Source organism: Brachybacterium netajii (SeqCode) (assembly GCF_054114245.1).
The window spans coordinates 1-114,326 of sequence record NZ_JBSYXB010000001.1 but is presented as its reverse complement, the minus strand read 5'-3'; the positions used below and the strand labels follow the sequence as shown (position 1 = coordinate 114,326).

Here is a 114,326-nt window from a genome sequence, read left to right as displayed (position 1 = left end):
TGACAGCGGTCAGGGTGTCGGTGAGCTCCTCGTTGCCGGTGACCGTGTAGAAGATCACGCCGTTGAGCGTGTTGAGGACGTAGGAGATCCCGGCTGCGATCGCCGCGCCCCAGAGCACCGCGATCAGCAGCAGGAGCTTGGGCTGCGGATCCCAGCGGTCGGCCACCGTGATCGTCCCGATGATCACGATGAGCGAGATGAGCGCCAGGAACGCCGACAGGGGCCACCAGATCGGGCTCGAGCTCGCAAACACCACGAACTCGAGGAAGGACAGGCCCAGCACGACCAGCAGGGCGATGCCGAGCACGATCGCGATGATCCACACCAGGACGCCGACGACGGGGACGGCCGCCGGCTTCTGGCCGATCTCCTCGATGCGCCGCGTCTGGGTCGACCAGGCCGAATGCGGCTGCGCGGTCGCCGGCCGGTCGATCTGCGCCGGGGCGAAGCGCGCGGCGGTGAGAGGACCTGCCGGGCGCACCGAGGTGTCGTAGGCGCGGGGCGTGCCGTAGTCGACGAAGCGGGGCTGGGACTGGAAGGACGGCGCGCCGCTGGGGGCGGCGGACGCCCCCGGACGAGGACGGGCGCCGGGCGCCGCACGGCCGTGCGCGGGGTCGGAGGAGGGGTACTGGGACATCGGGGCCTCGGATTCGGCGTCGGGACTGCGGGGTGTGCTCGGTGCGGTGCGATGCTACCGGGGACGGGACCATCGTCCCCGATTCGCGAGCGCTCCGCGTGGCGTTGTGGATGAACGATGCGTGAGGAGGGTGCGCGACCGGGGCGAGAGCGGATCGAGAGCGGATCGGGAGCAGATGAGGCATCGACGAACAGAGTTGAGCGGAATAGACTCAACTTCGTCGACGTTGAGGAGGAGCGAGCAGGACGGACGGGAGCGCATCCGAGCGCCCCCGTCGCCTCTGAGAGCGTCCGCTCGCGCAGTCCCATCGGTCCGCGCCCCCGACCGGTTCGAGAGGAGTCCCATGGAGTTCCAGTTCACCACCAGGAGCCAGGAGGCCGTCGCCGCCGCCGCGCAGCGCGCCGCCGAGCTCGGAAACCCCCAGATCAGCCCGTTGCATCTGCTCGTGCCCCTCGCCGCGCAGACCGACGGGATCGCCCGCGCCGCCCTGGTCGAGGTCGGCGCGGATCCCTCGGAGGTCCTCGAACGCGCCGGACGCGCCGTCGAGGCCCTGCCTCGCGTCAGCGGCGCGGCCTCCCATCCCACCTTCGTGGGCGCGGGCTTCGACGCGCTCGAAGCGGCCCGGCATGAGGCCGATGCCCAGCACCGCACCTATCTGTCCACCGAGCACCTCCTGATCGGCATCGCGCTCGGCTCGGACGACGCGGCCCGCCTGCTCGCCGACCTCGGCGCGGGACCGGCCCTGCTGCGCGATGCCGTCGAACGACTCACCGCAGGAGACGATCGCATGAGCACGGACACCCAGAACCCCGAGGGCACCTTCAAGAGCCTCGAGAAGTTCGGCATCGACCTCACCGAGCAGGCCCGCGAGGGCCGGCTCGATCCCGTCATCGGCCGCGACGGCGAGATCCGCCGGGTGGTCCAGGTGCTGAGCCGACGCACCAAGAACAACCCCGTCCTGATCGGCGAGCCCGGCGTCGGCAAGACCGCCGTCGTCGAGGGACTCGCCCAGCGCATCGTCGCGGGCGACGTGCCCGATTCCCTGCGCGGCAAGCGGCTGATCTCCCTGGACCTGTCCTCGATGGTCGCCGGCTCCAAGTACCGCGGGGAGTTCGAGGAGCGCATGAAGGCCGTCCTCGACGAGATCCGCACCAGCGAGGGCCAGGTCATCACCTTCATCGACGAGCTCCACACCGTCGTCGGCGCCGGCGGCGGGGGCGACGGCGCGATGGACGCCGGCAACATGCTCAAGCCCATGCTCGCTCGCGGCGAGCTGCGGATGGTCGGCGCGACCACCCTCGACGAGTACCGCGAGAACATCGAGAAGGATCCGGCGCTCGAGCGCCGCTTCCAGCAGGTCTTCGTCGGAGAGCCCAGCGTCGAGGACACGATCACGATCCTGCGCGGCCTCAAGGACAAGTACGAGGCGCACCACAAGGTGTCGATCACCGATGCCGCGCTCGTGGCCGCCGCGACCCTCTCGGACCGCTACATCTCCGGGCGCCAGCTGCCCGACAAGGCCATCGACCTGGTCGACGAGGCGGCCTCGCGCCAGCGCATGGAGCTGGACTCCTCGCCCGAGGAGCTCGACATCCTGCGCCGGCAGGTCGACCGTCTGAAGATGGAGGAGCTCGCGCTGCAGGGCAGCGACGACCCCGGCAGCATCGCCCGGCTGGAGTCCGTGCGCTCGCAGCTCGCCGACCGCGGCGAGCGGATGACCGCGCTGTCGGCCCGCTGGGAGCGGGAGAAGGCCGGGCTGAACCTCGTCGGCGACCTCAAGGCTCAGCTCGAGCAGCTGCGCATGCAGGCCGACCGGGCCCAGCGCGAGGGCGACCTGACGGCCGCCTCGAAGATCCTCTACGGCGACATCCCGGCCCTGAAGTCCCAGCTGCACGAGGCCGAGGAGAACGAGGCCCGCGGCGAGACCGTCGACGGGGAGCGCCCGCTGGTCGCGGACCACGTCGGGCCCGACGACATCGCCGATGTCGTCGGCTCCTGGACGGGGATCCCCGCCGGGCGCCTGCTGCAGTCCGAGACCCAGAAGCTCCTGGAGATGGAGGACATCATCGGGAAGCGGCTGATCGGGCAGCGGCGCGCCGTCACGGAGGTCTCCGATGCCGTCCGTCGCGCCCGTGCCGGGATCGCGGACCCGAACCGTCCGACGGGCTCCTTCCTGTTCCTCGGACCCACGGGCGTGGGGAAGACCGAGCTCGCGAAGGCGCTCGCCGAGTTCCTCTTCGACGACGAGCGGGCGATGATCCGCATCGACATGTCCGAGTACGGGGAGAAGCACAGCGTGTCCCGCCTGGTCGGCGCCCCTCCGGGGTATGTCGGCTACGACGAGGGAGGCCAGCTGACGGAGGCCGTCCGACGCCGCCCCTATTCGGTGGTCCTGCTCGACGAGATCGAGAAGGCGCATCCGGACGTCTTCGACATCCTCCTGCAGGTCCTCGACGACGGCCGCCTGACCGACGGCCAGGGACGGACGGTGGACTTCCGCTCGACCATCCTCATCCTCACCTCGAACCTCGGCGCGCACTTCCTGCAGGACCAGCTGCTGTCCGAGAAGGAGCGCCACGAGAAGGTCATGCAGGTGGTGCGGGCCTCCTTCAAGCCGGAGTTCCTCAACCGCCTCGACGACGTCGTCATGTTCGACGCCCTGGACCGGGCGGAGCTCGCGCGGATCGTCGCCCTGCAGGTGGCCTCCGTCGGGAAGCGCCTCGAGGATCGGCGCATCGTGCTCGACGTGTCCGAGGAGGCGATCTCCTGGCTCGCCGCCGAGGGATGGGACCCCGCCTACGGCGCCCGACCTCTCAAGCGACTCGTCCAGAAGGAGATCGGGGACTCCCTCGCCCGCATGATCCTCCGCGGCGAGATCGCCGACGGGGAGACAGTCCGCGTCGACCAGGACGGCGGGGCCCTGCGTCTCACCGTGCTCCCGGAGGCGACGGTCCGCGCCGCTGCCGAGGCGCTCGAGACCGCTGAGGCGAGTGAGGCGGACGGGACGAGCGGGGCGGACGGAGCCGACGACGGTCGTCGCGGCCAGGACGGCTGAGCGCCGGATGCTCAGGATCGGGCTCGTCCCGCGGTGTCGCGGGACGAGCCCGATCCGCCTCCTACGATGGGGCCGTGCTCCATGACGCTCCTCGCTCCTCTGCTCAGCCCGCGGCGCAGCCCCCGGCCGCGTCCGCGCCGGAGCCGGCCCTCGGGGCCGACTCGCGGCGTCCGCGGATGACGGCGTCGGCCGCGCTGCGCGACTGGATCGTCGGCGGACTGGACTGGGTGAAGGCTCTCCTGCCGCGACGGGCATCGGCCGCGGCGCAGCCCGCGTCGCCGCTGGGCGGGCGCCCGAGCGCCTCCGCGGAGGGCGTCTCCCGGGCGAGCGGTCCGGGAGAGAGCTCGGCCTGCGGACGCACGACGGTGCTGGTCCTCCCGGGAATCCTGGAGAACGACCGGTATCTGCGCCCGCTGCTGGCGCACCTGGGGGCGCAGGGGCACCATGTGGTCACGGTGCCGCGACTGGGACTGAACCTCCGCACCGTCGAGACATCCCTCGAGCTGGCCTTCGCCGCCCTGGAGGCCGCGGGGCGCCCCGAGACCGTGATCCTCGCGCATTCCAAGGGAGGGCTCATCGGACGGGCGATGCTGTCCGATCCCCGCTCCCACGGTGCGCTGCACGGGATGGTCGCGATCGCCGCACCGTTCCACGGCTCGCTGCTGTGGCCGCGGGTGCAGGAGACCCGCCTCGTGCAGGCGTCCCCGCTGGGACTCTTCCATCCGCGCAGCCGGCACCTCTCCCGCACGGACCGGCCGCATCCGTCGGACGCCCGCATCGTCTCGCTGCTCCCGCGGGGCGACCAGGTCGTGACCGAGGGGTCGGCGCTGGACGGGGCGCGCAACATCGAGCTGCCGGTCGCCGGTCATTTCGGATCCGTCCACGATCCCGCCTGCTGGGACCTCGTGCACACCGAGCTCGACGCTATCGCGGCCCGAAGCTCGGACGGGACGCTCCGCACGCGCTGACCGTCGCAGGACGACGCGTGCGCTCCCCGTGCAGCAGGAGCCGCCATCACTCGTCCCACGGCGTGCGGATGTACTCACGACGCAGGGCGTAGAGCTGTTCGGTGTCGGTCACATCGTCGATGAAGCCTTCGACGCGGTCGCCGTACCCGACGAGGCGATCCTCGGTGCCGCGCAGGGACTCGGCCGCCTCCGGGCTGAACGGCTCGACGATGTCGCCCACTCCGCCGACCGCCCCGCCGGCCGCATCGAACGTCGAGGGGATCCCGTTCGCCGTGACCCGATCCGCCAGCACCCCGATATGCCGGTACCCGCCGCGCTCGATCGCCCCGATCGCCGCGCCGGCGTCCCGATCGCCGATCGCCTCGGAGACCTCCTGACCGGTCTGCTGGTAGTTGGCGATCTCCTCGTCGACGCTCGTGAGCAGCTGGCGGGCCATCGAGCGCTCACCGATCACCGGCTCGCTCAGCGCCAGCGAGATCCGACCGGCACCGACCGCCGGCAGCGCGGCGGTCATGCCGGCCGCGCGGGCGTTCCCCTCGATCTCGTCGAGCGTTGCGTGCTGGAGGTCGTGCAGCCCGATGGCCTGCTGGACCGTGCTGACGCCGGGGATGTGCGCGGCGATCGTCCGGCGACGCTGCTCGGCGAGCTGCAGCTGCTCGGGGTCGATCCTGTACTCGCCGCCGTCGGGGACGGGGTAGCGGGGCATCCTCGCGAGCCCCTCGCCCAGCGTCTTCACCGTGCCGACGGGATCGATGCTGCCGTAGCCCGTGCCGCCGATCGTCGGCCCCATCGGCCCGCCGATCATCGGTCCCCAGTCCACGCTGCCGCCCGTCGGTTCGCCTGCCGTGCCTGCACCGTGCCCGCCGGCGGCCGGCCCCATCGGTCCGCCGATGGCCGGCCCCCAGGACTCGACGCCGCCCGTCGGCACGTCCGTCGTCCCCACGCCGGAGCCGCCGGCGCCCCCGGAGCCGAGGCCCGGCGCGGGAGCGGGTCCGGTCTCGCCCGTCCGCCCGGACAGGGGATGCCAGTCGGGAAGCTCCGTGCGCAGCGAGGGCGAGGCCGCCCCGGCACCCAGCCCGGCGCGCCCGGTCCCCAGGCCGCCGGACTCCGCGGCCGAGGCGTCGTCCTGCGCGGCCGCCTCCCCGTCGAGCGCCTCGCCGTGGTCGCCGACGGCCGCCCCGATCCCCTCGAGATCGGCGAGGACCGAGCGCGCAGTCTCGCGGTGGGCGTCGGCGTCGGGGCCCTCCCAGGCCACCGCGGTCGAGCTCGAGCGCAGCAGCTCGATCAGGCGTCGGAGCCGTTCGGCCGCCTCGATGAAGCGATCGGCCAGAGCAAGCATGTCGTCGGTGTCGCATCCCCAGATCTCGTCCATGCGCCGACCGTAGAGGGGAGCCGCCGCCAGGATCCCGCGAGCACCCGCGATTGTGGACGACGGGGCGTTGGGGAGGAGTACTCGCGCAGCGCGGACCGCACCGGATGCGCGCCTGTCCGGATGAGCACCGCGCCGGACGCGCACCGCCCCGAGACGCGGCACCGCCCCGGGGCCGCAAGGGCTCCGGGGCGGTGCTGGCGCCGGCCGTCGGCCCCGCGCAGGGGCCGCGGCGCAGAGGTCACACGACGATGTTGACGATCTTCGGCGCGCGCACGATGACCTTGCGGACGGTCTGCCCCTCGAGCAGCTGCTGCACCCGCTCCTCGGCGAGGACGAGCGCCTCCAGATCGGCCTCGGAGATCTCCGGGTCGACCTCCAGCTTGTGCCGGACCTTGCCCTTGATCTGGACGACGCAGACCACCGCGTCGGCCTTCAGCAGCTCGGGATCGGCCACCGGGTAGCCGACGCGGGCGAGGGAGCCCTCGTGGCCCAGCCGGCTCCACAGCTCCTCGGCCATGTGCGGGGCGAAGGGCGAGGCCATCAGGATCAGCGGCTCGACCGCGGCGCGGGACGCGCGGGTGCCGTCCGAGGCCGCCTTCGTCAGGTGGTTCACCAGCTCGATGAGCTTCGCGATCGCGGTGTTGAACTGCATCGCGGTCATGTCGCGGGTGACGCCGTCGATGGTCCGGTGGACCGCCTGCAGGGTCGAGGTCGAGGCGGCGTCGTCGGAGACCAGCAGCTCGCCGGTCTCCTCGTCGACGACCAGGCGCCACAGCCGCTGGAGGAAGCGCTGCGAGCCGACCACGGCGCGGGTCTCCCAGGGGCGGGAGAGGTCCAGCGGACCCATCGACATCTCGTACACGCGCAGCGTGTCCGCGCCGTACTCCTCGTACATCTGGTCGGGGGTCACGGAGTTCTTGAGCGACTTGCCCATCTTCCCGTACTCCTGGGAGACGGGCGCCCCCTCGTAGGTGAAGGAGCCGTCGGCCTCCTCGACGACCTCGTCGGCCGGCACGTAGACGCCGCGCGCATCGGTGTAGGCGAAGGCCTGGATGTAGCCCTGGTTGAAGAGCCGGTGGAACGGCTCCTGGCTCGAGACGTCGCCGCGATCGAACAGCACCTTGTGCCAGAACCGCGAGTACAGCAGGTGTAGGACGGCATGCTCGACGCCGCCGACGTACAGGTCCACGCCGCCGACGCCGCCGTCCTCGCGGGCGCCCAGCCAGTACTCCTCGTTCTCGGCGCGCACCAGGTGGTCGTCGTCGCCGGGATCGATGTACCGCAGCTGGTACCAGGAGGACCCGGCCCAGTTGGGCATCGTGTTGGTCTCGCGCAGGTAGGTCCGGGGGCCCTGCCCCAGGTCCAGCTCGACCTCGACCCAGTCCTCGGCCCGCGACAGCGGCGTCTGCGGCTCGGTGTCCGCATCGGTCGGGTCGAAGGTCTTCGGCGAGAAGTCCGCGACCTCGGGCAGATCGACGGGCAGCATCGACTCGGGCAGCGCGATCGGCTCGTGCGGGTGCTCGGGGTCGTAGACGACCGGGAAGGGCTCGCCCCAGTAGCGCTGGCGGGAGAACAGCCAGTCGCGCAGACGATACGTGGTGCGGGCGCGGCCGAAGCCCTTCTCGGTCGCGTAGCGGGTGGCGCGGGCCTTGGCCTCGTCCTTGTCCAGGCCGTCGAGGTCCAGGTCGCCGTTCGAGGAGTTGATCTTCTCGCCGTCGCCCGTCCAGGCACCGCCCTCGAAGCCCTCCGGAGGGCGGACCGTGCGGATGATCGGGAGCTCGAACCGCTCGGCGAAGGCGTAGTCGCGCTCGTCCTCCGCGGGGACGGCCATGATCGCGCCGGTCCCGTACCCGGTCAGCACGTAGTCGGCGGTGAAGACGGGCAGCTCGCGGCCGTCCATCGGGTTCTTCGCGAACAGGCCGGTGAAGACGCCGGTCTTCTCGCGATCGTCGGCGGTGCGCTCGGCATCGTCGAGCGCGGCGGCGCGCGCCTGATAGGCGGCCACGGCCTCGCGGGGGGTCGCCGCACCGCCGGTCCAGGCGTCGAGGGTGCCCTCGGGCCAGGCCGACGGCAGGGTCGCGTCCTCGTCCAGCAGCGCGTGCTCGGGGGAGAGCACGCAGAAGGTCGCGCCGAACAGGGTGTCGGCGCGGGTGGTGAACACGTCGAAGGCGGCGGTCTCAGCGGTCTCAGCAGTCTCAGCGCCGACGACCGCGAAGGTGATCTGCGCGCCGTGGCTGCGCCCGATCCAGTTGCGCTGCATGGAGCGCACGGCCTCGGGCCAGTCCACGCGGTCGAGATCGTCGATCAGGCGGTCCGAGTAGGCCGTGATGCGCATGTTCCACTGGCGCAGACGGCGGGTGAACACGGGGAAGTTGCCGCGCTCGGAGCGGCCCTCGGCAGTGACCTCCTCGTTCGCCAGCACGGTGCCGAGGCCCGGGCACCAGTTCACCGGGGTCTCGGAGATGTAGGCCAGGCGGAACGCGCCCACGAGCTCCTCGATCGCGGCGTCGTCGGCCCCCGGGACGTCGGCGACCGTGCGGCCGGACCAGGTCTCGGGCAGCTCGATGCCCTGGCGCTCGGCGAGGGCGAAGGGGTCCACGCTGCCGTCGCGCAGGCCCGTGCGCAGCTCGGCGACGGGGCGCGCGCGGCCGACGACGCCGTCGGCGTTCGGCGCCTCGGGGTCGTACCAGGAGTCGAAGATCCGCAGGAAGATCCACTGCGTCCACTTCACGAACTCGGGGTCCGTGGTGGCCAGCGAGCGGCGCGGGTCGTGGGACAGGCCCAGCCGGTGCAGCTGGCGGCGCATGTTGGCGACGTTCGCCTCGGTGGTCTGCCGCGGATGGGTGCCGGTCTGGACGGCGTACTGCTCGGCCGGCAGGCCGAAGGCGTCGTAGCCCATCGTGTACAGGACGTTCTTGCCCATCATGCGCTGGTGGCGGGCGACGACGTCGGTCGCGATGTAGCCCAGCGGGTGGCCCACGTGCAGCCCGGTCCCGGAGGGGAAGGGGAACATGTCCATGATGTAGGACTTCTCGGGCAGGTCGGCGGCGGGGGTGCCATCCGAGAGCGCGCCGACGGGGTTGACGGCATGGAACGTGCCGTCCTCGTCCCAGCGCTGCTGCCAGCGCTGCTCGATCTCATCCGCCACCGCGGCGGTGTAGCGGTACGGTGCCTCGCTCATGGGCGATCGTCTCCCCGGGTTCTCGGTGCGGCCTGCGCCGCGTGCAAGCGTGTCGTGACATGAAAAAACCCCCGCGCGAGCGAGGGGAGCCGCGTCGGCATCAGGCATGCGCGGGGCGATCTGGGATCGCCGGGCGGGCCGATGTCCTCCGACGCGACTACGGAAGCAGAAGCTGTCGAGTCACGGAGCCATGCTACCGCGCCGCCGCGCACGCCGGTGTCAATGCCCGAGGAACGAGGACAGCGCGAGCAGGACGACGACGGTGCCGATGGTGGTGATGAGCACGGTGTCCCGCGCGAGGTTCTCCGCGGCGCGGTAGCGGGAGGCGGCGACGAAGACGTTCTGCGCGGTCGGGAGCGCGGCCATCACCGTCACCTCGTACAGCGACTGCCCGCGCAGCCCGATCGCGGCGCCCACGCCGAGCGCGATCAGGGGCATGGCCACGAGCTTCGACGCCGAGGACACGGCGATGAGCCCGCGGTAGCCGTCGTCCTTCGCGAGCGGCTTCGAGCCGTGCAGGGAGAGGCCGTAGGCGAGCAGCATCGCGGGGATCGCCATGTCGGCGAGCGACTGCAGGGGCTCGAGGACGACGCCGGGCACCCTCACCCCGACGATCGAGAGGACGATCCCGATCGCCGCCGCGATGATCGTCGGATTCGCGCCGATGTTGCGCAGCACGCCCTTGGCGCCGAGCTTCGACTCCTCCGTCATGGCATGCAGGACGAACAGGAACAGCGGGTTGTACACGGCCTGCTGGAAGAGGATCACCGGCAGCGCATGGGAGATGTCCCCGAGCACGTAGAGCGCGATCGGGAAGCCCATGTTCGCGCCGTTGACCACGGAGCCGCTGATCGCGGCCACCACCAGGTCGGGGCCGCGCCGCTTGGTGAACAGGCGCAGCCCGAGGATCAGCAGGCCGCCGGTGGCGAGGCCGGAGACGCCGGCGACGAGGAAGGGGGTCGAGAGGATCTCGCGGGGCTCGGAGCTCAGGAGGCCGACGAGCACCAGCGCGGGGGAGGAGACGAAGAAGGTCGCCCGGTTCAGGACGTAGCGGCCCTGGGGCCCGAGCACTCCGGCGCGTCCGACGATCCAGCCGACGAAGATCATCGACCAGACGACGAAGAAGCCGGAGAGGACCCCGCTCATGCTGTCGGTCGGCGCGCGCCGGGACGGGCCGGGGCGGAGGAGGCCGTCACGGGGAGGGCGGGGGAGAGCATGGCGTCGATCCTAGGCGCGCGCCGCGCTCGCGGCGACGGAGGTCCGAAGCTCGGACAGGGCTTTCCCGGCCGGATGCGCCGCCGTCGACGGACCGCCGCGCTCCGCCTCAGCGGACGCCGATGCTGTGCCGACCGCTGTGCTGATCGGATGCTCCGGGGGCGGGCTCCGCGGCGTCGGACCCGAGGGCGACGATCCGGTTCTGCGCGTCGACGTGGACGACGCGGGGGGTGTGCGCCGCGACCTCGATCTCGTCCATCTGGCCGTACGCCATGATGATCACGAGGTCCCCGGGGGAGACGAGGTGAGCAGCGGCACCGTTGATGCCGATCACACCGCTGCCGCGCTCGCCGGCGATCACGTAGGTCGTCAGCCGCTGGCCGTTCGCGATGTCCACGATCGTGACCTGCTCGTTCTCGACCAGGCCCGCTGCGTCCACGAGATCGGCGTCGATCGTCACCGAGCCCACGTAGTGCAGGTCGGCCTGCGTGACGGTGGCACGGTGGATCTTCGAGGTCATGAGTGTCCTGAGCATCGTGCCCCCAGTCTCCCATGAGGGATGATGGACGGGTCCGCATCGTCAGGAGGATCACCATGCCCAAGGCTCGCCGCCGCTCCGCCCACAGCTCGAGCCGCTTCGAGGACATGGCGCTGCCCGAGGAGCTCCTCAGGGAGCTCTCCCATCACGGCTTCACCCGGGCCTTCGAGATCCAGGAGGCGATCCTCCCCGACGCCCTCGCGGGGCGCGACGTGCTCGCGCGCGCCGAGACCGGGTCCGGCAAGACCCTCGCCTTCACCCTCGCGATGACGGCCCGCTTCCGCGGTCGCGGCGTGCACCGCCATCGTCCGCTGGGCGTCGTGCTCGTCCCCACGCGCGAGCTCGCCGTGCAGGTCGTCGACACGATCCATCCCTTCGCCCGCGCGGTCGGCATCCGCGCCCAGCTCGTCGCCGGCGGCATGAACGTGGAGAAGCAGGCCGACGCGCTGCGCCGCGGCGTCGAGATCATCGTCGCGACCCCGGGCCGCCTGATCGACCTCGCCGAGCGCGGCGACCTCATGCTCGACCGCGTGGAGACCACGGTCATCGACGAGGCGGACCATATGGCGGATCTCGGGTTCCTGCCGCAGGTGCGCGACATCCTCGCCGCGACGGAGATGGGCACGCAGAAGATGCTCTTCTCGGCGACCCTCGACGGACAGGTCGAGGAGATCGTCGACGCCTTCCTCGTCGACCCCGTCACCCACGAGACCACCCCGGTCGCCGCGGCCGTCGCGAGCATGGACCATCACGTCCTCGCGATCGCCCCCGAGGCCAAGCGCGCGACGACCGCCCGCCTCGCCGCCCGCAAGGGGCGCACGCTGCTGTTCACCCGCACGCAGCTGGGCGCCGAGCGCGTCGCGCAGGAGCTCGTCGAGGTCGGCATCGCCGCGGCCGCGCTCCACGGCAACAAGCAGCAGGGCCTGCGCACGAACGTCCTCGCCGGCTTCCGCGCGGGTGCCTTCCCGGTGCTCGTCGCGACCGATGTCGCCGCTCGCGGCCTGCACATCGACGACGTCACGATGGTCGTCCACGTCGATCCGTCGGACGACGTCAAGGAGTACGTGCACCGCTCGGGACGCACCGCCCGCGCCGGGGCGTCCGGCGCCGTGGTCACCCTCGCGCTGCCGCACCAGACGAACTCGACCCGGCGGATCCTCGAGAGCGCCGACGTCGAGCCGAGCTGGACGGAGATCGCCACCGGCGAGGAGCCCGAGATCGGCGTGCTCGGCGGCCGACGCCCGACGGGCGAGCCCGTCGAGGACCCGGCGACCGTGAAGTACAAGGGCGCCCCCCGCAAGCTCGACATCTCCAAGACCACCGGCGCGAACTCGCGCAAGGCGACCGAGCGCCGCCTCAACGAGGAGCGTCGTGCCTCCTGGGAGGAGGAGCCCGCGCCCACCGGCGGCCGGGGTGGTCGCGGAGGCCGCGGCGGTCGCGGAGGCGGCTCCCGCACGGGCGGCTCCCGCACGGCGGGCTCCCGCGGGGGCGGCCAGGGCTCCGGTGCACAGCGCTCGGGCGGCCAGCGCTCGGGCGCTCAGCGGGGCGGCTCCACCGAGGGCTCCTTCCGCGGGCGCTCCTCCGCGGGCTCCGGCGGCGGGCGCCAGGGGGCGGGCCGCTCCGGAGGGCAGCAGTCCTCGGGCCAGCGTCCCTCCGGCGGCCAGCGCTCTTCGGGCGGCCAGCGCTCTTCCGACGGGCAGCGTCCGTCCGGCGGCCGGCAGAAGGGCGGCCAGCGCGCCGGCGGCCAGCAGACCGGCGGCCGACGCGGGGGGAAGCCGTCCTCCGGCGGTCAGCGTCGCGGCGGTCGCTGAGCGGCCGTCCGGGATCACCCGCGCGCGGGTGATCGGACGGGCATGATGTGCTGAGCGGGTCCGGCAGCGTCGCCGGCCGCGCCCTGCGAGGGAGGCCCATGAGCATCAGCCTGTTCGACCTGTTCAGGATCGGGATCGGTCCGTCGAGCTCGCACACCGTCGGCCCGATGCGGGCGGCGGCCGCCTTCGCCCGCGACGCGCTCGACGACCCGGTCGTCGGCCCTGCGCTCGTGGACGTCGAGGTGCATCTGTACGGCTCCCTGGCTGCGACCGGATCGGGGCACGGCACCCTCGACGCCGTGATCATGGGGCTCGAGGGCATGGATCCCGAGACCGTCGACCCCGTCGTCGGCCGTGCGCGCGTCGCGCGGATCGAGGCCGACGGCGGGCTCCGGCTCGGCGGCCGGCGCGAGGTGGCGCTGCGGCCCTCCGCCATCGTCCTGCACCCGCTGACCTTCCTGCCCCAGCATTCCAACGGCATGGCCTTCGTCGCCCTCGGCGCGGACGGCGAGGAGCTGCGACGGCGCACGGTGTTCTCCGTCGGCGGCGGGTTCGTCGTCGACGCGGCCGACATGGACCGTCCGATCGCCGAGATCGCCGCCGCCGAGGACGACGGGCGCGCGGTGTTCTCCTCCGCCGCCGAGCTGCTGAGGGTGTGCGCGGAGCATGGCATCTCCGTCTCCGAGGCGATGCTGATGCGCGAGCGGCAATGGCGCGGCGACGAGGAGATCCGCGCCGGGGCGCTCGCGATCCGCGATGCGATGCGCGAGTGCGTCGAGCGGGGGATGCGGACGCCGGGAGTGCTCCCCGGCGGCCTCGGGGTACCGCGCCGCGCCGCGGCCTGGTACGACTCCCTCAGCGTCGAGGACCCGGCGCGCCTGCCGATGAACGCCGTCGAATGGGTGTCCCTCGCGGCGCTCGCGGTCAACGAGGAGAACGCCGCGGGCGGCCGGGTGGTCACCGCCCCGACCAACGGGGCCGCGGGGATCATCCCCGCCGTGCTGCACTTCGCCACCACCTACATCGACGGCGTCGACCCCGATGAGATCGCCGTGCGCTTCCTGCTCACGGCCGGGGCGATCGGATCCCTCTACAAGGAGCGGGCCTCGATCTCCGGCGCCGAGGTCGGCTGCCAGGGCGAGGTCGGCTCCGCCTGCTCGATGGCCGCCGGGGCGCTGTGCGAGGCGATGGGCGGCAAGCCCGCGCAGGTGGAGAACGCCGCGGAGATCGCCATGGAGCACAATCTGGGTCTGACCTGCGATCCCGTCGGCGGGCTGGTGCAGGTGCCGTGCATCGAGCGCAATGCGATGGCGGCGGTCGCGGCGATCACCGCCGCCCGTGTCGCGCTGCGCGGCACCGGCGAGCACCTCGTCTCCCTCGACGCCGTCATCGAGACCATGCGGCAGACCGGCAAGGACATGGACGAGCGCTACAAGGAGACGGCGCGGGGAGGCCTCGCCGTCACCGGGGTGCCGGTCAGCGTCCCCGACTGCTGATCTCCTCGGAGGGCCCGCCGCCGTGCAGGATGACCTCGCGGGGCACCGAGGCGGCACCCAGGCGGTCCCTCACGAGGGCCCGCAGCCCGTCGGGCGTGACCGTCGTGCCGCGGGCGACCCGGACCTCGGCGACCGTGCGGCGACCGAACCGGGCGTCGGGCAGCATCCGCAGGCTGACCTGCTCGATCCCGGGCTGCATGCGCAGCAGGCGCACCACCGCCCGGGGATCGTGGAGCATGCCGCCGGAGGAGATCCGCCCGTCGGCCCGACCCTCCACGACGATCCGCCCGTCGGGCTCGAGGCGCCCGCGGTCCGTGGTGACCCAGCTCCCTGCCGTGAAGGGGGAGCGCACGCGCAGCAGGCCGTCCTCCGCGCGCACGCGCACGCCCCGCAGCGGCACCCCGTCCACGCTGATCGTGCCGGTCTCGGTGGCTCCGTAGACGTCGTGGACCCGCGCCCGCCAATGGCGCGCGAGATCGGCGCGCAGCTCCTCGGACAGGACGTCCGAGCCGGAGACGATGCGGGGGATGCGCAGCGTGCGGTTGCCGCCGAGCTCCCGGTCCGCCTGCAGGAGGTCCGAGAGATGGACGGGGACGCCGGAGAGGATCGTCGGCGACGTCCGGTGCAGCAGGGTCACCCGCTCGTCGGCGCCCAAATGGCTGAGATCGATGAGCGGGGCCCCGAGCCCGAGCGACCCGAGGGCGAGCAGGAGGCCGTGGCCGTGGACGCCCGGGGCCGCGACCGCGACGCGCGCGCCGCCGCGCAGGCCGATGCGTCGGGCGAGGTCCGCCAGGGTGCGCAGCTGGGCGGCGGAGAGAGGGCCGCGCTCCTGGGAGTGCGGAGCACCCGTCGTGCCGCTCGAGCGCAGCGAGATGCGCCCGCCGTCGGCCAGCGCCGTCACGAGCACGGTCCGCAGCGGGGCATCGGCGGGCAGCTCGGACAGATGGGGCGGGCGGGTGCCGCGACGGGCGAACAGCTGCACCTGGTCGAACAGGTCCCGCGCGGTCAGCTCCCCGCGCACGTCGGTGAGGATCACCGATCCCGGGCGCACGGCGGCGCGCAGCCGCAGCGCGGTGCCGGCCTGCAGCAGCCTCATGGACGATCTCCCTCCCGCGGGCCGGGGACGCCCCTCGTCCCGTCGGCGCCGCGACGCTCCCTGAGCATGATGCCCTGTGCGAGGCGCCCGGCGATGCCCGCCGCGCGGGCGGAGGACGCCGGAAGCGCCTGGGAGAGCGTCGCCCCGGCCCGTGCCCACCACGGGGAGAGCAGCGTCGCGCGTCCGTCGAGCGCCCGCAGCACCCGCTCCGCGGCCCGTTCCGGGGAGAGCGCGCCGCGCGGCGCCGCGCCATAGGTCGGCTCCGCCATCGCCGTCGCCACGAGCGGGAGCTCGACGATCGCGATGCCGACGCCCCAGCGCTCCGCCTCGGGCCGGACCGCCCGCAACCAGGCGTCCAGGCCCGCCTTCGACGCCCCGTAGGCGGCGAACCCCGGCGCCGGGATGCGGGCCGTCGCGCTCGTGACCGCCACGATGCGGCCTCCGCCGGCCTCGCGCAGGGGGCCGAGCATCGCCAGGATCAGCGCGGCCGGGCCCAGCGTGTTCGTGCCCGCCAGGCGCACGAGGTCGTGCGGCCGATCGAGGGAGTCGGCGAGGGGCCGACGGATCGAATGGCCCGCGCAGGAGATGAGGGCGGATGGCGGTGCCTCCGCGGCGAGGGCTCGGCGGGCGAGGGCGGCGACGGCGTCCTGGTCGCGGAGGTCGCAGGGATGGATCTCCGCCGTGCCCCCGCGCGCCTCGACCTGCGTCGCGAGGGCCTCGAGACGGGGACGGTCCCGCGCGGAGAGCAGGAGGCGCTCCCCGCGGGCGGCCAGCCGCAGCGCGAGGGCGGAGCCGACGCCGCCGGTCGCTCCGGTCAGGAGGATGGTCCCGCCGGTCACCAGGAGCCGCGGCGGTAAGGGTCGGGATACAGCTCCGGATCGCTCACGCCGAGCTCATGGGCGGCCCGCTGGGGCCAGCCGGCCTCGCGCAGCGCCACCCGTCCCAGGGCCACGTAGTCGGCGTCGCCGCGGTCCAGGACGGATTGCGCCTCCGCCGGATCGGCGATCAGACCGACGGCCGCGACGGGCATGCTCACCGCATCGCGGATCGCGCGGGCGAACCCCACCTGGTACTGCGGGCCCATCGTGATGTCGGCGATGACCGCCCCGCCCGTGGACACGTGCAGGGCGTCGACGCCGAGCGCCTCGAGCTCGCGCGCGAGCGCGATCGACTGCTCCACGTCCCAGCCGCCGTCGATCCAGTCGGTGGCGCTGATGCGCACCAGCAGCGGTCGGTCCTCGGGCCAGGCGCGGCGCACGGCCGCGGTAACCTCGAGCGCGAGCCGGCGGCGGCCCGCCTCGTCGCCCCCGTACTCGTCCTGGCGCGTGTTCACGAGCGGGGAGAGGAACTCGTGGACCAGATAGCCGTGGGCGAAATGCAGCTCGATCGCATCGAACCCGGCGGCGAGGGCACGGACGGCGGCCGCCTCGAAGTCCGCGACGACCGCGCGCACCTCCTCGGGTCGGAGCGCGTCCGGTGCCTCGAAGCCGGGGAACGGCTCCGCCGTCGGCCCGACGGTCCGCCAGCCCGAGGCGAACTCCGGGATCGAACCGCGACGGTTCGCATAGCGGGGGAGCGTCGGCCAGGCCGAGGCCTTGCGCCCGGCATGCGCGAGCTGCACGGCGATCGGCGCGCCCTGGGCCCGGGAGAAGGCGGTGATGCGCGACCAGGCGGCGACCTGCTCGTCGTTCCAGATGCCGGTGTCCCGCGGGGAGATGCGTCCCTCGGGGGAGACCGCCGTCGCCTCCGTGATGAGCAGGCCGAAGCCTCCGGCGGCGCGGGCGCCCAGGTGCACCAGATGCCAGTCCGTCGGCACGCCGTCCTCGGCCTCGACCATGTACTGGCACATCGGGGCGAGCCAGATCCGGTTGCGCATCGCCATGCCGCGGAGGCTGACGGGGTCGAAGAGGGAGGTCGGGCTCGACGATGCGGTTTCGAGGGCCATGCGGCAACGGTATCCCTCCCGGAGGGGGATCGTCGGACCGGCTCCTCCTGCGGACTGCCGGTGCGCGTCCGCCCTGCGCAGACCCCTCGGCGGGCTCGAGGAACCGTCGTCGCCGCTGATCAGGACGTCAGCGGCGCAGGCGACGGCTTCACCGGATTGGCAGTGAGCTGCATCTCAGCGCGATAGGGTGTCGCCGACCGAACCGTCCCCGCGCCGCGCGGGACCCGAGATTCAGGAGCGCAGATGTCGGACGACGCCGCCACCGGTATCGACAACCTCTCGCAGGAGACCCGCACGTTCTCGCCGCCGACCGAGTTCGTCCAGAACGCGGTGGCCCGTCCCTCGCTGTACGAGGAGGCCGCGCGCGACCGCCTCGCCTTCTGGCGCTCCCGGGCGATGCTGCTGAGCTGGAACACGCCCTTCACCGAGACCCTGGACTGGTCGAACCCGCCCTTCGCGCGCTGGTTCGCCGACGGCACCCTCAACGCCGCCTACAACTGCGTGGACCGCCACGTCGAGTCGGGGCACGGCGCGCAGGTCGCGCTCCTGGCCGAGTACGAGGACGGCTCCGACGCCTCCTTCACCTACTCCCAGGTCAAGGACGAGATCAGCCGCATGGCCAACGTGCTGCTCGATCTCGGCGTCCGCACCGGCGACCGCGTGGCCATCTACCTGCCGATGATCCCCGAGGCCGTCTTCGCGATGCTCGCCTGCGCCCGCATCGGCGCCCCGCACTCCGTCGTCTTCGGCGGCTTCAGCGCCGAGGCGCTGCGCTCCCGGATCGAGGACGCCGAGGCCCGTGTCGTCATCACCGCCGACGGCCAGTTCCGCCGCGGGAAGGCGATGCCCCTCAAGCCCGCGGTCGACGAGGCGCTCGCCGGCGGCGGCCGCAGCGTCGAGAAGGTGCTCGTGGTGCGCCGCACCGGCGGCGAGGTCGCCTGGACCGATGACCGCGACGTGTGGTGGCACGAGGCCCGCGAGAGCGCATCGGCCGAGCACGAGCCCGTGTGGGTCGAGGCCGAGCATCCGCTGTTCATCCTCTACACCTCCGGCACGACCGGGAAGCCCAAGGGCATCGTCCACACCACCGGTGGCTACCTCACGCAGGTGAGCTACTCGCATCGCGCGGTCTTCGACCTCAAGCCCGCGACCGACGTCTACTGGTGCACCGCCGACATCGGCTGGGTCACCGGGCATTCGTACGTCGTCTACGGGCCGATGACGAACCGGGCCACGCAGGTCATCTACGAGGGCACCCCGGACACCCCGCACCAGGGCCGCTGGTGGGAGATCGTCCAGAAGCACAAGGTCTCCCTGTTCTACTCCTCGCCCACCGCCATCCGCACCGCCATGAAGTGGGGCGAGGAGATCCCGGCCGGCTTCGACCTGAGCTCGGTGCGCCTGCTCGGCAGCGTCGGCGAGGCCATCAACCCCGAGGCGTGGATGTGGTACCGCCGCGTGATCGGCCAGGACCGCTGCCCGATCGTCGACACCTGGTGGCAGACGGAGACGGGCGCGATCATGATCTCGCCGCTGCCGGGCATCACCGCCACCAAGCCGGGCTCCGCGCAGGTCCCGCTGCCGGGCATCTCGGCCGAGGTCCTCAACGACTCCGGCGAGCCGACCCCCGACGGCCGGGGCGGCTACCTCGTCCTCTCCGAGCCGTGGCCGGCGATGCTCCGCGGCATCTGGGGGGACCCCGAGCGGTTCCTGGAGACCTACTGGTCCCGCTTCCCGGGGAAGTACTTCGCCGGGGACGGCGCCCGCAAGGACGAGGACGGCGACATCTGGCTGCTGGGCCGTGTGGACGATGTCATGAACGTCTCGGGCCATCGCCTCTCCACGATGGAGATCGAGTCCGCTCTCGTCAGCCATGAGTGGGTCGCGGAGGCGGCGGTCGTCGGCGCGGCCGACGAGACCACGGGCCAGGCGGTCGTCGCCTTCGCGATCCTCCGCGAGAGCGCTGCGGACGCGGTCGCGGAGGCCGGCGGCGAGGCCGCGGCGGTCGAGATCCTGCGCCAGCACGTCGGCAAGGAGATCGGGCCGATCGCGAAGCCCAAGAAGGTGCTGCTGGTGACCGAGCTGCCCAAGACCCGGTCCGGCAAGATCATGCGCCGTCTGCTGCGCGATGTCGCCGAGAACCGCACGGTGGGCGACACCCAGACCCTCGCGGACTCGTCCGTCATGGACCTCATCCAGCAGGGCCTGACCGGCAAGCGCTGACGGCCGCGCCGATCGCCGACGGTCGCGCCGATCGCCGACGGTCGCGCCGATCGCCGACGGTCGCGCCGATCGCTGACGCCGACGGGCGGCGGAGCCATCTCGGCTCCGCCGCCCGTCGGCGTTCTGCGTGTCGGCGTCCTGCTGGTCGGCGCTCTGTGCGCCGATGCGCTGCGCTCAGCGGGTGACGCGGATGTCGCCGAGGTCGGTGGTGAGCGTCATCGTGCCCGCCGAGGCGCCGTCGGCACCGGTGATCGAGCGGTCGACGTCGACGTCCCCCATGTCGGCCTGCGCGTCGATCTCCCACCGGGCATCGCCCGGGACCTGGACCGTCATGCTCCCGGTGTCTGCGTAGGCCTCGATCGCGCCGGAGGTCCCCTCCTCGACGACCAGGTCGACATCGCCGAGGGACGAACGCAGGGCGATGTCCGCGGCTCGCCCGCCATCGATGTCGGCGCGGATCGATCCCATATCGGCGGAGACGTCGACGATGCCGGTCGTGCTCACTCCGGTGAGGTCGACGTCGCCGAGCGAGGAGACCACGAGCAGCGATCCGAAGGGGCCCTCCGCCTCCACATTGCCGAGGTCCGAGGTGAGATCGAGGTCGAGCGCGAGGTCCGCGGGGACGACCACCAGGACGTCGCGCGCGTCGTGGACCCACGGGATGGGTCCGGTCCGCACGGGCTGTCGGATGGTCAGGTCCGGCGCGGAGGCGGTGCCGTCGTCCCGCATGGTCGCGCGCACGCTCTCCTCCGTCTCCGGCAGCCGGGTCGCACCGTCCGCCACGAGCGCGACCGTGACCTCATCGGCCTCGGCGTCGCGGACGATGCGGACGTCCGCGACGTCGACGTCGAGCGTCAGGGACGACGGGGTCCCCAGAGCGAGGGTCGCGGGGATCACCCGGTAGGAGCGGCCGATGGCCCAGGGCACGACCGTCGACGCGACCAGGGAGACGACCGCGAGGGCGCTCACGACGACGGCGATCACGACGGTCGCGACGCGCCACCCGTTCCCGCGGCCGGGACCGGGGGAGAGGCGGCGGGCGGGGTCGATGTCGACGCCGCGGCGGTCATCGGCGGTCGCGGGTGCCGGGGCGGGCAGCGATGCCGAGGCGGGCAGCGGTGCCGGTCGGGGAGCAGGGGACGGATGCAGGTCGGTGCTCATCAGCGATCCTCGGTTTCGAGATAGCGCAGGACGGCCATCACACGGCGGTTCTCGCCGTCCACGGGCGGGAGGTCGAGCTTGGACAGCAGCGAGGAGATGTGCTTCTCGACGCTGCCGGCGGAGACGAACAGGGCATCGGCGATGGCCTGGTTGGAGCGGCCCTGCGCCATCAGGGAGAGCACCTCGCGCTCGCGCGGGGTGAGGGTCTCCAGGGTTCGGCGACGGCGTGAACGGATGAAGATCTGCTGGACGACCTCGGGGTCGAGCCAGGTGCCGCCGCCGCCGACCTCGTCGACGACCTGGAGGAAGTCCTCGACGTCGGCGACGCGGTCCTTGAGCACGTAGCCGAGCCCCTGCGGGGAGTCGGCGATGAGCTCGGAGGCGTAGCGCTCCTCGACGTACTGGGAGAGCACCAGCAGCGCGACGTCCGGATCCTGCTGGCGGATGAGGGTGGCGGCGCGCACGCCCTCGTCGGTGAACGTCGGCGGCATCCGCACGTCCACGACCGCGAGATCCGGTCGGTGGGAGCTGATGGCGGAGAGCAGCGCGGTGGCGTCGCCGACCGCGGCGACCACCTCGTGGCCGGACTCGGTGAGCAGGCGCTCGAGTCCGGCGCGCAGCAGCACGGCATCGTCGGCGATGACGATCCTCATCGGGAGACCTCCTGGTGGTCGACGGGGGCCGGGGCGAGCCCGGTGGGGGCGGCTGCCGATGCGGCGGATGCGCCGGACGCGGCGGACGCGCCGGACAGCGGGATGACGGCGAGGAGCACGGTGCCCCCGTCGAGCGGGCTCGCGACCTCGAGGCGGCCTCCGGTCGCACGGACGCGGTCGGTCAGCCCGGCCAGGCCCGTCGAGACGCCGTCGCGGCGCACGCTCGCGCCCCCGCGGCCGTCGTCCTCGACCCGCACCCGCAGCACATCGCCCGACTGGGACACGCGGACGCTCGCCCGGGTGGCCTCCGCATGCCGGGCGATGTTCGTCAGCGCCTCGGAGACGACGAAGTAGGCGACCGCCTCGCGCTCGCGATCCAGGGCGGAGAGCGGCTCCACCTGGAGATCCACGGGGGCGCGCGAGCGGGCGGCGATCGCGGAGAGCGCCGCATCCAGGCCGCGGTCGGTGAGCACCGCCGGATGGATGCCCCGGGCGAGCTGGCGCAGATCGGTCATGATCCCCTTCGCCTCGCTGTGGGCGTCGCCGACGAGCTCCTCCGCGCGATCGGGATCGCGACGGATCGCGCCCTTGGCCATGCCGAGCGTCATCGCCAGGGCGACCAGCCGCGGCTGCACCCCGTCGTGGAGGTCGCGCTCGATCCGCAGGCGCTCCTGGGCGGCCGCGTCGACGGCCCCCTGACGGCGCTCGCTCATCTCGGCCACCTGCTCGCGCAGATCGTCCTCCGAGCCCGAGATGAGCCCCCGGGCCAGACCGCGGTCGCTCAGCCCGCCGAGGACGAGCGAGAGGACCGCCAGCGCGAGGCTCGCCGCGCTGATCACGATCAGCGACCACAGCGGCAGCGTGATCGCGCCCAGCGGCAGCTCGCCGGCGCGGACGGCGATGTCCCCGGCGGTCCACGAGATCCCCAGGAAGGAGAGGAAGGCGAGGAAGAAGAGCCCGGCGACGAGCATCGCCAGGTGATGGTGGAGCACGCCCCGCCAGAACGCGCCCGAGCAGACCTCGAGCCAGAGGCTGTGCAGCCATCCGGCGAGCCCGGTGCGGCGGCTGCGACGTCGCGGCGGGACGATCACCTCGATGCGGTGCACGGCCACCGCCCGTCGGCGCTCGATGCGGACCGCGGCCTGCATCAGCATCGCCCAGGGGATCAGGACGAGCACGCCGGTGCCGAGGGCGAAGAGCCCGCCGATGCCGGTGACCAGCAGGGCGACGCTCACCCAGAGCCAGCTGAGGAACAGGATCCCGCCGGGGACGACGGAGCAGACGCCGGCGAAGGAGAGCCGGGGCGACGTCTGCACCGGCTGCGGTGGAGGGGACGAGCGCGTCGGGAGGGGCGGCTGGGACAGCGGGGGCGGGCCCGGCGTCGTCGGCGCCGGATGGGCCGGCGGCCGCGAGGGCGGCGGGGCGGAGATGTCTTCCATGTCACCGACAGTAGGCGCCCGGCGCGGGTGAACCCACCGGGCCCTCCCGCCGGACCAGCGGGGGATAACCCCCGCAGGTGGGGACGGGCGGGGGCCTCGCACGGCGTGCGGCCCCGGGGAGCGCCCCGGATGCTGTTCAATGGGTCCATGAGCAACGAGGCGAGCACCCCTTCCGAGACTCCCGGCGACCCCTCCTCCGCCTCCACCCCCCGCGCGACGCTGCGCGATGTGGCGGACGCGGAGGGCATCTCCAGCGCGGTCGCGCTGCGCGCGCTGCGCGGGACCGACGACATCCGCCCGCAGCTGGCGGTGCGCGTGCGCGAGGCCGCCGAGCGCATGAACTTCCCGCTCGACGAGCTCGCGGGGGAGGACGATCATCGCGGCGTCGTGGCCGTGCTCGTGAACACGATGCGCAACACGTGGATCTCCGATCTCGTGCGCGCGATCCGCATCGAGCTGACCGCGACCGGCCGCTCCGCTGTCGTCGTCCCGACCCGTCGGCGCGTGCCCGAGTACCCTGTCGCGGCGGACACCGATGCGATCGAGAACCTCGTCCATCTCGGCGTGGACGGCTTCCTGATGGTCTCCGACCCGGCCGATGTCGAGGGCGTGCTGACCGCTGTGGGCGACCGCCCGATCGTCGGCATCGGCTGCTCGCGCGAGCTCGCCGTCCGCATCGACTCGGTGCGCATCGACGACGAGGTCGGCCAGGGCCTGCTGGTCGACCATCTGGTGAGCCTCGGGCACCGCGACATCGCGCACGTGGGCGGAGTCGGCGCCGCCGTCGCCCGTGAGCGCGCCGACGCGTTCCGCCTGGCGATGGAGCGCCACGGGCTCGCCGACCATGCGCGGGTGGAGCCGGGCGACTTCACCGAGCAGGTCGGGCAGACCGCCGGGAACATGCTCCTGCGCGGCAGCCATGTGCCCACGGCCGTCACCTGCTCGAACGACGTGGCCGCGGTCGGGGTGCTCGCTGCGGCCCGCGAGTACGGGTTCTCCGTCCCGGACCAGCTCGCGGTCGCCGGCTACGGCAACACCTCGCTCGCCGCCTCCGGGATCGCCCAGATCACGAGCGTGGACCCCAACTCGGACCGGCTGGGCGCCCTCGCCGCGCAGTTCCTCGTCGAGCGCGTCTCCGGCCACGAGGGAGAGGCCCGCGACGTCGCGGTCGCCCCGGAGGTCGTCATCCGCCGCTCGAGCTCCGCGGGTCCCCGCGCCGAGGTCCCCCGCCGCAAGCGGATCTCCGTGGACTGAGCCCCCTCGCGGGGTGCGGTGAGCGGCTCGTCGGGAGCCGCGGATCGCACCGCGCATCACCTGCGTCCCCCGTCCCGCCTGCGTTAGGCTCTGACCATGATCAACACCACGAACGACCCGAGCACGCCGCCCACCCAGCGGTCCATCGGCGAGCTCGTCCAGTCCATCCGCGACGAGCTCCTCGGGGTGGTCCACCACGAGATCGACATCGCCAAGAAGGAGATCACGGCGATCGCGATCAAGGTGGGCGTCATCGCCGCCTGCGCCGCCGTGCTGCTGTTCCTCCTGCTGTCGGCCTGGGTCATGCTGCTGTTCGCGGCGGCCACCGGCCTCCAGCGGACGGGGCTGCCGGACTGGGCGGCCTTCCTCATCGTCGCCGGCGTCTTCATCGTGATCGCCGCGATCGCGGGCCTCATCGCCTACATCGTGTTCAAGCGGATCCGCGCCCCCGAGACGACGATCGAGACCGCGCAGTCCGCGGTGGACGCCGTCCAGGGCAAGCGCCGCTCCAACGCCGTCTCCTACGACGACACCTTCGAGGAGCTCTACGGGAAGCCCGCCGGTCCCGCGGCCTGAGCGCCGACGCCGCGCCCCGGGCACCCGGGTCGCCCGCAGGAGGAGCCCGGGGCGCGCCATGGTCATGACATCGTCGCCCGGGGCAGTACCCTGGGGCCGTGACACTCCATCTGCACGACACCGCCACCCGCACCACCGCACCGTTCACCCCGGTGCGCGAGGGGGCGGTGTCGCTGTACGTCTGCGGTCCGACGACGCAGGGCGCGCCGCACCTCGGCCATCTGCGCACCTTCCTCGCCTTCGACGTGCTCGTCCGCTGGCTCGAGCGCTCGGGCCTGGAGGTCACGCACGTCCGCAACGTAACCGACATCGACGACAAGATCCTCGTGAAGTCCGCGGAGGCCGGGGCCGAGTGGTGGGCCTGGTCCCTCCGCTTCGAGCGCGAGTTCCAGGACGTCCTCGACCGGGTCGGCAACCGTCGCCCGGACTACGAGCCGCGCGCGACGGGGCACGTGCCCGAGATGATCGAGCTGATGCAGCTGCTCATCGAGCGCGGCCATGCGTACGCCGACGGGAACGGCTCGGTGTACTTCGACGTCGCCTCGCTGCCGACGTACGGCGCCCTGACCCGCCAGAGCCTCGAGGACATGCAGGACGCGGGCGAGGAGATGGAGCCCGGCAAGCGGGACCGCCGCGACTTCGCCCTGTGGAAGGCGGCGAAGGCGACGGAGCCGGAGACCGCCTCCTGGGACACGCCCTTCGGGCGCGGTCGACCGGGATGGCACCTGGAGTGCTCGGCCATGAGCCGCAAGTACCTCGGCGAGACCTTCGACATCCATGCCGGCGGGCTCGACCTGCGCTTCCCGCACCATGAGAACGAGCAGGCGCAGTCGCATGCCGCCGGGTTCGGGTTCGCACAGCGGTGGATGCACTCCGGCGTCCTCACCGTCGACGGCCTGAAGATGGGCAAGAGCCTCGACAACTTCGTCACCGCGGCCGACGCCCTCGCCGCGCATCCCGCGCCGGTCGTCCGGCTCGCGCTGGTCAGCGGCCACTACCGTGCCACCGTCGAGTACAACGACCGGGCGATCCACGAGGCGGCGGTGGTCTGGGAGCGCTTCACGGCGACCGCGCGCCGGGCCGCCGAGGTCCTCGCGGCCACCGGCGGAGAGCTCGCCGCGATCGCCGGGACGGATGCCGATCTGCGCGCCGTCGAGCTGCCGGAGGCATTCGTCGCCGCGCTCGACGACGACCTCGCCGTCCCCGAGGCGCTCGCGGTGATCCATCGGGAGCAGTCGGCCCTGAACACCCTGCTGGCCGAGGCCGGCGGGGACGCGGCCGGCGACCGGGCGGAGCGCACGGCGCAGGCGCTGGGCCGCCTGCGGGCCATGCTCGACGTCCTGGGGCTGGACCCGCTGGGCGCGCAGTGGGCATCGTCCGACGGCGGCGACGCGGCGGAGCATGCCGCGCTCGACGCCCTCGTGACCGCGCAGCTGGAGGCACGGGCGGCCGCCCGTGCCCGGAAGGACTGGACAGGGGCGGACGCCATCCGCGACGCCCTGAGCGCTGCGGGGATCCGCGTCGAGGACGGGGCCGACGGCGCCCGTTGGACGCTGGCATCGCGCAGCTGAGGAGGAAGCGAAGCATGGCAGGAAACAGCTCTCGCCGGGGCGCGGTGCGCCACGGCAAGAAGGGCGCGTCCGTCGGATCCGGCGGCGTGCGCCGTCGTGGTCTCGAAGGCCGCGGGCCGACGCCGAAGGCGGAGGACCGCCCCGCGCACAAGGCCTACAAGGGAGGCTCCGGCGGGACGTCCGGCGGAGCATCGGGCGGTCGCGCGCCGCGCAACGGCCAGGCGCCGGCGCAGCGTCGAGGCCATGATCAGGTCGCGGGCCGCAACGCGGTGCTCGAGGCGCTGCGCGAGGAGGTGCCGGCGACCCGGCTCACGGTGCTCAACGGCATCGAGGTCGACGAGCGGGTGCGCGAGATCCTGCGCCTCGCCGGCGCGCGCTCGCTGCCGATCACCGAGGCCAGCCGCACCGATCTGGACCGGATGACGGACCGCGCGGTCCATCAGGGCGTGGCCCTGACCATCCCGCCCTACCAGTACGCGGAGGTCGACGACCTGCTGAAGCTGGCCTCGGAGAACTTCGAGGAGCCGCTGCTGATCGCTCTCGACGGGATCACCGATCCGCGCAACCTCGGCGCGATCCTGCGCAGCGCCGACGCCTTCGGCGCCCACGGCGTGATCATCCCCGAGCGTCGCAGCGTCGGCATGACGGCGAGCGTGTGGAAGGTCGCCGCCGGCGCGGCCGGACGCGTGCGGGTCGCGCAGGTCACGAACCTCAACCGCACCCTCGCCTCGCTGAAGATGAAGGACGTGTTCGTGCTCGGTCTGGACGCCGACGGCGACGTGACCTCGCGCGAGATGGAGCTGGGGACGCAGCCGGTGGTGCTCGTGGTCGGCGCCGAGGGCAAGGGCCTCTCGCGCCTCGCCCGCGAGAGCAGCGACCAGATCGTCTCGATCCCGATGGGCGGCGGCACCGAGTCCCTCAACGCCTCGGTCGCCGCGGCGATCGCGCTCTACGAGATCTCCGGGGTGCGCGCCGCGATCGGCCGCTCCTGAGCGCAGGCCCTGGCGACCGTGCCCGGCAGCCGCTCCTGACGAGCGATCCTGCGGATCGGTCCCCTGGGGGCCTCACAAGCTCTCCCGACATGACCGACGGCCCGGCCGCGCGGAGCAGATGCTCCGCGCGGCCGGGCCGTCGGCGTGGGGTCAGTCGCGGAAGATCGGCAGCGCCGACGTCTCCGTCGTCACCAGGGACTTCTCATCGGGCCGGTGGACGAGCACGGTGAGGATGTAGTCGCGCACCGTGTCGTCGAGGCTGACGTCGACCCCGTCCTTCTCCGAGAGGAACCACTTGTGCTCGAGCACCTCGTGGAAGAACTCCGGGGGCTCGAGCTTCGAGCGCATGCCCCGCGGGATGGCGCGCACGACCGGCTCGTACTGCTGCTGCAGCCACTCGTGGGCGACGAACTCCTCCTCCTCGGCCTGCTGATCGGTCACGGCCCGATAGTGGTCGAGGTCGTTGAGGAGGCGCCGGGCCTGGTTCTCCTGGGCGTCGATGCCGGTCAGGCGCATCAGACGACGGGCATGGTGGCCGGCGTCGACGACCTTCGGACGGATCGACAGGGAGGTGCCGTCGAGGTCGGTGGTGATCTCGAGCTCGCCCACGTCGAATCCGAGCTCGTTGAGCTTCTCGATGCGGGCGGAGACCCGCCAGCGCTCGTCGGTCGAGAACTGCTCGCGGGCGGTGAGCGCGGACCAGAGCTCCTCGTACCGGCGCACGAGGTCATCGCCGACGGCGACCGGATCGGACTCCGGATCCAGGAGATCCCCGGCCTGGAGGTCCATGAGCTCGCCGATGATGTTGGTGCGGGCGAGGTCGAGGTCGTACAGGCGCTGCCCGTCGGAGAGCTCCTCGTGGAGGCTGCCCGTCTCGACGTCGACGATGTATGCGGCGAAGGCGCCGGCATCGCGGCGGAACAGGGTGTTCGACAGCGAGACGTCGCCCCAGTAGAAGCCTTCGAGATGCAGGCGCACGAGCAGCACCGTCAGCGCGTCGAGCAGGCGATGGGCGGTCTCCGCCTTCGAGACCTGGCTGAACACCGCACGGTAGGGGAGGGAGAACTGCAGGTGCCGGGTGATCAGCACCGCGTCCAGCGGGGTGCCGTCGGGTCGGGTGCGGCCCGAGACCACGCCGAAGGGCTCCACGGCGGGGATGTCGAGGCGGCCCAGCACGCGCAGCATGTCGTACTCGCGGCGGGCGAGCGCATGGTCGATCTCCTTGAGCGCGAGCACGCGGCCGGAGACGCGGACGAAGCGCACGACGTGCCGGGAGATGCCGCGGGGGAGTGCCGCGAGCATCTCCTCGGGCCAGTCCTCCAGCGGGTGCTCCCACGGCAGGTCCAGCAGTGCCGGATCAGCACGGGACGCGGTGATCTCCAAGGGTGCCATGGGTCCATTCTCCCCTACAGCGCGGTGTGATCGGGCTCCGACGGGCATCGGACACGGTGTCGTGCGGGAATGTCCACGGCTCCTCCGCAGGATTCCCTCGCGTCGCCCGGTGGCGCTCGGCCCCGGACGACGACCCGGGCGATGCCCCGGACGACGCGAACGGGCGCCCGGCCGATGGCCGGACGCCCGCTCGTTCAGCGTGGGATCAGTCGCCCAGACGCTGGCCGCTCTTCGCATCGAAGAGGTGCAGGTGATCCTGCTTCGGGCGGAAGTAGACGGTCTCGCCCTTCGCCGGGGGACGGCGGCCGTCGACGCGAGCGATGAACGGCTTGGCCGTCTCCTCGGCGCCGGCGCGGCGGCCGTAGATGAACGCGTCCGCGCCCAGCTCCTCGACCACGTCGACGTCGATGGCGATGCCCTGGCCCTCGCCCACGAGCTCCAGGTCCTCCGGGCGGATGCCGACGGTCACGCTGGTCTCGTCGGTGTCCGAGAGGGTCTGGCGATCGACGGGCAGGATCGCGCCGCCGAACTGGACGCCCTGGTCGGTGAGCTTCTCATCGAGCAGGTTCATCGCCGGGGAGCCGATGAAGCCGGCCACGAACACGTTGTTCGGGTGGTCGTACATGCGGCGCGGCGAGTCGATCTGCTGCAGGACGCCGGCGTTGAGGACCGCGACGCGGTCGCCCATCGTCATGGCCTCGGTCTGGTCGTGCGTCACGTACACGGTCGTGACGCCCAGGCGACGCTGGAGCGAGGCGATCTGCGTACGGGTGGACACGCGCAGCTTGGCGTCGAGGTTCGACAGCGGCTCGTCCATGAGGAACACCTGGGGCGAGCGGACGATCGCACGGCCCATGGCGACACGCTGGCGCTGACCGCCGGAGAGCGCCTTCGGCTTGCGGTCGAGGTACTCGGTGAGGTCGAGGATCGCGGCGGCGTCCTCGACGCGCTTGCGGATCTCGGCCTTCGGGGTGCCGGCGATCTTCAGGGCGAAGCCCATGTTGTCGGCGACCGTCATGTGCGGGTACAGCGCGTAGTTCTGGAACACCATCGCGATGTCGCGGTCCTTCGGCGGGACGTCGGTGACGTCGCGATCGCCGATGAGGATGCGGCCCGCGTCGATCTCCTCGAGGCCCGCCAGCATGCGCAGCGAGGTGGACTTGCCGCAGCCCGAGGGGCCGACGAAGACGAGGAACTCGCCGTCGCCGATCTCGATGTTGAGGCTGTCCACCGCCGGGCGCTCCTGGCCCGGGTAGATGCGCGACGCGTTGTCGAAAGTCACTGTTGCCATGGTGTTTCCCTTCACCGGCAGGTACGTGCCGGACGGTCCGTAGTGAAGTGCTGTCACCGGTATGGCTGGGAGCGATGGGGTGCTCCCTTGCACCGGCTCCGTGAAGTGTAGCCGAACTCTCACCGACTTCCGACCACGTGTCGTCCGTCGGACAAGAATCCGCGGGGGACCCGCTCGGCGCGGCACCGCCCGGGCCGCTGCGCGCGCGCCGCACGAGCCGGGGCGCGGGCCCGTGCGCGCACTGCATGAGCCGATGCGGGCGGCTCTCCGCCGCGGCAGGGATAATCGGCGCGTGGACATCTCCGAACTCACCCGCACGATCCTCGACCGCCGCGAGAAGCCGGAGGACCCCCTGCGCATCGTGCAGGCCGGGCATCCGGCGCTGCGCCGGCGCTCCGTCTCCGCCGTCGGCCGGCTCGAGCCCGAGCTCCAGGCCGAGCTGATCGACGCGATGACCGTCACCATGCGCCGCGCTCCGGGCGTCGGCCTCGCCGCCCCGCAGGTCGGCCTCCCGCTGCGACTGATCGTGGTCGAGGACCGCTACGCCTCGGCCCCCGGGGAGGACGAGGATGACGACCTGCTCGAGCGGCGTCCGCTCGCGCTGCGCGCCCTGCTGGACCCGACGGTCGAGATCCTCGGCACCGAGACCGTGCATGCGTGGGAGGGGTGCCTCTCCGTCGACGGCTGGCAGTCGATCGTCCCCCGCGCCCGCCGGGTGCGGCTGCGCGCCCTCGAGATCGCCGTCGACGGGACCGACCCCGCTCCGCGCGAGATCGACGAGGAGCTGGTGGGCTGGACGGCCCGCATCCTCCAGCACGAGACCGATCACCTCCGCGGCACGCTCTGCCATGACCGCGCGGTCCCGCGCTCCTTCGTCGACGCCTCCTACGTCCCCCATTACGCGGACCTGTCCGAGGCGGTGCGCCTGCTGGGCCTCGAGGGCGATGTGACGCGCCTGGCCCCCGGAGAGGTCCTCCTCGATTCCCCGGCGGACGGCGGTAGCGTGTCCCCGTCCTCGTCCTCGAAGAACGGAGCACACCGGTGAACGAGAGCTCTCTCGCCCCTGCCGCGGCGCCTGCGGGTCCCGAGTCGGTCGACGACCGCTGGCTCGCGCTGATCGACACCGCCCTCAAGGTGCAGGCCCCGCTCGCGCGCAGCTACGTGCGGCGTCTGCGCGCCAAGCGCCCCGACGCGACCCAGGAGGAGCTGCTGCGTGCGCTCCACCGCCGCTTCACGACCCTCGCCACCCTCACCGGCGCCGGGATCGGCGGGACCGCCGCCCTCCCGGGCGTCGGCACGGCCGTCGCCGTCGGCCTGACCGTCGGCGAGGGCATCTCCTTCGCGGAGACCTGCGCCTTCCTGACGCTCGCCACCGCGGAGATCCACGAGGTCGACATGACCGATCCGCAGACCCGCCGCCTCGTGCTCATGGCCGTCCTCAGCGGTGAGCGGGGCGCGGAGATCGTCGCCCGGGCGATGGGCAAGCAGGGCCTGCAGTGGAACGCGGTGCTGGGCGGCGGCGGGGTCATCCCGTCCTTCGTCAGCACGCAGGTCTCGCGGTACGTGCGCAAGCGCCTGGTCGCCCGCACCGGCAAGCTGTGGATGGCGCGCCTGCTGCCCTTCGGCATCGGTGCCGCGATCGGCGGCTTCGGCGCCCGTGCGGTCAGCCGCACCGTCATCGAGGCGCTCGACGACATCTTTGCGCAGGCGGAGACCATCGAGGGCGAGGTCGCCGGCCAGGACCCGGCCGCGCTTCCGAGCTGAGGCGGGCGAGGGCCTGGCGACGGGCCGGCCGGACGGCATGGCGACATGACGAGGGGCCCGGAGGATGCAGTGCATCCTCCGGGCCCCTCGTCATGCTGGTCCTGCGCGGCCTTCCGCGACGACGGCCGGGACCCGAGCGGACCCGGCCCCGACCGACGGCGTCAGAAGGTCTGGGTGAACTCGTTCGCGTGCTCGGTGCCGACGGCGCGCTCGTAGGAGCGGCGGATCTCCGCCTCCGCGTCGCTGCGGCCCTCCCAGTGCGCTCCCTCCACGCTCTTGCCCGGCTCGAGGTCCTTGTAGACCTCGAAGAAGTGCTGGATCTCCAGGCGATGGAACTCCGAGACGTCCGTCAGCTCCTGACGGCGCACCTGGCGCCGGTCGCCGACCGGGACCGCCACGATCTTGTCGTCGCCGCCGGCCTCGTCGCGCATGCGGAACATGCCGAGCGCGCGGCACCGGATCAGGCAGCCCGGGAAGGTGGGCTCCTCCAGCAGGACCAGGCAGTCCAGCGGATCGCCGTCCTCGCCGAGGGTCCCTTCGATGAACCCGTAGTCGTCCGGGTAGCGCGTCGCCGTGAACAGCATCCGGTCCAGGCGGATGCGCCCGTTGTGGTGGTCCACCTCGTACTTGTTGCGATTCCCGCGAGGGATCTCGATGGTCACGTCGAATTCCACGACAGCCGCTCCGTTGCTTCCGCCCCTAGCGGGCATTGATTCTGACTTCGACACTCTATCGTGATGGTCATGGTCTCCGAGCGCATATGGCGGAACACCGCGATCGCCCTCTGCATCGCCGTCCCCGCGAGCTTCTACATCCTCGGGGATCTGGCGGATGCCTTCCCCGGCGTCCTCACCACCGCCTCCGCGCAGCAGGAGCCGACGGCCGGGCCCCGTGCCGTCGCCGAGGACTGGGAGCGGGATCAGGCCGCGGTGCCCACCGGGCAGACCGCCACCTCGACCTCCTCGGAACTGGCTGCTGACCTGCAGGAGCGCATGGATGCGCAGGCGAGCCTCGCGGTCGTCGACGGCAACCTGGCCTATGCCGTGGTCGACGCCGAGACCGGAGCCGTGATCGCCGAGCGCGACAGCGACACCGCGCGCACCCCCGCCTCCACCCTCAAGCTGCTCACCGCCGCCGCCGTGCTGCGCCTCTACGGCGCGGACGAGACCATCGCGACGCGCGCCGTCGTGGCCGACCAGACAGTGACGCTCGTCGGCGAGGGCGACATGACTCTCACCGAGGACGATCTGCGCGACCTCGCGGAGCAGACCGCCGCGCTCGTCGCGCAGCAGGGAGGCGGAACGGTCTCGCTCGTCCTGGACACCTCGCTGATCACCGGAGGGCAGAACGCGGCCTGGGGGAGCAACGGCACCGCCGGCGGATGGGTCGCGCCCACGTCGGCGCTCGCGATCGACGAGGGCTGGCTCGACGGCCAGGAGTACGGGCAGAAGTCGTTCGACCCCGCCGGCGACGCCGCCGACCGCTTCGCGGAGCTGCTCGCGGAGGCGGGCGTCGACGTCCAGGGGGAGATCGCCTCCGGCACGGCGCCCGAGGGCGCCGCCGAGGCGGTCGTGCAGTCCGCGCCGATCGGCGACATCGTCCGCCGCACCCTCCAGATCTCCGACAACACCGCGGCGGAGATGCTCGCGCACCTGGTCGCCCTCCGCCGGGGAGAGCCGACCACCCCCGAGGGGGCCGCGGCCGCGGTGCGCGCCGAGATCGTCGAGCTGGGACAGGAGCTCGGCGTGCCCCAGGAGGACCTCGACGCGCTCGTGATCAACGACGGCTCGGGGCTCTCCCGCGACGACCGCGTGCCGCCCGCGCTGCTCGCCGCCGTCCTCGCCGAGGTGGCCTCCGGGGACGTCCCGCAGCTCGAGCAGATCCTCTACGACGTCCCGATCGCCGGCCTGTCGGGGACCCTCGCCGAGCGCTTCGGCGCCGACGGCACCGCTTCCGCCCGCGGCCTCGTCCGCGGCAAGACCGGCTACCTGGGCGGGACGGCATCGCTCGCGGGCGTCGCCGTGCTCGCCGACGGGCGCACCGTCGGCTACTCGATCCTCGTCCACGGGTTCGACGGCGCCGACGCCGCGGCCGCGCGCGCCGCCGTCGACGAGGTCGCCGCGCAGATCGTCGAGGTCGGTTGATGGCGGGACCGCCGCCCGTCGTCGCCCGCGCCCGGACCGCGGTGCGCGCCGCCCTCGCCGCGCGCCTCGAGGCCCTCGCCGACGACACCTCCGCCGGACATCTCGCCCCCCGCCTCGTCGTCGGCCTCAGCGGAGGCCCCGACTCCCTCGCCCTGCTCGCGACCGTCGTCTGGGTGGGCTCCCGCATGGGGCTCGCGGTCGAGGCGGCGGTCGTCGACCACGGCCTGGTCGCCGGCTCCGCCGAGATCGCCGAGCGCGCCCGGAACCAGGCCGAGCGCCTCGGCGCCGAGGCGATCGTGCTGCGGGTGCAGGTGGACGCCTCCGCGCCCGGAGGAGTGGAGAACGCCGCGCGCGATGCTCGCCGGGAAGCGCTCGCGGTCCGCGTCGAGGACACCGGCGCCCTCGCCCTCCTGCTTGGCCACACGCTCGACGACCAGGCCGAGCAGGTGCTCATGGGCCTCGCCCGCGGCGGCGGTCCCCGGGCCCTCGCAGGCATCGCGCGCGCTCGCGACGGGGTGCTGAGGCCCTTCCTCGGCACCGGGCGGGACGAGACGACGGCGCTGCGCCGCACCGACACCGAGGAGATCTGCCGCCTCCACGACCTCGAGTGGTGGGAGGACCCGATGAACGCCGACGAGTCCTTCCTGCGCGCCCGCGTCCGGCACCGGGCGCTGCCGCTGCTGCGCGAGATCCTCGGCGAGCACATCGACGAGAACCTGGCCCGCACCGCGGAGCTCGTGCGGCCCGACGTAGAGCATCTCGACGCCGAGGCGCGGGCGCTGCTCGAGCAGCTCCGGCGCGACGGGGGAGAGGAGCGCGAGGCCGGCGACCTGCTGCTGCTGGACGTCCATGCGCTCGCCGCGGCGCCCGCGCCGCTGCGCACCCGCGTGCTGCGCGACGCCACCCGCGCGGCCCGCGCCGCCGACGATCCCGCAGAGGGAGGCGCGGAGAGAGGTCCGGCGGGCGGGCCGACGGGCACCCCGTCGCGCGCACCGTCCGGCGGATCGGGCAAGTCGCTCCTGCGTCGACAGATGCTCGCGGTCGATGCGCTTCTCGTCTCATGGCACGGTCAGGCAGCGGTGAGCGTTCCGGGTAGGATCGAGGTCGCTCGCCGCGACGGCCTGCTCGTGTGGCGCCGTACGGATCCGTGAGCCGCGGCGTCCTCACTCATCTCACCCACGGAGGAGACCCGCGTGCCATCTACGCCCATCCATCCCGACGTCGAGCGCGTCCTGCTCGACGAGCGGCAGATCGCGGACCGCATCGCCGAGCTCGGCGCCGAGATCGCCGCCGACTACGCCGACGAGCCGCCGATCCTGGTCGGCGTCCTCAAGGGCGCGGTGATGGTCATGGCCGATCTCGCCCGGGCGATCGATCTGAAGACCGAGATGGACTGGATGGCGGTGTCGTCCTACGGCTCCGGCACCAAGTCCTCGGGCGTCGTGCGGATCCTCAAGGACCTCGGCGCCGACATCACCGACCGCCACGTGCTGATCGTCGAAGACGTCATCGACTCCGGCCTCACGTTGAAGTGGCTCATCTCCAACCTCCGCTCCCGCGGCCCCAAGAGCGTCGAGATCTGCGCGCTGCTGCGCAAGCCCGAGGCCGCGCGCGTCGAGATCGACACCCGCTACGTCGGCTTCGACATCCCCAACGACTTCGTCATCGGGTACGGCCTCGACTACGCCGAGCACTACCGCAACCTTCCCTACGTGGGCGTTCTCAAGCGCTCGGTCTACGAGGGCTGACATGGCCGAGAACAAGACTCCCCGCAAGCGCCCGCTCGTCAGCATCGCCATCTGGGCGCTGGTCGCGATCATCCTGGTCAGCATCCTCGTCGGCGTCTTCGGCCGCGACGGCTACCAGCAGATCGACACCCAGCAGGGCCTCGAGCTGCTCGAGGGCGACACCGTCGAGCAGGCGAAGATCATCGGCGGCAACCAGCAGCGCGTCGACCTCGTCCTGACGGAGGCCTACTCGGTCGACGGCACGGACAAGGGCACCAAGGTCAGCTTCTCGTACGTGACCGCGCGCGCCGACGACGTCGTCGCCGCGGTCTCCGCCGCGGAGCCCGACAAGGGCTACACCGACGAGATCGTCGGCAGCTCCTGGTGGTCCACGCTGCTGGTGTCCTTCCTCCCGCTGCTCATCTTCATCGGCCTGTTCTGGTTCCTGATCATGAACGCCCAGGGCGGCGGCCGGGCCATGCAGTTCGGCAAGTCCAAGGCGAAGCTGTTCAGCAAGGAGGCCCCCAAGGTCACCTTCGCCGACGTGGCCGGCGCCGAGGAGGCCGTCGAGGAGCTCGACGAGATCAAGCAGTTCCTCGTCGCCCCGGAGAAGTACCAGGCGGTCGGGGCGAAGATCCCCAAGGGCGTGCTGCTCTACGGTCCTCCCGGCACGGGTAAGACGCTGCTCGCGCGCGCTGTCGCGGGCGAGGCCAACGTCCCCTTCTACTCGATCTCCGGCTCGGACTTCGTGGAGATGTTCGTCGGCGTCGGCGCGAGCCGCGTGCGCGACCTCTTCTCCACCGCGAAGGAGAACGCCCCGGCGATCATCTTCATCGACGAGATCGACGCCGTCGGCCGCCATCGCGGCGCCGGCATGGGCGGCGGCCACGACGAGCGCGAGCAGACGCTCAACCAGATGCTGGTGGAGATGGACGGGTTCGACGAGAACCAGAACGTCATCCTCATCGCCGCGACCAACCGCGTCGACATCCTCGACCCCGCGCTCCTGCGCCCGGGCCGCTTCGACCGGCAGATCGCGGTGGAGGCGCCCGACCTCAAGGGACGCCTGCACATCCTCACGGTCCACGCGAAGGGCAAGCCGCTCTCGCACGACGTCGACCTCGAGGCCGTCGCCCGCCGCACCATCGGCATGTCGGGCGCCGACCTGGCCAACGTCCTTAACGAGGCGGCCCTGCTGACCGCCCGCTCGGGCAACCAGATCATCGACAACCGCGCCCTCGACGAGGCCATCGACCGCGTCTCCATGGGCCCCCAGCGGTACTCGAAGGTCATGACCGAGCGCGAGCGCCAGATGACGGCCTACCACGAGGGCGGCCATGCGCTCGTGGCGGCGGCCCTGAACAACTCGGCACCGGTCACGAAGGTGACGATCCTGCCGCGCGGCCGCGCGGGCGGCTACACGATGGTCGTCCCGACCCAGGACCGCAACTACCAGTCGCGCAACGAGCTGCTGGACCGCCTCGCCTATGCGATGGGCGGCTACGCCGTGGAGGAGAGCATCTTCCACGACGTCACCACCGGCCCCAGCTCGGACCTGCAGAACGCCACGAAGATCGCGCGCATGATGGTCATGCAGCTCGGCATGAGCGAGGCCGTCGGCCAGGTCGCCCTCTCCGGCGACCAGGACGAGGTGTTCGTCGGCATGCAGCAGGGCCAGGGCCCGCGCTTCAGCGCCGAGACCGCGTCGCTGATCGATCAGGAGGTCCGTCGCCTGCTCGAGAACGCGCTCGACGAGGCCTGGGCGGTCATCGTGGAGAACCGGCATGTCCTCGACCGCCTGGTCGAGGCGCTGCTCGAGAAGGAGACCCTGAACGAGCGCGAGCTCGCCGAGATCTTCCAGGACGTGCGCAAGCGCCCCCTGCGGGACGTGTGGCAGTCCAGCGAGCAGCGGCCGGCCCTCGAGGCGCCGAGCGTCGGCGGGACCACGACGGCGACCGGCGCCGAGTCCCAGGACGCGGGCGAGCCGCTCCACCCGGGCGCCCCGGAGCTCCCGCACCCGGGCGGCGACCGTCCGGACATCCCCGGCGCGCCGTGGCAGGACGGCGCCGCCCCCGACGAGACGACGGAGCGCTGAGCATGCCCGTGGACCAGCAGCGGCTCGCCGCCGCCGTGAGGGAGATCCTCGCGGCGGTCGGCGAGGACCCCGATCGCGACGGCCTGCAGGACACGCCCGCCCGCGTCGCCCGCATGTACGCCGAGGTGTTCCAGGGCCTGGACCAGGACGCGGAGGAGCCGCTCTCGACGACCTTCGAGATCGACCACCAGGAGCTGGTCCTGGTGCGCGACATCCGCTTCCACTCCATGTGCGAGCACCACCTGCTGCCGTTCATGGGCGTCGCCCACGTCGGCTACATCCCCGGCGCGGGGAAGGTGACGGGGCTGAGCAAGCTCGCGCGCCTGGTCCACGTGTACGCCCGCCGCCCGCAGGTGCAGGAGCGCATCACCAGCCAGGTCGCCGACGCGCTCATGGAGCAGATCGACGCCGCCGGCGCGATCGTCGTGATCGAGGCCGAGCACATGTGCATGTCCATGCGCGGGGTGCGGGCCGAGGGCGCCAGCACCGTCACCTCGGCCGTGCGCGGCATGCTCCGGGAGAGCGCCAGCACGCGGTCCGAGGCGATGAGCCTCATCAACCGGGCGTGAGCGCCGTGGGTCAGCGACGGCCCGAGGGACTGCCGGAGCGGCTCGACCGCGACGACACCCTCGTCATGGGCGTCCTGAACGTCACCCCGGACTCCTTCTCCGACGGCGGCCGCCATGACCGGGCGCCGGACGCGATCGCGCACGGCCGCCTGCTGGTCTCGCAGGGCGCCGACATCGTCGACGTCGGCGGGGAGTCCACGCGGCCCGGCGCACCGCGCGTCAGCGAGGAGGAGGAGCTGCGACGGGTGATCCCCGTGGTCGCGGCCCTCGCCGCCGAGGACGTCGTCGTCAGCGTCGACACCATGCGGGCCTCCGTCGCGGCGGCGAGCGTCGAGGCGGGCGCGCTGATCGTCAACGACGTCTCCGCCGGCCTCGCCGATCAGGACATGGGGCGCGAGGCCGCCCGCCTGCGCACGCGCCTGGGGACCCCGCCGGTCTTCATCGCCATGCACTGGCGGGGCCACAGCGACGTCATGAACGAGCTCGCGGTCTACGAGGACGTCGCGCACGAGAGCGCCGACGAGCTCGAGCACCGGCTCCGGGCACTGCGCGAGGCGGGCGTCGAGGACCGTTTCCTGGTCGTCGATCCCGGGCTCGGCTTCTCCAAGACGGGGGAGCAGAACTGGGAGCTGCTGGCCAACTGGGAGCCCATGGCGCAGCACGGCCTGCCGATCCTGATCGGCGCCTCCCGTAAGCGCTTCGTCTCGGCGCTCGGCGTCGACCGCGATGCCGCGACCGCCGCGATCAGCGGCTACTCGGCGCTCCAGGGCGCCTGGGCCGTGCGCGTGCACGCCGTGCCGCCCACCCTCGCCGCCGTCCGCACGGGGGACCTGCTGCGAAGGAGCCGACGAGCATGATCCGTCCGACATCGACCGCCCCGGACCGCATCGAGGTCTCCGGCATCCGCGCCTGGGGCCACCACGGGGTGCTCGAGCAGGAGAAGCAGCTCGGCCAGCTGTTCACGGCGGACGTGGTGCTGCACCTGTCGACCGCCGAGGCCGGGCGCTCCGACGCCCTGGACCGCACCGTCAACTACGCCGAGGTCGCCGCCGACGTGCGCGCCGAGCTCGAGGACGGGCCCCACGACCTCGTGGAGACGCTCGCCGAGCGGATCGCCCAGCGGATCCTCACAGGAGTCGGCCGCCCCCTCGTGCGCCGCGTCGAGGTGGTCGTCCACAAGCCCGCCGCACCGGTCGGCCTGCCCGTCGACGACGTGCGCGTGCGCGTGGTCCGCGACGCCCCTCCCGTCGAGGCGGTGCTCGCCCTCGGCACCAACCTGGGCGACCGGGAGGCGCACCTCGAGCACGCCCTCGCCCTGATCGCCGAGGCCGACGGCGTCGAGATCGAATGGACCGGCCCCGTCCTGGAGACCGAGCCCGTCGGCGGGCCCGACGGGCAGGGCGCCTTCCTGAACTCCGTGATCGGGGTGCGGACCGTGCTCGCCCCCTTCGCCCTCCTCGAGGTCTGCCATCGGGCCGAGCGCGCCGCACGCCGCGAGCGTCTCGTCCGCTGGGGGCCGCGCACCCTCGACGTCGACGTCATCTCCTACGGAGACGTGATCTCCGACGACCCGGACCTCACGCTCCCGCATCCGCGCGCCCATGAGCGAGCCTTCGTACTCGCCCCCTGGCATGCGGCGCGGCCGGGCGCGGAGCTCGACGGCCACGGCATCGTCGGCGCGCTGCTCGAGCGGGCCGACGATCGCGACGGCCTCCGGCCGGGGCCGGCCGTCCTGGGGTTCGACCTGCCGTGAAGCCGCTGAGCATCCCGATCCTGGTGCTGATCACGGCGATCAGCACCGGCATCGGCGCGCAGCTCCTCTCCGTGCTCGCCGCGCGCGGGCTCGTCCTTCCGCTCAGCGGATGGCTGACCTCGCTCGTGCTCCTCGCCCTCATCGCGGTGCTGCTGGTCAAGGCGATCCCGCTGCGCCGCTACATGCGCGAGTCCGAGGAGCGGGAGCGGACGCCGACGCTCGCTCCCCGCCAGCACCAGATCGACCTCCCCACGGCCTTCCGCATCGTCCTGCTCGCCCGCGCCTGCGCATACACCGGGGCAGTCATCGGGGGCTTCTTCTCCGGGGAGACGATCTTCCTGCTCGGCACGGGCGTCGGAGATCTCCTCACCGGGGTGCTGCCCACCGTCGGGGCGGCCGTCTGCGGGCTCGCGCTGGGGATCCTCGGCGTGGTCGTCGAGCGCTGGGGGACTCTGCCGCCGCAGGACGGCCCGGGCGAGACGAGCCGCGAAGGAGCCGGCGCCGAGTCCTGAGCAGGCCCGCGACACGTCCCGGGCGGTCCTGCGCGGAGTCCCGAGCAGGCTCGCGCCGAGCGGCGGAAGGTCTGCGCGCACCCTGCGTCGACGGATGCCCGACCTCCGTCGGAGGCCCTGCGCCCGGCGGGATGCCACCATGAATCCATGGACCATCCCTCCGGCCCCGCTTCACCCTCCGGCCCCGCTTCACCCTCCGGCCCCGCTTCACCCTCCGGCCCCGCTTCACCCTCCGGCCCTGCCTCGCCCTCCGGCCCTGCCTCGCCCGTCGGACCTGCCGCGCCCGTCGGCGCCGCCTCGCCCGAGCACGTCAGCGTGCGACTCCGCGATGACCGTCTCGACGTCGAGGGCCTGCGGCCCGTCTCGCTCCTGCAGATCCGCGCGCACCATCTCGCAGTGCTCCCCTTCCACGTGATCGGAGCGCTGCTGATCGCCGGGGCCGTCGTCGGCGCCGTCCTGACCTCCTGGTGGTGGATCGCCGCGCTCGCCCTCATCCCGCTGGTGCTGAGCATCCAGGGACTCGCCCTGACGGGCCGACGCGTGCGCGCCATGGGATACCTCGACGGCGAGGAGGAGCTCGTCCTCGCCTCCGGGATCCTCCTGCGCAGCATCGTCACGGTCCCGTACGGCCGCATCCAGTCCGTGACCATCGACGAGGGGCCGATCCAGCGTCGCTACGGCCTGGCCTCGCTCACCCTCAGCACGGCCTCGGACACCGGCACCGAGTCCATCTCCGGTCTGCCGCGCGAGGAGGCGGAGCGCCTGCGGGCGCTGCTCACCGAGCGCGGCATCGAGCGGATGGCGGCGCTGTGAGCCTGCCCGAGGGGCACCGTCGGACGCATCCGATCACACCGCTCCTGACGGGGTGGAGGATCGTCGTCGGCGCGGTCGCCGTGATCACCGCCCAGAACCTCGCCAGCCTCCTGCAGGACTTCACGCTGCGTCGCGCGCTCATCGGCACCGGCGTCCTCATCGCCCTCGCCATGATCGGCGTGCTGGTCTCGCTGGTCTCCTGGCGGCGCACGAGCTATGCGGTCGACGACGACGGGGTCGCGCTGCACAGCGGCCTGATCAGTCGCAGCCGGGAGTTCGCGCCGCGCAGCCGCATCGAGTCCGTCTCCGTCGAGCGTCCTCTGCTCGCGCGCCTGGCAGGGCTCGCCAAGGTCCGCATCGAGGTCGCCGGCGGCAGCGACTCCCACCTGGAGATCCAGTACGTCACCGCCGAGGACGCGGAGCGGCTGCGGCGTCGGATCCTGAGGGTCGCCGCCGGAGGGGAAGCAGGAGCAGCCGTCGGAGGAGCGGTCGCGGGGTCTGCCGTCGCAGCGCCGTCGGCGGCCGGCGGCTCCCCGACGACGACGGAGGAGGGGGACGCGGCAGCGGACTCACCTGCCGTTGCTGGCACCGCTCCCGGCGCCGCCCCTCTCGTCGCGTCGTCGGAGAGCCGCGCGGAGGGCCTCGTCGAGGCCCTCCACGAGCGCCTCGACGACGACTTCTCCGAGGGGGAGCCGATCGCCGAGGTCCCGGTCGAGCGGCTGCTGCGCTCGCTCCTGCGGGATCCCGGATTCCTCGGAGGGGCCCTCGCGAGTGCCGCGGGCGTGGCGGTGGCCGCCGGGTTCGCGATCGCCCGGGATGGATTCAGCCCTGCCATGCTGATCGCGCTGGTCCCCGCCGTCATCGCGCTGCCGAAGTTCGTCCTCGGACGCATCGAGGCCGGCTGGGGATTCGTCTCCCGCATCGCCCCCAGCGGCCTGCGGATGCGCCGAGGCCTGCTGAACACCCGCACCGACAGCATCGCGGCCGGTCGGATCCAGATGCTCGAGGTCTCCCGGCCCCTGCTCTGGCGCGCCCCCGCCTGGACCGCCGTCTCCGCGACCGTCGCCGGGATCGACGATGCCGAGGACTCCGGCGATCTCAGCGTCCTGCCCGTCGGCACCCGCGAGGAGCTGGCCCTCACCCTCGGTCATCTCGCCGCGCCCCTGGGCACCGACGACGACCTCGCGACCCTCGAGCATCTGCTGATCGCCCCGGCCCGCTCGATCGACGGCTGGCGGGCGCCGCACCGGGTGCAGTGGATCGCCCGACGCACCCAGGTCACCGTCCTGCTGCCCGGGGCCGTCGTGCGCCGACGAGGGATCCTCGGCCGTACGCTGGAGATCGTGCCCCGCGATCGCATCCAGCAGCTGACCCTCTCCGACGGCCCCCTGGCGCGTCGGCTCGGAACCCTCGACCTCGCCGTCGGGGTCGGCGGGGACAGCCAGCTCCTCGACGCCCTCCCGCGGGAGGGCGCGATCGCGCTGCACGCCGCCCTCGCTCCCGACGCCGCGACCTCCCGCCGCTACCGCGACCGGGCCTCCTGGGCGCGTCCCGCGCTCGCCGCGGCGGGGCCGACGGCGGGGGCCCGCGCATGAGCGCGGCCGCCCCGCCGCGGCTGGGCATCGGCGTCATCGGCGCCGGTCGCGTCGGTGCCGTCCTCGGCGCCGCGCTGCGCGCCGAAGGGCACGCGATCACCGGTGCCTACGCCGTCTCCGACGCCTCCCGCGCGCGGGCGGCGGAGCTGCTGCCCGGAGTGCCTCTGCTGGACGTCGCCCGCATCGTCGAGCGCAGCGAGATGCTGCTGCTCGCGGTGCCCGACGACGAGCTCGGCCCGCTCGTCGCGGGCATCGCCGCGACGGGGCTCGCCCCCGGAGGACAGCTCGTCGTGCACACCTCCGGACTGCACGGGACCGATGTGCTGGCCCCGCTGGCCGCGGCCGGCTGCGCGACCCTCGCCCTCCATCCCGCGATGACCTTCACCGGCACCGCGCAGGACCTCCCGCGCCTGATCGGCTGCCCCATGGCCGTGACCGCGCAGGACGAGCTGCTGCCGGTCGCGATCGCCCTCGCCGTGGAGCTCGGCGGGGAGGCGACGGTCCTCGCCGACGCCGATCGCCCGCTCTACCATGCGGCCCTGGCGCACGGTGCCAACCACCTCGTCGTGCTCGTCGACCAGGCCCGCGAAGCGCTTGCCCGGCTGGGCTTCGAGGACCCCGGGGCGTACCTGCGACCGCTCTTGGAGGCGGCGCTCGAGGAATCGCTGCGGCGCGGGGCGAAGGCGCTGACCGGTCCCGTCATGCGCGGGGACCGCGGTACGGTGTCCGCGCACCTGGACGCGCTCGACGATCTCGACCGCACCGCCCCGCCCGGCGCCCCGCAGGACACCGCCGCCGTGTACCGCGCGCTCGCGCAGGCGGCGCTGCGCCGCTCCGGCCTCGCCCCCGACCTCGAGCGCAGCATCCTCGCCCTGCTCGAGGGCCCTGATCTCCTGGAGGATCCCCGATGACCCGCGAGAGCGACCGCACGACCGTCGTGCTGACCACGAAGGACCAGGTGCGCACGCTGCGCGCGCGCCTCGAGGGCAGCGTCGCGCTGGTCATGACGATGGGGGCGCTGCACGAGGGGCACCTCGCGCTCGTCCATCGCGCGCGGGAGATCGCGGACCATGTGATCCTCTCCGACTTCGTGAACCCTCTGCAGTTCGGTCCGGGGGAGGACTACGAGGCCTACCCGCGCGACCTCGCGGCCGATACGGCGCTGGTCGACGGGCTCGTCGACGCGGTCTTCGCCCCCTCCGTCGAGGAGATGTACCCGGTGCTCCCGCCGACGGTCTCGGTGAGCGCCGGGCGCGCCGGCACCCTGCTCGAGGGCGCCGCCCGGCCCGGGCACTTCGACGGCGTCGTCACCGTCGTCGCGAAGGTCATGGTGCTCACAGCGCCCGACGTCGCCGTCTTCGGGCGCAAGGATGCCCAGCAGCTCGCGATCATCACCCGCCTCGTCGCCGACCTCGATCTGCCCCTGCGGATCGAGGCGGTGGACATCCAGCGCGAGCCCTCCGGCCTCGCGCGCTCGAGCCGCAACGCCTATCTCAGCGACGCGGGGCGCGAGCGCGCCCTCGTCCTCTCGCGCACGATCGAGGCCGCGCGGCGGGCGGCGCCCTCCGCAGCGGCCGTCCGGGAGGCGCTCGCGCAGGCGCGCCGGGATGCCGCGGTGGAGTGGGACTATGCGCTCGCCGTGGATCCGATCACGCTCGAGGAGATCACCGCGGAGCACCGTGGGGAGGCGATCGCGGTGCTCGCCGCCACCGTGGAGGGGACCCGACTGATCGATGCGGCTGTAATCCCCGTGACAGCGCCCTGACCGGGACGGGCCCCGCCCGGGCAGGAGTGAGACAATCGCCCCTATGAGCGAGATTCCCCCTGCCCCCGAACAGCCGGACACCTCCGACCAGGTCGCGGTCCGCATGGCCAAGCGGGAGCGGCTGCTCGCCCGCGGCGAGGAGGCCTACCCCGTCTCCGTCCCCGTGACCACCTCGATCGCCGCGGTGCGCGAGGCCTACGGTCACCTCGAGGCCGGCGAGGAGACGCAGGACGTCGTCGGCATCGCCGGTCGCGTCGTCTTCCAGCGCAACACCGGCAAGCTCGCCTTCGTCACCGTCCAGGACGGCGAGGGCACCCGCCTGCAGATCATGCTCTCCCTCGCCGAGGTCGGCGCGGAGCGCCTCGCGGATCTGAAGGCGGATGTCGACCTCGGCGACCACGTCTTCTTCCACGGCCGCGTGGGCTCCTCCCGCCGCGGCGAGCTGAGCATCTTCGCCGATTCCTGGCAGATGGCGGCGAAGGCCGTCCGCCCGCTGCCGGTGCTGCACGCCGGGCTGAGCGAGGAGTCGCGCGTGCGCCGCCGCTATGTCGACCTCATCGTGCGCCAGGAGGCCCGCGACACCGTGCGCCAGCGCGCCGCCGTGATGCAGGCGCTGCGCGCGTCCTTCGCCGAGCGCGACTTCGTCGAGGTCGAGACCCCGATGCTGCAGGTGATCCCCTCGGGCGCCGCCGCGCGTCCGTTCGTCACCCACATGAACGCCTTCGATCTCGACCTGTATCTGCGCATCGCGCCGGAGCTGTATCTGAAGCGCGCCGCCGTCGGCGGACTCGAGCGGGTCTTCGAGGTCAACCGGAACTTCCGCAACGAGGGCGCGGACTCCACGCATTCCCCGGAGTTCGCGATGCTCGAGGCATATCAGGCCTATGGCGACTACGACTCGATCGGCGACCTCACCCGGAGCCTCGTCCAGGAGGCCGCCGTCGCCGCGACGGGCTCGCAGGTCGTGACGCTCGCCGACGGCACTGAATACGATTTCTCGGGCGATTGGGACACGATCACGGTCTACGGATCGCTCTCGGAATCCCTCGGCGAGGAGATCACCCCGGAGACGACGCCGGAGCGTCTGCGCGAGATCGCGCGCTCCCTCGATCTGGATCTCGATCATCCGAAGTACGGTCATGGGAAGCTCGTCGAGGAGCTCTTCGAGCATCAGGTCTCCGATCATCTCCACCGGCCGACGTTCGTCCGCGATTTCCCGGTCGAGACCAGCCCCCTCGTGCGTGCGCACCGCAGCACGCCGGGCGTGGTCGAGAAGTGGGACCTGTACGTGCGCGGATTCGAGCTCGCGACCGGCTATTCCGAGCTCGTCGACCCCGTCATCCAGCGCGAGCGCTTCGCCCAGCAGGCGCGGCTGGCCGCGCAGGGCGACGACGAGGCGATGCGCCTGGACGAGGACTTCCTGGAGGCCATGGAATACGCGCTGCCCCCCACCGGCGGGATGGGCATGGGCATCGATCGCCTGCTGATGGCGATCACCGGGCTCGGCATCCGGGAGACCATCCTGTTCCCGCTCGTGAAGCCGGAGGGCTGAGACATGAATAGTGGTTTCTGGTACGAGGCGGGCTCGCTGATCCCGCCGGTCCTCACGGGACTGGCGTTCTGGTTCGCCATGCGCTCGATTCTTCGTGGCGATCGCCACGTCCGCGATGCCGAGAAGCAGGCGGAAGCGGATTACCGTGCACGTCATGGCGGCGCCGACGAATCCTGACAAAAGTCGGATAGTGCCGTGTCGGATTGAATTTCCGAAACTATCCCTGCATACTGGTCGGCGCCGGTCGGGCAACAATCCTCTGCGATGGCCGGATCGGAATGTCCACGCGATGCACATCGCACCAGACACACAGGGAGTACCTTCATGGCACGGAAGACATTCGTGGAGCTCATCGACGATATCAACGGCGAGAAGGCCGATGAGACCGTCAGCTTCGCCCTCGACGGCGTGGCCTACGAGATCGACCTCTCGGAGGCGAACGCTCTCGCGCTGCGCGCCGAGATCAGCGAGTGGGCGGGCAAGGCCCGTCGCGTCGGCGGCCGTCGTCAGCGCGGCACCGCCGCCCCCCGCTCCGCCGCCTCGAACGAGTCCGCCCGCATCCGCGAGTGGGCTCGGGAGAACGGCTACGACGTGCCGGACCGCGGCCGCGTCGCCAGCTCGATCCGCGAGGCGTACGAAGCAGCGAACGGCGCCTGATCAGGCGCCGAGACAACGGGGGAGACCGGAGAGCCGAGGGGGCACAGGAGCTCAGGGCGTGAACCGGTCCTCAGACGAGACGAGGAAGAGCCCGTCACCGCGATCGCGGTGACGGGCTCTTCCCATCCTCACCAGCCGCGGATGGTCCACTCGGCGCGGTGCTCGGCGCCGGGGGAGAGGCGCACGACGTCGGTGCCGGAGCGGAAGGCGTCGGGCGGGCAGGTCATCGGCTCGACGGCCAGGCCCAGGCGATGGATCGCCGGATCGGGCTGGTCGCCGGTGTGGATCTGCAGCCAGCCGCATTCGGGGCCCGAGGTGATCTCGGCGCCCGTCCCCTGCGCCGAGGTGACCGTGACACGGAGGCGTCCGGCCTCGTCGCGGGCGAGATCGGTGAAGGCATGGTCGATGAAGAGATCGCCGATCTCGCGGGCGGTCGAGAAGTCGAACTCGCTGCCGGAGGCGATCGGGGCGGTGCCGGTCGGCAGCAGGCGGTCCTCGGTGACGGTCACCACGGTGCCGGCGGAGACCTCGAGGGACCACTGGTCGAGACGATCGGTGCCGGCCACCAGGTACGGGTGGGGGCAGACGCCGTAGGGGGCGTCCTGCTCGCCGATGTTGCGGGCGAGGACCTCGGTCTCGAGGCCCGTCTCGGCGTCGAGCGCGAAGCGCACCCTCAGCTCGAGGTGGAAGGGATAGCCCGGGCTCGGGAAGAGCGCGGCCCGCAGCTCGAGGGTCGCCTCCGAGGCGGAGACCTCCTCGAAGGCGTGGAAGGAGAGCAGGCCGTGCAGAGCGTTGCCGCGCTCCACCTCGTTGATGGGCGCCTGGATCTCCTGCCCGTCCCAGGTGTAGCGGCCGTCGCCGATGCGGTTGGGCCACGGGGCGACGAGCGCCCCGCGGTAGAACTGGATCGGGCCCTGCTCGGGGTTGCGGACCAGCAGGTCACGGCCGCCGATCGTCAGCGACTCGACGACGGCGCCGACGGCGGAGACCTCGGCGCGGTAGTCGCCGGCGGCGAGGACGAACAGCCGACCGCGGTCGCGGGACGGGGTGGAGGGAGCGCTCATGCTGAAGTGTCCTTCGTCTGGGAGGGGGACGCCGCGGGTTCGCGGCGGGAAGCGGAGGCGGTCGTCGGCCGACGAGTCGCCGCGCCCTCGGCGGGACGCGCGGTGGCGGAGCGCCCGGCACCGGGGCGCGAGGCAGCACCGTCGGCCGCATCCTGCGCGACCTCGGGCTCGGGCTCGGGTTCGGGCTCGACGAGGATGACGTCGAGGGTGCGGGGGCCGTGGACCCCCTCGACGCGGGAGAGCTCGATGTCGCTCGTCGCGGAGGGTCCGGAGATCATCGTCCATGCGGCGCGGGGGTCCTCGGCCATGCGCTCGATGCCCTTGGGCACGCCGAGCACGACCTGATCCGCGTCGACGACGACCACGTGATGGTCCGGGACCAGGGTGATGGCGCGCCGACCGCCGACGGCGTCGCCGCGCAGCACGATGGTGCCGGTGATGGCGATGGCCGTATGGCAGCCGGTGAGGACGGCGTCGATCGCATCGAGCTCGCGCGGCGAGGCGGTGCCGTCGTCGACCCGGACCTCGCCGTCGACCTGCGCGGTCCAGTCCTCGGGCAGGCCCGAGGGGACGATCACGCGGGAGGCGCTCGCGAGGGCCTCGGCGATCGCCGTCGGCAACTGCGCGGCGGTGGTGCGGCGGACCGTGGCCTTGTAGTCCTCGATGCGCTGGACGAGGACGTCGCGGACCTTCGCCGGATCCGTCTTCACCTCCTGGCGGTCGTCGGCGCGCTGATAGGCGCGCGGGACGTCCTCCGCCTCGGTGACGGCATCCCGGCGCGGCACGTCCAGCGCGCTGCGCAGCCGTGCGAGGATCTCGTCCTTCGCGCTCATGCCGGGGACGCGCTCGGGGCGCTCCTGGGTCGTCGTTCCGCGGCTCATCGCCGACCGCCTTCCGTGGTCGTCCCGTCGGTGCTCGTCCCGTCGGCCGGCGGCTCGCCGGCGGTCGTCCCGCCGGTGGTCGTCCCGTCGGCGGGGGCCGACGGACCGCCGGGCGCGGGGGCGCCGCCCTGCTTCTCCCGCTTGTCCCACCAGGAGCGGAAGGACTGCTCGGGCTTGGGGAGGTCGCGGTGGTCGGTCCAGCCCGGGATCACCGGCAGGATGCCGGGGAGCTTGCCGATGTTGCGGCCGGGCATCACCTTGGCGAGCGTGCCCGCGGACCGGACCGCCGCGTCGTAGGCCCGGGGCGAGGACATGAGCGAGCTCGCGCCCTTCATCGCCAGGTCCCACTGCCCGTGGAACTGCCCGCGCCGCCCGCGGCGCTCGTCGACGCCCTGGGCGCGCAGGTGCACGAGGATCTCGGGGATGTTGATCTTCACCGGGCAGACGTCGTAGCAGGCGCCGCACAGGCTCGAGGCGTACGGCAGCGAGCTGTTCGGATCGCCCTCGCCGGTGGTGCCCGTCATCTGGGGCGACAGGATCGCGCCGATCGGCCCCGGGTAGGTCGAGCCGTAGGCGTGGCCGCCGGCCCGCGCGTACACCGGGCACACGTTGAGGCAGGCGGAGCAGCGGATGCAGTGCAACGCCGAGCGGCCCTCGGGGTCCTCGAGCACCGCGCTGCGGCCGTTGTCCAGCAGCACCAGGTGGAACTCCTCGGGGCCGTCGCCCTCCGCGACCCCGGTGAACAGGGTGGTGTACGGGTTCATCCGCTCTCCGGTGGAGGAGCGGGGCAGCAGCTGCAGGAAGACCTCGAGATCCTGGAAGCTCGGGACGACCTTCTCGATGCCGACGATCGAGATGAGGGTCTTCGGCAGGGTCAGGCACATGCGGCCGTTGCCCTCGGACTCGACGACCACCAGCGTGCCGGTGTCGGCGACGGCGAAGTTCGCGCCGGAGACGGCGACCGAACCGGGCATGTCCAGGAACTTCTCGCGCAGGAAGCGGCGGGCGGCGCCCGCGAGCTCGGCGGGGTCGTCGGTGATCGACGGATCCAGGTCCGGCATCGCGGCCAGGAAGATCTCCCGGATCTCCGTGCGGTTGCGGTGGATCGCGGGGACCAGGATGTGCGACGGGGTGTCGTCGGCGAGCTGGACGATGAGCTCGGCGAGATCGGTCTCGATCGCGCGGATGCCCGCGGCCGCGAGGGTCTCGTTGAGCGCGATCTCCTGCGTGGCCATGGACTTGACCTTGAGGATCTCGCGGGCACCGCGCTCCAGGGCGAGCGCGGTGACGATCTCGCCCGCCTCCTCGGCGTCCCGCGCCCAGTGCACGGTGCCGCCCGCGGCCTGCACCGACTCCTCGAGCTGCAGGAGCAGCTCGGGCAGATGATCGGTGACCTGCCACTTCAGGGCGCTGCCGGCATCGCGGAGCTTCTGCCAGTCGCGCACCTCGCGCACGGCGCCGGCGCGCTTGGCCTGGATCGTCGTGGTCGCGTGGCGCAGGTTCGAGCGGAGGGTCTCGTCCTCCAGCTCCGAGCGGGCGGCCTGCGGGAAGGACTCCGCGCCGCGCAGATGGGAGGAGGGGGAGGCGTGCTGCGGCCGGATCGTGGGCATGCCCAGGTCGACGGTGCTCATGACGCCCTCCCGAGGATGGTCTCCGAGGGGACGAACGGCTCCTCGCGGGTGGACGCGAGGATCTGCGCGAGGTGGATCGAGCGCGGCTCGGCCCCGGTGCGGTGGAGCTTGCCGCCGATGTTCATCAGGCAGGAGGCATCGCCCGCGACGACGTAGTCCGCGCCCGAGCGCACGACGTTGGCCGCCTTGTCGGTGACCATCGCGTTCGACGTGGCGTCGTTCTTCACGGAGAAGGTGCCGCCGAACCCGCAGCAGGTGTCGGACTCGGGCAGGTTCACCACCGAGATCCCGTCGACCGCGCGCAGCAGCTTGAGGGGGCGCGGGCCCACCTTGAGGAAGCGCATCGAATGGCAGGTGGGGTGGTAGGTGACCGTGTGCGGGAAGTAGGCGCCGACATCGGTCACCTTGAGCACGTCGATGAGCAGCTCGGAGAGCTCGTAGGTCTTCGCGGAGACGGCCGCCGCACGCTCCTCGAGCTCGGCATCCTCCTCATGCTGCGCGACCAGCCTGTGCTGCTCGCGCACGCAGCCGGCGCACGAGCCGGAGGGCATGACGATCGCGTCGATCCGGTCGAGGGTCGGCTCGAAGGTGTCCACGAAGCTGCGCACGACGGGCGCCGCCTCCGTGTAGTACCCGGTGTTCGTGTGCATCTGTCCGCAGCAGGTCTGGCGGCGTTCGAAGACCACCTCATGGCCCAGCCGTTCGAGGAGCCGGACCGTCGAGCGCGCGACGTCGGGCGCCATCACGTCGACGAGGCAGGTCGTCATCAAGGAGATTCGCATCAGTGTCTCTTCCAGGTCTCTTCCCGGTCCGCGGCGCCGAGGGCGCCGGTGCCGAAGAATCTGTCGTGCCCGAGCTCGGTCGAGTTCACCCCGCGTCGGCATCGCCGACCGAGATCCTGACCTCCTCGGTCCTTCCGTGCTGCTCCGTGCTGCTCGGTGCGGCTCCGTCGCGCTCAGTCGTGCTCGAGCCCGAGCGCGGCGGCGGTCCGCTCGAGCGAGGCGTGGGCCGCCTGCGCGTCGTCGGACAGCGAGGTGCCGATGCTCGGCACCATGCGGGAGATCGTGGGGGCCCAACGGCGCGCGCGCTCGGGGAACACGGTCCCCAGCAGCCGCAGCATGATGTCGGTCGCCGTCGAGGCGCCGGGGGAGGCGCCGAGCATGCCGCCGATGGAGCGGTCCGCGGCGGTGATCATCTGCGTGCCGAACTGCAGCACGCCCACCTTCTTGGGGTCGGGGGCGATGACCTGCACGCGCTGACCGGCGGTGACCAGCTCCCAGTCCTCGGACTGCGCGGAGGGCATGTACTCCCGCAGCGCCTCGACGCGCTGCGAACGGGTCGCGGCGACCTGCCCGACCAGGTAGGCCATCAGATCGAGGTTCGGCGGGGCGGTCGCCACCATCTGCGCCACGTTCCCGGGCTTGATGGAGGCGAACAGGTCGGTGTAGCTGCCGGTCTTGAGGAACTTCGGCGACCAGCCGGCATAGGGGCCGAACATGAGGGACTGCTCGCCGCCGATGTGGCGGGTGTCCAGGTGGGGAACGCTCATCGGCGGCGCGCCGACGGCGGCCTTGCCGTACACCTTGGCGGAGTGGCGAGCGATGATCTCGGGGTTCGTGCAGCGCAGCCACTGACCGGAGATCGGGAAGCCGCCGAAGCCGCGGATCTCGGCGATGCCGGACTTCTGCAGCAGCGGCAGCGCGTTGCCGCCGGCGCCGACGAAGACGAAGGGCGCCCGCAGCACGCGGGTGTCGCCGGTGCGGGTGGAGCGCGCCATCACGCCCCAGTCCTGGCCCATCCGGCGCAGGTCCACGACCTCCCAGCCGGTGGAAACCGTGGTGCCGACGCGCTGGGCGTAGTCGAACAGCTGACCGGTGAGGGCGCCGAAGTCGACGTCGGTGCCGTCGGGCGAGAAGGTCGCGGCGATGGACTCGGTGACCGGACGGTCCTCGGCGATGAGCGGGGCCCACTGCTGCAGGCGCGCATGCTCGGTCGTGTAGAGCATGCGGTCGAACAGCGGGTTCGCGGTGAGCGCCTCATGGCGGCGGCGCAGGTAGTCCGCGTTCTCGAGGCCCTGCACGAAGCTCATGTGCGGGACCGTGCGGATGAAGGTCGAGGGATCGCCGATGCGGTCGTTCTCCACCAGATGCGACCAGAACTGGCGGCTGACCTGGAACTGCTCGTTGATGGCGATGGCCTTGGCGGGGCTCACCGAGCCGTCGACGTCCTGCGGCGTGTAGTTGAGCTCGCAGAGGGCGCTGTGCCCGGTCCCGGCGTTGTTCCAGCCGTCGCTGGACTCCTGGCCGAGGCCGTCGAGCTTCTCGACGACCTGGATGTCCCAGTCCGGCTCGAGCTCGCTGAGCATGGCCGCCAGCGTGGCGCTGGCGATGCCTCCGCCGATCAGGACCGCGTCTGCGTGGGTCACATCCACCCTGAGGTCTGCCATGTCTCTCCGTTCGAGGTCGCCGGGCGAGCCTCCCGGCGGAGCACGGCACGATGCTTCGCGCGACCCCGGGCGGCCGTACGCGCCAGGGTATCCCTCCTGACCGGGCTCTCGCCCGTCGGCCCGCCGCACGACGTCATCCGCGGTGCCGCAGGCGGAGGCGTCCGCGACATCCACGCCGTCCGCAGCGTCCTGCGCGGCATCGCCCGCGGCATCGTGCGGGACCTCATGAGGAGGGCGCCGAGGAGGCGCTCGTCACATCGGCCCCGGCGATCTGCTCGAGGAGCTCGGCGATCCGGCGCCCGAGGATCCCGGTGGCGAGGTCGGCGGCGACGCCCGCGCCCAGGAGCAGGGCGAGCGGCCACAGCATCAGGCAGGCGTACAGCCAGACGACCAGCAGCAGGAGCAGGCCGATGGCCCGCCCGGGGAGCATCCCCGGCATCAGCACCGCCAGGCGCCAGGCGACCAGGAGATCCTGCCGCCGCACGCGCGGCGCGGCGACGATCGCGGCGAGCGCCACCGTCGTCCATCCCGCGCTGACCACCGCCACGGCGCCGACGAGCAGGGTCTCGGCCCCGCCGTCGGCCGCGCCCGCGGCGAGCAGGCGCAGGGTCGCGACGGCCCCGGCCTGGACGATCATGAGCGGCAGCATGCGCACGTTCGCGCGGACGAGATGCTCGCGCCAGGAGCGCCACATGAGCCGCGCGGGCCGCACGCGGTCGCCGCGGCGCGCCGCGGTCAGGGCATCGGCCGCCGCGCAGGTCGCCGGCGCGATCCCGAGGACGACCAGGCCGAGGAGGGACAGGCCCGCCCACAGCACCGAGACGCGCACGAGGAGCCAGATGTGCTCGATGATCTCGTTCATCCGCAGGCCCCAGCCGGGGACCTCGGTGGGGCCCGACGGACGACGTCGTTCGCTCATGGCCGCACCCTACCGCCGGAGGTCCGATCTCTGGGGGCTCGACATCGACACGTCGTCGAGTTGTCGCGGGCCGATTCCGGCTCTAGACTCCGAAACATCCGAGCATTGGAGGGCTGGGTCGTCGGACCAGTGCCGGCGGCGCCGGCCGAGGAAGGCAGCACGAGGGCACCATGAGCACCCTGACCCACCTGCGCGTGAGCGACGTCCGATTCCCGACCTCTCGAGAGCTCGACGGCTCCGACGCCATGAACCCGGATCCCGACTACTCCGCCGCCTACCTGGAGCTGGGCACCTCGGACGGGGAGCACGGATGGTCGCTGGTCTTCACCATCGGCCGCGGCAACGACGTCCAGTGCGCCGCCGTCGAGCTCCTGGCCGACCGCCTGGTCGGGCTCGACGTCGAGGAGACCCTCGCAGACCTCGGAGGAATCGCGCGCGGCCTCGTCGGGGATTCGCAGCTGCGCTGGCTCGGCCCGGAGAAGGGTGTCATGCACATGGCCATCGGCGCCGTCGTCAACGCGCTCTGGGACCTGCGCGCTCGCCGCGAGGGCCTGCCGCTGTGGCTGCTGCTCGCCCGCCTCGCCCCCGAGGAGCTCGTCGACCTGGTCGACTTCCGGTACCTCACCGACGCGCTCACCCGCGAGGAGGCGCTCGAGATCCTCCGCCGCGGCGCCGAGGGCAAGGAGGAGCGCATCTCGGCGCTGCTCGACCACGGGGTCCCCGCGTACACCACCAGCCCCGGCTGGCTGGGATACGACGACGAGAAGCTCGTGCGCCTGCTGCGGGAGGCCCGCGAGGAGGGCTTCCCGATGATCAAGCTGAAGGTCGGCGCCGACATGGAGGACGACGTGCGGCGCGTCGCCCTCGCCCGCGCCGAGGTCGGGGAGGGCTTCCCCCTCGCCGTCGACGCCAACCAGCGGTGGGACGTGGCCGACGCGATCGCCTGGCTCGAACGGCTTGCGCCCTACGACCTCGCCTGGATCGAGGAGCCGACGAGCCCCGACGACGTGCTCGCGCATGCGGCGATCCGCCGCGCCGTCGCCCCGCTGCCCGTGGCCACCGGCGAGCAGATGCAGAACCGGATCATCGCCAAGCAGCTCCTGCAGGCCGGAGCGATCGACGTGCTCCAGCTCGACGCGACCCGCGTCGGGGGCGTCGGCGAGAACGTGGCGATCCTGCTGCTGGCCGCCAAGTTCGGCGTGCCCGTCTGCCCGCACGCCGGCGGCGTCGGCCTGTGCGAGCTCGTCCAGCACTACGCCCTGTTCGACGCCGCCGCCGTCAGCGGGGAGCACGGGAAGCGGTACGTGGAGTACGTCGATCACCTCCATGAGCATTTCGAGACCCCCGTGCAGGTCGTCGACGGCGCCTACCGCGCCCCCACGGCGCCCGGCTCGGGCGCGCGCATGCACGAGGAGTCGGTGCAGGCGCACCTCTTCCCCGGCGGACCGGTGTGGGAGGGGATCGCGCGTGAGAAGGTCTCCTGACGTCCGATCCCGCCGCGACCCCGCCATCGATCTCCCGGAGGACCGCCGATGAGCAGCACCGCCGTCCCGCCCGCCGACCGTCCGGCGCTGCCCGCCTTCGGCGTCGGAGCGGCGCAGCTCGGCAACCTCTACCGGCCGACGACGGACGCCGAGGCCGCCGGAGCGATCGAGGCGGCCTGGGAGGGCGGGCTGCGGATGTTCGACACCGCTCCGCACTACGGCGTCGGCACGAGCGAGCGGCGCCTCGGAGCGCTCCTGGCCGCGTACCCGCGCGACGAGTACCTGCTGTCCACGAAGGTCGGACGCCTGCTGGTGCCCGGCCCCGGCACCGGCGACGACCTCGCGCACGGCTTCGCCGTCCCGGACGACGCCGTGCGCCGCTGGGACATGAGCGAGGCCGGGATCCGACGCAGCCACGAGCAGTCCCTCGAGCGTCTCGGCCTGGACCGCGTGGACATCCTCTACCTGCACGACCCCGAGGAGGGGCCCCTCGAGCAGGCGTTCGCGGAAGCCCTGCCCGCCCTTGCCGCGATGCGGGAGGAGGGACTGGTCTCCCGGATCGGCGTCGGATCCAAGGACTCCGCCGTCCTCGCGCGGGCCGTGCGGACGGGACTGATCGACACCGTCATGGTCTCCGGCCGCTACACCCTCCTCGAGCAGCCCGCCGCCGAGGACCTCCTGCCGGCCTGCCTCGAGCACGGGGTCGATGCCGTGGCGGTGTCCGTCTTCAACTCCGGCATCCTCGCCCGCGCCGAGGTCCCCGACGAGGCCCGCTACGAGTACGGGCAGGCGCCGACGGCGCTGCTGGAGCGCGCCCGCGCCCTCGCCGCCCTCGCAGCGCACCACGGCCTGGAGCTCCCGGACCTCGCCCTCCACCATCCGCTGCAGCATCCGGCGATCTCCTCGGTCGTGCTGGGCATGCGCACTGCCGAGCAGGTCCGCGACAACCTCGAGCGGATCCGCCGCACCGTGCCCGCCGCGCTGTGGACCGAGGTCGAGGCGCTGCAGGCGACCGCCGGCTGACCGAGGGATGGCCACCGGATGATCACCGACGCCCATCTGCACCTCTGGGACCGTTCGGGCGGAGGCTACGGCTGGCTCGACCGGGCCCCCGCGGCCCTGCGCCGCGACGCCCGCTGGGAGGACGTCGCCCCGCAGCTGGCCGCGGCGGGCGTCGAGCGGGTGGTGCTGGTGCAGGCCGACGACACCCTCGCCGACACCCGGGCGATGCAGGCCGCGGCCGCGCGGATCGAAGCGGAGCGCGGTCCCGTCCGCCGTGCCGATGTGGTCGCCTGGCTGCCGCTGCAGGACCCCGCGGCGACGGCCGCCCTGCTCGCGGACCCCACGGCGGTCGAGCGCGTCGTCGGGGTCCGTCATCTCGTGCACGACGACCCCGATCCCGGCTTCCTCGACCGGCCGACGGTGCGGGAATCGCTCGCCCTGGTCGCCGCGGAGGGCCTCCCGCTGGACGTGCCCGACGCCTTCCCGCGGCATCTGCACCAGGCCCGGCGCCTGGCCGAGGAGGTCGACGGGCTCGTCGTCGTCCTCGACCACCTGGGCAAGCCCCCGCTCGGGGACGCGGAGGGGATGGGGCGGTGGGCCGGTCAGCTCACCGGCTTCGCCGCCGCCCCCGGGACGGTCGCCAAGGTGTCGGGGCTCGCCACCAGCGGGCGGGGCCTCGCGGCCGACGACGACCTGCGCGCCGCGCTCGACCTCGCGCTGGAGGCCTTCGGGCCCGAGCGGCTGCTCGTCGGCGGCGACTGGCCGATCGCTCCCGTGCCCTTCGACCTCGCCTCCGGCACGCGCCGGGTGCGGGAGCTGATCGATGCGTGGGAGGAGCCGGTGAGGGCGCAGCTGCTGGGGCTCACGGCGGAACGGGTCTACCGCCGTCGCTGACCCGTCGCCCTGCGCTCGGACCGGGCGCGCGCTCGGACCGAGCGCGCGCTCAGATCGCCTGCGAGGATTTCTCCAACCAGCTCTCGACGCCCGCGATGTGCGCGGCGGCGTGCACGCGGGCCAGGTCGCCGCGCCCCGCATGCAGGGCATCGAGGATCCGACGGTGCTCGGCGAGGGTGCGATCCACGGCGGCCCCCTCCGTGAGCCCGCGCCAGACGCGGGCGCGGGCGGTCGCCGAGGCGAGGCCCTCGAGCATCGAGCTGAGGTAGCCGTTGGGGCAGCGGGAGTTGATCAGGCGGTGGAAGGCGATGTCGGCCTCCACCAGGTCCTCCACCTCCGAGCGCTCGGAGAGGTCGACCATGAGCTGCTCGAGCTGCGCGAAGTCCTCCGCGGTCAGATGCGGGCAGGCCTGCTCGACGGCCGTCGGCTCCAGCAGTCGGCGCACCTCCAGCACATGCCCCTCGTCATCGCTGCGATGGAGGTCGAGCATGAACCCGAGCGCCTCGACCAGGAGGTCCGGGGCCAGGGACGTGACATAGGTGCCGTCGCCCTGACGGACGTCGAGGACGCGGATCACCGAGAGCGCCTTGACGGCCTCGCGCAGCGAGTTGCGGGAGACGCCGACCGACTCCGCGAGCTCCTTCTCCGGGGGGAGCCGATCGCCCGGTCCGAGCGTCTCGGCGATGATCATCTGCTTGATCGCCTCGATCGCCCGATCGGTCACGGCGCGTGGTGCCGACATGCTCTGCGCTCCTCGTCTCCGGACAGACGCACGCCTGCCGTCCCGATGCTCCCGCCCTCCCACCAGGGACGGGACGATCCGCGGATCGTGTTGGCGATCCTAATGGACCGGGGGAGCGCGGCCGGGCCGGCTCCCTGCGGCGGAGCCGGTGTCACGCCCGCGGCGAACAGCGCTCATCGGGGCTCCGATCCCGCGTAGTCTCGCTGCATCAGCTCCAAAGAACGGGGGAGGACCATGTTCGAACGCTTCACCGATCGCGCACGCCGCGTCGTCGTCCTCGCGCAGGACGAAGCTCGTCTGCTCAACCACAACTACATCGGCACCGAGCACATCCTGCTGGGCCTCATCCACGAGAACGAGGGCGTCGGCGCGAAGGCGCTCGAGGCGCTCGGCGTCACCCTCGATGCCGTCCGCGAGCAGGTCCGGGACATCATCGGCGAGGGGAACCAGACCCCGAGCGGGCACATCCCCTTCACCCCGCGCGCCAAGAAGGTCCTCGAGCTCAGCCTCCGCGAGGCGCTCCAGCTCGGCCACAACTACATCGGCACCGAGCACATCCTGCTCGGCCTGCTCCGTGAGGGCGAGGGCACGGCCGTCAAGGTCCTCTCGCGCCTGAAGGCGGAGCCGGCGGCGGTGCGCCAGGAGGTCATCGAGCGACTCTCCGGCTACCAGGGCAAGGAGCCGGCCACCTCCGGCGGTCCGGCGGAGGGTCAGCCCGCGGGCTCGCTCGTGCTGGACCAGTTCGGCCGCAACCTCACCCAGGCCGCCCGCGAGGGCAAGCTCGACCCGGTCATCGGGCGCGAGCACGAGGCCGAGCGCGTGATGCAGATCCTCAGCCGCCGCACCAAGAACAACCCGGTGCTGATCGGCGAGCCCGGCGTCGGCAAGTCCGCCGTCGTCGAGGGCCTGGCGCAGTCCATCGTCGCGGGCGACGTGCCCGAGACGCTCAAGGACAAGCAGCTCTACACGCTGGACCTCGGCTCCCTCGTGGCCGGCTCCCGGTACCGCGGCGACTTCGAGGAGCGCCTGAAGAAGGTGCTCAAGGAGATCCGCACCCGCGGCGACATCATCCTGTTCATCGACGAGATCCACACCCTCGTCGGGGCCGGTGCCGCCGAGGGCGCGATCGACGCCGCGAGCATCCTCAAGCCGATGCTCGCCCGCGGCGAGCTGCAGACCATCGGCGCGACCACGCTCGAGGAGTACCGCAAGCACATCGAGAAGGACGCCGCCCTCGAGCGCCGCTTCCAGCCGATCCAGGTCAACGAGCCGTCCGTGGCCCACACCGTGGAGATCCTCAAGGGCCTGCGGGACCGCTACGAGGCCCACCACAAGGTGACCATCACCGACGGTGCGCTCGTCGCCGCCGCGAACCTCGCCGACCGGTACGTCAACGACCGCTTCCTGCCGGACAAGGCGATCGACCTGATCGACGAGGCGGGAGCCCGACTGCGGATCCGCCGCCTCACCGCGCCGCCGGAGCTCAAGGAGTTCGACGTCCGCATCGAGGAGACCCGCAGGAAGAAGGAGGAGGCGATCGACGGGCAGGACTTCGAGGTCGCCGCCAATCTGCGGGACGAGGAGCAGAAGCTCAAGACCGATCGGGACGAGAAGGAGAAGGCCTGGCGCCACGGCGAGTCCGACGCCGTCACCACCGTCTCCGAGGAGACCATCGCCGAGGTGCTCGCCGCTGCGACGGGCATCCCGATCGTGAAGCTGACCGAGGAGGAGTCCTCGCGACTGCTCAACATGGAGGACGAGCTGCACAAGCGCGTCATCGGCCAGCACGAGGCCATCAAGGCGCTGGCCCAGGCCATCCGCCGCACGCGCGCCGGCCTGAAGGATCCCAAGCGTCCCGGCGGGTCGTTCATCTTCGCCGGGCCCACGGGCGTCGGCAAGACGGAGCTCGCCAAGGCGCTCGCCGAGTTCCTCTTCGGCGACGAGGAGTCCCTCATCCAGCTCGACATGTCCGAGTTCGGCGAGAAGCACACGGCCTCGCGGCTGTTCGGCTCGCCCCCCGGCTACGTCGGCTACGACGAGGGCGGCCAGCTCACCGAGAAGGTGCGGCGCAAGCCCTTCTCCGTGGTGCTGTTCGACGAGGTGGAGAAGGCGCACGTCGACATCTTCAACTCGCTCCTGCAGATCCTCGAGGACGGTCGCCTGACCGACTCGCAGGGCCGTGTCGTGGACTTCAAGAACACCGTGATCATCATGACCACGAACCTCGGCACCCGCGACATCGCCAAGGGCGTCTCCGTCGGCTTCACCGCCGGCGGCGACCTCTCGACCGACTACGAGCGGATGAAGGCGAAGGTCCACGAGGAGCTCAAGCAGCACTTCCGCCCCGAGTTCCTCAACCGCGTCGACGACGTGGTGGTCTTCCCGCAGCTCTCCCCGACGGAGATCGTCCAGATCGTCGACCTCATGGTCGGGCGCCTGGCGTCCCGCCTCGCGGAGCGCGACATGACCATCGAGCTCACGCCGGCGGCCAAGCAGCTCCTGGCGGACAAGGGCTACGACCCGGTCCTGGGCGCCCGTCCCCTCCGTCGCACCATCCAGCGCGACATCGAGGACACGCTCAGCGAGAAGATCCTCTTCGGCCAGATCAAGGTGGGCGACGCCCTCGTGGTCGACGCCGAGGGCGAGGGCCTGCTCGGCGAGCTCACCTTCAGCCGGCGCTCCGGCGACGGGTCGCTCGAGCCGATCAGCACCGCTGTCGACATCGAGAGCATGACGGCGGCGCGCAGCGCCGACGTCGCGCAGCCCGGGGCGAGCGGCACGTCCGAGCAGGACGGCTCCTCCGCACCGGACGGCGCGGAGGCCACCGCCTCCTGATGATCCTGGGAACCGGCTCCGTCGACGACGGAGCCGGTTCCGTATCATCGGGGGCGATCCGTCGCCGCGAGGACGACGGGCGCGCCGTGCGACGGCGCCAGCACCATGGCCGGTGAGCCTCTCCGGTCAGCGAAGGAGAGTCGCGAGTGCAGCAGCTCCTGGATCGGATCATGTCCCTCAGCGGGCAGGTCGAGACCTGGATCCTGGGGGTGGCCGACGCCTGGTGGATCCATCTCGTGGTCTTCGGGTTCGCGGCCGCCGACGGGTTCTTCCCCTCGGTGCCCAGCGAGTCCACCATCGTCACCCTCGCCTCGCTGTGGTCGTCCGCCGGTCAGCCGGCGATCGTGCTCGTGGGGCTGGCCGCCTGGCTGGGCGCCTGGGCGGGGGACAATCTCGGGTACCTGCTGGGCCGGACCATCGGCTGGCAGCGCTTCCGCTTCCTCCGGGAGGGGAAGGGACGCGCCGCCGTGGAGGCCGCCGACCGGGGCCTGCAGCGCCGGGCGCTGCTGTTCCTCATGACGGCACGCTACATCCCCTTCGGCCGCACCGCGGTCAACCTCGTCGCCGGCGCGGTCCACTACCCGCACCGCAACTTCTGGCCCCGATCGCTGCTGTCGACGTTCGTCTGGGCCGTCTACTCGTGCGCGATCGGCGCCATCGCCGGCTCCTGGTTCGCGGACAACCACCTCCTGGCGATCACCGTCGCCCTGGTCGCCGCCGTGCTCCTCGCGGTCGTCGCCGAGCGCATCATCAACGCCATCCACAAGGTCCTGGATCGTCGTGCCGAGAAGCACGGCAATGCGGTCGTGGACCGGCTGGTCGAGCTCGCGGAGGGGGAGCTGGCCGAGCAGATGGATCCGGCCGAGAGCGAGGATCGTCCCTCGTACCGCCCCGTCGCGGAGGCCGGCGTCGCCGCGGAGACCGCAGCGGTCCGTGATGCCTCCGAAGCCTCCGATGCGTCTGGGGCGTCCGGGCCGTCTGGTCGGTCTCGCTCGCCCGAGTCCACTGCATCGCTCGATGCCGTCGGGCCCGCCGAGCCCGTCGGCTCCGTCACCAGTTCGCCCGCCGGGCAGGAGCAGCAGTCATGAGCATCTCGATCCGTCCCGCCCTGCCGGCCGACGTCCGAGCCATCGACGCGATCGTCCAGCCGCTCGCGCACCGCGGCATCCTGCTGGGGAAGGATCTGGTGTCCTTCTACGAGGCCGTCCAGGAGTTCCTCGTCGCCGTCGACGACGAGGACGGCAGGGTCGTCGGCTGCGGCGCCCTGCATGTCATGTGGGAGGACCTCGCGGAGGTCCGGACGCTCGCCGTGGCGGAGGAGCTGCTGGGAACGGGTCTCGGGCACCGGATGCTCGAGGCGCTCCTCGAGCGGGCCCGCGAGCTCGGCCTCGCCCGCGTGTTCTGCCTGACCTTCGAGGTGCCCTTCTTCCGTCGGCACGGCTTCGAGGAGATGGCCGAGGAGGTCGAGCCCGAGCTGTACGCGCAGCTGCTGCGCTCGCCCGACGAGGGCATCGCCGAGTTCCTCGATCTCGCCCGGGTCAAGCCCAACACCCTGGGCAACACGCGGATGATCGTCCAGCTCGACAGCTGATCCGGGACGCTCCCGGCACTCCTCGGGGAAGGTCCGGTACCCCTCAGGGAAGGCGCAGCCGCTCGCCCTCGAGGACGGCGAGGGAGTCCTGCACGAGGGAGCGGACGCAGCGCTCCACCTTCACGGGGTCTCCGGGATCCAGGCTCTCCAAGGCCGAGCGGGCGGTCGATCCCTCGGCCCGGAGCACCGCCATGATCCTTCCGCGCATCTGCCGATCGGTGCCCTCGAAGGGCTGGGCCCGGCGCGGAGCGTCCTCGTCGACGGGGCGCCCGGCCGCATGCCAGGCGCAGGCGCGCAGGGCGAGGGGGCCGAGGGGGCACTGCTCGCAGCGCGGCGACCGGGCCGTGCACACGAGCGCGCCGAGCTCCATCGAGGCCTGGTTCCAACGGACCGAGCGCTCGGTATCGGCGGGCACGGTCGCCGTCGCGAGGCGGCGCTCGGCGGCGGTGTAGGAACGGCCGGGGAGCGCCCGGCCGCGGACGGTGCGCACGAGCACGCGGCGGATGTTCGTGTCCACGACGACGGCGCGCCCGTGATGGGCGAAGGCGGTGACCGCGGCGGCGGTGTACTCGCCGATCCCGGGGAGCGAGCGCAGAGCCTCCTCGGAGCGGGGGACCTGCCCACCGTGCTCGCGCACGATCGCACGGGCGCATTCCTGCAGTCGCAGCGCGCGGCGGGGATAGCCGAGCCGATCCCAGGCGCGGAGCACCTCGGCGGTGGGGGCATCGGCGAGGTCGGCCGGGGTCGGCCAGCGCTCCATCCAGGCGATCCAGCGCGGCAGCACGCGGACGACGGGCGTCTGCTGGAGCATGATCTCCGAGACCAGGATGCTCCAGTCGGATGCCTCGGGATCCCGCCAGGGGAGGTCGCGGGCGTGCTCGGCGAACCAGGCGATCACCGCGTCGACGGCAGCGGGATCCAGGCGATCGGCACCGGAGTCGGCGGAGGCGATGGCACTGACCGGACGGGCGGAGCGGGAAGGAGCGGGAACGGCGGACACTCCCGGGACGCTATCGCATCGGGAGGCACCGGGACGCGGAACAGGGCGGGACCGTGACGGTCCCGCCCTGTTCGCGGAGCGTCGGCGCGGGGCGCGCCGGTCTGCTCATCGCGTCACTGGCGAGGAGGGGTCTGCTGGGACTGCAGCAGGTCGCGGATCTGCGTGAGCAGCGCGATGTCCTCGGGAGCGGCCTCCTCCTCGTCGACCGGGAGGCCGCGGCGACGACGGTCGAGCTCGCGGGCCTTGGCGATCGGCAGCACGAAGACGAAGTAGACGACCGCCGCGGTGATCAGGAAGGCGATGATCGCGGAGAGGATCGCACCGAGGTCGACCTTGGTGGCTTCGTTCGTGATCGTGAAGGCGAGGCCGTCGACGTTGCTGCCGCCGAAGACGTTGATGATTGGCTGGATCAGGTTGTCCACGAATGCCGCGATCAGGGCGGTGAAGGCAGAGCCGATGACGACGCCGACCGCGAGGTCGATGACGTTGCCCTGCATGACGAAGTCCTTGAAGCCCTTCATGGGGGTGATCCTTACTAGGGGGAGCGGATGCGGTGAAGCGCCTGGTCGGACGACGAGGGACCCCTGTGGAGGCGCCCCCCGACGCGTCCGCCGGCAGGCGGATCACGCTGACACTAACCGATGACGGAGACCGTGAACCACCCTTCGGACACGACACGCGCGAGCTCGGCCTCTTCGGCCAGATCGACGGCGACGAGGACCTCCACGTCGGAGCCGCCGGGGGATCCCAGATCGATGCTCGAGCCGGAGGCGGTCCCCGGGCCCTCCACGACGAGGACCTCGATGATCGTGTCGGCACCGTCGGCACGACCGCTGCCGGGCGACCCTGCGGAGCCGCCGGACCCGTCGGCATCGGACGTCCACCAGCTCTCCGCCCCGGTCGCGGACGATGCGGCGTGCACATGGAGCCGAGCCCCGGGCTCGAGACGGGAGGAGAGCGCGGCGGGTGCGGACAGCGCCAGCAGCGCCATCCCCTCGGGCACGGCCTCGCCGTCGGCGGTCAGCATGCCGGGCAGGAGGACGGTCCCGGCGGGCACCGCGACAGAGCTGCGACGGCCCCGCAGCGTGTCCGGGGAGTCGGCCGCCCCGGCGGGGACGAGGGCGTCGGCGACGCGGACGACGGTCAGATCGGCGGATCCGATCTCGGCGCCGGGAGCGATATCCCGGGCGGCGACGACGACGTCGGCGCCCCGATGCTCGGGCGGCATGAGCGCCGCGGCGAGGGACGGCGTCCCCGCGGCGAGGATGGAGACCGCCACGAGGAGCAGGAGGATGCGACGACGACGGCGGAGCGCGCGGCGCCAGCGGGGGAGGGAGGAGCGGAGTCGGTCGAGCATGCGAGCACGCTAGGCCTCACCGGGGAAGCTCGAAGGCCGGTCGCCCACCGTTGTGGACGACCGGCCTTCGGGGAGGAGTGCTCAGGAGGCGGCGGTGCCGCTCGCCGCAGGAGCCGGGGCGGAGGACGCCGGCGCGGCGGCGGGCGCGCTGCTCGAGGACCCGGCCGAGGAGCCGGTGGAGGGATCCGTCGAGGTCGCGGACGACGGCGCGGCCTGGCCTGAGGAGGGGCTCGCCACCGAGCGCGCTCCGGAGGTCTGGGAATCCGTGGAGTAGAAGCCGGAGCCCTTGAAGACGATCCCCACGGAGTCGAAGACCTTCCGCAGCGCCTCCTGGGCGCACTCGGGGCAGGTCGTGAGCGAGTCCTCGGTGAAGGACTGGTGCTGCTCGAACCGGTGACCGCAGTTCTTGCAGGCGTAGACGTAGGTGGGCACGCGGGTTCCTCCGGGATGGTCTGAAGGGGACGGCCGCCTCCGCGGCCGCCCTCGATTCTACGGCCGACGCCCCCGGCCGGTCAGGGAGTCCGCAGTGATACGCGTCCCGCGGCGGTCAGGGCCTCGGGGACCGGCACGTCATGGGCGGCGCGGGGGATCTCGCCGGCGGCGAGCACCTCATGGGGGTGGACGAGGACGAGGAGGGGCGTCGTCGGACGCAGGTGCCCGAAGGCGCGGTCGTAATATCCGCCGCCGTGACCGATCCGCGTGCCGGAGCGATCGACGGCCAGGGCGGGCGCGAGCACGAGATCGGCGCGGGCGAGGGCGTCGGCCCCGAGACGGGGTCCCGCCGGTTCGAAGCCGAAGCCCCGCCCCGCGGACGGAGCGAACGCCGAGGTCCCGTCCCAGGCGACCCAGTCGAGCTCCTCGCCTGCGCTGACGGGGAAGATCAGCCGGGCTCCCGCATCCGAGAGCGCACGCCACAGCGGCAGGGCATCGGGCTCCGTGGGCGTCGGGTGGAAGGCGGCGATGACCCGGCCGGGGGCGCCGTCGACGAGGTCCGCGGACCGGGCGAGCAGCTCGATGCCCTCGCGCCGGCGGCGCTCGGCGCCGTCGGCCCCGCCGTAGATCGCGCGCCGCCTCTCCCGCAGGGACCTGCGCAGGAGCGCCTTGCGCTCGACGACCGAGGCACGGTCCTCTCCGGAGCCCGACCCTGCATCCGGCCCGTCGGCTGCGCCGGCATCCGTCTCGTGCATCGCCTGCTCCCCTCGGTCGCTGCGGCCGGCCCGATCCGTCGGGGCCGCTCCTGCGACCAGGGTGCCATGCCTAGGATGGGCGGATGGCGCACGTGTGGCCGCTCACCCTGAGCGACGGGGACCTGATGCTCAGGCCCCTGCATCGCCGTGACCGCAGCGCCTTCGAGAGGCTGCGGCATCGCAACGAGGAGTGGCTGCGTCCGTGGGACGCGACCGATCCGGACGCCCTGGGCCGTCGTCCGCCCTTCAGCCTCCTCCGACGATGGGGGGAGTCCCAGGCGAGGCTCGGACTGCACCTGCCGCTCGTGATGGAGTCCGACGGGCGACTGCTGGGGCAGATCACGGCCGGGCCCATGCAGTACGGCGCGGTCCGCACGGCGGTCCTCGGGTACTGGATCGACCGCGGCCACGCGGGGCAGGGGATCGTGCCGCGGGCGGCGGCGCTCCTCATCGACCACCTCTTCGCCGATGTCGGCATGCATCGCGTGGAGATGACCGTGCGCCCGGAGAACGCGGCGAGCCTCCGGGTCGCGGAGAAGCTCCATCTGCGCGAGGAAGGGCTGCGACGGTCGGCGATCTTCGTCGACGGCGCGTGGCGGGATCATCTGGTGCTCGCGCTGTGCGCCGACGAGGTCGCCACGGACGACAGCGGCCGGGGGGTCCTCGAGCGCCTGCATCGCGAGCACCCGCGCGGAGGCAGCTCGGGATCCGGCGTGCACCATCAGCACGCCGGCGCCTGAGCAACCCGAGGAATCCTCCGACGACACGCCCGGAGTGTGACCAGCGGAACGACATCCGTGTCATTACCCTAGGTCCATGGAGCCCATCAACCTCGGGGCGGTGCTGTTCGTCCTCCTCCTCGTGCTGTGGCTGGGCTACGCCCTGCCCCGCACGGCGAGCCGTCGCGACGTGATGGGTCGTGCGCGTTCGGTCGAGACCGCCGAGCCCGGCTCGGAAGCCCGCGACCTCTCCGAGGCCGTCCACAACCGTCGTCCCTCCGCCCGAGAGGTGAGCCCCGCGATGTCCCAGGACCGACTTCTGCTGCGCCCGGCCGATCCCACCAGCCGCCCTCGCTTCGACGCCGCACCCGGACTGCGCGTGGACCCGATCGAGGAGCGCGCCCGTTCGCGGCGGCTGCTGACCGCGCTGCTCGTGGTGCTCATCGCGGTGGCCGTCGGCCTGACCGTGCTCGCCGTGCTGCAGATGGTGCATTGGGCGGCTCCGGTGATCGCCGTCGTCGGCGTCGGCGCGTATCTGGTCGGCCTGCGCCGCGCCGAGCTCGAGCGCCGCACCCGCGCGCGCCGCGCCGCGGCGATCGCCCGTCTCGAGGTCGCGGATCGGGCCGAGGCCGAGCGCGCCGCCCGTCGGGTCGCCGAGCAGCGACCGGCCGTTGAGCGCTCTCGCGAGGTCGTCCGGCGCACGTCCCTCGAGGACACCGAGCGGCGCGCGAGCGAGCATCTGACTACCCCGGGCGCATGGACGCCGCGCCCCGTGCCGCGGCCGACCTACGAGATGCGCGGAGAGGTCGACGATCTGGCGACGCGTCACGCGCAGCATCGCGAGAGCATCCGCTCCGCCACCACCGCCTATGAGGCGGCGGGCGTCGAGGAGGCCGAGGCCGCCGCCGAGGCCGTCGCGGACCAGGTCCCCGCTCCCGCTGTCGATCTGCGGCTGGACGAGGTCCTCGCGCGGCGTCGGGCCTGACCACGCGGTGTCGGGCCTCGCCCCGACGCGCCGACGTCGCGCGGCGCTTCTCCGCGCAGGGGATGACGGCGACGGGGATCGACGCGGTCATCGCCGAGGGACGCCTACCTCGACCATGCCGACGCGTCTCTCGAGAACGGCTTCCGGGGATGCGGTCTGCTGAATGCCGCCGCGGAGCTTCCTGCCGGATCGCCGGGCCGGATCGCCGTGCGCGCGCACAAGGAGCAGGTCGAGGCGATCCTCGCCGAGCATGTGCGCGAGGCGGGAGCCGACGACCCCGGCGCGCTCGCCGAGCACCTGTCGTTCCTCCTCGAGGGGGCGATGAGCAGGGCAGGCCTCGAGGGGGAGCGGCGTCGGCTCGAGTCGGCCTGCCGGATCGCCGCATCGCTGCTGGGCGGCCGGTGAACCGGGAGCGGATGCTGGGGATCGGCGCCGTCGCTCTGACCTCGCTGCTCTGGGGGACGACCGGTACCGCGGCGACCTTCGCCCCTCAGGCGGGGCCGCTCGCGATCGGTGCGGCCGCGCTCGGCATCGGCGGACTGCTGCAGGCGGCGATCGCCGTCGGATCCCTGCGCGCAGCGCTGCCGCTGCTCCGCGCCCGGGCTGGCATCGTCGCCGTCGGCGCGTTCGCAGTAGCGGTCTACCCGCTCGCCTTCTACAGCTCCATGCACCTCGCCGGAGTGGCGATCGGATCGGTCATCTCGCTCGCCTCGGCGCCGCTCGCCTCCGGGCTCCTCGAACGGATCGTCGACCGCACGCCCCTGAGCGGACGGTGGATGCTCGCCGCCGCCCTCGGCATCCTCGGCAGCGTTCTGCTCAGCGCCTCCTCCCTGCAGGGGGCGATGACTCGGGCGGCCGGAGCGGTCCTCCCCCGGCATTGGCCTCGGACTCATCGCCGGGCTCTCCTATGCGACCTACTCGTGGATCGTCCGACGCCTCATGGGGTGCGGGATCGAGCGCGCCGCAGCGATGGGGTCGGTGTTCGGCGGAGGAGGGCTCCTGCTGATGCCCGTCCTCGTGGTCACCGCCGCACCGCTCCTCGGCTCGCGCGAGTATCTGCTGGTCGCCGGGTACATGGCGCTCGTGCCGATGTTCGCCGGCTACGTCCTCTTCGGGATCGGTCTCGCGCGGATCACGGCGAGCACCGCGACCACGATCACCCTGACCGAGCCCGCCTTCGCGACGATCCTGGCCGTGCTCGTGGTCGGAGAGCAGCTCACCGGACTCGGATGGGCGGGCCTGGCGACGATCGCCGCCGCACTCGGAGCGCTGGTGCTCGCCCCGGGGAACGGATCGTCGGACTCCGCGATTCCCGCTCCTGGCCTCGGCGGAACCGGGGCCGTCGACGAGGACCCCTTGCGCGCCGACGCGTGACGCGGTTCACTCGGTGGCGCATCGGTCCGACGACACCGAGGGGGACACCATGACCGACGCACGCTCCGCATACGATCCCGACGGCGGGTATGACCCGGATGGTGGGTACGACCCGGATGGTGGGTATGACCCGGATGGTGGGTATGACCCGGACGGGGGCTATGAGCCCGACAGCGGGTATGACCCGGATGGTGGGTATGACCCGGATGGTGGGTATGACCCGGATGGTGGCTATGACCCGGATGGCGGGTATGACCCGGATGGTGGGTATGACCCGGACGGCGGGTACGACCCGGACGGGGGCTATGACCCCGACGGCGGCCTGATCTGACCTGACCGCTCGGTGCGGCGTCCGCGAGGTGGCGGGCGCCGCACCGCTCCGTGTCGGCGCACGGTCAGCTCCGGTCCAGGAGCTCCCGCAACACGGCGCGGTCATCGTGCGGCAGCTTCCGCGTCCCGACCAGCTGCGCGGACTCATCGCCCTTCCCGGCCACGAGCACCGTGTCCCCGGCGCGCGCCATCTCCCAGGCCGCGCGGATCGCATCGGAGCGCCGGGGGATCTCGATGCCGTCCGGGCACCCGGCCCGCACCTCCGCGCGGATCCGGCCCGGCGGCTCGCGCCGCGGGTTGTCATCGGTGAGGACCACGAGATCGGCGAGGTCCGCCGCGATCCGGCCCATCGGCGCCCGCTTCGAGCGATCCCTCTCGCCGCCCGCGCCGACGACCAGCAGCACCCGCCCCGAGGTCCGAGCGCGCACCGCCGTCAGCGCGGTGCGCAGCGCCCCCGGATTGTGCGCGGTGTCGACCATCGCGGTGACTCCATCCCGCTCGCCGACGATCTCGAGGCGCCCCGGGGGAGGGACCACCCGCGCGAGGGCGTCGGCGACCGCGACGGGATCCCGGCCGAGCGCGATCACGGCGCTCGCCGCGAGCAGCAGGTTCGTCACCGCCACCGCGTGCACCGTCGGCAGCTTGACCTCGTACCGCCGGGAGCCCACGCGCAGGCGTCCCCGCAGCACATCCCGCCCGTCGGCGCGGGCCTCCTCGGCCTGCTCGAGGGCGATATCGGAGCCCACCGTCAGCAGACGGGCGCCGCGTCGGGCGACGGCGTCGCGCACCAGGTCGCCGCGCGCGCAGTCCTCGGCGATCACGGCGATCCCGTCGGGACGCAGATGCTCCTCGACGAGCCGCAGCTTCGCTCCCCAGTAGTGCTCGAGGTCGCCGTGCACGTCCAGATGATCCTGCTCGAGACCGGTGCACACGGCCGCGTCGACCTCGACGTGCTCGAACAGGCCGTCCTTGAGGATCCCGACGAAGGCCTCGAGGGAGATCGCCTCGGCCCCGAGCGCCGCCTGCTCGGCGATCAGATCCGGGAGGAACCGCGCGGAGCGCCGGAACGCCGAGGGTCGGACCGCGCCGTGCACGTCCGTGATCCCCGTCGAGTCGCAGCCCGCGGCGCGCAGTCCGGTCGCGCGCATCAGCTGCAGGGTCGCGGTCGCGACGCTGGTCTTGCCGTTGGTGCCGGTGACCGCCGAGACCAGCGGGCGATCGACGGGTGCGGGCACGGGCTGGATCATCGGGTCCCCCTGGAGCGATGAGGGCGGCGCGGTCGGCCGCCGCGCACCATCCCACCACAGCGAGCGTCCGGACGCCTCCGGTACGCTCCGACCGGAACCGTCGGCCGCTCGTGCGACGCCGATGACGCCGGCGCAGCGCCGCCGCGGAGCACCCCGGGGAGGAGCCTCATGACCGGCAGCATCGTGCTGATCCACGCCGTCCGCTCCTCGCGGACCATGTGGAAGGGCCAGGTGCGGCGCCTGCGCGAGAAGGGCTTCGAGGTGCTCGCCCCGGACCTGCCCGGCCATGGGCGACGGCACGGCGAGGTGTTCACCCTCGAGGCCGCGCTCGCGACGATCGACGAGGCCGTCGGCCGATGCGCGGAGCCGCCGCTGCTCGTCGGCCTGTCCCTCGGCGGCTATCTCACGCTCCACTACGCGGGAACGCATCCGGGCCGGCTCGCCGGCGTCGTCGCCGCGGACTGCACCGTCGTGCCGGGGCCGGCGATGGCGCGGCTCTACGGGCTGTGGATGACGATGAAGGACTGGATCCCCGGGGACTCCGACGCCCGCGTGGCCCGCTCCTTCGCCCGCCGCCACTCGCCGAAGGCTGCGAAGCGCTACTACGGCGGCGGCCGCGCCCACGGGGTCATCCGCAACGTCGTCCGCACGATCGGTGCCCTCGACCTCCTCGCCGACGTCGCCGCGATCGACGTGCCGATCACCTTCGTCAACGGCGAGAACGATCCCTTCCGCCGCCACGAGGCGCTGTTCCTCGAGGCGGCCCGCGACGGCGAGCTCACGATCCTCGCCGACGCCGGGCACATCGCGAACCTCTCGCGCCCCAAGCGCTTCGCGAAGATCCTCCGTCGCTGCGCCGCGGCCGGAGACGGGGACGCGGTCCTCGGCACAGCGGCGATCCCGGCCGCCGCGACCGCGACTGCCCCACCTGCTCCGATTGCCCCACCTGCTCCGATGGCCGCGTCTGCTCCGACAGCCCCGTCCTGATCCGGCTCCGGCACGGGCGCTGTCGCCCGCTCCCTCCGCGAGCCGTCCGCGGTTCGTCCGCCCGGTGCCCTCCGGTCACCCGCCGCTCGTCGGACGGTCGGGCCCCGGGAATGCGGCCCGTCTAGGGTGGATCGTGTGAACACCGAGATCAGCACGCCCAGCACCGCATCCGACGAGACGACGCCCGCAGTCCCCACCCCGGAGCGACTGCGGCAGATCGCCGTCGCCGCCGCCCACGAGGCCGCCGAGTACATCCGGGGCCTGGACCGCGACGACCTCGCCCGCGAGTACAAGACCTCCAGCCACGACATCGTCACCGTGCACGACCGCGCGGCCGAGGACATCATCGTCGCGGCCCTCCGCCGCGAGCTGCCCACCTGCCGGATCGTCGGCGAGGAGGGCGGGGAGCGGCCCGCCGAGGACGTTCCCGCGGACGGCCCCGTCGTCAGCTTCTACGTCGACCCGATCGACGGCACCAGCAACTTCGCCGCCGGGCTCCCGCTATTCTGCGTCTCCGTCGGCGTCGCCGTGGACGACGAGCTCGTCGCCGGCGTCATCGACGCCCCGGTCCTCGGCACCGTGTTCTCCGCGGCCGACGGGCCGGCGCTGCTGAACGACGCCCCGATCTCCCCGCGCGCGACCCGCCCCGCCGCGGACGCGCTCATCATCTCCGGGTTCCCGGGCCACAACATCGCCCGCGAGTTCCCCGAGTTCACCGGACGCTCCACGGTCGTCCTCCACGAGGGCGTCTCCGCGGTCCGCCACCTCGGCACCGCGGCCCTCGAGCTCGCCTATGTCGCCGCCGGCTGGGCCGACGCGACGGGCCTGGGCACGATCAACCCCTGGGACATCGCCGCCGGGTTCCACATCCTGCGCCGGGCCGGGGGCTCCGTGCGCACCTGGCCCGGCCGCGACGGCGACGCCTCGCTGCCCGACCACCTCCAGCCCGCCTACGTCGCCTGCGCCGGCGAGGGCCGTCTCGAGGTGTTCGACCGCCTCCAGGACGAGCTCCAGCAGCTGCGGGACGACGCCTCGGCGGCCGCATCCTCGGCCGCCCCGACCGAGGGCTGAGGCCGAGGACCGGAACCGAGTCCGAGAGCGGGCGCCCGGTGCGCGTCGTCCCTGGCAGGGGGCGGAAGCGCGCGCCGGGCCGTCGACTGTGACGCTCGTCAATATGGACCCTCCCGGTTCGCGAGCACCCTCCGAGCGGTGCTAGCCTGTACGAGTCGTCACGGCGACCTGGGGCTATGGCGCAGTTGGTAGCGCGTCTCGTTCGCAATGAGAAGGTCGGGGGTTCGAATCCCCCTAGCTCCACCAGATGAACCCCCTGATCAGATACTGATCAGGGGGTTTTCTCGTGTGCCGGATGCGAGCCTCCTCAGGCCGGCTGCGGCTGGGCGGCGAGCGCGCCGCACAGCTCGGCGATCTGGCTGCGGCAGGTGCCGCAGCCGGTGCCCGCGCGGGTCGCCGCCGCCACGCCATCCGCACCGTCGGCGCCCTCGTGCACGGCGGTGCAGATGGCGCCCTTGGAGACGCCGTTGCACTGGCACACGATCTCCTCGTCGTCCATCTCGAGCACGGAGCGGGTCGGGGCGGTCGCGGCGGAGGAGGCGGGCAGGGGGCGCGCGACCAGGTGGATCGGATCCCGGGGGACGGGGGTGCGGCGGGTGAAGGCGGAGGAGAGCTCGGCGGCGACGTCGTCGTCCCCGATCACGGTGGCGGCGAGCAGGAGGCCGTCGCGGACGACGACCTCGGTGTAGCGGCCGCCGTCGGGGTCGGCGAGGCGCACGGAGCGCGGGGCGTGGGCGGAGGGGCCGGGCCGGTCGATCCGTCCCATGGTGACCATGGCGAAGCCGACGGACTTCACGCGCACGAGGTCGCCCTGGGTGCGGCGGTCCACGGGGGCGGAGGCCGTCGTCGGGGCGGCCGGCGTCTCGCCCCGGGCGATCGCCTCCCGATGGCGCGCCTGCGCGGTCCAGGCGTCGACGAGCCGTCGGGCCTGGTCCCAGCCCTGGGCGACGAGGCCGCTGGCCCCGTCGGGCGGCTGCGCGCAGTCGCCGATCGCGAAGATCGCCGGATCGGAGGGGGCGGCGAGATCGTCGCCGACGAGGATCCCGTGGGCGCAGTCCAGGCCCGCCTCGGCCGCGAGGGCGACGTTCGGAGTGGTGCCCGCGCACAGCACCAGCAGATCGGCGGGGCAGTAGGTGCCGTCGGAGAGCTCGAGGCCCGTCAGCCGGTCCTCGTGGCTGGTGGCGCGGACCGCGTTCACCCCGGTGACCACGGCGATGCCGAGCCGTTCGAGGGCGCCGACGAGGATCTCCGAGGCCTCCGGGTCGAGCTGGCGCTCCATGAGCCGGTCGCGGTGGTGGACGAGGGAGACCTCCATGCCGCGGGCGACGAGGCCGGTGGCGACCTCGAGCCCGAGCACGCCCGCGCCGAGCACGACGGCACGGCGGTCGGGGGCGACGGCCCCGAGGATCCGGTAGGCGTCGTCCATCTCCTTGAGCGCGGTGACGCCGTCGACGAGGGTCCCCAGGCGGCTGCGCAGCCAGGAGATCTGCGGGATCCGGGCGGCGGAGCCGGTGGCGAGGACGAGCCGGTCGTAGGGGTGGACCTCGCCGCGGGCGTCGAGGACCTCGCGCCGCTCGCGATCGATGGACACCGCCGCGACGCCGCGCAGGATGCGGGCGCGCTCGGGGTCCGCCTGGTCGAGGGCCAGCGTCGTCGGGTCCTTCTTCCCGGCGACGACGGAGGACAGCTGGACCCGGTTGTACGGGTCGTGGTCCTCCTGGCCGAGGATCGTCAGCTGCGTCTGCGGCAGCGCGGCGAGAAGATCCGCGGCGAACCGCGATCCCACCATCCCGTGCCCGATCACGACGACTCTCATGCGTGCTCCCTCCTCATGCGTGCTCCCTCCTCATGCGGGGCTCCAGCCCGGACGGCGCATCGGCACCACCTCGACCGCGGTCATCTTGAACTCCGGCATCCCCGAGAGCGGGTCCACTGCGTCGTTGGTCACCAGGTTCACGCTGCCCATGCCCGCGTAGTGGAACGGCATGAACACGGTGTCCGGGCGGATCGCCTCGGTGACCACCGCGGGTCCCTGCACCTCGCCGCGGCCGGTGCGCAGGAGCAGCGGGTCGCCGTCCTCGACGCCGAGGCGGTCGGCGAGCAGCGGATGGAGCTCCACGAAGGCCTCCGGACGGGCGGCCAGCAGCGAGGGCACGCGACGGGTCTGCGCGCCCGACTGGTACTGCTCGAGCAAGCGCCCGGTGATCAGGTGGATCGGGGCGTCGTCGCGCACGTCGTCCTGCGGGCCGTGATGGTCCACCGGGATCAGGCGCGCCCGGCCGTCGGGGGTCGGGAAGCGGTCCAGCAGCACGCGCGGCGTGCCCGGATGGTCGAGGGAGGGCACGGGCCACTGCATCGAGCCCTCCTCGTCCAGACGGCGATGGCTGAGCCCCGCGTAGTCGGCGCGGCCGCCGGCGCTCGCCCGCGCCAGCTCGTCGAACACGTCCGACGGATCCAGGGGGAAGGGCTCGGGGCGGCCGAGGCGATCGGCGAGCTCCCGCAGGATCCACAGCTCGCTGCGGGCCTCGCCCGGGGCATCGCGGGCCTTGCGCCGACGGATCACACGCCCCTCGAGGTTCGTCATCGTGCCCTCCTCCTCCGCCCACTGGAGGACCGGGAGGATCACGTCGGCCAGCAGAGCCGTCTCCGAGGGGAGCACATCGAGCACGACGAGCAGCTCGAGCGCCCCCAGCCGTTCGCGCACGCGGCCGGCGTTCGGCGCCGAGACGACCGGGTTCGCGCCGGCGAGCAGCAGGGCCGACGGGCCGTCGGCCGTGCCCAGCCGGTGGAGGAGGTCGACCGCGGGGACGCCGGGACCGGGCAGGGAATCAGGGTCCACGCCCCAGACCCGCGCCACATGCTCGCGATGCGCGGGATCCGCGATCGACCGGTAGCCGGGCAGCTGGTCCGCCTTCAGCCCGTGCTCGCGCCCGCCCTGACCGTTGCCCTGTCCGGTGATGGGTCCGTACCCGGAGCCTTCGCGGCCGACGAGCCCCAGCAGGAGCGCCAGATCGATGGTCGCCGTCACGGTCGCGGTGCCCTGCGTGGACTGCTCGACGCCGCGACCGGTCAGCAGATGCGCGCCGCGGCCGCCGCGGGCGGGGGAGGCGGCCGCGAGCAGGCGGGCGACCTCCCGCAGCCGCTCCGCACCGATCCCGCACACGCCCTCGGCGCGCTCGGGCCACCAGGCGGCGACGGAGCGTGCGAGGGCCTCGATCCCCGTGGTGCGCGCGGCGACGTACTCGGCGTCGAACAGCTCCTCGGCGAGCACGATGTGGATCAGCGCCAGCAGCACCACCAGGTCAGTGCCCGGGACCGGGGCCAGATGGATGCCGCCGCCGTCGGCCGTGAGCCGCGCGGTCGCGGACGCGCGCGGATCCATCACCACCAGCCCGCCGCGCTCGCGCACCCCCGCCAGATGCTGCACGAACGGCGGCATGGTCGCAGCGACGTTGGAGCCCAGCAGGACCACGCAGTCCGAGCCCCCGAGGTCGGCGAGCGGGAAGGGGAGGCCCCGGTCCAGGCCGAGCGAGCGGTTCGAGGCGGTCGCCGCGGCGGCCATGCAGAAGCGGCCGTTGTAGTCGATGAAGCGGGAGCCCAGCGTGACGCGCGTGAACTTGCCCAGCGCATATGCCTTCTCGTTCGTGAGGCCGCCGCCGCCGAACACGGCGACGCCGTCGGCCCCGTCGCGCTCCTGGATCTCGCGCAGCCGACCGGCGATCAGATCGAGGGCCTCGTCCCAGGAGGCGTCGCGGAAGCCGCCGTCCGCGGTGCGGATCCGCGGATGCAGGATCCGATCGGGCGCCGTGAGGACCTCGGCGCTGGTCCAGCCCTTGCGGCACAGGCCCCCGAGGTTCGTCGGGAAGTCGCGGCCGTCGACCGTCACCTCGCCGGACCCGCCGGCCGCCGCGCCCGGCACCACGCTCAGCGACTGCGCGCACTGCAGGGCGCAGTACGGGCAGTGCGTCGCCGTGGTGCCGGGGACGGTGCCGACGGTCGGCGCGGACTGCGAGGCGGCGGTCGACAGGCTCATGCCTCGAGAGTGCTCCCGACGCCGGGAGTGCTCAGCATCCGGTCAGCGCCCGGTCGCTCCGGTCACGATCGGGTCACGACGCGGGTCGGGGAGTGCTCGCATCGCCCCCGACGACCGTCGGATCCGGCAGGTAGATCGCTCCGCCCTGCGCGGCGAAGGCGCGGCTGCGCTCCTGCATCCCGGCGATCGCCACCTGTGCCTCCGCGCTGCCGTAGGCGTCGCGGATGTCCTGCGAGATGCGCATCGAGCAGAACTTCGGACCGCACATCGAGCAGAAGTGCGCTGTCTTCGCGGGCTCCGCCGGCAGCGTCTCGTCATGGAACGACTCGGCCGTCTCCGGGTCCAGCCCCAGCGCGAACTGATCGCGCCAGCGGAACTCGAAGCGGGCCTTCGACAGCGCCGCATCCCGTGCGGCCGCCCCCGGATGCCCCTTGGCGATGTCCGCGGCATGCGCGGCGATCTTGTAGGTGATCACCCCGGCGCGCACATCCTCCCGATCCGGCAGGCCCAGATGCTCCTTCGGCGTGACGTAGCAGAGCATCGCCGTGCCGTAGCGGGCGATCTCCGTCGCCCCGATCGCCGAGGTGATGTGGTCGTAGCCCGGAGCGATGTCCGTGACCAGCGGGCCCAGCGTGTAGAAGGGGGCGCCCGAGCACAGCTCCTGCTGGCGCTCGACGTTCTCCCGCACCATGTGCAGCGGCACGTGCCCGGGACCCTCGACCATCACCTGCACGTCGTGCTCCCAGGCCCGATGGGTGAGCTCGGCGAGGGTGTCGAGCTCCGCGAACTGGGCGGCGTCGTTCGCATCGGCGAGGGAGCCGGGCCGCAGCCCGTCCCCGAGCGAGAACGCGACGTCGTAGCGGGCGAAGATCTCGCACAGCTCGTCGAAGTGCGTGTACAGGAAGTTCTCCTGATGATGCGCGAGGCACCAGCCCGCCATGATCGAGCCGCCGCGCGAGACGATCCCCGTCACCCGGTCCGCCGTCAGCGGCACGTACCGCAGCAGCACCCCCGCATGGACGGTCATGTAGTCCACGCCCTGCTCGCACTGCTCGATGACGGTGTCCCGGTAGATCTCCCAGGTCAGCGCCGAGGCGTCGCCGTCGACCTTCTCCAGCGCCTGGTAGATCGGGACCGTGCCGATGGGGATCGGCGCATTGCGGATCACCCATTCGCGGGTGGTGTGGATGTCGTCGCCCGTGGACAGGTCCATCAGCGTGTCCGCGCCCCAGCGGGACGCCCACTGCAGCTTCTCGACCTCCTCCGCGATCGAGCTCGTGACCGCCGAGTTGCCGATGTTCGCGTTGATCTTCACCAGGAACGCCCGGCCGATGATCATCGGCTCGGACTCCGGGTGGTTGACGTTCGCCGGGATGATCGCGCGCCCCGCAGCGACCTCGGAGCGCACCAGTTCCACGTCGCAGCCCTCACGCAGCGCCACGAACCGCATCTCCGGGGTGATCACCCCGCGCCTCGCATAGTGCATCTGCGTGACGGTCCGTCCCGGGAGCGCTCGCCGGGGGACCGGACGACGGCCCTTCCACTGCTGCGACGGGGCACCGCGGCGCACGGCCGAACGGCCGTCGTCGGCGAGGCGACGCCCGCGGCCCGCATGCTCCTCGGTGTCGCCGCGCTCGAGGATCCACGGGGTGCGCATCGGCGCGAGCCCCTCCTCGGGGACGCTCCCGGGACCCGCCGTCCGGTACACCGTGACGGGGTCGTTGGGGACCTCGCCCGTGGGATCCAGATCGATGCGGGTGACGGGCACCCGGATCCCATGCTCGAGGTCCTCGAGATGGTCCAGGGCATGCGAGGGATACTGCTCGGACAGGGGGGAGCGCACAGTCATCTGCGGCCTCTCTTCCTACGCCGGTGCTAACCGGATCAGGTTCGACGGTTCCGAGCGGCTCAGCCCGGTCTCAGCCCTCTGCCGAGGGCCCCCGTGGGGTCCCCGAATGTCTACCACACCGGGGCGCGGCGGTGCGCCGCGCGCTCGCCGACGAGGCTCGAGAGGCTTCCGACCTGGGCTTTCGGGCGAGGGGAGGGTCTGATCCGTGCGGGCTCAGCGCCAGGGGATCGGGCGGAACCGCCCTCCCGCCCCGCGCGTCAAGAGGATCGCGGAGGCGGGGGAGACGAACGCGGTGCCGCGCTCGAGATGATCGATCACCATGTGCAGCGCCTGCCGTGCGGCGTCGTCCTCGCGCCCGCCCGCGAGAGGGTCCACGAGGAAGCGCAGCACGATGCGTCCGACGCGCCGTCCGCCGACGAGAGGCGCCTCGACGTCCTTCCGCTCCACCAGGTGCAGGGAGCCGAGCGCGAGCGCGGCCTGCTCCATCACATCGGCCGGCGTCGCCCCCGGCTGCAGGTCGCCGATGGGCAGGTGCATGCGGTAGCTCGGCATCGGATCAATCTAACCGCGGCCGGTGACGGATGCGGTCACGGGGACGCGGGTTCCCCGTCGTCGCGCACAATGCTCGGGTGACCGCAGACACCGCCCTCGCGCACCGCCCCTCCGTCGACCGTCCCACCGTCGACCGTCCCTCCGGCGGCTCCGCCGCTGTCGGAGCCGCCGTCGTCGGGCCCGCCGCCGTCGTCCTCGTGCACGGCACGCGCCTCTCGCACTCGCAGTGGGACCTCCAGGCGCCCTCGCTGCGGATGGCCGGCTACGAGGTCGTGACGCCCGACCTCCCGGGCCACGGCGCGCGGCAGGACGAGACCTTCACCCTCGATGGAGCGATCGCGACCATCCGCGCGGCGATCGACGAGGCCGCGGCGCGCGTCGATCGCCGCGCGGAAGGCTCCGACGGCCCCGAGGGCTCCTACGGCTCCGCCGGCTCCGTCGGACACGACCTCGCGATGGCGCCGACGGTGCACCTGGTCGGCTCCTCCCTCGGCGGCTTCCTCGCCCTGCACGCCGCCGCCGAGGCGCCCGCCCGCCTCGCCTCGCTCACGCTGTGCGGCGCGGCGGTCCAGCCGACGCCCTCCGCCGCTCGCGCCTACGGGCACGCGATCATGCTCCTGGACCGCATGCCCGGGCATCGCGACGGCAGCGGCGGCCTGCTGCCGTTCCTGCTCGGCGACGCCGGCACCCGCGCGCTCGTCCGCGGCGGGCGGGCGAGCACGGCGGTGGTCGCCCCGGCGATGGAGGCGGTGGGCTCCCTCGACCTGCTCGCGGACCTGCATCGGGTCGAGGTCCCGGTCACCTGGCTGCACGGCCGCTTCGACCAGCTGCGGCTGCATGAGCGCCGCTTCGCAGCGGCCGCGGCCGACGGACGGCTGGAGACCCTCGCCTATGGCAGCCACCTGGTGAACCTCGCCGACGCCCGCCGCTTCACGCCGGATCTGCTGCGCGTCCTCGGCCGCGTCGGACCGGTGCCCGCGCCCCGTAGGCTGGGGGCATGACCCGTCCCATCCTGCGCGTCGGCTTCGTGCCCGGCGTCGAGCCCGACCGCTTCGCGCGCCGCTGGAAGACCGGCGGCCGCCGCGCCTGGCTCGAGCTCGTCCCTGTCCCCGCCTCCCGTCAGCGCGCCGCGCTCGACGAGGGCGAGGTCGACATGTGCTTCGTGCGGCTTCCGATCGACCCCGCGGGGACCGCCGCCCGCTCGGCCGACGACCTGCATGTCGTGGCGCTGTGGGAGGAGCGGGCCGCGGTCGTCGTCGGCGACGAGCACGTGCTCAGCCTCCTCGACGAGATTTCTGAGGAGGACCTCGTCGAGGAGACCGAGCTGCCGCAGACCGATCCGGACGACGCCGCCTCCCGCGTCGCCGTCGCGGCCAGCGGCGTCGGCTACGCCCGGATGCCGCTGTCGCTCGCGCGGCTGCACCACCGCAAGGACGCCGTGCACCGTCCCCTCGTCGACGCCGCGCCCACCCGGATCGCCCTCGTCTGGCCGCGGGATGCGGACGACGAGGACCGCCAGGAGTTCGTCGGCGTCGTGCGCGGACGCACCTCCCGATCGAGCCGCTGACCGGCCGCGCCGAGCCGACGACCGGCCGACCCGAGCGGCCGCGTGATCATCGAGACCATCCAGACCGTCCAGAGCACCGGAATCCCGAGGAGGGACCCATGACCGAGCAGACCCCCGACCAGACTGGCGAGCAGACCCCCGCGCAGCCTCAGCGCATGAACGTCGAGAGCTTCAACCTCGACCACCGCACCGTCGCCGCCCCGTACCTCCGCATCGCCGACCGCAAGGAGCTGCCGGGCGGGGACGTGCTGACGAAGTTCGACGTGCGCTTCACCCAGCCCAACGTCGCGCACCTGGAGTCGGAGACCGTCCATTCGCTCGAGCACATGATGGCCGAGCACATGCGCGAGCACTCCGACGTCGTCGTGGACGTCTCCCCGATGGGCTGCCGCACGGGGTTCTACGTGCTCCTCGTGGGCGACCACACCGCCGCCTCCTTCGCCCCCGTGCTCGAGGCGACGCTGCAGGACCTCCTCGCCGCCGACGAGGTCCCGGCCGCCAACGAGGTCCAGTGCGGCTGGGGCGCCCACCACACCCTCGAGGGCGCGCAGCAGGCCGCCCGCGAGTTCCTCGCCGCACGCGCGGAATGGGAGCAGGTCACCGCCGCCTCCTGACGGCCGCCTCCGACGGTCGCTCCTGGCGGCGGCCGTCCGCCGTCGTCGGCCGCCGACCGTCAGCCGCGGCCCTCCGCCGTCAGCCGCCGGCGAGGCTCTCGCGCACCGCGCCCAACAGGCGCGCGGTGCGCGCATCGGTCGCGAGATCGTCGACCCCGACCACGGCGCCGTCGGCATCGGCGAGCGGGATCCGCCAGTTCGGATACTCCTCGTCGGTGCCGGGCTGGTTCTGGATCCGCGCCTCGCCGACGCAGTCCACGAGCGAGACGCCCATGAGCAGCGACGGGGTGCGCGCGAGATGGCGGTGCAGGCCGATCACGGTCTCCTCGACATCGGGGTCCTCGCCGAGGAGGCCCTCGTCCCGCAGCGCCTGCAGCATGCGCTCGCGGGCCGCCTCGTCGGCGGCGAGCTCCTCGGCGAGGGGACGCTCGAGCAGGCCCAGCTCATGGCGGAGCCGCACGTGCACGCCGTCGAGATAGCCGGCCGTCGGCGGCAGATCGTGGGTGTTCACCGACGCCATGCACAGGCGGCGGTAGTGCTCGGGGGCGAGGGGGCCGCCGGAGCCGTCGTACTCGAACCAGAGGATCGAGGTGCCGAGGATCCCGCGATCCGTGAGATGGTCGCGGACCCACGGCTCGAAGGTCCCCAGATCCTCGCCGATGATGATCGTGCCCGAGCGCTGCGCCTCGAGGGCCAGGATCCCGACCATCGCCTCGTGGTCGTAGAAGACGTAGGCGCCGTCGGAGGCCTCATGGCCCTCGGGGATCCACCACAGGCGGAACAGGCCCAGCACATGGTCGATGCGCAGCGCCCCGGCATGGCGCATGAGCGAGCGCAGCATGTCCCGCCAGGGCCGATACGACGCCCGGCGCAGGCGCTCGGGGTGCCAGGGCGGCTGATGCCAGTTCTGCCCCTGCTGGTTGTACTGATCCGCGGGGGCGCCCACGCAGGCGCCCGCCGCGAGGACGTCCCGCAGCCGCCACGAGTCCGCACCGACCTGCTCCACGCCCACGGCCAGATCGTGCATGATCCCCACGCGCATCCCGGCCTCGAGGGCCGCGGCCTGCGCGCGCTCCAGCTGCTCGTCCAGCAGCCACTGCGTCCACACGTGGAACTCGATCCGATCGGCGAGCTCCGTGCGCGCCTGCTCGACGACATGCTCGTCGAGATGCTCCAGCAGGGCGTCATCGGTGCCGCGCACGCGCTCGGCGATCGCCGACCACAGGGCGAAGTCCTCCAGGCCCTGCCCCTCGCGGCGACGGTAGGCGTCCAGCAGCGCCTGCCGGCCCGCGGTGCGGGGCACGGCGAAGAGCTCCTCGAGCGCCGCCCGCTTCGCGGTGAGCACGTCATCGCGCTCGAGACGATCCGTGCGCGTGTTCCAGGGTGAGACCCCCTCGCGCAGCAGGGCGACGCGCTGCCGGGCGAACTCGGGGAGGTCGCGGTACTCGGGGACGTCCTCGACGCGGAGGTAGAGCGCGCTCACGAACCGCCGTGTGACCGGGAGATAGGGCGAGGGCTCCATCGGCGGCGTCGGATAGGAGGCATGCAGGGGGTTCACCAGCAGGAAGTCCGCGCCGTGGCGGGCGGCCGTGATCGCGGCGATGTCGCCCATGTCCCCGAGATCGCCGATGCCCCAGGAGCGCTCGGAGCGGATCGAGTACAGCTGCGCCTGCAGGCCGAAGGCGCGTCGGGCGCCGAGGGCGTCGGCCGTGGTGACTCGGGAGGGGGTGACGACGACGTCGGCGGACTCCTCGGCGCCTGCGGTGCGGGCGACGACGAGATGCCAGCCGAGCGGCAGTCCGGGCGGGAGGGCGAAGCGGGCCCGGCCGCGCGGGCGACCGTCGAGGTCGAAGGGCGGGGTGAAGTCGTCGACCTGCTGCAGGTCGACGAGGGCACCGTCCTCGAGGCGCAGATGCACGGACACCGGGGTGCCGTGGTCCACGTGCACGGCGATCGAGCCGCCCTGGTCCTCGCGCAGGACGGTCACCGGCGGGAGCGTGCGCTCCCAGGGCTCCCGCTCGCGCTCGGCCCGCAGTCGGAGGATGTCGTCATCGGTGGAGACGGGGGCGCCCAGCGCCTCGAGCACGCGTCGCAGCGTGCCGTCCTCGACCTGCTGGCGCGTCCCATCCCACCCCCAGAAGTCGGTGCCGATGCCGAGCTCGGCGGAGAACTCGCGCAGCAGGGAGGAGGTCAGTGCCATGGCGCCATCGTAGTGAGATGAGGCACTCTGTCCAGGGAGGCGCTGCCCGTCGGACGCGGTCGCGTCGGATCAGGTCCAGGAGGGGAGCCACATCCTCCAGCGCCACTGCTCGAAGTCGATCACCTGACCCGTCCAGATCGGCCAGAAGAACGCCGAGACCAGGATGATGAGGACCAGCAGCGAGCCCGCGAAGAGCCCGCCCGCCAGCCGCCGATCGCGGTCCGACCGGCGAGGCCCGATGATCAGGGCGAGCACGTACGCGAGGCACAGCACGACCCACGGCTCGAACACCACCGCGTAGAAGGTGAAGATCGTGCGGTCCATGTACATCAGCCACGGCAGGTAGCCCCCGGCGATGCCCGCGAGCGCGGCCCAGCAGCGGCCGTCGCGCCAGACGATCCCGATCACCAGCACGACGAGCACGGCGAGGGTCCCGAGCCACCAGATCAGCGGATTGCCGACGGCCAGGATGTGGGAGGAGCACTTGGCGACCTGGCAGCCGTGCTCCCCGTACTCGTAGGAGCGGTAGTAGAAGTTCGTGGGCCGGATCATCAGCAGCCAGCCCAGCGGGTTCGCCTGGTACGGATGCGGCGAGTCGAGGCCGACGTGGAAGGCGTAGGCCTGCTGGTGGTAATGCCACAGCGACCACAGGGCGTCCAGCGGGGCGAAGCCCGTGCCGCCGCCGTCCTGGGAGACCGCCCAGTTGCGGTAGTAGCCCTTCGAGGTGGCGAACCAGCCGCTCCACGAGGCGAGGTAGGTCAGCAGCGCCGTGCCGACCGTCGCGAAGAACGCGGGGATGGCATCGCGCACGAGACCGGCGAGCCACCATCGCTTCTCGCCCGCGGCGCGCCGCGCCCACCAGTCCCAGAGCACCGTCATGATCCCGAAGACCGCGAGGAAGTACAGCCCCGACCACTTCACCGAGCACGACATCCCCAGCAGCACGCCCGCGAGGATCCGCCAGGGCCGCCAGCCGCCGGAGACCCCCCACGGGTCGCCCGGCAGTCCGGCTGCATGCAGGCGTGCGGTCTCGACGGCCAGGCGCTCCCGGAAGCGGTCGCGGTCGATCAGCAGCGCCCCGAACCCGGCCAGCGCGAAGAACATCAGGATCAGATCCAGCAGGCTCGTGCGCGAGTGCACGAGGTGCATCCCGTCGATCGCCAGCAGCAGTCCGGCGATGGCTCCGGCGATCGTCGAGCGGAAGAGGCGCCGGCCGATCCGCACGATCATCAGCACGCTGAGGGACCCCAGCAGGGCGACGGAGATGCGCCAGCCCCACGGATTGTCGGCGCCGAGCGCCGTCATCCCCAGGGAGATGACCCATTTGCCGAGCGGCGGATGGACCACGTACGAGCCGGTGTCCAGATAGCTGTCGACGTCCCCGGCCTCGAAGGCCTCATCGGGCTCGTCGGGCCAGTCCATCTCCACGCCGTTCTGGGAGATCGTGTAGGCGTCCTTGACGTAATAGGTCTCGTCGAAGATCAGCTCGTCGATCGTCCCGAGCCCCCACAGGCGCAGCACGAGCGCGAGGCCGAACAGCCCCATGGTCAGCGCCCAGGAGATCCGAGAGAAGGGCATGTCGAAGGTCTTCAGCCGACGACGGAGCGACGCCAGGACGGCCTCCGGCTCACGATCGTCCGTCGCTGTCGCTGTCGCTGTCGCTGCTGCCGTCGGCTGCGATGCGGGGGCGTCGGCCGACGCGGCAGGAGCCTCAGGAGCGGCGGGCGCAGACGTCGCGTCGGAGGCGGCCGACGCGGCGACGGCAGGTGCATCGGGTGCGGCAGGCGGTTCGTCGCTGTCGACTCCTCGGCCGCCGTCGTCGTCGCTCTCGAGCATGACGACGGCGCTGGGCTCGGCCTCCCCATCGTCCTCGGCATCCCCGTCGGTGTCGGCATCGGCATCGACGACGGGCTCAGTCTCGGTCTCGACTTCCGCTTCAGCCTCTGGAGTCACGGTGCCCTCAGGACCGGCATCCGCGGCCTCGGTCGCCTCATCGTCGTCCGCGACGGCGCCTGCCCCTTGCGCATCAGAGTTCTCGGTGTCGTGCGGGGCCGCCGACGCGTCATCGCCGTCCTCCGCGGGGAGGACTTCCTCCTCTTCGGCGTCAGCCTCCGATGAAGCGTCAGCGGCGGGCTCGGCATCGGCGGGCTCGGCATCAGCGGACTCGACGTCAGCGGGCTCGGAGTCAGGGGCCGGTTCGGAGGCGGGCTCGGTGAGCTCCTCCGCTTGCGTCGCGGAGGCCGCGGGCATCTCGGGCTCCGGTTCCGGCTCCGGCTCCGGTTCCACCTCCGGCTCGGGTCCGGCGGCGGGCTGGGGCTCGACAGCAGGCTCGAGCTCGACCTCAGGTCGTGCCTCCGAGACCGATGCTGAGATGTCCTCAGCTGCCGGAGCGTCGACGCTCGGCACCTCGTCGGTCTCTTCGGCGATCTCGGCTGCCGTCTCGTCGTCGGCCGCGTCAGCGGGATCCGACTCCACGGTCTCGCGATGGTCCGCGTCCGCGTCCGTGTCGGAGTCCGTGCGCTGCGCATCGGCGATCTCGATGTCATCCGCGGACTCCGGCGCGACGGTGTCCTCGTCCTCGGGGACGGCATCGGCCTCCGCCTCTGCCGGTGCGTTGGCTTCACGCTCAGGCTCAGGCTCAGGCGCGGGCACTGCCTGCGCGTCGGGCTCCGGATCGGTCGTCGTCTCCGGAGAGGCGGGGCGCGAGGAGACGGGATCGGGCGCCGGATCCGCTGCGGTCGCCGCCTCCGACGAGTCGTCGGGATCGGCGGGCTGAGGGGAGTCCGGGTCCGTCGTCTGCACTCGGACATGCTAGGACATCCCAGCCTGCGGCCGGTCCCCGGTGCGGTCGGGAGGGACGGTCGTGCGGGGACCTAGCATGGGGAGCATGCTCGAACCCGGAGTCCTCACCCTCGCCGCCACGCCCATCGGCAATCCGCTGGACGCCTCCGTGCGTCTGATGCGTGCCCTCGCCGAGGCGGATCTGATCGCCGCGGAGGACACCCGTCGGCTCGCGCGGCTGGCCGCAGCCCTCGAGGTCGAGGTGACCGCGAGCGTCATGTCGTACCACGAGCACAACGAGGCCGATCGGACCGGGCGGCTCCTGGATGCGCTCGAGCAGGGGCAGCGGGTGCTGATCGTGACGGATGCCGGCATGCCGGTCGTCTCCGATCCCGGCTTCCGGGCGGTCCGCGCCGCCGCCGACGCGGGCTTCACGGTCACCGTCATCCCCGGCCCGTCGGCCGTGCTGACGGCGCTCGCCGCATCGGGGATCGCTCCCGACCGCTTCACCTTCGAGGGCTTCCCCCCGCGGCGCGAGGGGCGTCGGTCCACGGCGCTCGAGCCGCTCGCCGAGGAGACGCGGACCATGGTCTTCTTCGAATCCCCTCGTCGGACTGCCGCGACGCTCGAGGCGATGGCGGAGGCCTTCGGGCCGGATCGCCGGGCGGCGCTGTGCCGAGAGCTGACCAAGACCTACGAGCAGGTCCTGCGGGGAACCCTCGCCCAGCTCGCCGCGCATGCGGCGGAGAACGAGGTGCTGGGCGAGGTCGTCCTCGTCGTCGCCGGCGCGGAGCGGCGCCGGATGTCGGCCGAGGATCTCGTCCCCGCCGTCCTGGTGCGCGCCGAGGCGGGGGAGCGGCTGAAGGATGCGGCCAAGGTCGTCGCCGCATCCGCTGACGGCATCAGCTCCCGCGAGCTCTACGACCTGGCCCTCGCCGCACGGAAGGGCTGAGCGGAAGGCCTCAGCGGCAGCGCTGAGCGGAAGGGACGGGCGGTCCCGTCGCGCCGTGCCGGAGGGTTCGGGGCCGGCGCGATGGACACCGGTCGGGCCCCGGGGGCCAGGGTGCGGGGCATGCGCCGGATGCAGAGAGGGCCCCGACCGCGAACGGTCGGGGCCCTCTCCGGGGTATCAGCGGGCCGAGGCCCGATGGACGACCTCAGTCGTCGATCTGCAGCAGGCCGCGCTGGTACGCCTTGGCCAGGCGACGCGGCACCGCTGCGGTGCGGCCGCGCACGGTCACCTGGACCAGGTCGGCGTTGTTCGCCTTCCACTGCGCGCGGCGGGACCGGGTGCGGCCCCGGGACATCTTGAACTTGGGCACTGCCATGGGAACGCTCCTTGACGGTCCGGAGATGAACTGACGTCGGCGCCGACCACCGAGCTGCGACCCGGACCCTCCTCGAGAAGAGGCGGGGCGCTCGGGGCACGGAGGTGCGCGCGACGACACTCAATACTGCCACGGGGCCACGGAATCCGCGACATCGGTCCAGGTGACGTGCGACACCGTCGGGCGGTGGAGGGGTGACGGAGGGGCGGTGCGGCGAGGGGCCGGGCTCGATCCTCCTACGATGGGCCCATGCCGTCATCCACGCCAGAGAGCCGCCCTGCCACCGGCGCGCCGCCGCAGCCCGGAGCCCCCGTCCCGTCCGGGGCGCCGGAGCCCGTCCGCGATCGCGACGCCGTCGACCCGCGGGGGCGCAAGCGCGACCGCTCCTGGCCCCCGGCCCCGGAGCCGCTGCCGTTCCCGGTGATCGACAACCACTGCCATCTGGACTTCTCCGACGGCGACGAGCGGCTCGACGTCCACGACCACGTGCGGCTCGCGCAGGCGGCCGGCATCGACGCGATGATCACGATCGGCTCGGATCGCGAGGCGGTGCGCTGGACCTCCGCGCTGCTGTCCTCACCGGACTGCCCGCCGCAGCTGCGCGGCGGCGTCGCCGTGCACCCCAACGAGGCGGCGCTGCACGCCCGTGGCACCGACCATGAGGGCCGCCCCCTGATCCCGCTCGACGACGCGATCGCCGAGGTCTCCGACGCGCTGCGGGGGCCCGGCATGGTGGTCGTCGGCGAGACCGGTCTGGACTGGTTCCGCACCTCCCGCGACGACGAGCGGGCGCACGCCGCCCAGGTGGTCTCCTTCCGCGCGCACATCGCGCTCGCCAAGGAGCTCGGCCTGCCGATGCAGATCCACGACCGGGATGCGCATCGCGACGTCCTCGACGTCCTCGACGCCGACGGCGCTCCCGAGCGCACCGTGCTGCACTGCTTCTCCGGCGACGTCGAGTTCGCGCGCGCCTGCGTCGAGCGCGGCTTCTACCTGTCCTTCGCAGGCACGGTCACGTTCAAGAACTCCCAGGGCCTGCGCGAAGCCCTCGCCGACGTCGGCCTCGGGCGGGTCCTCGTCGAGACGGATGCGCCGTTCCTCACCCCCGCGCCCTACCGCGGGCGCCCCAACTCCTCCTATCTGATCCCGCTGACGATGGCCACGATCGCGGAGACCACGGGAACCGGCCTCGAGGAGGCGTGCCGCACCGTGCGCGCCACCACCGACGAGGTCTACGGACGGATCGGGGCAGCCGCATGAGCGCCGAGGACGGCATGCTGCTCACCGCCCGGGACATCCGCGAGCTCGCCGAGGCCGCTGGCATCCGGCCCTCGAAGCAGCGCGGGCAGAACTTCGTGATGGACCCCAACACCGTGCGCCTCATCGTCGAGCGCGCCCGCGTCGCGCCCGGCCAGGCTGTGCTCGAGGTCGGCCCCGGACTCGGATCGCTGACCCTGGGTCTGCTCGAGGCCGGCGCCGACGTCGCGGCGATCGAGCTCGACCGCGGGCTCGCGGCCCTGCTCCCGCTGACGCTGCGCGCACGCGGCGTCGAGGACGACCGCTTCCGCCTCGTCCACGCCGATGCCCTGCAGGTCACCGAGCTGCCGGAGCTTCCGCGCGCGGGCACCCCCACGGCGCTGGTCGCGAACCTGCCCTACAACGTCGCCACGCCGATCCTGCTGACGGCGCTGCAGCGCTTCCCCTCCCTGCGCTCCGCCCTCGTGATGGTGCAGTCGGAGGTCGTGGACCGCCTCGCCGCGGGACCGGGCTCGCGCACCTACGGGGCGCCGAGCGTGAAGACCGCCTGGTACGGCACCGTCGAGCATGCCGGCCGGATCTCCCGGCAGATCTTCTGGCCCGTGCCCAACGTGGACTCGGCGCTCGTCCGCCTGGTCCGCCATGAGCGGCCGCTGGGCGACGACGCCGAGCGGGAGCGGGTCTTCGCGATCGTCGACGCGGCCTTCGCGCAGCGCCGCAAGACCCTGCGGGCCGCCCTGGGGAGCTGGGCAGGAACCCCCGCGCGCGCCGAGGAGATCCTGCGCTCCGCGGGGATCGACCCGTCGGCCCGCGGGGAGCGCCTGGGCATCGACGAGTTCCGGGCGATCGCCCGGGCCGCCGCCGACGCCCCCGCCGTCGACTCTGTCGCCGTCGACGCCCCTGCGGCCGACGACGCCTCCGCCGCCGAGGACGGGGAGCGATGAGCGGCGCCCCGCACCGCGCGGTGGTGCGCGCCCCGGGGAAGATCAACCTGTCGCTGGCCGTCGGCGCCGTCGACGAGCGCGGCTACCACGAGCTCGCGACCGTCTTCCATGCGGTGCACCTGTTCGAGACCGTGACCGCGGTCGCCGCCGACGAGCTCTCCCTGACGATCGACTCCGAGGTCCCCGGGGACATCCCCACCGACGGCACCAACCTCGCGCTGAAGGCGGCGCGCCTCCTCCAGGAGCGCGCCGGGATCGAGCGCGGTGCCGCCCTGCACATCCACAAGCAGGTGCCGGTCGCCGGCGGCATGGGCGGGGGCTCGGCCGACGCCGCGGCGACGCTCGTCGCCCTCAACCACCTGTGGGAGCTGGGCATCCCGCCGGAGCGGCTGCGCGCGCTCGGCGGTCTCCTCGGAGCCGACGTGCCCTTCGCGATGCTCGGTCGCACCGCGCTCGGTCGCGGCACCGGCACCGAGCTCACCCGCATCCTCACCGACGGGGACTGGTACTGGCTGCTGGCGGTGCCGGGCGGGCATCTGTCCACCCCGGCGGTGTACCGGCGCCACGACGAGCTCGCCGCCGCCCGCGGCCGGGAGCTCCCGCGCGTCCCGCAGATCGACCCGCGGCAGATCGAGGCCCTCGCCAGCGGCGACCTCGAGCTGCTGGGGCGGACGCTGCGCAACGACCTGCAGACCGCGGCGTGCGCGCTGCATCCGGGCCTCGAGCCGGTGCTCGAGACCTCGCTCGGCGCCGGGGTCTGGGGCGCGATGGTCTCCGGATCGGGTCCGACGATCGCCGTGCTGGTGGGCGACGAGGCCAAGGGCCTCACCCTCACCGAGGACCTGATGGACCTCGGGCGCGTCGAGCAGTGCCATCTCGTGAAGGGCTCCGCCCCGGGCGCGACGGTCCTCGAGCTCGCCTGAGTCCTGCCCGAGCCGGTTCGAGGCCGGCTCAGCTCACTCCGCGAGCTCCATCGCCTCGTACCAGCGGGCCTCGAGCTCGCCGAGCTCGACCTCCTGCGCGGAGATGCGCTTCATCTCCTCGGCGAGGCCGGCGTAGTCGGAGGGATCGTGGTCCGCGAGCGCCGCCTTGGCGCGGTCGATGCTCTGCTGCATGCGCTCGACCCGGCGCTCGAGGGAGGCGACCTCCTTCTGCGCGGCCCGGCGCTCGGCGCCCGTCGGGCCCGACGCACCCGAGCCGGAGGCGCCGTCGGCCCCGGAGGCCCGATCCGACGATCCGGCGGATCCGCCGGCGGCCGACGGCGATGCGGCCCGCAGCCGCAGGTACTCGTCGATCCCGCCGGGCAGATGGCGGACATGGCCCTCGAGCACGGCGTACTGGACGTCGGTGACGCGCTCGAGCAGGTAGCGGTCGTGGGAGACGACGATGAGCGGCCCGGGCCAGGTGTCCAGCAGGTCCTCCATGGCCGCGAGCATGTCGGTGTCCATGTCGTTGGTGGGCTCGTCGAGCACCAGGATGTTGGGCTCCTCCAGCAGCGTCAGCAGGAGGTCCAGGCGTCGCTGCTGCCCGCCGGAGAGCGCCTTGACCTGGACCTTCTGATGCGCGGTCGTGAACCCGAGGCGCTCGAGCAGCTGCCCGGGGGAGACCTCGTCCTTGCCGGCCCGGAACGTCGTGCGGTAGCGGCCGACGATGTCGCTGATGCGCTCGTCCGTGTGCTCGGCCAGGCCGTCGAGGCGCTGCGACACCTGGCGGACGGTCACGGTCTTCCCGCGCTTGACGCGCCCGGAGCTCGGCAGGACGGTCCCCATGACCAGGCCCAGCAGGGTCGACTTCCCGGCGCCGTTGGGTCCGAGCACGCCGATGCGGTCGGCGGGGCCGATGTGCAGCGTGACGTCGCGCAGGACGGTGCGCTCCCCGTAGCCGGCATCGACGTCGAGGATGTCGATCACGTCGCGTCCGAGGCGGGAGGTCGCCAGCTGGGACAGCTCGACGGTGTCGCGGACCGGGGGCTCGTCGGCGATCAGCTCGTTGGCGGCGTCGATGCGGAACTTCGGCTTGGAGGTGCGGGCGGGGGCGCCGCGGCGCAGCCAGGCGAGCTCCTTGCGCATGAGGTTCTGGCGCTTGGCCTCGACGGCCGCCGCCTGCCGGTCGCGCTCGACCCGCTGCAGGACGTAGGCGGCGTACCCACCCTCGAAGGGCTCGACGATGCCGTCGTGGACCTCCCACATCCGCGTGCACACGGCGTCGAGGAACCAGCGGTCGTGGGTGATGACGACGAGCCCGCCGTCCTTGGCCCCCCAGCGTCGGCCGAGATGCTCGGCGAGCCACGCGATGCCCTCGACGTCGAGATGGTTGGTGGGCTCATCCAGCAGCAGCACGTCCCAGTCGCCGACCAGCAGCTCGGCGAGATGGACGCGCCGCAGCTGCCCGCCGGAGAGCGCCGTGAGCTGCTCGTCCAGGCCGATGCCGGCGAGGAGGCCCGCGAGCACATCGCGGATGCGGGCGTCCGACGCCCACTCGTGCTCGGGCCGGTCGCCGACGACGCGGTCGCGGACGCTCGCCCCGGGCGTCGCCGTGTCCTGCTGGGAGAGCACGCCGACGCGCACGTCCCCGCGCACGGTGACGCGGCCGGAGTCGGGTTCCTGCACCCGCGACAGCAGACGCAGGAGCGTCGACTTGCCGTCGCCGTTGCGGCCGACGACGCCGATGCGATCGCCCTCGTCGATGCCGAGGGTGATGTCGTCCAGCAGCACGCGATCCGGGAGCGCGACGTGAAGGGACTGGGTGCCGAGCAGGTGGGCCATGCGGGTGGGTCCTCCGAAGGACGGGACGGTGCGGGCGGATGAGGGCGGGGAGGGAGGGGGAGGGCGGGCTTCAGCCGCGGACGGGGTCGTCGGCCTCGAAGGTCAGCAGGAGGTCGCGGAGGATGGCCGCGAGCTCCGCGGCGCCCTGCGCCGGGAGGCCGGCGAGCAGCTCGCGCTCCGCCGCGAGGAGGCTCTCCATGGCGGCGTCGACCCGGGCGATGCCGTCGGGACGCAGGCGCACCTCGACGGCGCGGCCGTCGCGCGGGCTGCGGGACTTGGTGACGAGGCCGCGGGCGACGAGCTTGTCGATGCGCGTGGTCATGGTGCCGGAGGTGACCAGCGTCTGCTGCATGAGCGCGCCGGGGGAGAGGGCGTCGCCGCTGCGGCGCAGGGCCGAGAGCATGTCGAACTCCCAGCCGTCCAGGCCCGCGCCTGAGAAGGCGTCGCGGCGCGCGGTCTCGAGATAGCGCGACAGGCGCGAGATGCGCGAGAGCACCGCGAGGGGCGCGGTGTCGAGATCGGCGCGGGCCCGCGCCCAGCCGTCGATGATGCGGTCGACCTCGTCGAGAGGGCGGGGGTCGGCGGACGCGGGGGGCATGGAGCAGATTCTAGGCGAACGGGGCGGGGCGCCCGCGGCGAGGTCGACGGGGGCTCAGGACGGAGCGATGCCCCGCAGCACGGGCTTCCTCTCGATCGCCGAGAGGCCGAACCATGACAGGTTCACCATCCCGGCGGCCACCACCTCCTTGGACGGACGCCGGGTCTCGAGCCACCACTGGCCGGTGTAGGCGACCATGCCGACCAGCATCTGCGCATACATCGGGGCGTCGCGGGTGGGGTACGAGCGCAGCTTCAGCTGGGCGGCGAGGATGTCCTCCACCCGCCCGGCGACGTCGGTCAGCAGCGAGGAGAAGGTGCCGCCGCTCTGGCTGACGGGGGAGTCGCGCACGAGGATCCGGAAGCCGTCCTCGTTCTCGTCGATATAGGAGAGGAACGCCATCGCGGCGCGCTCCATGAGGACCCGCGGATGCGCGCGCTGGTCCTGCAGCGAGCGCTCGAGCGAGGCGAGGAGGGTGGAGACCTCGCGGTCGACGACCACGGCGTAGAGCCCCTCCTTGCCGCCGAAGTGCTCGTAGACGATGGGCTTGGACACCTTCGCGCGGGCGGCGATCTCCTCGACGCTCGCGGCGTCGAATCCCTTCTCGGCGAACAGCCGCCGCCCGATCACCACCAGCTGCTCGCGCCGCTCGCGGCCTGTCATCCTGGTCGCCCGAGCGGCCGTCCGCGCTCGGGGAGTGCCGTCCTTCGCCATGAGCGAAGTCTCGCACAGCGGCCCGACGCGCCCCTCCGGTGCGGTCCGACGGGACCCGCGGCGATAGGATCGGCCCGCGTCCCGGCCTGCTCCGGGTCCCCCGGATGCCGGTCCGGGGCGGCGCGAGCCCTGGATATCCGGGGAATCCCCGCCGTCCCGAGCACGGGACGCGGTCCGCCATGGTGTAATCGGCAACACCTCAGATTTTGGTTCTGAAGTTTCAGGTTCGAGTCCTGATGGCGGAACGACTCCGCGCCCGCGGAGCCGCAGCACACCACCGTCGAAACCGAGGAGCTGCCGACGTGGAATCGCCCGCACCCGCCGCTGTCGTCGTACTGGCCGCCGGCGCAGGGACGCGCATGAAGTCCCGCACCCCGAAGGTCCTGCACGAGATCGGGGGCCGATCCCTCCTGATCCACGCCGTCACCGCCGCCGAGGGGACGGGACCCGCCGAGCTCGTGGTGGTCCTCCGCCATGAGCGCGAGCGCGTCGCCGCGCACCTGACGGATCATGCCCCCGAGGTCGCCGTCGCCGATCAGGACGAGATCCCCGGCACCGGCCGCGCCGTCCAGTGCGGGCTCGAGAAGGTGGCGGCGACCGAGGGCACCGTGCTGGTGACCTACGGCGATGTGCCGCTGCTGGAGCCCGCCGCCCTGCGCCGCCTGGTGGCGGAGCACGAGGAGAACGGCGCCGCCGCGACGGTCCTCTCCGCCCGCGTCGAGGATCCGACCGGCTACGGCCGCATCCTCCGCAGCGCCGACGGGTCCGAGGTGCTCGGCATCGTCGAGCACAAGGATGCCACCGAGGAGCAGCTCGCGATCGACGAGATCAACTCGGGCATCTACGCCTTCGATCTCGCGGTGCTGCGCGATGCGCTCGGCCGCATCGGCACCGACAACGCGCAGGGCGAGATGTACCTCACCGACGTCCTGGCGATCGCCCGCGAGGACGGCCGCGTCGTGCGCGCCGTCGTCACCGACGATGCGCTGATGGTCGAGGGCGTCAACGACCGCGTGCAGCTCGCGCAGCTGGGCGCGGAGATGAACCGCCGCATCCTCGAGCGCCACATGCGCTCCGGCGTCACCGTCGTGGACCCGGCCACCACCTGGGTCGACGCCGACGTCGTGATCGGCCAGGACGCGATCCTGCTGCCCGGCGCGCAGCTCTACGGCGCGACCGACATCGGCGCGGAGGCCGTGATCGGCCCCGACACCACCCTGCGGGACACGGAGGTCGGCGAGGGCGCCGAGGTCGTCCGCTCGCACGCCGTGCTCGCCGTCGTCGGGGCAGGGGCGAACGTCGGCCCGTTCTCCTACCTGCGAGCCGGCACCGATCTGGGCGCCGGGGGCAAGATCGGCGGATTCGTCGAGACCAAGAACGCGCGGATCGGCGCCGGCGCGAAGGTGCCGCACCTGAGCTACGTGGGCGATGCCGAGATCGGCGAGGGCACGAACATCGGCGCCGCCACGATCTTCGCCAACTACGACGGCGTGGACAAGCACCGCACCACCGTCGGCAAGCATGTGCGCGTCGGCTCCGACAGCGTGCTGGTCGCGCCCGTGACGATCGGGGACGGCGCCGCGACCGGTGCCGGCACCGTCGTGCGCAAGGACGTCCCGGCCGGGGCGCTGGCCGTCAACGCCGTGACCCAGCGGAACGTGGAAGGATGGACCCTGCGCCGCCGTGCGGGGACCGCGGCCGACGAGGCCGCTCGCGCCGCCCTCGGCACCGCCGACGACGCAGGCAGCACCGGGGCGGACAGCGCCGAGCACAGCGAGGAGAACCAGCAACGATGAGCGGAATCGTCACCACGGGGGAGAAGCGGCTGGTCCTGGCCTCGGGTCGGGCCCATCCGGTCCTCGCCCAGGAGGTCGGGGAGGAGCTCGGGGTCGAGGTCCTCCCGATGGACGCCTGGGACTTCGCCAACGGCGAGATCTACGTGCGCTACGGCGAGTCCGTGCGCGGTGCGGACGTCTTCGTCCTCCAGTCGCATCCGGCGCCCATCAACACCTGGGTGATGGAGCACCTGATCATGATCGACGCGCTCAAGCGCGCGTCGGCCAAGCGCATCACGGCGATCGCGCCGAGCTTCCCCTACGCCCGGCAGGACAAGAAGCATCGCGGCCGCGAGCCGATCTCGGCCCGCCTGATGGCGGACCTGTACGAGACCGCCGGCGTCGACCGGATGATCTCGGTGGATCTGCACGCCCCGCAGGTCCAGGGCTACTTCGCCAAGCCCGTCGACCACCTGATGGCCCTGCCGATCCTCGCGACCTATGTGGCCGAGAAGTACGGCGACGAGGACATCACCGTGGTCTCCCCGGATGCGGGCCGCATCCGCGTGGCCGAGCAGTGGGCCAAGAAGCTCGGCGGCGCCGACCTCGCCTTCATCCACAAGTCCCGCGACAGGAGCCGCCCCAACCAGGCGGTGGCCAAGCGCGTCATTGGAGAGGTCGCGGGGAAGACCTGCGTCCTCGTCGACGACATGATCGACACCGCTGGCACCATCGTGCAGGCGATCGATGCTCTGCGCTCCAACGGCGCGGCCTCCGTGGTCGTGGCGACCACGCATCCGATCCTCTCGGATCCGGCGGCGGAGCGTCTGCGCGCCTCGGGCGTCCGCGAGGTCGTCTGCACCAACACCCTGCCGATCCCGGAGGACAAGCAGTTCGAGGAGCTCACGCAGCTCTCGATCGCCCCGCTGCTCGCCCGCGCGATCCGCGCGGTCTTCGACGACGGCTCGGTCACGAGCCTCTTCGACGGCGAGGTCTGAGCCGGATCATCGATCCGACGTCGAACCGACGGCCGTCGGCGGTCCGTCGGCCGCGCACGGGGTGCAGGAGCATCGCGACCCGGACGCGGCGGATGAGCACGAAGGAGCCCGCAGCCTCGAGGCTGCGGGCTCCTTCTGCATCCGGTGCCGGACCGGGCCGTGCGAGCGATCCCGGTGCGGTCGGCCGCCGTGCTGGGGCGACCGGCCCCGACCTCAGATGAGGTAGGGGGCCTTCTCGCCGACCAGCTTGCGCCACGGCTTGCCCAGCCCGACGTGGTCGCCGGCGCCGAGGCCGAGGATCGCGATGAGCAGCACGGCCATGATGACGTGGTCGTCCATGATCGGGTTGGTGGTCATCGGGAACGCGGCCAGATACATCATCAGGTACAGGACCGCGCCGGAGATGGCGCCGATGCGCTGACCGATGCCGAGGAGCATCGCGATGCCGATGCCGAACAGGCCGGCCATGAACAGGATGTTCGTGAAGGGATTCAGCGACAGCCAGAACTCCCAGAGGCCCGCGAAGGGATTGCCGCCCTCGATGGAACCGCCGAGGAATCCGGCAGTCGGGGAGCCGCCGTTGATCCAGGCCCGCTCGGAAGGAGTGGAGAATCCGAGTCCGAGCAGCTTGTCGAAGAATGCCCACAGGAAATAGAACCCGACGAGGATCCGGACGACGCCGAGAGCGGTGAAGCCCCAGGCGCGGGGAGCATCGGGGGTGCTCGCAGCAGTGGAGGAGGCGGTGGGAGCGGGGGTTGCGGTGGCCATGACGGCTGCCCTTCCGGGAGAGGCGATCCGGGTGATCGCTGGTCTTTCTGACAAGAACAACGGTAGGCGGGTATGACCAGCGGATTCCAGGACCAAGGTCATCGATCTCGGAATGCGGGCCACGGTCTGCGCGGGGGTCGCAGAATCTGTCGCATTCCGGTTCTCCGGCCCGTCGTCGACGTCTCCGGCGTCGCATTCGGATGCGCGGACGGCGGGCTCGGAAGGAAGGTGTGGGCGGGAGGCGCGGGCGACGATCGCCGCCGCGACGCCGGTCACCTCCGCTTCGGAGGCCCGGAAGCCCGTGCTAATGTCGCGAGGTCACTTCGGCGAGGGAGGGGCTCCATGCCTCCTCCGTGATCGACGCGGTGCGGTTCCTCGAGGCGCCCTGCGCATCCGGATGCCGTGGCGGCGGTCCTCGCCCCCGCATCCGTCTCCGAGGAGAATCCCATGGCTGAGAAGCTGAACGTCGAGCTGCGCGAAGAGTTCGGCAAGGGCGCCGCCCGCCGCATCCGCGCCGCCGCCAAGGTCCCCGCCGTCCTGTACGGCCACGGCACCGAGTCGCTGCATCTGGTGCTGCCGGGCCACGAGACCGCCCTGGCCGCCCGCAACGCCAACGCCCTGCTCGAGCTCGAGCTGCCCGACGGCACCTCGCACCTCGCCCTCATCAAGGAGATCCAGCGCCACCCGCTCAAGCGCTCGCTGGCTCACCTGGACCTCATCATCGTCCGCCGCGGCGAGAAGGTCGAGGTCGACATCCCCGTCCTCATCGTCGGCGAGCCCGTCTCCCCGGCGATCGCCGTGTTCGACCTGCAGTCCCTGACCGTCTCCGTGGACGCCCTGAACGTGCCGGAGTCCCTCGAGATCGACGTCGAGGGCGCCGAGGACGGCCGTCAGTTCCACGCGGGCGACGTGGCCCTCCCCGAGGGTGCCGAGCTCGTCACCGACGCCGAGGCCCTCGTGGTCGCGGTCAGCACGCCGCGCGGCACCGACGAGGATGAGGACGCCGCCGCCGAGGAGGAGACCGCCGAGGAGGCCTGAGCCCTCTTCTGAGCGCGCGACCGCGATCGCACAGGTCTGCCCCACGGGGCGCGCCTGCGACTGCGACGCGGATGCTCGTTCGTCACATCACCGCCTCCGGGGCGTCGCGCGTCGCGCGGCGCCCCGGTAGGTTCATCGGGGCCGTGCACGCCGCTCGTCGGCGAGCCGCGTGTTCCTCGGCCCGACCCCGTCCGCGCCGCTCGAGGAGGCTCCCATGAATCCGTCAGACCGCAGCTCGGGGACCCATCTGGTCGTGGGCCTGGGGAACCCCGGGGCGCAGTACGCCGCGACCCGGCACAACATCGGCCGCATGGTCATCGACCACATCGTCGCCGCCGCCGGCGGGAAGCTGTCCGCCGCGCGCCGCGCGCAGGCGCTCGTCCTCGAGGGGCGGCTCGGCATCCCCGGGGCCGACGAACGGGTCGTCCTGGCCGCGCCGACGACCTACATGAACACCTCCGGCGGCCCCGTCAAGGCGCTCGCCTCGTACTACGACATCCCGCCGGAGCGGATCGTCGTCGTCCACGACGAGGTCGACATCCCCTTCGATGCGGTCCGCCTCAAGCGCGGCGGCGGCGAGGGCGGCCACAACGGCCTGCGGGACATCTCCCGCGCCCTCGGCACCAAGGACTACCTGCGGGTGCGCGTCGGCGTCGGCCGTCCCGCGGGCGGCCGCGACACCGCCGACCATGTGCTCGCCCCCTTCACCTCCACCGAGCGCAAGTCCCTCGAGCTCCTGATCTCCGATGCCGCCGACGCCGTCGAGGACCTGATCCTGCAGGGGCTCACCGCCGCGCAGCAGCGCTACCACTCCCGCGAGGTCCGATGAGCGCCGTCCCCCCGCCCCTGGCTCCGCTGCTCGACCGCATCGCCGAGGGCCGCGACCTCACGGCCGTCCGCGCCCTCGTCGACGAGGGCACCGCGACCGGCGAGGGCGGCTCCGTCGTCGCCGCGACCGGGCTGACTCCCTTCCTGATCGCCGACCTGGCCCGCCGCGCGAGCGTCGAGCGGCCGCTCGTCGTCATCACCCCCACCACGCGCTCCGCCGAGGACGCCCGGGCGGCGCTCGCGGCGATGGTCGGCACCGACGGCCTCGCCGAGCTCCCGGCCTGGGAGACGCTCCCGCACGAACGGCTGTCCCCGCGCGCCGACACCGTCGCCCGACGTCTCTCGACGCTGCGCCGCATCGCGCATCCCGAGAGCGAGAAGGGCGTGAGCACGCTGCTGATGCCGGTGCGCTCGCTGCTGCAGCCGATCGCCGCCGGCCTCGGCGACCTGCAGTCCGTCCGGGCGGTCGTCGGCGACGAGCATCCGCTCGAGCAGCTCGAGCGCGAGCTCGTCGACGCCGCCTATGCGCGCGTCGACATGGTCGAGAAGCGCGGCGAGTTCGCCGTCCGCGGCGGCATCCTGGACGTCTTCCCGCCGACCGAGCCGCATCCGGTCCGCATCGACCTCTTCGGCGACGAGATCGACGAGGTGCGCTACTTCTCCGTCGCGGACCAGCGCTCCCTCGAGACCGTCCCGCACGGCCTCGACGCCCCGCCCTGCCGCGAGATCCTGCTGACCCCCGCGGTGCGCGAGCGCGCCCGGGCGATGGCCGAGGAGCTGCCGGGCGTCGCCGAGATGCTCGGCCGGATCGCCGCGGGCATCGCCGTGGACGGCATGGAGTCCCTCAGCCCCGTCCTCGTCGAGCGCATGGAGCAGGTCGCCGACGTGCTCCCGGCCGGTGCACGCTTCCTCGTGCTCGATCCCGAGAAGTGCCGCGCCCGCGCGCAGGAGCTGGTCGCGACGACCGACGAGTTCCTCGCCGCCGCCTGGTCCAGCGCCGCTGCGGGCGGCGGCCTGCCGATCGACGTGGGCGCCGCGAGCTTCGTGCCGCTGTCCGAGGCGAAGGCCCATGCGCGCGAGGGCGGGCGCCCCTGGTTCACCCTCGCCGCCTTCGGCCTGGACGCCGACGTCGACCTGACCGCCTCGGCGACCACGCATCCCGGATACTCCGGCAAGCCCGGGGACGCCGCGCAGGACCTCGAGCGCCGCCGCCGCGACGGCTGGACCGTCGTCGCCACCATGACCGGGCCCGGCGGAGCCCGCCACGCCGCGGAGAACCTGCGCGCCGAGGGCCTGCCGGCGGTGTTCGCCGCCGCGCTCGAGGAGCCGCCCCTCGCGGGGGAGGCGATCGTGACCGTCGGCCCCTTCGCCGACGGACTCGTCGACGAGGACCTCAGGCTCGTCCTCGCCGCCGAACGGGACCTGACCGGCAAGTCCGGCGCCCGCCGCGGCGAGGAGCGGCGCATCCCCTCGCGCCGGCGCAACGTCGTGGACCCGCTGCAGCTGCGGCCGGGCGACCACGTCGTCCACGCCCACCACGGCGTCGGCCGCTTCGTGGAGATGACCAGCCGCACCGTCGGCGCCGGCGCGAAGCGCACCACGCGCGAGTACCTCGTCATCGAGTACGCGCCCTCGAAGAAGGGCCAGCCCGGCGACCGCCTCTACGTGCCCAGCGACCAGCTCGACCAGGTCACCAAGTACGTCGGCGGCGAGGATCCCAGCGTCAACCGCATGGGCGGCGCCGACTGGGCGAAGACCAAGTCGAAGGCGCGCAAGGCGATCCGCGAGATCGCCGACGAGCTCGTGCGCCTGTACTCTGCGCGGCAGTCGGCCCCGGGCCATGCGTTCGCGCAGGACACGCCCTGGCAGCGCGAGCTCGAGGACGCCTTCGAGTTCGTCGAGACCCCGGACCAGCTCTCCACCCTCGACGACGTCAAGGGCGATATGGAGAAGCCGGTGCCGATGGACCGCCTGATCCTCGGCGACGTCGGCTACGGCAAGACCGAGATCGCCGTGCGGGCCGCCTTCAAGGCCGTCCAGGACGGCAAGCAGGTCGCCGTCCTCGCCCCCACGACGCTGCTCGCGCAGCAGCATCTGGAGACCTTCACCGAGCGCTACACCGGGTTCCCGGTGACCGTGCGCGGACTCTCGCGCTTCCAGAGCGCCGCCGACTCCGAGGCGACGGTCGCCGGCCTGCTCGACGGGAGCGTCGACGTGGTCATCGGCACCCACCGCCTGCTCACCGGACAGGTCCGCTTCAAGGACCTCGGCCTGCTGATCGTCGACGAGGAGCAGCGCTTCGGCGTCGAGCACAAGGAGACCCTGAAGGCCCTGCGCACCGATGTCGACGTGCTCGCCATGTCGGCGACGCCCATCCCGCGCACCCTCGAGATGGCCGTCACCGGCATCCGCGAGATGTCGATCCTCGCGACCCCGCCGGAGGAGCGCCATCCGGTGCTCACCTACGTCGGCGCCGAGGACGACAAGCAGGTCACCGCCGCGATCCGGCGCGAGCTGCTGCGCGAGGGCCAGGTCTTCTACATCCACAACCGCGTCGAGGACATCGATCGCGTCGCCGCCCGGCTGCGCGAGCTGGTCCCCGACGCGCGCGTCCAGGTGGCCCACGGCAAGATGAACGAGAACCAGCTCGAACGGGTGATCGTGGACTTCTGGGAGCGCGAGTTCGACGTCCTGGTCTGCACGACGATCGTCGAGACCGGCCTGGACATCGCCAACGCGAACACCCTCATCGTCGAGAACGCGGACAGGTTCGGCCTCTCGCAGCTGCACCAGCTGCGCGGGCGCGTCGGCCGCTCGAGCGAGCGCGCCTACGCGTACTTCCTCTACGACGGCTCCAAGCCGCTGACCGAGACCGCCCACGATCGGCTCACCACCCTCGCCACGAACACCGACCTCGGCGCGGGCATGCAGGTGGCGATGAAGGACCTCGAGATCCGCGGAGCGGGCAACCTGCTCGGCGGCGAGCAGTCCGGCCATATCGCCGGGGTCGGCTTCGACCTGTACGTGAGGATGGTGGGGGAGGCGGTCGCGGCCTTCCGCGGCGAATCCGCCGCCCCGGAGAAGGACATCCGCGTCGAGCTGCCGCTGGACGCCCACGTCCCCCACGACTACATCTCCTCCGAGCGGCTGCGCCTCGAGGCCTACTCGAAGCTGTCCGCCGTCCGCGAGGCCTCCGAGATCGAGCAGATCCGGGAGGAGCTCTCCGACCGCTACGGCGCCCCGCCCGCCCCGGTGGAGATGCTGCTGGAGGTGGCCCGCTTCCGCATCGACGCGCGCGCCGCCGGGATCGACGAGATCCAGGCCCAGGGGAAGATGATCCGCTTCGCGCACCTCGAGCCCGCGGACTCTGTGGCCATGCGGATGAAGCGCCTCCACCCGGGGACCCTCATCAAGCCGGCCGTCCGCCAGGTCCTCGTGCCGCGACCCATGACCTCCCGCTTCGGGGGCACCGAGCTGCGCGACCGCGAGCTGCTGGACTGGGCGCGCGAGGTGATCCGCACCCTGGTCCCGTCCTCGGTAGCCTCGTCCTCGTGACCGCATCCGACCGCCCCGTCGATCCTGCCGATCCTGCAGCGCCCGCTGCACCTGCTGCGTCAGCTGAGTCCGCCGGCTCCGCCGGGCTCGACGAGCCGGCGAGCGACGGGGCGCCGCGCGGAGCCGCGCTGCTGCGCGCCGTCGAGGTGATGGAGGCGCTACGCGCACCCGACGGCGACGCGTGGACGCGTCAGCAGACCCACTCCTCGCTCGCCCGCTACCTCCTCGAGGAGACCCATGAGGTGCTCGAGGTGATCGACGACCCGGCCGCGCACGGTCCGTCGGCGCTCGCCGACGAGCTCGGGGACCTGCTCTTCCAGATCCTCTTCCACGCCCGCATCGGGCAGGAGGAGGACCCGGCGTGGGACGTCGACGACGTCGCCCGCTCCTTCGTCGCGAAGATGGAGCGGCGCAACCCGCACGTCTTCGGCGCAGACCGCTCCGCGGCCCTCGAGGACCGCGAGGACGTCGAGCAGATCGTCGCGCAGTGGCACGCGGTCAAGGCGGCGGAGAAGGCCGCGAGGAGGGCCGCCGCGGGAGTCGGGTCCGTCGATCCCGCGCCGGCCGACGAGCCCGCGCCGGCCGACGATCCCGACGCGCCCGATGCGGCCGCGGAGTGGGCGGAGGGGATCCCGGCGCGGCTGCCCGCCCTGCAGACCGCCGCCAAGATCGTCCACCGGGCGCGCTCCGCCGGGCGCCTCGAGGAGCTGCGCGCGCTCGCCGACGACGTCGAGGGCGCCCCTGATCCGGAGGACGCGGATCTCGGACGGGCCCTGCTCGATCTCGTGATCTCCGCGGAGGCCCGGGACACGGATCCCGAGACCGCGCTGCGCGCGCTCCTCGCCCGGATGACCGGTTCCCGGTAGCCTCGCTCCGGACCCTGCGCCGTCCGGGACCCGACGTCCGGCTCGCCGCCTCCCGCCACCGCCTAGACTGTCGGAGGTGGGTCAGCGCCGACCGGCCATGCCCGAACACCATCCTCTGGAAGGAACAGCTCATGGCAGCTCTCATCGATGCCGTCCACGCCCGCGAGATCCTCGACTCCCGCGGAAACCCGACCGTCGAGGTGGAGGTGCTCCTCTCCGACGGCACCTTCGCCCGCGCCGAGGTCCCCTCGGGCGCCTCCACCGGCGCCTTCGAGGCCGTCGAGCGCCGTGACGGCGACAAGGGCCGCTACCTGGGCAAGGGTGTCGAGGAGGCCGTCCGCGCCGTCATCGACGACCTCGGCCCCGTGGTCGTCGGCTACGACGTCCAGGAGCAGCGCGCGATCGACCAGGCCATGATCGAGGCCGACGGGACCAAGAACAAGGGCTCCATCGGCGCCAACGCCATCCTCGGCGTGTCCCTCGCCGTGGCCAAGGCCGGTGCCGACTCCGCCGGCGTCCCGCTCTACCAGTACCTGGGCGGCCCCAACGCGCACGTCCTGCCCGTGCCGATGATGAACATCCTCAACGGCGGCTCCCACGCGGACTCCAACGTCGACATCCAGGAGTTCATGATCGCTCCGATCGGCGCGGAGTCCTTCCGCGAGGCTCTGCGCGTCGGCGCCGAGGTCTACCACGCGCTGAAGGCGGTCCTCAAGGAGCGCGGCCTGAACACCGGCCTGGGCGACGAGGGCGGCTTCGCGCCGAACCTCGAGTCCAACCGTGCGGCTCTCGACCTCATCGTCGAGGCCATCGGCAAGGCCGGCTACGAGGCCGGCAAGGACGTCGCCCTGGCGCTGGACGTCGCGGCCTCCGAGTTCCACAACGAGGACGGCACCTACCAGTTCGAGGGCGTCGCCAAGACCTCGGCCGAGATGACCGCCTACTACGCCGAGCTCGTCGCCGACTACCCGCTGGTCTCGATCGAGGACCCGCTGGACGAGGAGGACTGGGCCGGCTGGAAGACCATCACCGACGAGCTCGGCACCAAGGTCCAGCTCGTGGGCGACGACCTGTTCGTCACCAACCCCGAGCGCCTCGGCCGCGGTATCGAGGAGGGCTCCGCCAACGCGCTGCTGGTGAAGGTCAACCAGATCGGCTCGCTGACCGAGACCTTCGACGCCGTGGAGCTCGCGCACCGCGCCGGCTTCAAGGCGATGATGTCCCACCGCTCCGGCGAGACCGAGGACACCACCATCGCCGACCTGGCCGTCGCGACCAACTGCGGCCAGATCAAGTCCGGCGCCCCCGCCCGCGGCGAGCGCGTGAACAAGTACAACCAGCTGCTGCGCATCGAGGAGGAGCTGGACCAGGCGGGCGTCTACGCCGGCGCCTCCGCGTTCCCGCGCTTCTCGGCCTGACCGGGCCCCGCCTGGGACCGGTCCCGGTCCCAGGCGGTAGCCTTTCGGCATGACTTCGAGACGACCGGGCGCCCCGCGAGCTGCGAGGCGCCCGGTCGCCGCATCCGGGGGGCGTCGCACCCCGGCGCGGCGCAGCTCCTCCCGTGCCGCGGGCTCGCCCCGCGGCTCCTCCGCCTCCTCGGGAGCGACCGGATCGTCGGCCTCCGCACGAGGCCCCGCGGCCGCCGCACGGCCGCGCTCCGCGGTCTCGTCGGGCGCCGCCGACGACGGTCCCGGCATCACGATCACCCGCCGCACCCTGGTGCTGGTCTCGCTCATCGTGATCGCGCTCGCGGCGCTCGTGCCGGCGGTCAACTCGTACGTCGCCCAGCGTCAGCAGCTGGCGAGCCTGCGGACGCAGGTCGACACCCAGCAGAGCGACGTCGAGGACCTCCAGGCCCAGGTCGACCGCTGGGAGGACCCGGCCTACGTCGCCGCGCAGGCGCGTGAGCGGCTGCTCTTCGCGATGCCGGGGGAGACCCAGTACCGGCTGACGGACACCTCCGGAGAGGACGTCCCCCTCACGGAGGACGAGCAGGCCGCCGAGACCGCGACCCGGCAGGAGTGGTTCTCCGCGCTGTGGAGCAGCGTCGAGGGCGCCAGCCGTCTGACCCCCGAGGACATCCCCGACAGCGACGGGACCGGCGAGGACGACGCCCCGACCGGTTCCGACACCACCGACACCACCGACGACTCCCAGGACACCGAGGACACCGCCCAGTGAACGCCGACAGCAGCACCGCGACGGAGGCCCTGCCCCCGCTGCCCTTCGAGACCCCCGCCACCGCGACCGATCTCGCCACGATGCGCGAGCAGCTCGGCCGCGACATGCGCGGCGTCGTCTCCGTCGCCCGCCGATGCGGGTGCGGACGCCCCGCCGTCGTGCGCACGCGCCCGCGGCTCGAGGACGGGACGCCGTTCCCCACCTCTCTCTATCTGACCCTGCCGTGGCTCACGCTGGAGATCTCGCGCATCGAGGCGACGGGGACGATGGCCGAGCTGACGGAGCGACTGGCCGCCGACGAGGAACTCGCCGCCGAGTACCGCCTCGCGCACGTGCGCTATCTCCAGCGCCGCGACGAGCTCGGGACGGCCGAGGAGGTCGCGGAGGTCAGCGCCGGCGGCATGCCCGTGCGCGTCAAGTGCCTGCACGCCCTCGCCGGTCAGGCCCTCGCCGAGGGGCCCGGCGTGAATCCGATCGCCGACGAGGTCCTCGCCTCGATCGACGGCGGGACCGATCTCGTGTGCCGGTGCGACGAGTCCGCCGCGGCGGACGATGCCGCGACGGACGATGCCGCGGTCGAGGGGGAGGGCCGATGACCGGGGCCGTCGCCGCGATCGACTGCGGGACCAACTCGATCCGGCTCCTCATCGCCCGGCGGGACCCTGCGACGGGAGCCTCGATCGAGCTCGAGCGTCGCCTGGAGATGGTGCGGCTCGGCTACGGCGTCGACCGCACCGGCCGCTTCGACCCCGCGGCGGTGGAGCGGACCCTCGAGGCCGCGCGCGGCTACGCCGCGCTGATCGCCGAGCACGACGTGCGGTCGATCCGCTTCGTGGCCACCTCGGCGACCCGCGACGCATCGAACCGCGATGTGTTCATCGACGGGGTCCGCGAGATCCTCGGTACGACCCCCGAGGTCATCAGCGGCCAGGAGGAGGCCGCGCTGTCCTTCCGCGGCGCCGTGTCGACCGTCTCCGGCCTCCCCGCAGGGCCGCGGCTCGTGATCGACATCGGCGGCGGATCCACCGAGCTCGTGCTCGGCGAGGATGCGCCGGAGGCGCGCATCAGCACGAACATGGGCTCCGTGCGCCTGACGGAACGGCATCTTCGCTCGGACCCGCCGACGGCGGAGGAGATCGCCGCGGCGACAGCCGACGTCGACGCGCTGCTCGACGAGGCCTTCGCCGCGGTTCCCGTCGAACGCACCCGCGCTCTCGTCGGCGTCGCCGGAACAGTGACGACCATCACGGCGGTCGCGCAGGGGCTCGAGACCTACGAGCCCGACGTCACGCACGGGGCGGACCTCGGGATCGAGGACACGATCGCGGTGTGCGAGCGGGTGCTCGGCATGACGCGCGAGGAGCGGGCGGAGCTGCGCATCATCCACCCCGGTCGGCTCGATGTGATCGGCGCCGGGGCTCTGATCTGGGCACGCGTGCTGCGCAGGGTCGCGGAGACCGCGGGGATCGACCGCGTCCGCACGAGCGAGCATGACATCCTCGACGGCATCGCGCTGGGCGAGCTGGACCGGATCGCGGGCGCAGCAGGCTGAACGACGAGGGGTCCGGGGGCGATTCCGGGGCGTCCTGCATCGACCTCCGGCACCCTGCGAGGGGCGCAGCAGGGCCCGCGGAGCGGCTCGGGAGCGGTTTCCGGGCTGTCCACGACTCATCCTGCGTTTTGGACTAGCGGGGGGTCGGTCCTAGGCTGAGCGTATGAACACCACCTTCGGCGGAAAGCCCCATGTCCTGATCCTCGGCGGCGGGTCGGTCGGCCTGACGGCCGCGTCCGAGCTGCGCAAGACCCTCGGCTCGGAGGTGGCGATCACGGTCGTCGACCCGCGTCCGTACATGACCTACGCCCCCTTCCTCCCCGAGGTCGGCGCCGGCAGCATCGACCCCCGCAACGTCCTCGCGCCCCTGCGCAAGGTCCTCGCCGGCACCAAGGTCGTCACCGGTTCGGTCACCGCGATCCGCAGCTCGGAGAACGTCGTGGTCGTCACCACCGAGGACGACTCCCAGCTCGAGATCGCCTACGACTACCTGGTCGTCGGCCTCGGCGCCGTCCCGCGTCTGCTCCCGATCCCCGGCCTGGCCGAGAACGCCATCGGCTTCAAGCAGGTCGAGGAGGCCATCGCGGTGCGCGACCGCATCCTCGCGAACCTCGCGGAGGCGGCCTCCACCAAGGATCCGCAGACCCGCAAGCGCCTGCTCACCTTCACCTTCATCGGCGGCGGCTTCGCCGGCGGCGAGGCCATCTCCGAGGCCGAGGACATGGTGCGCGACGCGCTGCGCTACTACCCCGACCTCCACGCCTCGGACATCCGCTTCGTGCTGATCGACGCCGCGCCGTTCGTCTTCCCGGAGCTCACCGAGGACCAGCGCGCCTACGTCCTCAACCAGCTGCGCGAGCGCGGCATCGAGGTCAAGCTCGAGACCTTCCTGAACTCCGCCGAGAACGGCGTCATCAAGACCAGCGACGGCGACGAGTTCGAGTCCGACCTGCTGGTGTGGAACGCCGGTGTGAAGCCGAACCCGCTGCTGTCCGACGACGAGAGCTCCGATCTGCCCGTCGTCACCGAGCGCGGCCCGCTCATGGGCAAGCTCGACGTCCTCGCGGATCTGCGCGTCAACGGCGCCGAGGGCCCGATCGACAACGTCTTCGCCGCCGGCGACTGCGCCGCCGTCCCGGATCTCGCTTCGGGCGAGGGCAAGTTCTGCCCGCCCAACGCCCAGCATGCGGTGCGTCAGGGCAAGCGCGTGGCGGACAACATCGCCCGCTCCGTCCAGGGCCGTCCGCTCGTGGACTACTACCACAAGAACCTCGGCGTCATGGCGACCCTGGGCCTCTACAAGGGCGTGGGTCGCCTGAACGTGGGCGACAAGGAGATCGACCTCCGCGGTCTGCCGGCGTGGGCTGCGGCGCGCGCCTACCACGTCTACGCGATGCCGACGCTGGGCCGCAAGGCCGCCGTCATCGCCGGCTGGGCGGCGAACCTCGTCTCCCGCCGCGACATCATCGGCATCCCGCAGTCGGAGGAGCCGCGCGCGGCCTTCGAGCTCGCCGCGAACTCGGGCCCGAAGAAGAAGTGATGCAGGGCGCCGAGCACGGCGCCGCCCGGGCCTGAGGCCCGCAGGGCGAAGGACCCCCGGTCGATACGGCCAGGGGGTCCTTTCTGCATGCGCCCGAGGGAACGCGCAGGCGGTCGTGCGCGAGCGATCGCCGGCGTCCCGTGAGGAGCAGCGGTCCGACGGTTCCTGGCCCCTGCCGGCAGAGCTCCCCGTCCCTGACGTACGATGTGAGTGAATGCGCTCGTATCGCGATCACATCGAGCAGTATCAGTCATTCGGGCGCAGGGCCCGGAGAGGATGGAGGAGCTATGGAGATCGTCATCGTCGCCGACGCCGCGGAGGGCGCCGTCGCCGTCGCGGACGTGTTCGAGCAGGCGATCCGGGAGGCAGGGGACGCGGGCCTCGTGCTGGGGCTGGCCACCGGGTCGTCTCCCGTCGCCGCCTATCAGGAGCTCATCCGCCGGCATCGGGAGGAGGGGCTCAGCTTCGCGCACGCGCGCGCCTTCCTGCTCGACGAGTACGTCGGACTCGCGGCGGACCATGAGCAGAGCTACGCCCGCTTCATCCGCGAGAACCTCACCAGCCACATCGATATCGATGATGCGGCGGTGGCCTCGCTCGACGGCACCGCCGCGGACCCCTCGAGCGAAGCGGCCCGCTATGACCGCTCCATCGCCGAGGCCGGCGGCGTGGACCTCCAGATCCTGGGGATCGGCTCCAACGGGCACATCGCCTTCAACGAGCCCGGCAGCTCGCTGGCCTCCCGCACCCGCCAGGCCGCGCTGACCCGTCGCACGATCGAGGACAACGCCCGCTTCTTCGACAGCCCGGAGGACGTCCCCGTCCGTGTGCTCACGCAGGGCCTCGGCACCGTAAGCGAAGCGCGCCGCATCGTGCTGACCGCGACCGGCGCGGGCAAGGCGGAAGCGGTCGCACATCTCGTCGAAGGCGCCATCAGCTCCCGCTGGCCCGCGACCGCGCTGCAGCTGCACCCGGACGTCACGATCGTCATCGACGAAGCCGCCGCCTCCCAGCTCGAGCTGGCCGAGGACTACCGCTTCGCCCGCGAGATCCTCGGCGCCCGCTCCTCGGTCCCGCCCGTCATCCCGTCCGACGTCCCGCCGGGCGGACGTCACAGCTGAGAGGCCCTTCCCGGGAGGGCGGGGTCGGCCTGCGGCCGATACCATTCGCAGCATGCAGGCTGACCCCTCCTCCCCGGCCGTGAAGGCCCCCGCCAATGCGCTCGACCGCTACTTCGGCATCTCCGCCAAGGGCTCGAGCGTCGCCCGCGAGATCCGCGGCGGTCTCGTGACCTTCTTCGCGATGTGCTACATCGTGGTGCTGAACCCCCTCATCATCGGCACAGTCCCCGATTCCACCGGTCGCTACCTCGGCGGCGGCACCGAGCCGAACCTGGCGGCCGTGGCCGCGGGCACGGCCCTCATCGCCGGCGTCCTCTCGATCTTCATGGGCGCGTGGGCCAAGTTCCCCCTCGCCCTCGCAGCAGGCCTGGGCCTGAACGCCTTCCTCGCCTATTCCGTGGTCTCCCTGCCGGGCATGACCTGGGGCGGGGCCATGGGGCTGGTCGTGATCGAGGGCGTCCTGGTCCTGATCCTCGTCCTGACCGGCTTCCGCAAGGCTGTGTTCGACGCGGTCCCCACCTTCATGAAGACCGCGATCAGCGTCGGCATCGGCCTGTTCATCGCCTTCATCGGCCTGTACAACGCCCGCTTCGTCACGACCGCCGTCGGCACCCCCATCCAGCTGGGAGGCGACGGATCGCTGTACGGGTGGCCGATCCTCGTGTTCATCGTCGGCCTCGTGGTGATGCTGCTGCTGTGGGTGCGCAAGGTCCCCGGCGCCATCCTCATCGCGATCGTCGTGGCGACGTTGGTCTCGATCCTCCTCGAGCAGGTCCTCCATCTCGGCGCCTATGCGGGCGCGACCGAGGAGTCCGCGGGCAACCCCTACGGCTGGAGCATGAACGTGCCGTCCCTGGATGGCTTCCCCATCCAGGTCCCCGACTTCTCCACCCTCTTCACCGTCGATCCGATCGGCGGCTTCACCGCCGTCGGCGTCGTCGGCGCGAGCGTCATCGTGTTCTCGCTGCTGCTGGCGGACTTCTTCGACACCATGGGCACCATGGTCGCCGTCGCCTCCGAGGGCGACCTCATCGACGAGGACGGCGAGATCGAGCACTCCCAGCGGATCCTCGTGGCCGACTCGGTCGGCGCGATCGCCGGCGGCGTCGGCGGCGTCTCCTCCAACACGAGCTTCGTCGAGTCCACCTCCGGCGTCGCCGACGGCGCGCGCACGGGCCTCGCCGCCGTCGTCACGGGCATCGCCTTCCTGCTGGCCACGCTCTTCTCGCCGCTGGTCGCGATGGTGCCCTACGAGGCGGCGACCCCGGCGCTGGTCATGGTCGGCTTCCTGATGATGACCCAGGTGACGTCGATCGACTTCACGGATCTGGAGAAGGGCATCCCCGCCTTCCTGACGATCATCCTGATGCCCTTCACCTACTCGATCACGGTGGGCATGGGAGCGGGCTTCATCATGTACGTGCTGATCCTGCTGGTGCGCGGGAAGGCGCGCCAGATCCACTGGCTCATGTATGTCATCGCCGGCCTGTTCATCGTCTACTTCCTCCGCGGCGCGATCGAGAGCCTGGTGCTGTGAGCGCCGTCGGCGGCGCGGGCGAGCCGGTTCCGCCGGAGGACGCGGAGCTCGCGGCGCAGCTGCGGGCGGTCCTGCTGGTCTCCTCCCGGATCCTGCGCACCCGCACCGCCGACGACGACGTCTCGGCGTCGCAGTTCTCGGTGCTCGCCTATCTGCATCGCAACGGCGCCTCCACGCCCGGTGCGATCGCCGCCTTCGAGCACGTCTCGCCTCCGGTCATGACACGCATGCTCGGCCGTCTCGAGAAGGAGGGGCTCGTCGTCCGCAGTGCGCACCCGGACGACGGCCGGCAGGTGCTCGCATCGCTCACCGAGCGCGGGCACGAGGTCGTCGTGCAGGGCCGCCGGGAGCGGGACGCGTGGCTGAGCACGCGGATCGGCGACATCAGCGAAAAGGAGCGCCGCACGCTCCGGGAGGCCGCGCACATCCTGCGACGCTCCTTCATCGGCCGTCCCGACTGACGCGCTCTCCGACCCATCGTCCGCGGCGCTCGCCCGCGCAGCGCACGGCGGACGCCCGGACGACGAAGGGCTGGGACTCCCTGCAGGGAGTCCCAGCCCTTCGTCGCGTCACCGGACGTCTGCCCGGTCGGCGATCAGCAGCTGCCGGTCACGCGTCCGCGGAGGCGTCCAGGACGTGATCCAGGACGGCCACCAGAGCGCGGACGTCCTCCTCGGGAGTCGCCGGGAAGGTGGCGATGCGCAGCTGGTTGCGACCGAGCTTGCGGTAGGGGTCGATGTCGACCACGCCATGGGCGCGGAGCACCGCGGTGATCGCCGAGGCATCGATCGCATCGTCGATGTCGATCGTCGTGATCACCTGCGAGCGCGCCGCAGGATCGGCGACGAACGCCGTCGTCTCCGCACGACGCTCCGCCCACGCGTGCAGGATGCCGCTGGTGGCCTTCGTGCGCGCGTCGGCCCACGCCAGGCCGCCCTGTCCGTTCAGCCAGTCGATCTGATCGGCGAGCATCGCGAGCGTCGCGACGGCGGGCGTGTTCAGCGTCTGGTCCTTGCGCGAGTTGTCGATCGCGGAGGTCAGGGACAGGAAGGCCGGAACCCAGCGGTCGCCGGCCGCTTCGAGGCGCTGCGCGCGCTCGATGGCGGCGGGGGAGAGGATCGCGATCCACAGGCCGCCGTCCGAGGCGAAGGCCTTCTGCGGGGCGAAGTAGTAGGCGTCCGTCTGCGCGATGTCGGTGGCGATGCCACCGGCGGCGGACGTCGCGTCCACCAGGACCAGCTGGTCGGCTCCGGCGCCCTCGGGACGGAGCACGGGCACCATGACGCCGGTCGAGGTCTCGTTCTGGGGCCAGGCGTAGGCGTCGACATCGGCGGCGGCCTCGGGGACCGGGAGCGATCCGGGGTCGACGGAGATCACCTGCGGCGCCTCCAGGTGCGGGGCGTTGCGGGTCTCGGTCGCGAACTTCTGCGAGAACTCGCCGAGCACGAGATGCTGGGCGCGCTTCTCGACGAGGGAGATGGCCGCGACATCCCAGAAGGCGGTCGAGCCGCCGTTGCCGAGGACGACCTCGTAGCCCTCGGGGAGCGAGAACAGGTCGGCGAGGCCGGCGCGCACGCGGCCCACCAGCTGCTTGACGGGCTTCTGCCGGTGGGAGGTGCCCAGCACGGAACGGTAGGTGGTCGCCAGCGCATCGACCTGCTCGTCGCGGATCCGGGACGGACCGGCGCCGAATCGACCGTCCGCGGGCAGCAGCTCCTGGGGGATGGTCAGGGCGCGGATGGTCTCGGCGCGCGCGGTGCGGGCATCGCTCATCGTGGTTCTCCTCGGGGTTCGGCGGCCGACGTGTCCGATGCGTCGTCCGCGGGCACCACCATCCTGCCAGCGACCGCCCGCCGACGAGGACCTTGGTCCAGCGGAGCGTTCACATGCCGTCCCGCAGGCGGCGCGGACCGGCCTTCTCCATGGGCGTCGTCACAGCGCCGTCCACGCGCTCGGATGCGTCGATGCGGCGCCCCGTGTTCTGGCAGGATCGGACCATGAGCCGCGCTGATCTCGACAAGAAGCCCTACGACGTCGCCGGGATGTTCGACAGCATCGCCGCGCGCTACGACATCACCAACGACGTCGCGGCGCTGGGCCAGGTGCGGATGTGGCGCGCGGCCATGGTGGATTCGCTGGGCCTCGGCCCGGGATCCGAGGTCCTCGACCTGGCGGCCGGTACGGGCACGTCGAGCGCCGCCATCGCCGACGCCGGTGCCCGCGTGGTCGCCGCCGACTTCTCGCTGGGGATGATGGCTGAAGGCCGGCGCCGCGGCGCACCGGTCCCGTTCGTCGGAGCGGACGCGCAGCACCTCCCCTTCGCCGACGACTCCTTCGACGCGGCCGTCATCTCCTTCGGCCTGCGCAACGTCCAGCAGCCGAAGCTCGCCCTCGCCGAGATGACGCGGGTCGTGCGTCCCGGCGGACGGGTCGTGGTCTGCGAGTTCTCGACGCCCGCATCCCGGATGATCCGCACCGTGTACGAGAAGTACCTGCTGCGGGCTCTGCCCGCGGTCGCCCGCCGCGTGGCCACGAGCTCCGACGCCTACGACTACCTCGCCGAGTCGATCCTGGACTGGCCCACGCAGGAGCAGCTCAAGGGCTGGTTCCTCGAGACGGGACTCGAGAAGGTCCAGTACCGCAACCTCACCGGGGGGATCGTCGCGCTGCATCGGGGCATCGTCCAGGGCGCCGATGACGAGGCTGCTCTCGCGGGGTGAGGGCCGGGGAACAGCCCGTTCAGCTCATCAGCCGCTTCCCCTTCACGCATGAAGGGCTCCTGACCTGCAGTGATGCAGCGTTCCGGG

100 protein-coding genes, 2 tRNA genes, 1 pseudogene and 1 riboswitch (1 of these 104 running past the window's edge) are annotated in these 114,326 nt (G+C 72.6%); of the genes and pseudogenes, 64 read left to right on the top strand and 39 right to left on the bottom strand.

Annotated elements, in window-relative coordinates:
* A protein-coding gene (locus ACXET9_RS00515) for a PrsW family glutamic-type intramembrane protease (RefSeq protein WP_457883857.1) crosses the window boundary here: on the bottom strand, positions 1–637 show its beginning. It extends 764 nt beyond the left edge of the window; 637 of the gene's 1,401 nt are visible here — the first part of the coding sequence; its start codon is at positions 635–637; its stop codon lies off the left edge, out of view.
* Between the two features lie 343 nt (positions 638–980).
* On the opposite strand from ACXET9_RS00515, the gene ACXET9_RS00510 reads away from it, so the two are divergent.
* Positions 981–3,692 carry an ATP-dependent Clp protease ATP-binding subunit gene (locus ACXET9_RS00510; RefSeq protein WP_457883855.1) on the top strand — a complete coding sequence of 904 codons (2,712 nt, stop codon included), beginning with the start codon at positions 981–983 and terminating at the stop codon, positions 3,690–3,692.
* 74 nt (positions 3,693–3,766) lie between these two features.
* On the top strand, positions 3,767–4,660 hold the full coding sequence (locus ACXET9_RS00505) for an esterase/lipase family protein (RefSeq protein ID WP_457883854.1): 894 nt from the start codon (positions 3,767–3,769) through the stop codon (positions 4,658–4,660).
* 46 nt (positions 4,661–4,706) lie between these two features.
* On the opposite strand, the gene ACXET9_RS00500 is transcribed toward ACXET9_RS00505, so the two are convergent.
* The 4 genes from ACXET9_RS00500 to panD form a co-directional block, all read right to left on the bottom strand.
* On the bottom strand, positions 4,707–6,032 hold the full coding sequence (locus ACXET9_RS00500; protein WP_457883852.1) for a hypothetical protein: 1,326 nt from the start codon (positions 6,030–6,032) through the stop codon (positions 4,707–4,709).
* 238 nt (positions 6,033–6,270) lie between these two features.
* Positions 6,271–9,213: a leucine--tRNA ligase gene (gene leuS / locus ACXET9_RS00495; protein ID WP_457883850.1), complete on the bottom strand. Its 2,943-nt coding sequence runs from the start codon at positions 9,211–9,213 to the stop codon at positions 6,271–6,273.
* A gap of 219 nt (positions 9,214–9,432) precedes the next feature.
* Complete coding sequence (locus tag ACXET9_RS00490) at positions 9,433–10,359, bottom strand: AEC family transporter (RefSeq protein WP_457883848.1); 927 nt, start codon at positions 10,357–10,359, stop codon at positions 9,433–9,435.
* A gap of 178 nt (positions 10,360–10,537) precedes the next feature.
* Positions 10,538–10,963, bottom strand: coding sequence for an aspartate 1-decarboxylase (gene panD / locus ACXET9_RS00485; RefSeq protein ID WP_457883846.1), 426 nt, complete (start codon positions 10,961–10,963; stop codon positions 10,538–10,540).
* Positions 10,964–11,022: 59 nt separating this feature from the next.
* Here panD and ACXET9_RS00480 point away from each other — a divergent pair, with 59 nt between their 5' ends.
* Entirely contained in the window at positions 11,023–12,777 is a 1,755-nt protein-coding gene (locus ACXET9_RS00480; protein WP_457883844.1) for a DEAD/DEAH box helicase, read from the top strand.
* A 98-nt stretch (positions 12,778–12,875) separates the two neighbouring features.
* The gene (locus tag ACXET9_RS00475; RefSeq protein ID WP_457883842.1) at positions 12,876–14,273 is read left to right on the top strand and encodes an L-serine ammonia-lyase; all 1,398 of its coding nucleotides are present in this window, start codon (positions 12,876–12,878) and stop codon (positions 14,271–14,273) included.
* Here ACXET9_RS00475 and ACXET9_RS00470 read toward each other — a convergent pair.
* Genes ACXET9_RS00470 through ACXET9_RS00460 form a run of 3 tightly spaced genes read right to left on the bottom strand, consistent with a single transcriptional unit; the run spans position 14,254 to position 17,314 of the window.
* Entirely contained in the window at positions 14,254–15,369 is a 1,116-nt protein-coding gene (locus ACXET9_RS00470) for an AMP-binding protein (RefSeq protein ID WP_457883840.1), read from the bottom strand. The genes ACXET9_RS00475 and ACXET9_RS00470 overlap by 20 nt on opposite strands.
* Positions 15,366–16,208, bottom strand: a complete 843-nt coding sequence (locus ACXET9_RS00465; protein WP_457883838.1) for an SDR family NAD(P)-dependent oxidoreductase — start codon at positions 16,206–16,208, stop codon at positions 15,366–15,368. The genes ACXET9_RS00470 and ACXET9_RS00465 overlap by 4 nt, the downstream gene beginning before the upstream one ends.
* Positions 16,205–17,314: an NADH:flavin oxidoreductase/NADH oxidase gene (locus ACXET9_RS00460; RefSeq protein WP_457883836.1), complete on the bottom strand. Its 1,110-nt coding sequence runs from the start codon at positions 17,312–17,314 to the stop codon at positions 16,205–16,207. Before ACXET9_RS00460 ends, ACXET9_RS00465 begins: the two co-directional genes overlap by 4 nt.
* A gap of 243 nt (positions 17,315–17,557) precedes the next feature.
* Here ACXET9_RS00460 and acs point away from each other — a divergent pair, with 243 nt between their 5' ends.
* Entirely contained in the window at positions 17,558–19,537 is a 1,980-nt protein-coding gene (acs, locus tag ACXET9_RS00455) for an acetate--CoA ligase (RefSeq protein WP_457883835.1), read from the top strand.
* Positions 19,538–19,711: 174 nt separating this feature from the next.
* On the opposite strand, the gene ACXET9_RS00450 is transcribed toward acs, so the two are convergent.
* Genes ACXET9_RS00450 through ACXET9_RS00440 form a run of 3 tightly spaced genes read right to left on the bottom strand, consistent with a single transcriptional unit; the run spans position 19,712 to position 22,667 of the window.
* Positions 19,712–20,698: a DUF4097 family beta strand repeat-containing protein gene (locus ACXET9_RS00450; protein WP_457883833.1), complete on the bottom strand. Its 987-nt coding sequence runs from the start codon at positions 20,696–20,698 to the stop codon at positions 19,712–19,714.
* Entirely contained in the window at positions 20,698–21,351 is a 654-nt protein-coding gene (locus tag ACXET9_RS00445; RefSeq protein WP_457883832.1) for a response regulator transcription factor, read from the bottom strand. The genes ACXET9_RS00450 and ACXET9_RS00445 overlap by 1 nt, the downstream gene beginning before the upstream one ends.
* Complete coding sequence (locus tag ACXET9_RS00440; protein WP_457883831.1) at positions 21,348–22,667, bottom strand: histidine kinase; 1,320 nt, start codon at positions 22,665–22,667, stop codon at positions 21,348–21,350. The genes ACXET9_RS00445 and ACXET9_RS00440 overlap by 4 nt, the downstream gene beginning before the upstream one ends.
* Before the next feature lie 270 nt (positions 22,668–22,937).
* Between ACXET9_RS00440 and ACXET9_RS00435 the strand changes: the two genes are divergently transcribed.
* From ACXET9_RS00435 to rlmB, 4 genes are all read left to right on the top strand, one after another.
* A complete protein-coding gene (locus ACXET9_RS00435; RefSeq protein WP_457883829.1) occupies positions 22,938–24,044 on the top strand; it encodes a LacI family DNA-binding transcriptional regulator in 1,107 nt (368 codons plus the stop codon).
* 96 nt (positions 24,045–24,140) lie between these two features.
* Positions 24,141–24,620, top strand: a complete 480-nt coding sequence (locus ACXET9_RS00430; RefSeq protein WP_457883827.1) for a phage holin family protein — start codon at positions 24,141–24,143, stop codon at positions 24,618–24,620.
* A gap of 98 nt (positions 24,621–24,718) precedes the next feature.
* The gene (gene cysS / locus ACXET9_RS00425; protein ID WP_457883825.1) at positions 24,719–26,191 is read left to right on the top strand and encodes a cysteine--tRNA ligase; all 1,473 of its coding nucleotides are present in this window, start codon (positions 24,719–24,721) and stop codon (positions 26,189–26,191) included.
* A 14-nt stretch (positions 26,192–26,205) separates the two neighbouring features.
* Positions 26,206–27,183, top strand: coding sequence for a 23S rRNA (guanosine(2251)-2'-O)-methyltransferase RlmB (rlmB, locus tag ACXET9_RS00420; protein ID WP_457883823.1), 978 nt, complete (start codon positions 26,206–26,208; stop codon positions 27,181–27,183).
* Between the two features lie 150 nt (positions 27,184–27,333).
* On the opposite strand, the gene ACXET9_RS00415 is transcribed toward rlmB, so the two are convergent.
* Both ACXET9_RS00415 and ACXET9_RS00410 read right to left on the bottom strand, forming a co-directional pair.
* Positions 27,334–28,575, bottom strand: coding sequence for a DUF4032 domain-containing protein (locus tag ACXET9_RS00415; protein ID WP_457883822.1), 1,242 nt, complete (start codon positions 28,573–28,575; stop codon positions 27,334–27,336).
* Positions 28,576–28,780: 205 nt separating this feature from the next.
* Complete coding sequence (locus ACXET9_RS00410) at positions 28,781–29,866, bottom strand: ABC transporter ATP-binding protein (RefSeq protein ID WP_457883820.1); 1,086 nt, start codon at positions 29,864–29,866, stop codon at positions 28,781–28,783.
* A 292-nt stretch (positions 29,867–30,158) separates the two neighbouring features.
* On the opposite strand from ACXET9_RS00410, the gene ACXET9_RS00405 reads away from it, so the two are divergent.
* Together ACXET9_RS00405 and ACXET9_RS00400 are read left to right on the top strand one after the other, a co-directional pair.
* Complete coding sequence (locus ACXET9_RS00405; protein ID WP_457883818.1) at positions 30,159–30,911, top strand: peptide deformylase; 753 nt, start codon at positions 30,159–30,161, stop codon at positions 30,909–30,911.
* On the top strand, positions 30,908–31,630 hold the full coding sequence (locus ACXET9_RS00400) for a hypothetical protein (RefSeq protein ID WP_457883816.1): 723 nt from the start codon (positions 30,908–30,910) through the stop codon (positions 31,628–31,630). Before ACXET9_RS00405 ends, ACXET9_RS00400 begins: the two co-directional genes overlap by 4 nt.
* Before the next feature lie 161 nt (positions 31,631–31,791).
* On the opposite strand, the gene ACXET9_RS00395 is transcribed toward ACXET9_RS00400, so the two are convergent.
* Positions 31,792–32,304 carry an inorganic diphosphatase gene (locus tag ACXET9_RS00395; protein ID WP_457883814.1) on the bottom strand — a complete coding sequence of 171 codons (513 nt, stop codon included), beginning with the start codon at positions 32,302–32,304 and terminating at the stop codon, positions 31,792–31,794.
* Positions 32,305–32,373: 69 nt separating this feature from the next.
* Between ACXET9_RS00395 and dacB the strand changes: the two genes are divergently transcribed.
* The 15 genes from dacB to ACXET9_RS00320 all read left to right on the top strand — a co-directional run bounded on the left by dacB (position 32,374) and on the right by ACXET9_RS00320 (position 46,812).
* Entirely contained in the window at positions 32,374–33,774 is a 1,401-nt protein-coding gene (dacB, locus tag ACXET9_RS00390) for a D-alanyl-D-alanine carboxypeptidase/D-alanyl-D-alanine endopeptidase (RefSeq protein ID WP_457883812.1), read from the top strand.
* Positions 33,774–34,925 (top strand): tRNA lysidine(34) synthetase TilS, encoded by a 1,152-nt coding sequence (tilS, locus tag ACXET9_RS00385; protein ID WP_457883810.1) that lies wholly within the window; start codon positions 33,774–33,776, stop codon positions 34,923–34,925. The genes dacB and tilS overlap by 1 nt, the downstream gene beginning before the upstream one ends.
* Before the next feature lie 42 nt (positions 34,926–34,967).
* Complete coding sequence (hpt, locus tag ACXET9_RS00380) at positions 34,968–35,522, top strand: hypoxanthine phosphoribosyltransferase (protein ID WP_457883809.1); 555 nt, start codon at positions 34,968–34,970, stop codon at positions 35,520–35,522.
* 1 nt (position 35,523) lies between these two features.
* Positions 35,524–37,596 (top strand): ATP-dependent zinc metalloprotease FtsH, encoded by a 2,073-nt coding sequence (ftsH, locus tag ACXET9_RS00375; RefSeq protein ID WP_457883807.1) that lies wholly within the window; start codon positions 35,524–35,526, stop codon positions 37,594–37,596.
* A 2-nt stretch (positions 37,597–37,598) separates the two neighbouring features.
* Complete coding sequence (gene folE / locus ACXET9_RS00370; RefSeq protein WP_457883805.1) at positions 37,599–38,165, top strand: GTP cyclohydrolase I FolE; 567 nt, start codon at positions 37,599–37,601, stop codon at positions 38,163–38,165.
* A 65-nt stretch (positions 38,166–38,230) separates the two neighbouring features.
* The gene (folP, locus tag ACXET9_RS00365; RefSeq protein WP_457884955.1) at positions 38,231–39,022 is read left to right on the top strand and encodes a dihydropteroate synthase; all 792 of its coding nucleotides are present in this window, start codon (positions 38,231–38,233) and stop codon (positions 39,020–39,022) included.
* Complete coding sequence (folK, locus tag ACXET9_RS00360; RefSeq protein WP_457883803.1) at positions 39,019–39,918, top strand: 2-amino-4-hydroxy-6-hydroxymethyldihydropteridine diphosphokinase; 900 nt, start codon at positions 39,019–39,021, stop codon at positions 39,916–39,918. Before folP ends, folK begins: the two co-directional genes overlap by 4 nt.
* Positions 39,915–40,430, top strand: a complete 516-nt coding sequence (locus ACXET9_RS00355; protein ID WP_457883802.1) for a DUF3180 domain-containing protein — start codon at positions 39,915–39,917, stop codon at positions 40,428–40,430. Before folK ends, ACXET9_RS00355 begins: the two co-directional genes overlap by 4 nt.
* Positions 40,431–40,745: 315 nt before the next feature.
* Entirely contained in the window at positions 40,746–41,243 is a 498-nt protein-coding gene (locus tag ACXET9_RS00350; RefSeq protein WP_457883800.1) for a PH domain-containing protein, read from the top strand.
* Positions 41,240–42,838, top strand: a complete 1,599-nt coding sequence (locus tag ACXET9_RS00345; RefSeq protein ID WP_457883798.1) for a PH domain-containing protein — start codon at positions 41,240–41,242, stop codon at positions 42,836–42,838. The genes ACXET9_RS00350 and ACXET9_RS00345 overlap by 4 nt, the downstream gene beginning before the upstream one ends.
* Positions 42,835–43,749, top strand: coding sequence for a Rossmann-like and DUF2520 domain-containing protein (locus ACXET9_RS00340; RefSeq protein WP_457883796.1), 915 nt, complete (start codon positions 42,835–42,837; stop codon positions 43,747–43,749). The genes ACXET9_RS00345 and ACXET9_RS00340 overlap by 4 nt, the downstream gene beginning before the upstream one ends.
* Positions 43,746–44,603 (top strand): pantoate--beta-alanine ligase, encoded by an 858-nt coding sequence (panC, locus tag ACXET9_RS00335; protein ID WP_457883794.1) that lies wholly within the window; start codon positions 43,746–43,748, stop codon positions 44,601–44,603. The genes ACXET9_RS00340 and panC overlap by 4 nt, the downstream gene beginning before the upstream one ends.
* Before the next feature lie 43 nt (positions 44,604–44,646).
* Entirely contained in the window at positions 44,647–46,155 is a 1,509-nt protein-coding gene (gene lysS / locus ACXET9_RS00330) for a lysine--tRNA ligase (protein ID WP_457883792.1), read from the top strand.
* Between the two features lie 3 nt (positions 46,156–46,158).
* Entirely contained in the window at positions 46,159–46,332 is a 174-nt protein-coding gene (locus ACXET9_RS00325) for a hypothetical protein (protein WP_457883790.1), read from the top strand.
* 147 nt (positions 46,333–46,479) lie between these two features.
* Complete coding sequence (locus ACXET9_RS00320; protein ID WP_457883788.1) at positions 46,480–46,812, top strand: histone-like nucleoid-structuring protein Lsr2; 333 nt, start codon at positions 46,480–46,482, stop codon at positions 46,810–46,812.
* 128 nt (positions 46,813–46,940) lie between these two features.
* Here ACXET9_RS00320 and ACXET9_RS00315 read toward each other — a convergent pair whose 3' ends face one another.
* The 6 genes from ACXET9_RS00315 to ACXET9_RS00290 form a co-directional block, all read right to left on the bottom strand.
* Positions 46,941–47,876, bottom strand: a complete 936-nt coding sequence (locus ACXET9_RS00315) for an aldose 1-epimerase family protein (protein WP_457883786.1) — start codon at positions 47,874–47,876, stop codon at positions 46,941–46,943.
* Positions 47,873–48,757, bottom strand: a complete 885-nt coding sequence (locus tag ACXET9_RS00310; RefSeq protein WP_457883784.1) for a LutC/YkgG family protein — start codon at positions 48,755–48,757, stop codon at positions 47,873–47,875. The genes ACXET9_RS00315 and ACXET9_RS00310 overlap by 4 nt, the downstream gene beginning before the upstream one ends.
* The gene (locus tag ACXET9_RS00305; protein WP_457883783.1) at positions 48,754–50,388 is read right to left on the bottom strand and encodes a lactate utilization protein B; all 1,635 of its coding nucleotides are present in this window, start codon (positions 50,386–50,388) and stop codon (positions 48,754–48,756) included. Before ACXET9_RS00305 ends, ACXET9_RS00310 begins: the two co-directional genes overlap by 4 nt.
* Positions 50,385–51,170, bottom strand: coding sequence for a (Fe-S)-binding protein (locus ACXET9_RS00300; protein WP_457883781.1), 786 nt, complete (start codon positions 51,168–51,170; stop codon positions 50,385–50,387). The genes ACXET9_RS00305 and ACXET9_RS00300 overlap by 4 nt, the downstream gene beginning before the upstream one ends.
* A gap of 173 nt (positions 51,171–51,343) precedes the next feature.
* Positions 51,344–52,834, bottom strand: coding sequence for a malate:quinone oxidoreductase (locus ACXET9_RS00295; RefSeq protein ID WP_457883779.1), 1,491 nt, complete (start codon positions 52,832–52,834; stop codon positions 51,344–51,346).
* 223 nt (positions 52,835–53,057) lie between these two features.
* Positions 53,058–53,753, bottom strand: a complete 696-nt coding sequence (locus tag ACXET9_RS00290; protein WP_457883777.1) for a DUF624 domain-containing protein — start codon at positions 53,751–53,753, stop codon at positions 53,058–53,060.
* 170 nt (positions 53,754–53,923) lie between these two features.
* Between ACXET9_RS00290 and ACXET9_RS00285 the strand changes: the two genes are divergently transcribed.
* The 3 genes from ACXET9_RS00285 to ACXET9_RS00275 are packed head-to-tail and all read left to right on the top strand — an operon-like array spanning position 53,924 to position 57,133.
* Positions 53,924–55,237: an enolase C-terminal domain-like protein gene (locus ACXET9_RS00285; protein ID WP_457883775.1), complete on the top strand. Its 1,314-nt coding sequence runs from the start codon at positions 53,924–53,926 to the stop codon at positions 55,235–55,237.
* Positions 55,238–55,285: 48 nt separating this feature from the next.
* Positions 55,286–56,260: an aldo/keto reductase gene (locus ACXET9_RS00280; protein ID WP_457883774.1), complete on the top strand. Its 975-nt coding sequence runs from the start codon at positions 55,286–55,288 to the stop codon at positions 56,258–56,260.
* A gap of 18 nt (positions 56,261–56,278) precedes the next feature.
* The gene (locus ACXET9_RS00275) at positions 56,279–57,133 is read left to right on the top strand and encodes an amidohydrolase family protein (protein ID WP_457883772.1); all 855 of its coding nucleotides are present in this window, start codon (positions 56,279–56,281) and stop codon (positions 57,131–57,133) included.
* A gap of 49 nt (positions 57,134–57,182) precedes the next feature.
* On the opposite strand, the gene ACXET9_RS00270 is transcribed toward ACXET9_RS00275, so the two are convergent.
* Positions 57,183–57,875 carry a FadR/GntR family transcriptional regulator gene (locus ACXET9_RS00270; RefSeq protein ID WP_457883770.1) on the bottom strand — a complete coding sequence of 231 codons (693 nt, stop codon included), beginning with the start codon at positions 57,873–57,875 and terminating at the stop codon, positions 57,183–57,185.
* Between the two features lie 234 nt (positions 57,876–58,109).
* On the opposite strand from ACXET9_RS00270, the gene ACXET9_RS00265 reads away from it, so the two are divergent.
* The 3 genes from ACXET9_RS00265 (at position 58,110) to ACXET9_RS00255 (ending at position 62,301) form a co-directional block, all read left to right on the top strand.
* Complete coding sequence (locus tag ACXET9_RS00265) at positions 58,110–60,710, top strand: ATP-dependent Clp protease ATP-binding subunit (protein WP_457883768.1); 2,601 nt, start codon at positions 58,110–58,112, stop codon at positions 60,708–60,710.
* A 146-nt stretch (positions 60,711–60,856) separates the two neighbouring features.
* Positions 60,857–61,798, top strand: coding sequence for a VTT domain-containing protein (locus ACXET9_RS00260; protein WP_457883767.1), 942 nt, complete (start codon positions 60,857–60,859; stop codon positions 61,796–61,798).
* Positions 61,795–62,301: an amino-acid N-acetyltransferase gene (locus tag ACXET9_RS00255; RefSeq protein ID WP_457883765.1), complete on the top strand. Its 507-nt coding sequence runs from the start codon at positions 61,795–61,797 to the stop codon at positions 62,299–62,301. The genes ACXET9_RS00260 and ACXET9_RS00255 overlap by 4 nt, the downstream gene beginning before the upstream one ends.
* Before the next feature lie 43 nt (positions 62,302–62,344).
* On the opposite strand, the gene ACXET9_RS00250 is transcribed toward ACXET9_RS00255, so the two are convergent.
* From ACXET9_RS00250 to ACXET9_RS00230, 5 genes are all read right to left on the bottom strand, one after another.
* The gene (locus ACXET9_RS00250) at positions 62,345–63,253 is read right to left on the bottom strand and encodes an A/G-specific adenine glycosylase (RefSeq protein ID WP_457884953.1); all 909 of its coding nucleotides are present in this window, start codon (positions 63,251–63,253) and stop codon (positions 62,345–62,347) included.
* Between the two features lie 161 nt (positions 63,254–63,414).
* Complete coding sequence (gene mscL, locus ACXET9_RS00245) at positions 63,415–63,822, bottom strand: large conductance mechanosensitive channel protein MscL (RefSeq protein ID WP_457883763.1); 408 nt, start codon at positions 63,820–63,822, stop codon at positions 63,415–63,417.
* 113 nt (positions 63,823–63,935) lie between these two features.
* A complete protein-coding gene (locus ACXET9_RS00240) occupies positions 63,936–64,658 on the bottom strand; it encodes an SAF domain-containing protein (RefSeq protein ID WP_457883762.1) in 723 nt (240 codons plus the stop codon).
* 81 nt (positions 64,659–64,739) lie between these two features.
* On the bottom strand, positions 64,740–65,090 hold the full coding sequence (locus tag ACXET9_RS00235; RefSeq protein ID WP_457883760.1) for an FmdB family zinc ribbon protein: 351 nt from the start codon (positions 65,088–65,090) through the stop codon (positions 64,740–64,742).
* Positions 65,091–65,170: 80 nt separating this feature from the next.
* Positions 65,171–65,845: a 5-formyltetrahydrofolate cyclo-ligase gene (locus ACXET9_RS00230; protein WP_457883758.1), complete on the bottom strand. Its 675-nt coding sequence runs from the start codon at positions 65,843–65,845 to the stop codon at positions 65,171–65,173.
* 83 nt (positions 65,846–65,928) lie between these two features.
* Between ACXET9_RS00230 and ACXET9_RS00225 the strand changes: the two genes are divergently transcribed.
* From ACXET9_RS00225 to ACXET9_RS00200, 6 genes and pseudogenes are all read left to right on the top strand, one after another.
* The gene (locus ACXET9_RS00225; RefSeq protein ID WP_457883757.1) at positions 65,929–66,585 is read left to right on the top strand and encodes a GNAT family N-acetyltransferase; all 657 of its coding nucleotides are present in this window, start codon (positions 65,929–65,931) and stop codon (positions 66,583–66,585) included.
* Between the two features lie 76 nt (positions 66,586–66,661).
* Complete coding sequence (locus ACXET9_RS00220) at positions 66,662–67,549, top strand: hypothetical protein (RefSeq protein WP_457883755.1); 888 nt, start codon at positions 66,662–66,664, stop codon at positions 67,547–67,549.
* A gap of 207 nt (positions 67,550–67,756) precedes the next feature.
* Positions 67,757–67,954 carry a hypothetical protein gene (locus ACXET9_RS00215; protein WP_457883754.1) on the top strand — a complete coding sequence of 66 codons (198 nt, stop codon included), beginning with the start codon at positions 67,757–67,759 and terminating at the stop codon, positions 67,952–67,954.
* A gap of 11 nt (positions 67,955–67,965) precedes the next feature.
* Positions 67,966–68,310, top strand: a pseudogene (locus ACXET9_RS00210) (EamA/RhaT family transporter); the annotation flags it as partial.
* Positions 68,311–68,425: 115 nt separating this feature from the next.
* Positions 68,426–68,923: an EamA family transporter gene (locus tag ACXET9_RS00205; RefSeq protein WP_457884952.1), complete on the top strand. Its 498-nt coding sequence runs from the start codon at positions 68,426–68,428 to the stop codon at positions 68,921–68,923.
* Between the two features lie 49 nt (positions 68,924–68,972).
* A complete protein-coding gene (locus ACXET9_RS00200) occupies positions 68,973–69,254 on the top strand; it encodes a hypothetical protein (protein WP_457883752.1) in 282 nt (93 codons plus the stop codon).
* A gap of 64 nt (positions 69,255–69,318) precedes the next feature.
* Here the strand turns inward: ACXET9_RS00200 and ACXET9_RS00195 are convergent, their stop codons facing one another.
* A complete protein-coding gene (locus ACXET9_RS00195) occupies positions 69,319–70,488 on the bottom strand; it encodes a Mur ligase family protein (RefSeq protein WP_457883750.1) in 1,170 nt (389 codons plus the stop codon).
* A gap of 180 nt (positions 70,489–70,668) precedes the next feature.
* On the opposite strand from ACXET9_RS00195, the gene ACXET9_RS00190 reads away from it, so the two are divergent.
* The 3 genes from ACXET9_RS00190 (at position 70,669) to ACXET9_RS00180 (ending at position 72,804) form a co-directional block, all read left to right on the top strand.
* Entirely contained in the window at positions 70,669–71,487 is an 819-nt protein-coding gene (locus tag ACXET9_RS00190) for an alpha/beta fold hydrolase (protein ID WP_457883748.1), read from the top strand.
* A 135-nt stretch (positions 71,488–71,622) separates the two neighbouring features.
* Positions 71,623–72,558, top strand: coding sequence for an inositol monophosphatase family protein (locus tag ACXET9_RS00185; protein ID WP_457883747.1), 936 nt, complete (start codon positions 71,623–71,625; stop codon positions 72,556–72,558).
* A 170-nt stretch (positions 72,559–72,728) separates the two neighbouring features.
* Positions 72,729–72,804: transfer RNA gene (locus tag ACXET9_RS00180), tRNA-Ala, on the top strand.
* A 61-nt stretch (positions 72,805–72,865) separates the two neighbouring features.
* Here ACXET9_RS00180 and ACXET9_RS00175 read toward each other — a convergent pair.
* The 4 genes from ACXET9_RS00175 to ACXET9_RS00160 all read right to left on the bottom strand — a co-directional run bounded on the left by ACXET9_RS00175 (position 72,866) and on the right by ACXET9_RS00160 (position 78,992).
* Positions 72,866–74,374: an FAD-dependent oxidoreductase gene (locus ACXET9_RS00175; protein ID WP_457883745.1), complete on the bottom strand. Its 1,509-nt coding sequence runs from the start codon at positions 74,372–74,374 to the stop codon at positions 72,866–72,868.
* A gap of 30 nt (positions 74,375–74,404) precedes the next feature.
* Positions 74,405–76,591, bottom strand: a complete 2,187-nt coding sequence (locus tag ACXET9_RS00170) for a molybdopterin oxidoreductase family protein (protein ID WP_457883743.1) — start codon at positions 76,589–76,591, stop codon at positions 74,405–74,407.
* 73 nt (positions 76,592–76,664) lie between these two features.
* Complete coding sequence (gene thiC / locus ACXET9_RS00165; protein ID WP_457883741.1) at positions 76,665–78,440, bottom strand: phosphomethylpyrimidine synthase ThiC; 1,776 nt, start codon at positions 78,438–78,440, stop codon at positions 76,665–76,667.
* Positions 78,435–78,544: riboswitch (TPP riboswitch) on the bottom strand. (Overlaps the previous gene by 6 nt.)
* A 109-nt stretch (positions 78,545–78,653) precedes the next feature.
* Entirely contained in the window at positions 78,654–78,992 is a 339-nt protein-coding gene (locus tag ACXET9_RS00160) for a hypothetical protein (RefSeq protein WP_457883739.1), read from the bottom strand.
* Between the two features lie 77 nt (positions 78,993–79,069).
* Here ACXET9_RS00160 and ACXET9_RS00155 point away from each other — a divergent pair, with 77 nt between their 5' ends.
* The 3 genes from ACXET9_RS00155 to ACXET9_RS00145 all read left to right on the top strand — a co-directional run bounded on the left by ACXET9_RS00155 (position 79,070) and on the right by ACXET9_RS00145 (position 81,173).
* Positions 79,070–79,993, top strand: a complete 924-nt coding sequence (locus ACXET9_RS00155) for an alpha/beta fold hydrolase (RefSeq protein ID WP_457883737.1) — start codon at positions 79,070–79,072, stop codon at positions 79,991–79,993.
* A complete protein-coding gene (locus ACXET9_RS00150) occupies positions 79,990–80,559 on the top strand; it encodes a LysR family transcriptional regulator substrate-binding protein (protein ID WP_457883736.1) in 570 nt (189 codons plus the stop codon). The genes ACXET9_RS00155 and ACXET9_RS00150 overlap by 4 nt, the downstream gene beginning before the upstream one ends.
* Before the next feature lie 98 nt (positions 80,560–80,657).
* Positions 80,658–81,173: an S-ribosylhomocysteine lyase gene (locus ACXET9_RS00145; protein ID WP_457883734.1), complete on the top strand. Its 516-nt coding sequence runs from the start codon at positions 80,658–80,660 to the stop codon at positions 81,171–81,173.
* 79 nt (positions 81,174–81,252) lie between these two features.
* Here ACXET9_RS00145 and malQ read toward each other — a convergent pair whose 3' ends face one another.
* On the bottom strand, positions 81,253–83,373 hold the full coding sequence (gene malQ, locus ACXET9_RS00140) for a 4-alpha-glucanotransferase (protein ID WP_457883732.1): 2,121 nt from the start codon (positions 83,371–83,373) through the stop codon (positions 81,253–81,255).
* 69 nt (positions 83,374–83,442) lie between these two features.
* A complete protein-coding gene (locus tag ACXET9_RS00135) occupies positions 83,443–86,175 on the bottom strand; it encodes a dolichyl-phosphate-mannose--protein mannosyltransferase (RefSeq protein WP_457883731.1) in 2,733 nt (910 codons plus the stop codon).
* Positions 86,176–86,251: 76 nt separating this feature from the next.
* Here ACXET9_RS00135 and rsmI point away from each other — a divergent pair, with 76 nt between their 5' ends.
* Positions 86,252–87,106, top strand: a complete 855-nt coding sequence (rsmI, locus tag ACXET9_RS00130) for a 16S rRNA (cytidine(1402)-2'-O)-methyltransferase (protein WP_457883730.1) — start codon at positions 86,252–86,254, stop codon at positions 87,104–87,106.
* A 205-nt stretch (positions 87,107–87,311) separates the two neighbouring features.
* Here rsmI and rpmF read toward each other — a convergent pair whose 3' ends face one another.
* On the bottom strand, positions 87,312–87,482 hold the full coding sequence (gene rpmF / locus ACXET9_RS00125; protein ID WP_457883728.1) for a 50S ribosomal protein L32: 171 nt from the start codon (positions 87,480–87,482) through the stop codon (positions 87,312–87,314).
* Between the two features lie 249 nt (positions 87,483–87,731).
* Here rpmF and ACXET9_RS00120 point away from each other — a divergent pair, with 249 nt between their 5' ends.
* Genes ACXET9_RS00120 through ACXET9_RS00110 form a run of 3 tightly spaced genes read left to right on the top strand, consistent with a single transcriptional unit; the run spans position 87,732 to position 90,606 of the window.
* The gene (locus tag ACXET9_RS00120; RefSeq protein WP_457883726.1) at positions 87,732–88,742 is read left to right on the top strand and encodes a TatD family hydrolase; all 1,011 of its coding nucleotides are present in this window, start codon (positions 87,732–87,734) and stop codon (positions 88,740–88,742) included.
* The gene (rsmA, locus tag ACXET9_RS00115) at positions 88,739–89,683 is read left to right on the top strand and encodes a 16S rRNA (adenine(1518)-N(6)/adenine(1519)-N(6))-dimethyltransferase RsmA (protein ID WP_457883724.1); all 945 of its coding nucleotides are present in this window, start codon (positions 88,739–88,741) and stop codon (positions 89,681–89,683) included. The genes ACXET9_RS00120 and rsmA overlap by 4 nt, the downstream gene beginning before the upstream one ends.
* Positions 89,680–90,606 carry a 4-(cytidine 5'-diphospho)-2-C-methyl-D-erythritol kinase gene (locus ACXET9_RS00110; RefSeq protein WP_457883722.1) on the top strand — a complete coding sequence of 309 codons (927 nt, stop codon included), beginning with the start codon at positions 89,680–89,682 and terminating at the stop codon, positions 90,604–90,606. The genes rsmA and ACXET9_RS00110 overlap by 4 nt, the downstream gene beginning before the upstream one ends.
* Before the next feature lie 33 nt (positions 90,607–90,639).
* On the opposite strand, the gene ACXET9_RS00105 is transcribed toward ACXET9_RS00110, so the two are convergent.
* From ACXET9_RS00105 to ACXET9_RS00095, 3 genes are all read right to left on the bottom strand, one after another.
* Positions 90,640–92,448, bottom strand: a complete 1,809-nt coding sequence (locus ACXET9_RS00105) for an ABC-F family ATP-binding cassette domain-containing protein (RefSeq protein WP_457883720.1) — start codon at positions 92,446–92,448, stop codon at positions 90,640–90,642.
* A 70-nt stretch (positions 92,449–92,518) separates the two neighbouring features.
* On the bottom strand, positions 92,519–93,046 hold the full coding sequence (locus ACXET9_RS00100) for a MarR family winged helix-turn-helix transcriptional regulator (protein WP_457883719.1): 528 nt from the start codon (positions 93,044–93,046) through the stop codon (positions 92,519–92,521).
* A 54-nt stretch (positions 93,047–93,100) separates the two neighbouring features.
* Positions 93,101–93,709, bottom strand: a complete 609-nt coding sequence (locus tag ACXET9_RS00095; protein ID WP_457883717.1) for a TetR/AcrR family transcriptional regulator — start codon at positions 93,707–93,709, stop codon at positions 93,101–93,103.
* A gap of 224 nt (positions 93,710–93,933) precedes the next feature.
* Here ACXET9_RS00095 and ACXET9_RS00090 point away from each other — a divergent pair.
* From ACXET9_RS00090 to ACXET9_RS00080, 3 genes are all read left to right on the top strand, one after another.
* Positions 93,934–94,005, top strand: a tRNA-Gln gene (locus ACXET9_RS00090).
* 57 nt (positions 94,006–94,062) lie between these two features.
* A complete protein-coding gene (gene glmU / locus ACXET9_RS00085) occupies positions 94,063–95,556 on the top strand; it encodes a bifunctional UDP-N-acetylglucosamine diphosphorylase/glucosamine-1-phosphate N-acetyltransferase GlmU (protein WP_457883715.1) in 1,494 nt (497 codons plus the stop codon).
* Complete coding sequence (locus tag ACXET9_RS00080) at positions 95,553–96,533, top strand: ribose-phosphate diphosphokinase (protein ID WP_457883713.1); 981 nt, start codon at positions 95,553–95,555, stop codon at positions 96,531–96,533. Before glmU ends, ACXET9_RS00080 begins: the two co-directional genes overlap by 4 nt.
* Before the next feature lie 213 nt (positions 96,534–96,746).
* Here the strand turns inward: ACXET9_RS00080 and ACXET9_RS00075 are convergent, their stop codons facing one another.
* A complete protein-coding gene (locus ACXET9_RS00075; RefSeq protein ID WP_457883711.1) occupies positions 96,747–97,301 on the bottom strand; it encodes a hypothetical protein in 555 nt (184 codons plus the stop codon).
* Positions 97,302–97,748: 447 nt separating this feature from the next.
* Between ACXET9_RS00075 and ACXET9_RS00070 the strand changes: the two genes are divergently transcribed.
* From ACXET9_RS00070 to ACXET9_RS00015, 12 genes are all read left to right on the top strand, one after another.
* Positions 97,749–98,339, top strand: a complete 591-nt coding sequence (locus ACXET9_RS00070) for a 50S ribosomal protein L25/general stress protein Ctc (RefSeq protein WP_457883710.1) — start codon at positions 97,749–97,751, stop codon at positions 98,337–98,339.
* A 214-nt stretch (positions 98,340–98,553) separates the two neighbouring features.
* The gene (gene pth / locus ACXET9_RS00065; protein ID WP_457883708.1) at positions 98,554–99,168 is read left to right on the top strand and encodes an aminoacyl-tRNA hydrolase; all 615 of its coding nucleotides are present in this window, start codon (positions 98,554–98,556) and stop codon (positions 99,166–99,168) included.
* Positions 99,165–102,722 (top strand): transcription-repair coupling factor, encoded by a 3,558-nt coding sequence (mfd, locus tag ACXET9_RS00060; RefSeq protein ID WP_457883706.1) that lies wholly within the window; start codon positions 99,165–99,167, stop codon positions 102,720–102,722. The genes pth and mfd overlap by 4 nt, the downstream gene beginning before the upstream one ends.
* Entirely contained in the window at positions 102,719–103,588 is an 870-nt protein-coding gene (locus tag ACXET9_RS00055; RefSeq protein ID WP_457883704.1) for a MazG nucleotide pyrophosphohydrolase domain-containing protein, read from the top strand. The genes mfd and ACXET9_RS00055 overlap by 4 nt, the downstream gene beginning before the upstream one ends.
* A 131-nt stretch (positions 103,589–103,719) precedes the next feature.
* Positions 103,720–105,006: a phosphopyruvate hydratase gene (gene eno / locus ACXET9_RS00050; protein ID WP_457883702.1), complete on the top strand. Its 1,287-nt coding sequence runs from the start codon at positions 103,720–103,722 to the stop codon at positions 105,004–105,006.
* Between the two features lie 49 nt (positions 105,007–105,055).
* Positions 105,056–105,769, top strand: a complete 714-nt coding sequence (locus tag ACXET9_RS00045; protein WP_457883700.1) for an FtsB family cell division protein — start codon at positions 105,056–105,058, stop codon at positions 105,767–105,769.
* Between the two features lie 80 nt (positions 105,770–105,849).
* On the top strand, positions 105,850–106,365 hold the full coding sequence (locus ACXET9_RS00040; RefSeq protein ID WP_457884950.1) for a DUF501 domain-containing protein: 516 nt from the start codon (positions 105,850–105,852) through the stop codon (positions 106,363–106,365).
* On the top strand, positions 106,362–107,321 hold the full coding sequence (locus ACXET9_RS00035; RefSeq protein ID WP_457883698.1) for a Ppx/GppA phosphatase family protein: 960 nt from the start codon (positions 106,362–106,364) through the stop codon (positions 107,319–107,321). The genes ACXET9_RS00040 and ACXET9_RS00035 overlap by 4 nt, the downstream gene beginning before the upstream one ends.
* Positions 107,322–107,484: 163 nt before the next feature.
* A complete protein-coding gene (locus tag ACXET9_RS00030; protein WP_457883696.1) occupies positions 107,485–108,861 on the top strand; it encodes an NAD(P)/FAD-dependent oxidoreductase in 1,377 nt (458 codons plus the stop codon).
* A 287-nt stretch (positions 108,862–109,148) separates the two neighbouring features.
* The gene (nagB, locus tag ACXET9_RS00025; protein WP_457883694.1) at positions 109,149–109,982 is read left to right on the top strand and encodes a glucosamine-6-phosphate deaminase; all 834 of its coding nucleotides are present in this window, start codon (positions 109,149–109,151) and stop codon (positions 109,980–109,982) included.
* Between the two features lie 52 nt (positions 109,983–110,034).
* Positions 110,035–111,519 (top strand): NCS2 family permease, encoded by a 1,485-nt coding sequence (locus ACXET9_RS00020; protein ID WP_457883692.1) that lies wholly within the window; start codon positions 110,035–110,037, stop codon positions 111,517–111,519.
* Positions 111,516–111,980, top strand: a complete 465-nt coding sequence (locus ACXET9_RS00015) for a MarR family winged helix-turn-helix transcriptional regulator (protein WP_457883691.1) — start codon at positions 111,516–111,518, stop codon at positions 111,978–111,980. Before ACXET9_RS00020 ends, ACXET9_RS00015 begins: the two co-directional genes overlap by 4 nt.
* 148 nt (positions 111,981–112,128) lie before the next feature.
* Here ACXET9_RS00015 and serC read toward each other — a convergent pair whose 3' ends face one another.
* Positions 112,129–113,292 carry a phosphoserine transaminase gene (gene serC / locus ACXET9_RS00010; protein ID WP_457883689.1) on the bottom strand — a complete coding sequence of 388 codons (1,164 nt, stop codon included), beginning with the start codon at positions 113,290–113,292 and terminating at the stop codon, positions 112,129–112,131.
* 224 nt (positions 113,293–113,516) lie between these two features.
* Between serC and ACXET9_RS00005 the strand changes: the two genes are divergently transcribed.
* Positions 113,517–114,239 (top strand): demethylmenaquinone methyltransferase, encoded by a 723-nt coding sequence (locus ACXET9_RS00005; protein ID WP_457883687.1) that lies wholly within the window; start codon positions 113,517–113,519, stop codon positions 114,237–114,239.
* The last annotated feature ends 87 nt before the right edge of the window (positions 114,240–114,326 follow it).

Coding starts and splice junctions, on each gene's coding strand:
- ACXET9_RS00510 (WP_457883855.1), top strand. CDS start 981: ATGGAGTTCCAGTTCACCACCAGGAGCCAGGAGGCCGTCGCCGCCGCC.
- ACXET9_RS00500 (WP_457883852.1), bottom strand. CDS start 6,032: ATGGACGAGATCTGGGGATGCGACACCGACGACATGCTTGCTCTGGCC.
- leuS (WP_457883850.1), bottom strand. CDS start 9,213: ATGAGCGAGGCACCGTACCGCTACACCGCCGCGGTGGCGGATGAGATC.
- ACXET9_RS00490 (WP_457883848.1), bottom strand. CDS start 10,359: ATGAGCGGGGTCCTCTCCGGCTTCTTCGTCGTCTGGTCGATGATCTTC.
- panD (WP_457883846.1), bottom strand. CDS start 10,963: ATGCTCAGGACACTCATGACCTCGAAGATCCACCGTGCCACCGTCACG.
- ACXET9_RS00480 (WP_457883844.1), top strand. CDS start 11,023: ATGCCCAAGGCTCGCCGCCGCTCCGCCCACAGCTCGAGCCGCTTCGAG.
- ACXET9_RS00475 (WP_457883842.1), top strand. CDS start 12,876: ATGAGCATCAGCCTGTTCGACCTGTTCAGGATCGGGATCGGTCCGTCG.
- ACXET9_RS00470 (WP_457883840.1), bottom strand. CDS start 15,369: ATGAGGCTGCTGCAGGCCGGCACCGCGCTGCGGCTGCGCGCCGCCGTG.
- ACXET9_RS00460 (WP_457883836.1), bottom strand. CDS start 17,314: ATGGCCCTCGAAACCGCATCGTCGAGCCCGACCTCCCTCTTCGACCCC.
- acs (WP_457883835.1), top strand. CDS start 17,558: ATGTCGGACGACGCCGCCACCGGTATCGACAACCTCTCGCAGGAGACC.
- ACXET9_RS00450 (WP_457883833.1), bottom strand. CDS start 20,698: ATGAGCACCGACCTGCATCCGTCCCCTGCTCCCCGACCGGCACCGCTG.
- ACXET9_RS00445 (WP_457883832.1), bottom strand. CDS start 21,351: ATGAGGATCGTCATCGCCGACGATGCCGTGCTGCTGCGCGCCGGACTC.
- ACXET9_RS00435 (WP_457883829.1), top strand. CDS start 22,938: ATGAGCAACGAGGCGAGCACCCCTTCCGAGACTCCCGGCGACCCCTCC.
- ACXET9_RS00430 (WP_457883827.1), top strand. CDS start 24,141: ATGATCAACACCACGAACGACCCGAGCACGCCGCCCACCCAGCGGTCC.
- rlmB (WP_457883823.1), top strand. CDS start 26,206: ATGGCAGGAAACAGCTCTCGCCGGGGCGCGGTGCGCCACGGCAAGAAG.
- ACXET9_RS00415 (WP_457883822.1), bottom strand. CDS start 28,575: ATGGCACCCTTGGAGATCACCGCGTCCCGTGCTGATCCGGCACTGCTG.
- ACXET9_RS00410 (WP_457883820.1), bottom strand. CDS start 29,866: ATGGCAACAGTGACTTTCGACAACGCGTCGCGCATCTACCCGGGCCAG.
- dacB (WP_457883812.1), top strand. CDS start 32,374: ATGGTCTCCGAGCGCATATGGCGGAACACCGCGATCGCCCTCTGCATC.
- tilS (WP_457883810.1), top strand. CDS start 33,774: ATGGCGGGACCGCCGCCCGTCGTCGCCCGCGCCCGGACCGCGGTGCGC.
- ftsH (WP_457883807.1), top strand. CDS start 35,524: ATGGCCGAGAACAAGACTCCCCGCAAGCGCCCGCTCGTCAGCATCGCC.
- folE (WP_457883805.1), top strand. CDS start 37,599: ATGCCCGTGGACCAGCAGCGGCTCGCCGCCGCCGTGAGGGAGATCCTC.
- folP (WP_457884955.1), top strand. CDS start 38,231: ATGGGCGTCCTGAACGTCACCCCGGACTCCTTCTCCGACGGCGGCCGC.
- folK (WP_457883803.1), top strand. CDS start 39,019: ATGATCCGTCCGACATCGACCGCCCCGGACCGCATCGAGGTCTCCGGC.
- ACXET9_RS00340 (WP_457883796.1), top strand. CDS start 42,835: ATGAGCGCGGCCGCCCCGCCGCGGCTGGGCATCGGCGTCATCGGCGCC.
- panC (WP_457883794.1), top strand. CDS start 43,746: ATGACCCGCGAGAGCGACCGCACGACCGTCGTGCTGACCACGAAGGAC.
- lysS (WP_457883792.1), top strand. CDS start 44,647: ATGAGCGAGATTCCCCCTGCCCCCGAACAGCCGGACACCTCCGACCAG.
- ACXET9_RS00325 (WP_457883790.1), top strand. CDS start 46,159: ATGAATAGTGGTTTCTGGTACGAGGCGGGCTCGCTGATCCCGCCGGTC.
- ACXET9_RS00320 (WP_457883788.1), top strand. CDS start 46,480: ATGGCACGGAAGACATTCGTGGAGCTCATCGACGATATCAACGGCGAG.
- ACXET9_RS00315 (WP_457883786.1), bottom strand. CDS start 47,876: ATGAGCGCTCCCTCCACCCCGTCCCGCGACCGCGGTCGGCTGTTCGTC.
- ACXET9_RS00310 (WP_457883784.1), bottom strand. CDS start 48,757: ATGAGCCGCGGAACGACGACCCAGGAGCGCCCCGAGCGCGTCCCCGGC.
- ACXET9_RS00305 (WP_457883783.1), bottom strand. CDS start 50,388: ATGAGCACCGTCGACCTGGGCATGCCCACGATCCGGCCGCAGCACGCC.
- ACXET9_RS00300 (WP_457883781.1), bottom strand. CDS start 51,170: ATGCGAATCTCCTTGATGACGACCTGCCTCGTCGACGTGATGGCGCCC.
- ACXET9_RS00295 (WP_457883779.1), bottom strand. CDS start 52,834: ATGGCAGACCTCAGGGTGGATGTGACCCACGCAGACGCGGTCCTGATC.
- ACXET9_RS00290 (WP_457883777.1), bottom strand. CDS start 53,753: ATGAGCGAACGACGTCGTCCGTCGGGCCCCACCGAGGTCCCCGGCTGG.
- ACXET9_RS00285 (WP_457883775.1), top strand. CDS start 53,924: ATGAGCACCCTGACCCACCTGCGCGTGAGCGACGTCCGATTCCCGACC.
- ACXET9_RS00280 (WP_457883774.1), top strand. CDS start 55,286: ATGAGCAGCACCGCCGTCCCGCCCGCCGACCGTCCGGCGCTGCCCGCC.
- ACXET9_RS00275 (WP_457883772.1), top strand. CDS start 56,279: ATGATCACCGACGCCCATCTGCACCTCTGGGACCGTTCGGGCGGAGGC.
- ACXET9_RS00270 (WP_457883770.1), bottom strand. CDS start 57,875: ATGTCGGCACCACGCGCCGTGACCGATCGGGCGATCGAGGCGATCAAG.
- ACXET9_RS00265 (WP_457883768.1), top strand. CDS start 58,110: ATGTTCGAACGCTTCACCGATCGCGCACGCCGCGTCGTCGTCCTCGCG.
- ACXET9_RS00255 (WP_457883765.1), top strand. CDS start 61,795: ATGAGCATCTCGATCCGTCCCGCCCTGCCGGCCGACGTCCGAGCCATC.
- mscL (WP_457883763.1), bottom strand. CDS start 63,822: ATGAAGGGCTTCAAGGACTTCGTCATGCAGGGCAACGTCATCGACCTC.
- ACXET9_RS00240 (WP_457883762.1), bottom strand. CDS start 64,658: ATGCTCGACCGACTCCGCTCCTCCCTCCCCCGCTGGCGCCGCGCGCTC.
- ACXET9_RS00230 (WP_457883758.1), bottom strand. CDS start 65,845: ATGCACGAGACGGATGCCGGCGCAGCCGACGGGCCGGATGCAGGGTCG.
- ACXET9_RS00225 (WP_457883757.1), top strand. CDS start 65,929: ATGGCGCACGTGTGGCCGCTCACCCTGAGCGACGGGGACCTGATGCTC.
- ACXET9_RS00220 (WP_457883755.1), top strand. CDS start 66,662: ATGGAGCCCATCAACCTCGGGGCGGTGCTGTTCGTCCTCCTCCTCGTG.
- ACXET9_RS00200 (WP_457883752.1), top strand. CDS start 68,973: ATGACCGACGCACGCTCCGCATACGATCCCGACGGCGGGTATGACCCG.
- ACXET9_RS00190 (WP_457883748.1), top strand. CDS start 70,669: ATGACCGGCAGCATCGTGCTGATCCACGCCGTCCGCTCCTCGCGGACC.
- ACXET9_RS00175 (WP_457883745.1), bottom strand. CDS start 74,374: ATGAGAGTCGTCGTGATCGGGCACGGGATGGTGGGATCGCGGTTCGCC.
- ACXET9_RS00170 (WP_457883743.1), bottom strand. CDS start 76,591: ATGAGCCTGTCGACCGCCGCCTCGCAGTCCGCGCCGACCGTCGGCACC.
- thiC (WP_457883741.1), bottom strand. CDS start 78,440: ATGACTGTGCGCTCCCCCCTGTCCGAGCAGTATCCCTCGCATGCCCTG.
- ACXET9_RS00160 (WP_457883739.1), bottom strand. CDS start 78,992: ATGCCGAGCTACCGCATGCACCTGCCCATCGGCGACCTGCAGCCGGGG.
- ACXET9_RS00150 (WP_457883736.1), top strand. CDS start 79,990: ATGACCCGTCCCATCCTGCGCGTCGGCTTCGTGCCCGGCGTCGAGCCC.
- ACXET9_RS00145 (WP_457883734.1), top strand. CDS start 80,658: ATGACCGAGCAGACCCCCGACCAGACTGGCGAGCAGACCCCCGCGCAG.
- malQ (WP_457883732.1), bottom strand. CDS start 83,373: ATGGCACTGACCTCCTCCCTGCTGCGCGAGTTCTCCGCCGAGCTCGGC.
- rsmI (WP_457883730.1), top strand. CDS start 86,252: ATGGGGAGCATGCTCGAACCCGGAGTCCTCACCCTCGCCGCCACGCCC.
- rpmF (WP_457883728.1), bottom strand. CDS start 87,482: ATGGCAGTGCCCAAGTTCAAGATGTCCCGGGGCCGCACCCGGTCCCGC.
- ACXET9_RS00120 (WP_457883726.1), top strand. CDS start 87,732: ATGCCGTCATCCACGCCAGAGAGCCGCCCTGCCACCGGCGCGCCGCCG.
- rsmA (WP_457883724.1), top strand. CDS start 88,739: ATGAGCGCCGAGGACGGCATGCTGCTCACCGCCCGGGACATCCGCGAG.
- ACXET9_RS00110 (WP_457883722.1), top strand. CDS start 89,680: ATGAGCGGCGCCCCGCACCGCGCGGTGGTGCGCGCCCCGGGGAAGATC.
- ACXET9_RS00105 (WP_457883720.1), bottom strand. CDS start 92,448: ATGGCCCACCTGCTCGGCACCCAGTCCCTTCACGTCGCGCTCCCGGAT.
- ACXET9_RS00100 (WP_457883719.1), bottom strand. CDS start 93,046: ATGCCCCCCGCGTCCGCCGACCCCCGCCCTCTCGACGAGGTCGACCGC.
- ACXET9_RS00095 (WP_457883717.1), bottom strand. CDS start 93,709: ATGACAGGCCGCGAGCGGCGCGAGCAGCTGGTGGTGATCGGGCGGCGG.
- ACXET9_RS00080 (WP_457883713.1), top strand. CDS start 95,553: ATGAGCGGAATCGTCACCACGGGGGAGAAGCGGCTGGTCCTGGCCTCG.
- ACXET9_RS00075 (WP_457883711.1), bottom strand. CDS start 97,301: ATGGCCACCGCAACCCCCGCTCCCACCGCCTCCTCCACTGCTGCGAGC.
- ACXET9_RS00070 (WP_457883710.1), top strand. CDS start 97,749: ATGGCTGAGAAGCTGAACGTCGAGCTGCGCGAAGAGTTCGGCAAGGGC.
- pth (WP_457883708.1), top strand. CDS start 98,554: ATGAATCCGTCAGACCGCAGCTCGGGGACCCATCTGGTCGTGGGCCTG.
- mfd (WP_457883706.1), top strand. CDS start 99,165: ATGAGCGCCGTCCCCCCGCCCCTGGCTCCGCTGCTCGACCGCATCGCC.
- eno (WP_457883702.1), top strand. CDS start 103,720: ATGGCAGCTCTCATCGATGCCGTCCACGCCCGCGAGATCCTCGACTCC.
- ACXET9_RS00045 (WP_457883700.1), top strand. CDS start 105,056: ATGACTTCGAGACGACCGGGCGCCCCGCGAGCTGCGAGGCGCCCGGTC.
- ACXET9_RS00040 (WP_457884950.1), top strand. CDS start 105,850: ATGCGCGAGCAGCTCGGCCGCGACATGCGCGGCGTCGTCTCCGTCGCC.
- ACXET9_RS00035 (WP_457883698.1), top strand. CDS start 106,362: ATGACCGGGGCCGTCGCCGCGATCGACTGCGGGACCAACTCGATCCGG.
- ACXET9_RS00030 (WP_457883696.1), top strand. CDS start 107,485: ATGAACACCACCTTCGGCGGAAAGCCCCATGTCCTGATCCTCGGCGGC.
- nagB (WP_457883694.1), top strand. CDS start 109,149: ATGGAGATCGTCATCGTCGCCGACGCCGCGGAGGGCGCCGTCGCCGTC.
- ACXET9_RS00020 (WP_457883692.1), top strand. CDS start 110,035: ATGCAGGCTGACCCCTCCTCCCCGGCCGTGAAGGCCCCCGCCAATGCG.
- serC (WP_457883689.1), bottom strand. CDS start 113,292: ATGAGCGATGCCCGCACCGCGCGCGCCGAGACCATCCGCGCCCTGACC.
- ACXET9_RS00005 (WP_457883687.1), top strand. CDS start 113,517: ATGAGCCGCGCTGATCTCGACAAGAAGCCCTACGACGTCGCCGGGATG.